Source organism: Vreelandella sp. 2A-K22 (assembly GCF_054065485.1).
On sequence record NZ_JBSUGC010000005.1, the window covers coordinates 1 to 112,782 of the forward strand.

Genomic DNA, 112,782 nt, shown 5'->3' on the forward strand with positions numbered 1-112,782 from the left:
ACTGCTGGGTACCGGCCAGCGAGGCCGCTTCGTGGGAGATACCTTCCATTAAGCAGCCGTCACCCAGGAAACACCAGGTGTGGTGATCGACGATGGTGTGACCGGGACGGTTAAACTGCGCCGCCAGAGTTTTTTCCGCGATGGCAAAGCCCACGGCATTGGCAAAACCCTGACCCAGTGGGCCAGTGGTGGTTTCAATGCCGGGCGCGTAGCCGAATTCCGGGTGGCCCGCGGTGGGCGAATGCAGCTGGCGGAAATTCTGCAGCTGTTCCAGGCTTAGCTCGTAGCCGCTGAGGTGGAGCAGCGAGTAAAGCAGCATGGAGCCGTGGCCATTGGAGAGCACAAAGCGGTCACGATCGGCCCACTTGGGGTCTTCGGGATTGTGCTTGAGGTAGTCATTCCATAGCACCTCGGCGATATCAGCCATACCCATGGGGGCGCCCGGGTGGCCGGATTTGGCCTTCTGAACGGCATCCATGGACAGGGCGCGAATGGCATTGGCCAGCTCAAAACGGTTATTCATAGCAGTGATACCTTAGTTGTTATATTGAGTAGCGTGTCGTTAGGCGCGAGCAGTCAAGCGTTGAGCAATCAGCGACTCTAATGTTTGTTGGTCGCTGGCGAAGCGTCGGATCCCGTCAGCCAGCATCTCGTTGGCCATTGCATTTTGGTTATGCTGCCAACGAAAGCCAGCTTCTGATAGCGGTGTGAATGCTTTATGAGTGACGGTTTTCTGCTGGATTTTTGAGGCCACCTCTCCTTCCATGCTATCAAGCTGTTCTAGCAGTGCGGGAGAGATGGTCAGGCGATGGCAGCCCGCCAACGCTAATACTTGATCGGTGGTACGAAAACTTGCCCCCATGACGACAGTGTCATAATGACCTGCGGCAGCCCTCTCGCAAATCCCCTTTACAAATAGCACGCCAGGGTCTTCTTCTGGTGTGAACTGTTCACCTGTTGTCTTTTGATACCAATCGCTAACGCGGCCAACGAAGGGCGATATCAGGTACACCCCAGCATCAAAGCAGGCCTGTGCCTGAGCATCGCTGAACAAGAGCGTTAAGTTGCAGTTGATGCCTTCACGCTCTAATTGCTGAGCCGCACGGATCCCTTCCCAGGTAGACGCGAGCTTGATCAGCACACGGCTGCGGTTAATGCCCATTTTTTCGTAGCGCTCAATCAGTTCGTAGGCCTTGTGAATACTGGCTTGGGTATTAAAAGAGAGGTGTGCGGACACTTCTGTCGATATTCGTCCAGGTACCACATTGGCAATTTGCCCGCCAATCGCAACCGAAAGTTGGTCAACTATTCGGCTCAGGTCGCTCTCATCACTACATGATTCAGCAAGCACCTTGTCGATCAACTCTTGGTAACGAGGCAGTTCGAAGGCCTTGAGAATCAACGAGGGGTTAGTGGTAGCGTCCTGCGGTTGATAGCGCTTTATGGCATCCAAGTCGCCCGTGTCGGCCACGACCAGTGAGTGTTCGCGTAATCCATCCAGAAGCGACATTGCCTACTCTCCTTAAAAATGAACATGCTGTGTTCAAATGATTGTCCATTTAGACCGATTTAGTCAAATCAGCGTGCCACTGAAATCGATTTTAAGGTCATTGAACAAAAGTATAGTGCTTGGTAGATAATGCTTTATATCCATATAATTCTTTTATTATCAATATATTATTGATTGTTTCTTGGTTTTTATCCTGAATCCTCCAAAAAAATACAACTAGATCTTATGATCGGTGTGTTTACAAATGCTCGGTTAGTGATAGATTGAATAGCGTCAGTAGACGGCTGGCAACTGCGTGGTGGTTTTCATCGTTGTTAGTCGTCCGCGTTTCTATTTCCTAGAAAGGGAGAGCATGAATGTCTAGTGCGACGTCTTCTCTCAGAGTCGCCATTGGCGGTGATGAGGCCGCTTACGACTTGAAAGAGATTCTCATTGGTTATATCCGAGAGTTAGGCTACGAGGTTGAAGATTTTGGCACTTTTAATGCCCAGCCGGTGCTGTACCCCGATGTTGCCTTTGAGGTGGCTACGGCGATTAAGGAGGGGCGCTTCGATCGTGCAGTACTGGTATGTGGCACGGGAATCGGAGTGGCTATTTCTGCCAATAAGGTGCCCGGTATCCGCGCTGCGCAGGCACACGATACTTACTCAGCAGCAAAGGCGCGCACCAGTAATAATGCACAGATTGTCACGCTGGGATCCAGAGTGATTGGGCCAGAGTTGGCTAAATCAATAGTGGCAACCTTTTTGGGCAGCAACTTTTCGGGTGGAAATTCCGAATTAAAAATAGCAAAGATTGACGAATATGAGTCTCGATTGAATACTCCGTAACCGTGGTATCGCTCATATTCGTCGACGCTGATTAATAACAACAGCATGCAAGCTGTGATCACGCAGTTTGGCCTCACTCCAGAGGATATAATAATGACACGCCTATTTAATGATCCAAATGATTTCCCTGAAGAAGCTCGTTTAGGTTTAGTAGCTGCTCATCGCGATAAGCTGATGGCTGTGCCGGGAGGTGTCGTACGCAGTACGCGCAGCCAGCCAGATAGTGTTGCGGTCGTGGTTGGCGGTGGTAGTGGCCATTACCCCACCTTTGCGGGGTTGGTCGGGCAAGGGTTGGCCCATGGGGCGGTCATGGGAAATCTGTTTTGCTCGCCTTCTGCACAGCAAGTTTATTCCGTCGCCAAAGCCGCCAACAACGGCGGTGGTGTGCTGCTCTCTTTTGGGAATTATGCGGGGGACGTGCTGCATTTTGGTGAGGCGCGCGAGCGTTTGATTGCGGACGGTATTCCCTGTGAAATCGTGCTGGTCACTGATGATGTCGCCAGTGCACCCTTGGCGGAGATTGATAAGCGCCGGGGCATCGCAGGTGATCTAACCGTTTTCAAGGCCGCCGCCGCTGCAGCAGAAAAGGGATTATCACTGGAAGAAGTAGTTCAAGTGGCGAAAGAGGCAAATCGCTGCACGCGCTCTTTTGGAGTGGCGTTTGAGGGATGCACGTTACCGGGTGCAGCCGATTCGCTCTTTCATGTGCCCGAAGGCAGGATGGCCATAGGGCTGGGGATTCACGGCGAGCCGGGTATTAGTGAGACGGATATTCCTTCCGCAGATGGCTTGGCAGAAATCCTCGTTGCCCGATTATTGGAAGAAGTTCCTGACGGTATCAGACTCCAAGGAGCTCGGGTGGCACCGATACTCAATGGCCTGGGTACTATTAAGTATGAAGAGCTGTTCGTTATTTATCGCAAGGTTGACGAGTTGCTGCAGGAAGCTGGATTAAGCATTGTGGAGCCCGATGTGGGCGAGCTGGTGACCAGTCTTGATATGGCCGGGGTTTCGCTGACGTTGTTCTGGCTTGATAAAGACATGGAGCCGCTGTGGACCGCCGCTGCGGATGCGCCGGGCTATCGAAAAGGCAGCGTGACGCCAGCGCAGGCGCTGGATCCTGCCGAGGTAGAGGTGGTTACGCAAGATGAGATTCCCGAGGCTAGCGATGCCTCGCGAAAATTAGCGTGCGGCGTCGTTGAGGCGCTCGAAGTGCTCGCAAATACGGTCAATGAAAACTGCGAGATGCTGGGCCAGATTGATGCTGTGGCTGGGGATGGTGATCACGGTATTGGTATGCAGCGGGGCAGCAGGGCTGCGCTTGAAGCGGCCAAAGAGGCTCTTGATGGCGGCGCGGGCGCGGAGACAGTGCTGCAGTGGGCTGGGCAGCGCTGGTCAGACGAAGCGGGCGGTACCTCTGGTGCTATCTGGCGGGTTATCTTAAAAGCGATGGGGGAGTCGCTTGGCAATGAGAAGCCGTTATCAGGACAGCGTCTTGCTGCTGGCGTGGTCAATGCCCGTCAGCAAGTCATGGCATTTGGTAAAGCTGAATTGGGCGATAAAACGCTTGTCGACGTGCTAGTGCCTTTTGCCGATGCCCTGTCGTGGGAGGCTGAGAAAGGCCAGGGAGCTTTGGCTTGCTGGGAATCCGCTGCACGCATAGCGAGTGAGGCTGCTGAGGCTACCAGGCAATTAATTCCCCGTGTTGGCCGCGCACGACCATTGGCTGAAAAAAGCGTGGGTACGCCTGATGCCGGTTCTGTTTCATTGGCGCTGATTATTCAGGCGCTGATTCCTGTGTTGAAAAAGTGTCAAGCAAGCTGACATGATACATGCCCTTCAATAACCCCTGGATGCCGAGGATGAATGGTCAAGACGCTGCAGATATAGACTTAATGACAGAGATTTCAACGCTCTACTATGTGCAGGGGGAGACGCAGGAAGCGATCGCAAATAGGCTCGGGCATTCGCGTGTGAGAATAGGGCGGCTGCTCAAGCGTGCCCAGGCAGAAGGAATTGTCGATGTCCGAGTGCGCCTGCATCCCGCCGTTAGTGTTGAGATTGAGCAGGAGCTCAAACGGCGCTTTGGCCTGAAGCGAGCGTTGATTGCTCTGGATAATGCCGACCCAGATGTGCAGCGCTCGTCAGTCGCTAGTCTAGTGGCAGACCATCTGTCGCGTAGTTTGACCGATGGCCAGATCGTAGCCGTTGGCATGGGTCGTAACGTGGCCGCCGTGGCGGATAACGTTTTCCTGGCGGAGTCGTTGAAGGTTTCATTTGTGTGCGCAATTGGTGGCTCGCTGCGCGCAGGCGAGCATATGAATCCCGATCATATTTGTCGACGTTTGGCGAGTAGGTTTGGCGGTGATAGTGAGACGCTTTATGCCCCTGCGCTGGTACAGAGCGGTGAACTTAGGGATGCATTGTATGAAAACTCTACCGTGCGCCAGACGCTAGACCGGGCTCGCCGTGCGGATACCGCTTTGATTGGCGTGGGTGACGTAAGTGAAGACAGTAATATGGTGCGGATGGGGTGGTTTTCCGCCCAGGAGATTGCTGAAGCACGGCTCTCTGGAACCGTGGGCGATATGATGGGCTATGACTTTATCGATATCCATGGGAAGCCTTCCGCAACGCAGATGCAGGGGCGTGTGGTGGGACTTAATATACAGGATCTCACGCGTATTCCAGACGTTATTGCTATCGCCAGTGAAAATACTAAAGCGGTTGGGATACTGGGGGCGCTGCGTACCGGGGTTATCGATACCTTGGCGACTAGTGTCACTAACGCGCACACCATTCTGCGTCTCGATGAAGCGACTACCGGGTAAGTGCGCGCTTGATTTGTATTCAAAACCTAAGGTTTCTCGGCATCTTACGCTTAGGTCGGCCCAACTTTCTCTGTTGCATTTATTGGCTTTTCTTGGGCATGTGGGCACTCTTTGGCATGCTTGGTTTCCCCCTTGTCCCTCGCTCCGATGTCAGTGATATTTGACGGGTGTTTGTACATTTGTACGATGCTGGAACATATAGCATGGCTTTTAGTGATGCTTTCGCATGGCCGTAATAATAAATAGTTTCCATTTTTAAAATTTAAGTATAAAAAACAATCAATTATTATATTGGTCTAAAGTATAAGATTAGAAAGCTCCATTATGGATTGACTCAGCTATGCTTAAAGCAGTTAATTCATATGTACACAACAAGATCTTTTGTAAAGCGTGCGTCGCTAGCCAAGCAATACAAGATATATTAGGAGTGAGTAATGCATAACGCCGATAACAACAATCACACCGAACTGCCTCTGACCATGCAAGCCGTCGTAGCCTACGCGCCTGGTGATTATCGTCTTGAAGAGGTGGGCGTGCCGAAGGTAGGAGAGGGTGAAGTCCTGATAAAGGTTGAAGCGTGCGGAATCTGCGCAGGCGATCTCAAAGCCTATGAAGGCGCCCCCAGCTTTTGGGGAGACGAAACCCAGCCCGCTTATATCAAAGCACCGATGATTCCAGGCCATGAGTTTATTGGTCATGTGATGGCTTTAGGAGAGGGCGTTAAAAACCTTGAGGTCGGTGATCGCGTTATTTCCGAGCAAATCGTGCCTTGCTGGGAGTGCCGTTTCTGTAACCGTGGGCAGTACTGGATGTGCGAAAAGCACGATGTGTATGGATTTCAGCACAACGTAAATGGCGGTATGGCTGAATATATGGTCTTTCCTAAAGAAGCCATTAATCACAAGTTGCCAGATGAGATTCCGATGGAGAAAGCGGTTCTTATTGAACCCTATGCTTGTTCGTTACATGCCGTTAAGCGTGCGCAGATTGAACTGGGAGATGTGGTTGTCCTCTCCGGGGCAGGCACCTTAGGGCTAGGAATGATCGGTGCGATCAAAAAGTCCGGGCCTTCCAAGCTGGTCGTACTGGATCTCAATAACAAGCGCTTAGAACTTGCTAAACAGTTTGGTGCTGACATTGTCCTGAATCCCGCTGAAGTTGATGTTATTGACTACGTTAAAGGCATAACGGAAGGCTATGGTTGCGATATCTATATTGAGGCGAGCGGTGCGGTACAGTCGGTAGAGCAAGGTCTTTATATGATCCGTAAATTGGGTCGCTTTGTCGAATTTAGTGTATTCAAAGAGCCAGTGACTGTTGATTGGAGCATTATTAGCGATCGTAAAGAGCTGGATGTGCTGGGTGCGCATCTAGGCCCTTATTGTTACCCACCTGTCATTGAAGGCATTGGTAATGGTGATTTCCCAACGGATCATGTGGTGACCCATAAGCTGCCGTTAGCCGAATTCCATCAAGGGCTAGATCTAATGCGCAATGACCCTAACGCATTAAAGGTTGTGCTTATACCTGACGGGAAGTAGGTAGTGGAAGTTTCTTATTTATAACTTTTTTATAACTACAATGATAACCGGAGTGATTATGTCGGCGACATTAAATTCGGTGCCCGGTGATAAGCGTATAAAGGTCTATGTGGCAGCTGCTTTTGCGTTAGTGCTGTTTGCACTCATGGCGCTCGATACTAAAGTCATTAGTCTTACTGAACTTGAGAGCGCGGTGGGGTTTTCACCACAGCAATTTGCTCAGGAAACATTTCCAGAGATCCAAGCGTATGTCGAGAATAACGCTGTAAATGCATCGGTATTGGCGCCAGAGGTTCTCCAGGATGCCGGAGCGGCAGGTGAGAAATACGGCGTCGCTGCCGGCATTGGCCATATTGTGCCGGTCTCTTTATCCGGAGTTGCTGTAGAAAGCCGGGGGGGCGTTTACACCCTAGAGGTTGCCGATGTGCCTTCAGATATCGTCATTCGTGTGCAAACAGGCCCAGCCATTAATGGCACTACGCTGAGAGATACAACCGGCAATATTCAATTTGGCGACTTTACCAATCAGATTGAGTACCAAGATGTCGGCGCAGCGCTCAATGATGAAATGAAGCGTCAAGTGCTTGCGGATATTTCCGGGCAAGAGTTAACCGGAAAAACGTTAGAAGTAGTCGGCTCCTTTACCATGATAAATCCCAAAAACTGGCTAATTACTCCTGTGAGTATAGTGACCATTGAGTGAGGGGCGGCTATGAATATCGATAGATCAACAGTGGAAGTGGCTCCACCCGAGGTGATTCTTTCTGCACGCAATATCGAAAAGCGTTTCGGTGCCGTGCAAGCCCTCAAAGAAGTGAACTTCGATATATATCGAGGACAGGTGACAACGCTGTTTGGCGAAAATGGAGCTGGTAAATCTACGCTGATGAAAATTTTGTCTGGTGTCATTGCTCAGACGGCTGGGGAGATTGTATTGGAAGGAGAGAGCGTCAGCTTTTCGTCGCCGTCGGATGCTGAAGCGCTGGGGATTACCATTATTCATCAGGAGTTAAGCTTGGCCCCTAACCTGAATGTGCGCGACAACATTTTTATGGGGCGTGAGCTGACTAAAGGAAGAGGCAGCGTCGACTATAAAGAGGAGGCGCGTCAGGCTGAATTGTTAATGGAGGAGCTGGATGAACCGATCCACCCTCTTACCCTGGTCGAAGATCTACGGGTTGGGCAGCAACAAATCGTTGAAATCGCGAGAGCGCTGTCCAAGAACTCTCGCATTTTGATTATGGATGAACCGACTTCCGCATTGAGTGCCACGGAAGTCGAGACGTTATTTAAAGTCGTCCAGGATCTCAAAAACAAGGGTGTCTCGATTGTTTATATTTCTCACCATTTGGAAGAGGCGCTACAGATTACCGATCATGCCGTTGTTCTCCGCGATGGGGTCATGACTGCTTACGCTCCACGTAGTGATATCGACCTGCAGTGGATCGTCAGGCATATGGTAGGAGAGAGTTTTGATCTTGGCTCACCGCCCACAGGGTATGAGCAGGGCTCCACCGCGCTCTCTATCCAGAACCTTTACATAAGCGACGATAAAGTGGCAGGTCGCTATGTTGTTGAGGATCTTTCTCTTGATGTGCGCGCAGGCGAGATTGTCTGCATTTATGGGCTAATGGGCGCTGGCAGAACTGAGTTATTGGAGTGTGTGGCAGGGCGAACCCGGCAGTCCAAGGGAGATATCTTGCTCAACTCAACTGACGTATCCCATTACAACATTGCACAGCGAATCGAGAGAGGGTTGGTGTTAGTGCCTGAGGATCGCCAGCGTGATGGGTTAGTACCCACCCTGTCAGTCGGTAGAAATCTGTCGCTAGCCAGTATCCATGCGTTTACTCGCAAGGGGCTTACTTCTTCCAGCTTGGAGGCAGAAATGATTAATTCAGCTATCGATAAGGTGCACATTAAAACAGACGGCGGGGAGGCTTCCATTGGTTCATTGTCTGGCGGTAACCAGCAAAAAGTGGTGATCGGTAAGATGTTGGCTACCCATCCAGACGTCATCATACTTGATGAGCCAAGCCGTGGTATCGACGTGGGTGCCAAGGCCGAAGTGTTCAAGTTATTGAGCCAAGGGGCTCGGCGGGGGTTGGCGGTTGTCTTTACAACATCTGAAGTGAGCGAGTGCTTGAGTATTCCACACAGAGTGCTGGTGATGAGCAAAGGACGGATCTCCGCTGAATTCAAACCGGGTGTAACGAAAGATGAAATTATGGCTGCTTCGGGCGAATCAGTTGCTGCATGATTATTCAATCGGATAGGTAATGACTATGTCTCATCACAACAATAACGCGTTACAAGTTGAAAAAAGCAGTATCGATATCGTCAAGATTTTGCTGGAAGGTAGGGCTTTTTTTGCATTAATCGTGATCATTATTGTCTTTTCCATGCTCTCGCCTGTTTATTTTTCAACGGGTAATTTTTTAACCATGTCTTCGCATGTGGCTGTTTTTGGCTTGCTAGGCATTGGCATGCTGTTTGTCATTCTGACTGGCGGTATCGATTTATCGGTTGGCTCTACGTTGGCACTTTGCGGAGTGTTCGCGGGTATGTTGTTAGAAGGGGTGGAGATTGAAGCGTTTAATTTGGCTTTCTTTCCTTCAGTGTGGGTCGTCGTGGTACTTACCTGCTTACTGGGCGGCCTCGTGGGGGCTATCAATGGCGTATTAGTTGCCTACTTCAAAGTGCCTGCTTTCGTGGCCACACTGGGCATGTTGTATGTCGCGCGTGGAGCCGCACTGCTGCTAACCGATGGGTTAACGTTCAATAGTTTAAGTGGTGACCCTACATTAGGTAATACTGGGTTTGAATGGCTTGGGTTTAATAAACTATTCGGTATACCTGTAGGTGTTCTGATTCTCTTTTGTGCTGCGGTTATTTGCATGTTGGCGCTCAGTCGTACGCCGTTTGGCCGGTGGATTTACTCTACCGGTGGCAATGCGCGTGCTGCAGAGCTATCAGGGGTGCCCGTCAATCGCGTTAAGCTCTCCGTCTACATTATTTCCGGCGTGTGCGCAGCCCTGGCTGGGATTGTGCTTGCCTCACAGTTGACCTCTGCTGGGCCTACGGCAGGTACTACCTATGAGCTGACAGCGATTGCTGCTGTCGTTATCGGCGGCGCCTCACTGATGGGGGGACGTGGCACGGTTCGAAATACTTTATTGGGCGCATTTGTAATTGGCTTTCTCGCCGACGGTCTGGTCATCATCGGTGTGTCTGCTTATTGGCAAATGGTCTTCACGGGTAGCGTGATTGTCTTCGCTGTCATGTTAAATAATGTCCAATACAGTGCTAAACACAAGTCCTCGCAACAAGCCGAGAAAACGACAGAAAGTAAGCGTGAAGGTTCTAGAGCAAGTGCTACTTAACGTAGCATTGCTTAGAAGTGTGGCCTGCTCAGGTCTACCGATTCAAAGACCAACAATCATAACTATGAGGTAATAATCATGCTTCCAAAAAGTAAAAAAGTGCTTTTTACAGCTCTCGCCAGTGTCTCGATGCTCTTTAGTAGCTCTATAGTTGCTCAGGACAAGGGACTGATCTCAATTATTGTCAATGATATGTCAAACCCCTATTGGCAAACGGAAGGAACAATTGCTGAGCGTACAGCAGAAGAATTGGGCTATGATGCAAATGTAAGTTCCCATGTGGGTGACACCAACACTGAAAGCAATCAGGTCGATACGGCAATTACCAATGGGGCTAAAGCAATCATTCTCGACCCTGCTAATGCGGACGGTTCCATTGGCGCTGTGCGAAGAGCAATCGAGGCGGGAATTCCGGTATTTATTATTAACGCTGAGATTAACCAGCAGGGATTGGCCAAAGCGCAACTGGTTTCCAATAATGCGCAAGGAGCCGCGTTAGGAGCGCAACAGTGGGCAATGCAACTAGATGGCGAGGGATCCTATATAGAGTTAAAGGGACCCCCTTCTGATAATAATGCTGCGACAAGATCCAATGGCTATGAGACGGTGCTTAGCCAATACCCCGATCTTAGCCTTGCTGCGTCTGACATCGCTAACTGGGATCGGACGGAAGGGCGCAATAAAATGCAGAGTATGCTCCGTTCTCATCCTGATATTCGAGGCGTCATTAGTGGTAACGACGAAATGGCTTTAGGCGCCATTGTGGCTCTAAAGCAGGAGGGGCGGCTAGACGATGTAATAGTAGGTGGTTTTGACGGTTCACCAGATGCTGTTGATGCGGTTCGCTCGGGTGAACTGGCCTATACCGTTCTACAGCCGGTGGCCGTATTTGCAGAACATGCAGTAAAAATTGCTGATCATTACATTAATACCGGAGAAACAGGGTTGGATAGTGAAAAACAGCTTTATGACTGTTTCCTTATTACTCAAGATAATGTAGATAGCTATACCTCTCCCTTTGTGTTGGAATAATAGGTTTTAGAAGAGTAAGCGTTAGAAGAGTAGGTGTTAGAGGAACTTGCCTAGAGGCCAGTCAGCTTTAAAGCTGGCTGGCTTTTTGAATAAGAGGGGGTGTCAATGATCTTTAATTTTGGTTCCATCAATATCGATTATACTTACCGTGTACCCTATTTTGTCCGCCCTGGCGAAACCTTGGAAAGCGGTGATTATAATATTGGGTTAGGTGGAAAAGGCGTCAATCAGTCACTGGCAATAGCGCGTGCCAAAGGAAGGGTGAGTCACTGGGGGCGAGTTTCATCGATAGATGCCTGGGTGACCAGTGAGCTTGAGTCTGCGGGTGTTGGTGTGAAAGATGTCGAATTGACCTCAGAGCCAAGTGGGCATGCCATTATTCAAATTGACGCACTGGGTGAAAACGCTATTCTTTTGTTCTCTGGCGCCAATTATGGTTTTACGCAGGAGAAAATGACGGCTCTTATTGCGCAAACCGCTCCTGGCGACACAATACTTATTCAGAACGAATGTAACGGGCTTGATCAGCTTATTCCATTAGCAGTGAGCCACGGCTGCAAGGTGATATTTAACCCAGCACCAATGACCTCGAAGGTATCATCACTCCCTCTAGACCAATGTGAACTGCTTTTTTTTAACCGTACAGAGGCCGCCGCTTTATTAGAGATGCCGGTAGAGTCGAGCGCCGCAGATTTGCTAAGGCGTTGTAAAGAATCGCTTGGCGATGTCGAGGTGGTTCTTACCCTAGGTAGCGAGGGGGCTTGGTATCAGCGCAGCAGTGAGACTCTTTTTCAATCGGCTTTAAAGGTAAAGGCCATCGACACAACGGCCGCAGGCGATACCTTTGTGGGTTACTTCCTTGCCGCTAGGCAAGCTGGCCTAAAGCCTTCACAGTGTTTGCAAAGGGCAACAGCGGCGGCTGCCCTGGCGGTTCAAAAACGCGGCGCTGCCAGTAGTATTCCAATGGCGGAAGAGGTTGATAGATTGATGTGTCAACAAGAAGCGCTATAGAGTGCGGCAGCGATTTGTTTTCAGCATTATCTTAATCACTTTATCTTAGCGTCTTCAGAAGGCCGGTGGCAGTGACGCCCCGGCCACTAAGAACCATATCGGAATCAGGATCCTCCGAAATCAGCGGATTGCTTACGCCATTGTGCCGCCTCGTGGCGTAGGGTGTTGGCAAGCAGTGCTATGTCGTTGGGCCCTGCCACGAATCGGTAGCCACTATTGGTCAGAGTGGTGACATCGCGACCGGGCCCGGTGATGGTGCCCATCCAGCGCCCGCTATTGGCGATGCGGCGCTCAAGGTCTTCAATCAGACGGCGTACCTCGGGTGCCTCGAGACGTTCGAGCAAGCCCATTGAGCCCGCCAGGTCGTTGGGGCCGATGAACAGCATGTCTATGCCATCGACCTCGGCGATCGCCTCGACGTTATCTGCCCCTTCAGTATGCTCGATCTGGGTGATCAACAGCAGGTCATCGTTGGCTTGACTGGCGTAATCACTGAAAGCGCCGTAGCCTGAGGCGCGTACGATAGGAGCCGCATAGCCACGCTGTCCATGAGGAGGGTAGCGGCAGGCATCGACGATAGCTTGAGCCTGTGCGGCGCTATTGACCATCGGCACCATGATCGAGCGTACCCCCATATCCAGGATCTTCTTCAGGTAGGTGGGGTCGTTGGCGGGAATGCGTAAAACCGCTTCACCACCTGCTGCTTCGATGGCGCGAACTAGATGCGCGGTATGCTCGAGGCTGGAGACACCGTGCTCGTTGTCGATCAGAATGGTTTTCCAACCGGCCCAAACGGCAATTTCGGCTAGTTCAGGGCTGGCGCTTTCCAACCACAGGGCGCTAATGGCTCGACCCTGCTTAAGGGCAAGTTTGGTACGGTTGCGATGGTTCATGGATAGGTTTCCGTTTCCGAAGAAGGGCTAGGGTAGCGACGGCGCTGAACACTCTCATAGATACCGCGAGTCAGCAGCAACGCCCAGAGCAGCAGGGTAAGTGTGCCTAGCGCCGCCGCCCAGGGGCGATCGAAGAAGGCCAGCAAGTCGCCTTGGGCCTTCATCATCGATGTCATGAAGTTTTCCTCGACGATTGTGCCGAGAACGATACCCAGTATGGCGGGCGCCAGAGGAAAGCCATTGGCCTCCATGGCGTAACCCAGGACACCCAGCGCCAATACTGTCCAGATGGCAATGACCGAGTTGGTAATGGCGTAAGCTCCCACCAACGAGAACAGTAGTACACAGGGCATGAGGACCCGACGCGGGATACGTACCACCTGACTGGAAGCCATGATCACCAACAGGCCAGCAGGGATCATCGCGAGATTGCTTAGTGCGAAGGCGCCGTAAAGGGTATGTACCAGTTCTGGTGACTCGGTAAATATCTGCGGCCCAGGTGACATCCCGTTGAGTAGCAGGATGCCGATGGCAATAGCCGTGACGCTATCGCCGGGGATACCGAACACCAATGCTGGCGTCCAGGCGCCACCGATAGCGGCATTGTTGGCGGAGCCTCCATCGGTTACGCCCTCAATGTACCCCGTACCGTAGCGTTCGGGATGGCGCGAGAAGCGCCGTGAAATCGCATAACAGATCCAAGCGGCGATATCTGCCCCGGCGCCGGGCAGCGCGCCGATCAGGGTGCCAAGTACGCTGGAGCGGGCGATGTTGCGCTTGAAGCGGCGCAGTACGAGCGCTGCCTCATGCAGCGCTTTGGAAAATGACTCTTGTACTGCATTGGCAGGTTGGTCGCGATGTCCTATCTGTGCACTGCGCAGAATCTCGCTGAGCGCAAACAGGCCGATGATGGCGGGAATAAAGCTAATGCCATCGAACAGTTCGTAATTGCCGAAGGTGAAGCGTGGATGGCCGACGGCGACATCGATGCCGATAGTGGCGATAAATAGGCCGAGGAAGAGGCTGGAAAAGCTCTTGGCGACGCTACCGTTACTAGTTAGTACCGCGCAACTCAGTCCTAGGCAGGCCAGCCAGAAGGTTTCGAAGCTGGAAAACTGCACTGCGACACGGGCCAACTGAGGGGCAATGAGCGCTAGAAGGGCGACACCCACCAGGCCTCCAATGCAGGCGGCGAACAATGACACCATCAGCGTCGAGCGGGAGCGTCCTGCGCGTGACAGGCGGTAAGCGTCCTCGACGTAGGCCGCGGAGGCGGGCGTGCCGGGGATACGCATCAAGGTGCCGGGTACGTCGCCAGCGAAAATCGCTGTGGTAGTTGTGGCGACAATGGCGCTGATGGCGATCAACGGATCCATGAAGTAGGTAAAGGGCACCAGAAGGGCCACCGCCATGGTAGCGGTTAGGCCCGGCATGGCGCCGATGAAAGTGCCATAGAGCGTACAGGCGGCGATGACCGCTAGGGAGGCTGGACTGAATAGGGAGGTGAGGGTCGAGGCGCTCATAGCGTCACCATGCCATTGGTGTCAGCAGGCCCCAGGGGAGCGGGACGCGCAGCAGTGAATAGAACAGCAGATGCACGCCGATCACCAGGGGGAGTGCTAGCAGCACTGCGCCCCCAGCACGCATCCCGAAGATCAGAGCTGTGGCGGAGACTGCCATGAAGGAAGCAATATGAAAGCCCAGGAGATCGAGCAATAGGCCATAGCCGAGTATCACGATCAGCAGGGCCATGGGGCGTGCTGCCATCCTCCAGCCTGTTTGCTGAGGTGGCATCGTCGAAGTGCTCGGCGCCTTCCGCCGCCCCCGCGACCCAAAGCCGATTAGCGCTCCGCAAACTATCAGGCCAATCGCCGCGATAGAGGGAAACAGGCCGGGGCCGTACTCCAGCCCGGCCAGGGACGGGAAGGTTGAGGCGCGCCAGAACACCAGTGCGCCGAAGAGAACCAGTAGGCTCCCCGACAAGCGATCATTGCAGTACATGAACACCTCCTGCTTATCAATCGACCTCGCTTATTTGGCGAGGCCGATCGCTTCGACCACTTCGCCCAATTGACGATCAGCCTCAGCGAGGAGTTGAGCGGTCTCGTGACGATTTTCGAACACTACCTGAGTACCACTGCTACGCTTGAACTCGGCCCAGGCTTCACTGTTGATAGCTGTCTCGATTGCTTGCTCGTAGGTGCAGGCGATCTCGTCCGGTAGACCGTCAGGGCCGCTGACCGTCACAAAGGCACTCAGTGTCCATCCACTCTCCAGTGTGTCAGCTGTCAAAGGGACCTCAGGCATCTGTTCCATCGGAGTATCGCTCATGTAGCCCAGCGCCTTTAGTTCCCCCTGTTCGATCAGGTTGCGGGCCTCAGCGAGTGAAGGTGTCGCAACATCAATGCCCCCTGCCATCAGTTCCTTGAGTGCAGGCCCAGCACCTTGGCTGGGGATCCAGCGAATGGCGTCGGGAGCCAGCCCTTCGGCCTTGAGCATACCGGCTAGGGCGAGATGCCAGATGCCGCCCTGGGCGGTTCCCGAAGCGGTCAATTCTCCGGGGTTCTGGCGTGCCTCGTCGAGCAGGGCATCAAGTGTTTCGTAGGGCGAATTATTTTGTACCACTACCCCAGGTGAGCTGCGGTTAATCAATGCGATGGGCGTGATGTCCTGGTAAGTCAGCGGCGTTAGGCCGAGCCAGTGCATGGTGTCGATCTCGACAGTGGCGGCACCAATGGTATAGCCGTCAGGTTTGCCACGCGCGAGTGAGGTGTGGCCTACAACGCCGTTGCCACCGGTACGGTTGACGACGTTGAAGGGCACGCCCATTTCTTCTTCGAGCAGGCTGGCCAACCGACGTGCATTGGCGTCGGTGCCGCCACCGGTACCCCAGGGAACGATGAAGGTAACGGCTCGTTCGGGCTGCCAGTGACAGGTTTCAGGGTTATCGGCTGAGGCGGAAGTAGCTGCCAACGAGGCCCATAGGGCCAGTGAGATCGTCATTATTGTTGTCGAATTTGTGCTCATCATGCTGCGTGCTCCTGGCAGTGGCGAGGGATCTTGACGGCTTTTTTTGATAGTTGTTGGGATGCCTTCATTGTCATTTTTTACACAGTTCAATCGATTGAATAAATACAACTTTGGTCGTTATGAAATTGGAATTACGTGCTTATGAGGCTTGCGATATCACTAAAAAATTCGCTATGAGAGTATGTTGCTCATAATTCCAAAAAGAGGCTGGCGTACTAGATCGCGTTCCGTCGCCTATAAATCATGGGAGTTGAGATTTTTATATGGCAAGTCGTCCGACACTTAAAACTATCGCCGATCAGGTAGGCGTTACCGTTTCCGCAGTATCATTAGCCCTGCGTAATGATCTGCGAATTTCCCAAGCGACGCGGGAGCGTATCCAACAGGCTGCGAAGGAGCTGGGTTACGTCTATAACCGGCATGCGGCGGGGTTGCGGCGAGGCGATAGCGGCACTGTAGCGGTATGCCTTAATGATCTGAGCAACCCTTTTTTCACCGAATTCCTTGGGCACATGGAAGCGCGCTTTCGCGAGGCGGATCGCATGATGCTGTTCTGCCATGCCCATGAAACACCATCGATCCAGGCGCGCTTCATTCGTCAGATGGCCGAGCATGGTGCCGCGGGGCTGATTTTGGTGCCTGTCGCCGGTACCACCCGAGAAGATCTTGATGGGCCGCAGGTAAGGCATCTACAGGATTTTCCGCTGGTGCTGATTTCCCGGGATGTCGCTGATACAAGTTTCGATCGAGTCATCAACGACGATGTGCTAGGCATCCGTCTTTTATTCGAACACTTATATGAAGCAGGGCATAGGCGCTTTGCTTGGTTGGGTGGTGGCGGTGATACGTCCACTGCCCGTGATCGAGAATGCTCCTTCCGGCAGCAGATGGATGCTGTCGGTTTGCCTGTTACACGTGATTCGGTTCACCACGGGCCAACGACGCTGGAATTCGGTGACGCCATGCTAGAGCGGCTGCTTACGATGCCGGAACCACCGACCGCAATTATGTGTTTTTCGGACATTATCGCCTTTGGTGTGCTGGCGGCGTGCTACCGGCATGGGGTGCGCCCAGGTGTGGATATTTCTGTCACCGGTTTCGATGATATGGATGCGGCCGCTTACTCGGCACCAGCATTGACCAGTGTGCGGGTGCGAACTGATCTAATTGGTCAGTGTGCCAGCGAGTTGCTGCTTTCTCGTATGGCGGGGGAGCAATTTCCGACGGTTCGGAAGGTGGTGCCGCCCGAGCTGGTGGTGCGGGCGAGTACCGGGCCGGCAGCATGAGCTTCACCTCCGCTCTCACCTGACCTCCGCTACGGCGAACATAGCGGTGATGGTAACCGAACGTCCTTAAATGGACGCCTATCGATCCGATCCTGCGCTACCCAACCTACCTATACCCATGATTGCCCACGTTATCAGCGTTAGGGCGTCACTTTGGGTCAGCCTCATGAGTTGAAAAGGCTTGAGTTACTTTGCAGCAAAGAGCCTAAACGGCTATTTAAGCGTCAAACGTCTATGAATTGACTCAGGTAGCGAGCTAACATTCAGATTGCCCGCTACCTAAGCATCTCCACAATTTTAGCAGTGACTTATTTTAGCCCTTGAATCCGTCGATGGTTTTCCAAAGTCATTACCAACGCTTCAGCCGCTTCCTTGCCTTTGGCACGGAAATGGTCATAGAAAAAATCATGATGTGTGCTGTGTTCATGGAAATGATGCGGCGTCAGCACGACAGAAAGTATGGGAATTTCTGTGTCCAGTTGCACCTGCATCATGCCTTCAACCACTGCCTGAGCAACGAAGTCGTGGCGATAGATGCCTCCATCAATAACAAAGCCCGCACCCACAATGGCGCTGTAACGACCTGTTTTGGCTAGCAACTTAGCTTGAAGAGGCACTTCATAAGCCCCCGCAACTTGGAATATTTCTATTTGATCAGCGGAAAAGCCATGCTCGCTGGCAAGTTGAGCAATAAATGCTTCTCTGGCTTGGGCAACAATATCGTGATGCCAAGACGCTTCGATAAAGGCAACGCGAGGGAATGAAGAAAGTTGGGTCTGATTCATGGTCATCCTATGGGGATTGGTTACCAGAACCAGGGCATGAGGCATCCAATAGCACAGCACCCGCATGCGTTGGAACGCTACGGGTAATATCACTAGGAAACCTTCTCTTTTATCCGGACTATTACCGTCGGCTTCGGAATCTCACCGAATCTGCTGTCCTCAACCGTTAGGTGACACCTCTGGTTGAGCGCTCGTGGGCTTATCCGCATCAATAAAGATATGGCATCACCACCGGTGGGGACTTACACCCCGCCCTGAGAAAGTTCGCCATTACTGGCGGAAGACATTATACGCTGGCTGGCCGACAGATACAGATAGCATGACCAAAAAATTAAGATGATGGATGACGTCTTGAAAGGTGAGCTTAGCAACCAAAAGCATACCTCTTCGCCATCATTGAAGCCCAAACCACTGGTTAAGTGCTAGACTACTGGATGTCATTAGCAGGTTAATTATTGCGTCAATAGGGACAGATTTTAAGATTTAGGGAGTCGATGTGAAGGGCGTCGTGTTGAATGCAGGGAGCGCAAAAGCGCTGGCAATATCACTAACCGTTGGCGCCGTTGGCGGTACGCTGTTTCAACTGTCCGGTTTGCCCCTTGCATGGATGCTTGGCCCTCTTATTGCCAACCTAGTGGTCTCTTCACAAGGCGTGAAGGTCGAAGTGCCTGAGCCACTGCGTAACGTATTTCTAGCCGTCATGGGGTTGGTGTTGGGTAGCCAGGTGACGCCGCAGCTGGCTCATCGCGTACTGGATTGGCCGGTTTCTGCTGCTCTCTTGCTGCTGGGAGTAGCCGCCTCCACTGCCGTAGCCGCTGCCTGGTACCGGCGCTGTGGTTTCGACCCCGTCAGTGCCTGGTTTGGTGCCTCGCCCGGCGCGATGACGGCGATGATTCTGTTGGGCGAAAAGTGCGGTGGCGACCCCCAGCGTATTGCAGTCGCGCAGTCGCTGCGCATCATTTTAGTGATTCTTTTTTTGCCGCCGCTATTTTGGGCCTATGAGGGCGGAGGCGAGGGCATCGGCCCTGTTCATAGCAGTTTTGAACACGGCTGGATGCTACTGATGATCCCGCTGCTGTTGCCGCTAGGACGCTGGCTGCGAATTCCCAGCCCTGCACTGCTGGCACCACTGCTAGCCGCTGCTCTATTATCCGGTGTTGATATTGCCAGTTTCGCTCTCCCAGAGTGGGGGATGAACCTGATGCTGTGGGTGCTGGGCAGTGCCATTGGTTCGCGCTTTAAGGGCATGACGCGAAAGCTTTTTGGCCGCTATTTATGGCAGTCTGGTGTGGCGACGCTGTTAGCGTTGCTGGTACTTGCACTATTTGCCGAGCTGATTCATCAACTGCTAGGGGTAGGGCGCGATGTGGCGCTGCTGGCGCTGGCGCCGGGGGGTATTGGCGAAATGGCTATTTTGGCCGTCGCGCTCAATATCGACCCGGTGTTTGTTGCCTTTCATCACCTGCTGCGCATGGTCACGCTGATGATCATTGCGCCTTTTTGGGCGCGTTGGCTGCTGCGCCACGCTCCTTCTTAAATCTTAAACAATCAAACTGTTACATAAATAAGTTAACGTCTGTCACATCAACCTCAGACACACCAACGCCAGTCACGTAAGGAAGCCTCATGCTATCGCGTGTTTTACAGCCGCTATTTCGTTACTTCGAAACGCGGGTAAACCCTTATCCGGAAGGCGAGGTTAAAACGCCGCCTAAGGGCTTAATGCCGTTTATTGTGCACTTTTCCCGTCCGATGCTGCCGCTGTTGCTGCTAATGACGCTGTTCACGGCGCTGGTCTCGGCGGCTGAAGTGGTTTTCTTTAGCTACATGGGGCAACTGGTCGATTGGCTGGGCAACGTTGAACGTGCAGGCTTTTGGGCTGAAAATGGCCTGTGGCTTGCTGGTCTGGGGCTATTGCTGCTGATCGGTTTGCCGCTATTGGTGCTGATGCAGTCATTGGTCACTCATCAGAGTATTTTCGGTAACTACCCGATGATCGGCCGCTGGCTATCCCACCGCCATATGCTTAGCCAGAGCCTGGCATTTTATCAGGACGAATTTGCCGGGCGGGTGTCGCAAAAGGTGATGCAAACGGCGCTGGCGATCCGCGAGACCGTCACCAAGGTGATGGATCTATTGGTCTACGCCATCGTCTATTTCACTGGTGCGGCCTACCTGCTGGGCCGGGCGGATCTTTTGCTGCTGATCCCACTGGGCCTGTGGCTGGTGGGCTACCTGTCGATCATGCGCTACTTCGTACCGCGCCTGCGAGATGTCTCTATGGCGCAGGCAGACGCCCGTGCCCAAATGACCGGGCGCGTGGTGGACAGCTACAGCAATATCCAAACCATCAAGCTGTTTGCCGACACCGAGCGCGAGCAGCGCTACGCCAAAGATGCTATGGAAGGCTTTATGGTCACCGTTCACCGCCAGATGCGCTTGGTGACGATCATGAGCGTGGGTTTGACGCTGCTCAACACGGCGCTGTTGGTGGGCACTGCGGCCATGGCGATCAGCGCCTGGTACACGGAGGCTATTTCCCTGGGCGTTTTGGCGATTGCCATCGCGCTGGTCATGCGTATCCGTTTTATGTCTGACTGGATATTGTGGGAAGTCGCCGGGTTGTTTGAAAATATCGGCACGGTTCAAGATGGCATGAACACCATCGCTCAGAAGCCCACGATCAACGATGCGCCCAATGCTAAAGCGCTTCAGGTTCCCCATGGCGAAATTGTGTTTGATGCGCTGCGCTTTCAATACGCCCAGGCGAAAGGGGAGAGTAAAAACGTCTTTGATGGACTCAGCCTGACCATCAAGCCCGGCGAGAAAATCGGCCTGATCGGCCGTTCCGGGGCGGGTAAATCCACCCTGGCCAATCTGCTGCTGCGTTTTTATGACTTGCAAGGTGGGCAGATATTGATCGATGGGCAAAACATTGCCGAGGTGACTCAAACCTCTTTGCGCCACCAGATTGGCATGGTCACCCAAGACACCTCGCTGCTGCACCGCTCGCTGCGTGACAACATCCGTTACGGCAGTCCCCACGCCAGTGACGAAGATGTTTGGAACGCGGTGTGCCGCGCCCATGCAGATACCTTTATCAATGATCTGGTCGACCCGAAAGGGCGTCGCGGCCTGGATGCCCATGTGGGCGAGCGCGGAGTGAAGCTTTCCGGTGGGCAGCGCCAGCGGATCGCGATCGCCCGGGTGCTGCTCAAAAATGCCCCGATTCTGGTTCTGGACGAGGCCACCTCGGCGCTGGACTCGGAAGTGGAGGCCGCCATTCAAGAGCAGCTGGATACGCTGATGGAAGGCAAAACGGTGATTGCCATCGCGCATCGGCTGTCGACCATTGCCATGCTCGATCGGTTAATTGTGGTGGATGAAGGGCGCATGGTGGAAAGTGGCACGCACCAGGAGCTGCTTGCACGCAACGGCATTTATGCCAGCCTTTGGCAGCGCCAGTCAGGTGGCTTCCTGGGCCTTGATATCGACGGCAACGGCCCCAACCAACAGTAGATACATACATCAATGTACATATTCGAACTGTACATACTGAGGTAACGATGAAAGCGATCAAGCTGAATCAGCCCGGCGGTTTGGACAAGCTGGACGTTGTCGACATGGAAGCGCCTGGGGAGCCGGGCCCTGGTGAAATCCGAGTACGTCTACACGCCAGCTCTCTGAATTTTCACGACTACGCCGTGGTCGCTGGGATGATTCCCACCGACGATGGGCGTATTCCCATGTCAGACGGCGCAGGCGTTGTCGAAGCCGTGGGCGATGGTGTCAGTGAGTTCGCGGTGGGCGACCACGTGGTATCGACCTTCTTTCCCCACTGGTTGGAAGGCCCGGCGCGTGTCGGTGATTTTCGCACCACGCCAGGTGATGGCGTGGATGGCTACGCTCGTGAGCAGGTTGTACGCCCGGCTGAGTGGTTTACCCATCAGCCCAAGGGCTATAGCCATGCGGAATCCGCTACCTTAACCACCGCTGGCTTGACCGCTTGGCGGGCGCTGGTCGTCGATGGTGGCATTAAAGCGGGGGATAGCGTGCTGGTGATGGGCACGGGCGGGGTATCCATTTTTGCCCTGCAGTTTGCCCGATTGATGGGCGCGCGGGTAATTGCTACCTCATCATCTAACGAAAAGCTGGCGCGGCTGCGTGAGATGGGCGCCGAGCACACCATCAACTATAAAGAGACGCCTGATTGGGGTAAGCGCGTGAAAGAGCTGACCAACGGCGAAGGCGTTGATCATATCGTCGAAGTGGGCGGGCCAGGTACGCTGCCGCAATCCTTTGATGCGATCAAAATCGGTGGGCATATCGCTTTGATTGGTATCCTCACTGGGCGTGAGGGTGAAATACCGACGGCTAAATTAATGGCCAAGCAGGCGAGTTTGAAAGGCTTGATTGTGGGCAGTCGTCGCCACCAGATCGAGATGATTCGTGCGCTGGAAACATTCGATATGCACCCGATCATTGACCGCGAATTCCCGCTTGCCGAGATCGCCGACGCTTTCCGCCACCAGGAATCTGGCCAGCACTTCGGCAAGATCTGCCTGACGTTTTAAAACAGTTGGCTTACTTTCGAGGAAGTGAGTCATAGATAAATAGTTTGCACGCCTTGCGCACTTGCCGGGCGTGCAAGTGCAGACTAATCTGGCAAGCGGCTGTAGACCACGCCTTTTACTTCAAGCTCCAATATCTCATCGTAGGGCACCATCACGCCTTCAACGTCACCCGGTGTGCGATGGCTGTTCTTAATCTCGGTTTCAGGTATCACCTTTACGCCCATTAGCCCAACGTGCTGGATTCTGGCGCTAAAGCGATTGCCCTCATGCTCAATCAGTAGCCGCTCACCGGCAATACACTTCTCGAGCTTGGCGTGGAGTTCTGTTTCGCTAACGTGGACAACACTCATTGCTTTCTCCTTTAGCTTTTGCCATTGCTCTCGCAATAAAATAATAATCCGTTATGTGCGCTAACGACTGTCTATAAAGACTTTATTTTAGACCATAAGTTCGTCTATGAGGTTAGAAGCTGCGCGCACCGTGCTAAAGTGAACGCTTATTGCTAACCATAGGGACAAGGTCATGGGGGAGCATTCATCATCAGCCGACACGCCGCTGTGGGCGGTCGTCGAGCTCGATCAGTTTCGTACCCCTGAGCAGACCCAGGCAAGCCAATGGCGACGTTCGTTGCGTTCGGCTTCGACGTGGCTGGTAGGCAAAAACAGCGCTGAGCAGCAGGTAAAAGAAGAGCATGAACTGCGTGCGTTGCCCGAGGTTAAGCTAGCGCATTTAGTGCCGCCCATCGATTGGGCGCCCGCCGCAAGGGCTTTGGCGCAGCAGCTAAAAGGCCAGCAAGCGCCGGTTACGTTTTTTATTACCCCGCCGCACAGCGGCCATGTTTCTGTGGTGAGTCAGTGGGCGGAACAGCACCACTTTGCCTGTTTGCCGCCACCCACGCTCAGCGAGCTTGCCGAAGGCGACACTCAGTGGGTAGAGCGTTGTGCCAATCAACGCGAGTGGGCTGTTCCCGCATTAGAACGCTACTTTTTACGCCACACTCAGGGTATTCAGGGCGTACGTGAATTTCTTGAGCGCGCCTTAAGTGGCCGCTTGGGGCAGGGTGTGATTGGCTGTGACAGCTGGGCGTATGCCTACCTACAAGAAGTGGTCGGTATCGAGGGCGCGCCGGTATTTACCCTTCAAGCCATGGAGGGCGAACAGCTGTCGCAGTACTTTGCGAAGATTGCGACCCATGAAGGGCAGTCTCCGTTGGTCTACAGCACGCGAACCGGTAAGCCAGTATTGACTGAATCAGCAACCCAGCATGGCGACAAAGCCCCTAACAAAGAGCTACAGCGCTTAGCTGCTCACTGTCGTGGTCATATAGGTCTTGCTTGGCACTACTGGCGCGAGCGGCTGCGTGAGCCAACAGCAGACGATGAAGAGGCGCTGTGGCTGGTCGATGCCCTCGCCGAGGCAGAACTCTCCACAGATACCGGGGATATCGCCACGCTGGTGCTGCATGCGTTATTGGTTCATGGCGGTCTGGATGACCACTCCCTCGGGCAGGTGTTGCCGTTTTCACACCACGAGGCACTCAATGCCCGGTTAGCTTTGCAGCGCAAAGGGATTGTTTCAAGCAGCGAAGGGCGTTGGCAGATCACACCGTTAAGCTACGCAAGCGTTCGCCAGCTATTGGAATCGCGCAATTATCTGGTTGATCCCCTTTAAGTCGCCGCGCTAACAGCGACAGGCCTGCGGAGGGCACCCATGGACGAACAACAAAAGTACGCACGATTGTTTAACGATATTGATAGCCAAGCGATGATTACCCTTGGGGTGGTGCTGCTATCGACCATTGTGCTGATTATTGTCAGCCAGCGGGGGCTTAACTGGCTGGCCACTCGGTTACACGGGCAAGTGCGTTTCCGCATTTTTGCCTTGGTGCCTCTAACGCGCCTACTGATTTTGATTACTGCACTGGCCATCATCGTACCGATTATTATCGAGCCATCGCTACGTAATATGGTCACGTTGCTGGGAGCACTTGGCTTAGCCATTGGTTTTGCCATGAAGGATTACGTAAGCAGCTTGATTGCGGGTGTTGTTTCGGCGATTGAACTGCCTTATCGCCCAGGGGACTGGGTTAATATTGAAGGCACTTACGGCGAGGTTAAGCACGTCGGTTTGCGCACGGTAGATATTCAGACGCCCGACGATGATTTAGTCGCCGTGCCGCACTTAAAGTTGTGGGATCACGCCGTTTACAACGCTAATAATGGCGGTACCAGCCTGCAGTGCGTGGCGAGTTTTTACCTTCACCCCGAGCACGAAGCAGGCTGGGTACGTAAAGCGCTGCGCGATGTGGCGTTAACCAGCGCCTATCTGAAGTTCGATAAGCCAATTATTGTGGTGGCCGAAGAGAAACCCTGGGGCACCCACTACCGCATACGCGCTTACCCGGTGGATCCGCGCCAGCAGTTTTTGTTTATTACCGATCTAACTGTGCGCGGTAAAACAGTGCTGAGTGCCGCAGGCGTGCAGTCAGCGATGTTGCCACCGGATGCTGCCCTGGATGCACGCAACGCGGCAGAATCTTCTTACTAACAGGCCTTAGGCGTCTGTAGACTCGGGCAGCTCACCGCTGTGATAGACGTTTTGCACATCGTCCAGCTCATTAAGCATAGCGAGAAACTTTTCAAACATCGCCACATCGTCACCTTCAACCGGAGTGGTGGTTTGCGGCAGAAACTGGATCTCGTCAGCCTCGAAGTCAATCTCACCGAACGCGTCCAGTAGCGCCTGCTTGGCTTTGGCATAGTCGGTGTGCGGGGCGAAAACAGTGATGCGATCTCCCTCTTGCTCAATGTCGGTGACATCCACATCGGCTTCCATCAGCGCTTCAAGCACGGCTTCTTCATCGCTTCCGGCGAAGGAGAAAATAGCGCAGTGGTCAAACATATGGCTGACGCTACCGGGAGTGCCGATTTTGCTCTTGGTTTTGGTGAAGCAGCCGCGCACATCGCCAAAGGTGCGGTTGGGGTTGTCGGTAAGGCAGTCGACAATCACCATCACATTGCCAGGGCCGAAGCCTTCGTAGCGTGCGGGCGAGAAATCCTCGCCACCGGCACCGCTGGCTTTGTCGAGCGCTTTATCAATAACGTGAGAGGGCACCTGATCTTTTTTGGCCCGCTCCATTAAGCCGCGCAGCGCCAGATTGCCATTAGGGTCGGTGCCGCCCGCTTTAGCGCAAACGTAAATCTCGCGTCCATATTTGCTGTAGACCTTGGTCTTTGCATCGGCCGTTTTGGCCATGGATTCCTTACGGTTCTGAAAAGCCCTACCCATGTTGCCGTCCTATGTTTTCTAGACCTATGTTTGCTATATGCCCCGCGCAATGAGCGGCGGGGCGGATGTTTTCAAATGAGCGAAAAAATCGCATAGAGCAAAAAGATTAAATTTTACCCAACAGCGTACCATGCTAACAGCGTTATTTAAGACGCTTACCGAAGTGTTGCTTGGCTTGGCGTATACTGGCCATCATTGCTCATATTTTGATTTTGACCCCTCAAGGAGGAAAAGACATGCCGTTAACACTCTGGCTATCGCTCGCCGCGATTTGTGCCATGGGCGCTATGTCGCCGGGGCCGAGCTTGGCACTGGTGCTGCGCCATACGTTAGGCGGCGGGCGTTTTACTGGAGTGACCGCGGCAGTTTTCCATGCCTTTGGTGTAGGCTTTTATGCGCTCCTTACCGTTTGGGGGCTAGGCGCGATAATCGCCGGTTTTCCGCTGCTGTTCCAGCTGATTACCTGGTTCGGCGCGGCTTATTTGGCGTGGCTAGGGGTTAAAGCGCTGCGTGCCGGGAAAGCCGGTGCCTTAGAGCCTAATGCGATTGTCACTAGCCGAGGGCAGGCGGCCAAAGAGGGCGTGCTGGTGGCATTAGGCAACCCGAAGCTGATTCTGTTTTTTGTTGCGCTACTGAGCCAGTTTGTGACCCCGGAGATGAGTGGGGTAGCTAAAGCTATCATTGTGTTAACGGCGATGATTATTGATGGCGGCTGGTACGTGCTGGTGGCGGTGGTGCTTTCCCACTCGCAGATTCTGCCCTGGCTACAGCGGCGTGCCCATTGGATTAACCGCATCACGGGCGTACTGTTAATCGCGCTGGCGCTACGAGTGGTCGCCGGACCGCTGGTGTAAAAAGCATAGCCGTGGCATGGTGATACCCATGCCGTTTGGGGTTTTGTGGGGCCGATTGATGCAAATATACGACCAAGACTGCTATACCCACCAAGGGCTGCCGTTCAATTTACGTGCGCTACGCGGCCAAGTGCTGCTGGTGGTTAACGTTGCCAGCCAGTGTGGTTTTACCCCGCAGCTAAGCGAACTCGAAACCCTTTTTCAGCGTTATCGGGATCGTGGTTTCACCGTGCTCGGTTTCCCGTGTAATCAGTTTGGCCGCCAGTCGCCGGAAAGTGCTCAAGCGTTTTGCCAGTTTGGCGAGCAGCAGTTTGGAGTCAGTTTTCCGCTACTGGAAAAGGTCAATGTCAATGGCAGTGATGCCCACCCACTGTTTGTGCTGCTCAAGCGCGAGGCGCCTGGAATCCTAGGCACACAGCTGATTAAATGGAATTTTACCAAGTTCCTAGTGGGCCGTGATGGCAAGGTGATAGCCCGCTTTGGGCCGCGCTATCACGGGCGCCCGCTACGTCTGGCATTAGAAGAAGCCTTGGATCAAACATACCCATAGCCCCACAAGGCACTATCCCTCTATACCTGCTCGCCCCGCGCGACTGCTACACGATTCATGAGCGCGTTCCAGCGGTGACGCACCATCATGGTCGTTAAGCCTGAAAACAGCGCCCAGCTTTTGCGTCGCCAGCCCTTCAAGCGCATATTGTGATTGACCAACTGCTTCATCAGCTTATAGTCGTCAAATTGTCGCCATTCGCTGGCGATTGAAAGCTGATGGCGTGACATCACCGGTGCCATTTCCAGGCGAAACATCCATTCGAGCTCGTTAAGCGTCATATCATAGCGCTCTATGACCTCGACCATACGCGCGTAGTCGCGCTCGCTGGGTTCACGGTCCAGCCACAGCGGGGCTAGCGCTAGCCATAGATCGCCGCGTTCATCTACTAGCTGCTGTGCATTCATGATCGCCTCGTGGGAAGTCGTTGCCGATATAAGTACTTTGGCAGCTATCGTGACGCGAATGCCCCCCGAGCTCAAGAGTGGGCAGGAGCCAAGGATGGACAGTCGCTTATGGGCGGACGATAGCTCAGGAGCGGACAGAGCGCACGGAGAGAGCTAGAATAGCCTCTATGAGTCATGACACTGCTATTTCAAATTCAAAAACTATGCCAAAAGCTATGTCAAAAACTATGGCAAAACGATGTCGCTAGTTATGATGTTGCCAGTTACGATATTAAAAGCTAAATCAATCTGATAAAGAGGTTCTCTGTGATTATTAAACCCAAAGTACGCGGCTTTATTTGTACCACTACTCATCCCATCGGCTGCGAGCAGAACGTTCGCGAACAGATTGAAGCGACCCGTGCTCGCGGTTTGGATAAGCAGGCTGGCCCAAAAAAAGTACTCGTCATTGGGGCTTCAAGTGGCTATGGGTTGGCAGCCCGTATTACCGCAGCGTTTGGCTACGGCGCCGACACCCTGGGCGTTTTCTTTGAAAAGCCTGCCACCGATAAGAAACCCGGCACCGCAGGCTGGTACAACAGTGCCGCCTTCGATAAGTTTGCCAAGCAGGAAGGGCTGTACAGCAAATCGATTAACGGCGATGCGTTCTCCCATGAAGCGCGGGAAAAAGCCATTGAACTGATCAAGCAGGACATGGGCGAGATCGATCTGGTGGTGTACTCGCTGGCATCACCCGTTCGCAAGCTGCCGGATAGCGGCGAACTTAAGCGCTCAAGCCTCAAGCCAATTGGCGAAACCTACCGCGCTACTGCTATCGATACCAATAAAGACGCGATTATCGAAGCAGAAGTAGAGCCAGCCACCCAGCAGGAAATCGACGACACCATTACGGTAATGGGTGGCGAAGATTGGGAACTGTGGATGGAAGCACTTGACCAAGCAGGTGTGCTGGCAAAAGGTGCGCGTAGCGTGGCGTTTAGCTATATCGGCACTGAAATCACCTGGCCGATCTACTGGCACGGTGCGCTGGGTAAAGCCAAGGAAGACCTCGACCGCGCCGCAGCGGCTATCGACGCCAAGCTGAAAGAGACCGGTGGCGGGGCCAATGTGGCGGTACTCAAGTCGGTGGTCACCCAAGCGAGCGCGGCCATTCCGGTAATGCCGCTGTATATCGCCATGGTCTACCGCATCATGAAAGAGCAGGGTCTGCACGAAGGCACAATCGATCAATTGAACCGTCTATTCGGTGAGCAGCTCTACTCAGCCCAAGGCAAGCGCGGTGAAATGGTAACTGATGAGGTAGGGCGCCTGCGTTTGGATGACTGGGAGTTGCGCGATGACGTTCAGCAAGCGTGCCAGGATCTGTGGCCGGAAGTGACGACCGAAAACTTATTCGAGATTACCGACTATGCTGGTTATAAGCACGAATTCTTGAAGCTATTTGGCTTTGAGCGTGACGATGTCGATTACGATGCCGACGTCAATCCAGAGGTTACGTTTGATGTCGTGAATCTGTAAGCCATTCACAGAGGCGGTAGCGCCGCCCAATTCGACCGGAACGCTGGAGGTGTTTATGGACACTAGGGAAAGCAAAACCCCGGAAGAAGAGAAGCAGCATATTATCAATGAGCGAATACCTGAGGATTATGAAACCTCAAAACCGCATCTACAGCCTGAAGCCAAGAAGCGGCCAGGCGGGCTGTATAAGTTACTCCCGATAGTGGTGATCATTGTCGGCGTGATTGTGGTTAGTATCGTCGTGTTAGGCATTATTAACCGCGGTAATTAGTACTTAACCATTCTCTCTTTTTTGCCGGGCCTTGCGCCCGGCAATTTGCATTCATGCGTCACGTTTTTGTTGCAGTGGTCATAACGCTGCCATCCTCTACGCAATTGGGTAAGATGATCGTTTATCTATGTCGATGGCGGTCTTTCATGCATCTTTTCATGCAACTCAATCAGTTATCATGCAGCCCAACCCGTTAGCCTCACAGGCAGCGCTACCGCGTCGGCGGGTGGCCTTTTTGCTGCTGCCAGGTTTTTCGTTATTGACCCACGCTAGCGCACTGGAACCGCTACAAATGGCTAACCAGCTGAGTGGGCAGATGCTTTACCACACCGTCACATTAAGTCTCAATGACGAGCCCGTGCGCAGTGGTGCTCAGCTTTCGCTCATTGCTCAGCACGCACTAAGTACCGCATTAGGCCCGCTTGACCTGCTGTTGATATGCGCACCAACACCGCTGCCCTATACGCTTCCTGCAAAGTTGAATGAGTGGCTCCGTGGGCACCAGGGGCGTGGTGTGGCACTGGGTGGGTTGGCAGGGGGCACTGAAGTGTTGGCACGCTGTGGGTTGCTTGAAGGCTATCGTGCGACGCTGCCCTGGCAGCGTTTTGAGGCCTTTGCTCAAGCCTATCCGCAAGTGACGCTTTCTCAACAGCTGTTTGAAATTGATCGCGACAGGCTGACCTGCGCGGGGGGAACCGCGGCCATGGATTTGATGCTCACGCTGATTGGCCAGCATCACGGTGCGCGCTTGGCGGAGCAGGTGTCTGAGCAGTTTGTCTGCGACCGCATCCGCTTGGCAGATGAGCGCCAGCATGTGCCGCTGCGTAGCCGCCTGGGGCATGCGCCGCAAAGTCTGGTGGAGGCTGTCACGCTTATGGAAGCCAATATTGAGGAGCCGCTCTCGACCCTGGAACTGGCCGAACATCTGGGTATCTCTCGGCGTCAGTTGGAGCGGCTATTTAAGAAGTATCTGCAGGCGGTCCCTAGTCGCTACTACCTGGATTTACGCTTACAAGAGGCGCGCAAACAGCTTCGCGATAGTGACCGGCCGGTAGGCGATATTGCGTTTGCCACGGGATTTTCCTCAGGCGCGCACTTTTCTACCGCCTACCGTCACCATTTCGGCATGACGCCGAGAGAAGAGCGCCTGGGTTAGAAAGATTCAGGTTAATGTATCCACAATGCCACCTTCCACACGCAGTGCCGCCCCGCTGGTTGCACTGGCTTGGGGAGAAGCGGCGTAGACGCTCATACTCGCGACTTCTTCGGGTGTTGCTAAGCGCTGGATAATTGAAGAGGGGCGGTTCTCTTTAACAAAGCGTTCTTCCATCTCTTGCTGAGAGATGCCCTCTTTTTCCGCCATTTCCCCCATCATCTTGATCACGCCTTCTGAACGGGTCGGCCCAGGTAGAATGGCATTCACGGTGACCTGGGTGCCGCTGAGCACTTTGGCCAGCCCGCGAGAGACGGAGAGCAGCGCCGATTTGGTCATGCCGTAATGCACCATTTCACTAGGGATGTTGATCCCCGACTCGCTGGAGATAAACTGTATGCGGCCCCAGTCGCGCTCGCGCATGCCCTGGGCGTAGTGACGGGAAAGCCTCACCGCGCTCATGATATTAATATCGAAAAATTGCTGCCACGTAGCGTCATCTACATCGAAAAAGTCCTGCGGGGCGAAAATGCCTACGTTATTGATCAGGATATCCGCGCTGGGCTGCTGTTTAATAAGCGTTTGGCAACCTTCAGCGGTGCCGAGATCAGCCGCCACGCCTTCTACCTTGGCATTGGGAGTGTCTTTTTTAAGTGCGCTGATGGCACCATCAACACGTGCTTGGGTACGCCCTGTTATAACCACGTCAGCGCCTGCCTTGGCGAGCCCTTGAGCAATTGCAAAACCGATGCCCGCTGTAGAACCCGTGATAATGGCGTGTTTGCCGCTTAGATCAATCTGCATATGCTGGTCTCCTCTCATCCTGAGTGTCGGTGCTCATCACTATGCAACGCAGCTCAGCGAATAACCGCATAGCTTGCTAATAAGTATGGGGCTCTTTTAGAGTTCTTCAAGGCGGTTCAGTGATACGCCGAGACGCCGCTATTCATAATTTGCCGTCCCATTGCTGAAAGCGCTTGGACTCTTTACCACCTTATACTGTTGTTACTACTTTCCTCCACTGGAGCTAGCGACCCATGAGCCATACCCCAAGCCGTCAAGATTACGACCACTACATGACGCCCAACTACTCACCACAGCAGGTCATTCCCGTGCGTGGTGAAGGTAGCCGCTTGTGGGATCAACAGGGCCGTGAATATATCGACTTTGCCGGGGGGATCGCGGTTAACTCCCTTGGTCATTGCCATCCAGTACTGGTCAATGCGCTCAAAGAGCAGGGCGAGAAGCTGTGGCACCTTTCCAACGTATATACCAACGAGCCAGCGCTGAACTTGGCCAAGACGCTGGTCGAGCGCACCTTCGCCGATAAGGTGTTCTTATGCTCCTCCGGCGGTGAAGCCAACGAAGCTGCGCTTAAGCTGGCACGCCGCTGGGCGGTGGATAATCACGGTGAGCAGAAAGATAAAATCATCTCGTTCTACCAATCTTTTCATGGCCGCACCTTCTTTACCGTCAGTGTGGGTGGCCAGCCCAAATACTCCCAGGGCTTTGGGCCGGTGCCGGGCGGAATTCTGCACGCTAATTACAATGACCTGGATAGCGTTCGCAAGCTGGTTGGCGACGACACCTGCGCAATTATGGTTGAACCCATGCAGGGCGAGGGCGGTATCGTGCCCGGCACGCAAGAATTCCTCCAAGGGCTGCGCGATCTCTGCGACGAGCACAATGCGCTATTGATTTTTGACGAAGTGCAAACCGGCGTTGGTCGTAGCGGAGAACTCTACGCTTATAAGAACTACGGCATTACGCCGGATATTCTTACCAGTGCCAAATCCTTGGGCGGCGGTTTCCCCATTGGCGCCATGCTGGCTATCGACTCGGTGGCTAAATCGCTGGTTGTTGGCACCCACGGTTCTACTTACGGCGGCAATGCGCTGGCATCTGCCGTTGCCTTGGCGGCGGTGGAGCTTATCGATACGCCCGAGGTGCTCGAAGGCGTTAAGCATCGCCACGATCTGTTCCGCGAGCATTTAGAAACTATCAACCGCAAGCATGGCGTGTTTAAAGAGATTCGCGGTATGGGCTTATTAATAGGTGCCCAGATGTCGGATGCCTATGAAGGGCGTGCCAAAGACATACTACCGCTGGCGATTGAAGAGGGCTTGATGGCGCTGATCGCCGGGCCGAACGTACTGCGCATGGCGCCTTCTCTGGTCATTCCTGAAGCGGATATCGCCGAGGGCATGGCCCGCTTAGAGCGCGCGATTGAGCGATTAGTTGCGGCAGCATGAGTGAACAGCAGGCTGCGTCAATCGTGTTAACTGAAGGGGAGGCATCGAGGATGCTGGTAGTTCGACCCGTTAAAGCGTCTGATCTCACGGCGCTTGAGCAATTAGCCGAGCATGCAGTACCTAAGCTTACTAACTTGCCTGCTAACCGTGAGCGACTTCAGGAGCGCATTGCGCGCTCTCAAGACGCCTTTAATGGTGACGTCGAGTTTCCAGAAAACGAGCACTATACGTTTGTTCTCGCCGATGACACACGCGAGGAAGTGCTCGGTACCGCCACCATACGTGCCCAGGCGGGTGCCAATGAGGCCTACTACACCTACCGCCAGGAAACGCTGATTCACGCCTCCCAGCAGTTGAACGTACGTCGTGAAGTGCAGACGCTAGCGCTCTCCCATGAAGTTTCTGACGCTACCCTGCTGTGCGCCTTTTCGCTTAACCCGCGTTATAAAGGCACCAGCGCGGAGAGCCTGCTGCGCCGGGCGCGGTTGATGTTTATCGCCCAGTACCCCGAGCGGTTTTCGCGTATTCTGGCGGTGGCGTTTCCCGGCTACTTGGATACGCGCAGTGAATCGCCGTTCTGGGAAAGCGTGGGGCGGCACTTTTTCGCCCGCAGTTTCCAGGATATTAACCACATTGCCGGGGTGCGCTCGAAAAGCTTTATCGCCGAAGTAATGCCCCAGTTCCCGCTCTATTTGCCGCTGCTAACACCCCAGGCGCGGGCGGCGATAGGTCGTGAGCACCCTGCTCATGAAGAGGCGTTGGAGGAGATGCTGGCGGAGGGCTTCGTGCGTTCGCGCCATGTGGATATTTTCGACGCCGGACCGATTGTCAAAGCCGAGCGCGAGCGGTTGGAAACCTTCCGCAGTGCTGCCTGGCACCCGGTGCGCATTCGCCCTGAACACGCTTTGCCGGATGCTGAACCCGCGCTGGTTGCCAATCAAAAGCTGGGCGAGTTTCGCTGCATCGTCGCCCGCTACGCGCTGTCACCCACGGGCCAGTTGATGCTCTCAGCGGAGCATGCTGAGCGGCTGGGTGTCACGGAAGGGCGAGCGGTGCTTGCTGCGCCGCTGACGCTACCCACCGTGGTAGACGCGCTCGATGAAGGAGAAATGTAATGCGCATTCGACCCATTGCCCGTGATGATCTGGATGGGCTTCAGGCGCTTGCGCAGCAGGCGGGCGTTGGCTTTACCTCGCTGCCGGATAATCGCGAGTTTCTAGCCGGTAAGATTGAAGCGGCTGCCAGTGCCTTTGAAGAGCGCACTCCGGTGGATGATCGGCTTTATTTCTTTGTGCTAGAGGATGAAGTAAGTGGCGAGTTGGCGGGCTGCTGCGCCATTGAGGGGCAGGTGGGGCGCGAGGTGCCGTTCTATAACTATCGGCTGGGAACCCTTGCGCACTCATCCATTCAGCTGGATCTTCACCGCACTATCGACACGCTGTTTTTAAGCTCCGACCACACCGGCGATGCCGAAGTATGCTCGCTGTTTCTGCGTCCTGAGTATCGCGGCGAAGCCAACAAACATTTGCGCAATGGCGCGCTGCTCTCCAAAGCGCGCTGGCTGTTTATTGCCCAGTTTCGTGATCGCTTTCCCGATAAAGTGCTGGCGGAGATGCGTGGGGTGTTCGATGAAAATAACACCAGTCCTTTCTGGGAGAGCCTGGGCAAACACTTCTTCCCTATGGATTTCAGCGAAGCTGACCGCCTAACCGGCCTGGGGCAGAAGAGCTTTATTGGCGAGCTGATGCCCAAGTTTCCCATTTACACCACTTTCATGGCCGAAGAGGCGCGTTCCTGCATTGGTCAGGTGCATCGTCATACTCGCCCGGCGCTGGAGATGCTTAAAAAAGAGGGGCTGCGCTGGGAAGGCTATATCGATATTTTCGACGGTGGCCCGACGGTAGAGGCGTACATTGATGATGTGCGCGCTATCCGCAACTCACGGCTCTGCCAGGTGGAAGTATCAGCCGGAGCAAGCGAAGAGAGCGTCAGCCGCTGGCTAGCCGCCACCACTCAAATGCTGCACTTTACCGCCAGTTGGATAGGCCGCGGGCCTGCCGAGGATAACACCATCGTGCTTAACGAGCAGGAAGCGAAGCGCTTAGGTGTTGCCACCGGCGATACCCTACGGCTACTCGAGACCTAGGCGACGTTTACAGGAGAGTTTTATGCACGCCCAACAGCAGCAACTGATCAATGGCGCCTGGGTCGCAGGCGACGCAGAGCCGTTGAGCAAGCACGACCCCGTTTCTGGCAAGTCGCTATGGCAAGCAGCGACGGCTAGCTCTGAACAGGTCACGGCCGCTGTGAAAGCCGCCCGCGGTGCCTTCCCCGGCTGGGCGCGCACACCTTTTGCCGAGCGCCAGGCGCTTGTCGAGCGTTTTGCCGAGGTGCTAAAAACACGAGGTGAAGACCTGGCCGTTGCGATTGCTTCAGAGACCGGCAAGCCGCTCTGGGAGGCGCGCACCGAAGCGGGCGCCATGGTGGGTAAGGTGGCGCTGTCGGTTAAGGCGTATAACGAGCGCACCGGTGAACGGGAAAAAGTGGTGGGCAGTGCAAACGCGGTGCTGCGCCATCGTCCTCATGGTGTGATGGCGGTGTTTGGCCCATATAACTTCCCCGGCCACCTGCCCAACGGCCATATGGTGCCTGCGCTATTGGCGGGTAACTGTGTGGTCTTCAAACCCAGCGACCAAACCCCGCTTACCGCGGATTTGACCCTACAGTGCTGGCTAGAGGCTGGGCTTCCAGCAGGTGTCATTAACCTGGTGCAAGGTGGTGTGCCGGTAGGCCAGGCGCTGGCAGGTCACCCCGATATTGATGGCCTGCTGTTTACCGGTAGCGCCAAAGTGGGTGGCATGCTGCACCAGCAGTTTGCCGGACAGCTGGATAAAATCCTGGCGCTGGAACTGGGCGGCAATAACCCCCTGATAGTGAAAGATGTCGACGACGAGCGCGCCGCGGTATTGACCATTCTGCAGTCGGCGTATCTCTCCGGCGGCCAGCGCTGCACCTGCGCGCGGCGTTTAATGGTGCCTGAGGGCGCAGTAGGCGATCGCTTGATCGATGCGCTTTCAGAGGCGATTACCAAGCTACACGTGGCGGGGCAGTTCGAAGAAAATCCTACGCCGTTCTATGGTGGTTTGGTCAGCGTAGCGGCGGCGGACGGCCTGCTCAAGGCCCAAGAGGAGCTGGAGAGCATGGGCGGTACGGTGATCAACCGTATGAAGCGCCAGAAGGAGAACACCAGCCTGTTAAGTCCCGCGCTGATTGATGTGACCGGCCTTGACGTGCCGGACGAGGAGCACTTCGGCCCGCTGCTGAAAATCCACCGCTATCGCGATTGGGATGAAGCGCTACAGCTTGCCAATAACACCCGCTACGGGCTCTCCGCCGGTTTAATTGGCGGTGATCGAGCCGATTGGGATGACTTCCTGCTGCGTATTCGCGCTGGAATCGTCAACTGGAACCGCCAAACCACCGGTGCATCCGGCGATGCACCTTTTGGTGGTGTGGGTGACAGCGGCAATCACCGTCCCAGTGCTTTTTATGCGGCAGACTACTGCGCCTACCCGGTGGCCTCCATGGAAGCTGACAGCCTGGAGATGCCCGAGACCCTGCCGCCGGGAGTGAGCCTGTGAGTGCCGCCGATCTCAGCAGCGTTAGGGAAGTCAATTTTGACGGCCTAGTCGGCCCAACCCATAACTACTCCGGGCTGGCGGTAGGTAATGTGGCGTCTATGAGCCACGGCGGGTTAGTGTCCAACCCCAAAGAGGGCGCGTTGCAGGGTCTTCTCAAGATGAAGTCGTTGATGGACGCGGGCTATGCCCAAGGGGTGCTGCCACCCCAGCAGCGCCCCGATATTGGCGCACTGCGTGATTTAGGCTTTAGCGGCAGCAATAGCGACGTTCTGGCCCGCGCCGCCAAAGAGGCCCCTCAACTACTGCGAGCAGTCTGCTCGGCGTCCAGTATGTGGACGGCTAACGCGGGTACGATGACGCCCAGCATGGATGTACCGGATAGTCGGGTACATTTCACGCCAGCGAATCTACAATCCAGCTTTCACCGCTATTTAGAACCGCAAACCACCGGTCGCGTGCTGCAGGCAATTTTCCGCGACGAACAGCACTTCGCCCACCATCCGGTGCTGCCTGCAACGCCTGCCTTTTCTGACGAAGGGGCGGCTAATCACACCCGTTTATGTGGTGAGTACGGCGAGCCGGGCGTTCACCTATTTGTCTATGGCCGTCAGGCGTTTGGTGACGTGCGTAGCGGTGAGCGAGAACCCAAGCACTATCCGGCCAGGCAAACCCTGGAAGCCAGTCAGGCGGTGGCCCGCCAACATGGGTTAACAGAGGCGCAAACGGTATTTGCCCAGCAGCACCCGGACGCCATCGACGCGGGCGTCTTCCATAATGACGTCATTGCTGTGGGCAACGGCCCCGTGCTGCTCTACCACGAAATGGCCTTTCTGGATGAAGAAGGCACGCTTGATGAGCTGCGCACCAAAATGGCCAGCCCGCTGATTCCCGTGCGCGTGCCCTTGGAAGCGGTAAGCATGGAGGATGCGGTAGCCTCGTATCTATTTAATTCGCAGCTGCTCTCCAACCCGGATGGCACCATGACGCTGGTAGTGCCCGGCGAATGCCAGGAGCGTGAGGCGGTATGGCGCACCATTCAGGATTATCTGCTGGCGGGCAATAATCCGATCAGTGAAGTGGTCGTTAAAGACGTCAAACAAAGCATGCGCAACGGCGGCGGCCCGGCTTGCCTGCGCCTGCGCGTGGTGCTAACGGAGGCCGAACGTGCAGCGCTCTCTGGCCGCGTGCTGCTCACCAATGCACTGTACACTGACCTGACCGCGTGGGTGGAGCGCCACTATCGCGTTCGCCTCGCCCCGGACGATTTGGCCGATCCACAGCTGGCGGAAGAGTCGCTTGCAGCACTGGATGAACTCACTCAACTGCTGAAAATCGGCCCGGTTTATCCCTTTCAACTGGGGTAGGGTGTGATGTAGTGAGGGAAAATAATAAACGCCATGGCAGTGCCTTGGCGTTTTGGTTTAAAGTTTGCAGCGAAAGCTTAGCCGTCGCTTTGCCCGGCGTATGCGATTAGGAGGGAGCAGTGCGACAATATATGCTGGCCTTGGTGATAGGAGTATTTTTAATAATGTCGACAGGCACTAATGCGAACGGCTTGGATTTCGAAGCGTTAGTGTCTGAGCAAGGCGCAGCAGGCCCACTGCCAGCACTTCAGCCGTTTGAAGCAAGGGATGGCACCACACTTTCATATCGGCATTATCCAAGTGAATCCGACACGGCGCTGGTGCTCGTGCACGGCTCAGGGACCGACAGTCGATATCTGGCAACCTTTGCTCGCGGATTGGCAGCTTCAGGCGCCGCCGCTGTTTACACCCCGGATATTCGAGGGCATGGGCCATCTCCCGTTCGGCGCGGCGATATTGACTATATCAAGCAGCTTGAGGATGATCTTGCCGATCTTATTGCCCACATCGAAGTGGTCAATCCTCAATTAACGCGTATCGTCGTCGGTGGGCATTCGTCAGGTGGCGGGTTAGCAATACGTTTTGCTGGTGGCACGCATGGGCACCGTGCCAACGCCTATCTGCTGCTAGCGCCTTACCTAGGATACGACGCACCTACTGTTCGGAAAAGCTCGGGCGGGTGGGCAGACCCCAAAGTGACCAGGATCATTGCTATATCCATTTTGAATGAACTCGGTATTACCCACTTCAATAAGCTACCGGTGCTGCACTTTAATTTGCCGCCCGAATACCGCCAGGGCTCAGAAACGCTAGCGTATTCGTACCGGCTTATGAAGGGCTTTGCTCCCGCCAATTGGCAGAACGATCTCAGTTCTATGACGGCTCCAGTCCTTCTTATTACTGGATCTGATGACGAAGCATTTTTTGCGGAGCGCTTCGAGCCCACTTTGCGGCCCATCGTTCCACACGCTGATATCGTCACGGTGCCTAATGCATCGCATCTGAGCCTTGTTGTGAACAAAGAGGGCATCAAGACAGCTTACCATTGGCTTCAAGCGTTATAAGAGCGAAAACCTCATGTGTATGGGATGGTGGAAACACTTATGGTTCTCACACCTAGCACTAGGATTACGTCAATATGCCCTTAATCGACATCCGTGCTGCACTCGAAACTGATGTTCCGGACATTCAATCCTGCGCACGACTGGCCTATTCAAAGTATATCAGTCGCATTGGTCGTGAACCTGCGCCCATGCATGCAGACTACGCAAGCCTAGTCGGCTACGGCTACATAGATGTTGCTATCCTTGATTCACATTTTGTGGGCTATGTTGTGTTCTACCCCGAAGGCGATCATTTTCACCTCGAAAACGTTGCCATACTACCCGAGTATGGTGGCCTCGGCATTGGGAAGCGATTGATCGATCACGTGGAATGTTCAGCCGAGGAAAAGGGATACGAAGCCGTGGAACTTTATACGAATGAAGCCATGATAGAAAATCTCGCCATGTACCCCAAACTAGGATACGTCAGGGGCGAGTGTCGGCATGAAGCGGGGTTTAATCGAGTGTATTTCCGAAAGCAGCTAAAGTTAAATGGCTGACAAGAAGAGCTTTCCTAGTTGGGTCGATTCAGTTAAAACGTCACTCTTGAGTTCATCACCGTATTGGAGATTGGAGATTGGAGATTGGTGATTTGAGAAAAGTATTAATGAGCGCCTGTCTCTTGGGTAAACAGGTTCGCTATGATGGTGGCGCCCTTTCCGTGGATGATCAGATCGTTGAGCAGTGGCGTTCTGAAGGCCGAATCGTTTCTGTTTGCCCCGAAGTTGAGGCGGGGATGAGTATTCCCAGGCCGCCCGCGGAGATTTTCCAAGGCAGTGGTAAGGGTGTTTTAAACGGTGAGGTCGATGTTATCGAAAACGATGGAGGCAAGGTGACCAATGAATTTTTAGCAGGTGCCTCTATCGCTTTGAACCTGTGCCGTAAATTCGCTATCGATATCGCAGTGCTTGCTGAGTTCAGTCCTTCATGCGGAAGCACCGCTATTTATGACGGCAGTTTCTCTGGTAAAAAAGTACCGGGTATGGGAGTAACAGCCGCACTGCTTCGGGAACATGGTGTGCACGTGTTTAGTCAGTATGAAATAGCCCAAGCTAACACTGCACTTCTTGCTACAAGTTCGTGAAAGCAGCATTAGGATATCGAGATATGACGCCTATTATTCGGTCTACTAACGACAAGGCGTTCGCGGAAAAATTAATTCGCCAAAATATGTCTGCTTACTACGAACAGTTGGATATGCGCTGGAATACAGCCCTGTTTGATAAACAATGGGATGAGTTAGACAGTTACGAATTAGTTATTAACGCTAGCCCAGTAGGGTTGTTATGCATAAATCACGATGAAGCCGCTTACTATATTCGAGAGCTACAAATTGATCAGAAGTGGCAGCGCCAAGGCTTAGGTACAGCGGCAATCCGCCACACGAAGGAAATCGCCCAACAGTCGGGCATCCGCTTACTTCGGCTGCGTGTGTTTTGTATCAACCCAGCAATAGCGCTATACGAGCGTATGGGGTTTCGCGTGCGTAAAACAGAGGGTGGGACTCACTATATGGAGCGGAGCATACTCTAACCCGTTAAATTAATGGGGCTTTACTGTTAAGTACTACAAGAGATTGCGCCGGTGCTGCTGCTGGAACCTACCGACGCTCGCTTTACTTTTTTAGGTTGGATGACGGGGTAGTTTGCCGATTTTTGTATTAATAACCTACCGTAAAGGCTTTCTGAATATGTTGAGGGGTCTCTGCTTCATCAAGCATCGCTACCGCGAAATCCTCCATTGAAATGCGAGATTCTCCGTTATTGTCCATGACGAGGGTATCGGTGCCAAGACGATAGCGCCCCGTAAGATCTCCAGGCGTCAGCATGGCGGCAGGGGAGAAGTAAGTCCACGCTGTGCTGGTTTCACCCAAGCAGAGTTCATACTGAGCTTGGCATGCCTTGGCAATTTCTAGCGCAGAGGCAGGAAGGAAATCGGGGGCTGTTAAGACCGTATCACCGGCGTGCCCGGGGATTAGCAATCGTGCGGCTCCGCCTACCAAGAGCACTCGCTGACCCGGAAGGGCACTCGCCATTAGAGAACGGGTTAGCGCCACCAGCGTCGCTTCTTTTCCATCGGGTGGGCGAACGGCGCTGATCAGTACGTCTTGTCCTTGAATAACATGAGCTAGCTGGTGTGAGTCTGTTATATCCGCGACACAGCGGCTGGCTTCAGCGGGCAGTTTGTTAAGCTGACTCTCTGTTCTCACCACGCCGGTTACGTTATGACCACGTGCTAATGCTTCATTCATAATGCGTTTGCCAACGTCGCCAGCGGCACCAAATATTGCAATTTTCATGATATATCTCTCTTGGGTTCATTAGTTAAGTTGTTTGGCTTTGCCAATGTTGAGCAGGGTAATTCCGGCTCCAATTAATAGGGTGCCAAGCAGTAAGCCTTCGGGAGCGGTTTCTCCTTGCAGCAATATGGCGACCGGAACGCCCACCACGGCGCCGACGGAACCCAATAGGCTCAGAAACACCGGGCCGCCGCTTTTCTGTAGTAGGAAGAGCAGTAAGAACTGGCCTGCGAAGACCATCGCCTGGAGTGCAATCAGCAAGAATGGCAGGGAGCGTTCTGTTGGAACGCTCAGTGAGAAGCCCGGCAGAAACCCCACGCTGAGGAGAATGATGGCCGCTGCGATAAGCATCCCCGGCGCCAACGCATCGCTGGATACGCCTTCTGGCCAGCGTAAGGTTCGGTAGATGTTGCCGATAGCCAGCAGAACGGGACCAATTAAAGCGAGGAGAATCCAGAGGTAATTGGCATCCGGCGCCGAAAGCTTATGGAAGGCCAGGGTGACGGCCCCCGCGAGGGCTGATATAACCCCCGCCGCACGCAACACCTGAAACCGCTCCATTTTTAACGCTAATGCGCCGATGTAGGTGAGTAGCGGTGGCAGAGTGATGATTAATGCCACGAACCCCGCACCCACATGGGGGATAGCTGAGAAAAAAAGCAGGTTGGCACCCGCTACGCCCAGCAGACCTGAAATAGCGTAGTACTCAACGGTCCGGACGTTGACCGGCGGCAGATTGCGGCGGAAGGCCGCGAGAACCAATAGAATAAGCGCCGCTCCTGAAATTGACCAAAACAGAAAAGCGAGCGCCGGTAGCTGAATGTCACCGGCAAGTTTTGCCAAATTAGTCGATAGACCCAGCAAGGCACCACCAGATAACAGATACACCAGTGGGGCAAGCCAAGCTCTTTTGCGTGAGTGTGTGCGGGTAGTGCTTAATGATGTCATTCGCGTAGTTCTCATTGGTACCGTTTCGAAGTGTCTTGATGTCAAGATATGTGTGATTAATCTTGACGTCAAGATAATTAAGCGCAAAATACGCTCATGGATCATGTAGACAACATTCTCAAACAGTGGCGGCAGGAGCGGCCTGACCTCGATGTAGCGCCGATGGCTACCATCGGGCGGGTCAAACGGCTGAATCACACCTTAATGCGCGCAATGGAGAAGACCTGGGCGAAATACGGTCTGACTGACGCGAGCTTTGACGTTCTGGCAACTCTTCGCCGTGAGGGAGCGCCCTACGCGCTATCGCCGGGGGATTTGATGGCATCCACCATGGTGACTTCAGGCACCATGACTCACCGCATCAATCAACTGGAAAAGGCGGGTTTGATCAAGCGGGTCAAAAATCCCGACGATGGTCGTGGTTTTCTCATCTCTCTTTCCCAGCGTGGATTCGAGTTAATCGATGAAGCCGTTGCTGCTCATGTGGAAACCCAGGCGCAGCTGGTAAGCGGCTTGACTGAAGATCAACGAGCGCAACTCGATGAGCTGCTTAAACAGTTCTTGGCGGGATTGGAGCAGGAGTGATGTGTGTCGCAGTGGCAACTTAGCCACTATTGAGAAGAGTCACGCCTAGACTTTGTTCCATCTCGCTTAAACACCTGAAGACGTTGGCATGGCTGATACGCAGCGCTTGGCTGGCGCCGGATAGCGACCCCACCTCTGCAATCGCTAGATCGTCCCACCTTATTTGCTGTTCATTCATGCAAACTGAGTTGTCATTTTTCGCGAATGTCTGAGCGTATTTGAACAGGTTAGTCTGTCGTTGAACCAATCAATAGGGGAAGCGCAGAATGAATGTGTTGATCGTCTTGGCTCATCCTGAACGCAAGTCGTTTAATGGCGGCCTAGTGGATGAGGCGGTAGAACAGCTGGTGGGCGAGGGGCATACAGTGGAAGTGGATGATCTCTATGCTGAGCAGTTTGATCCGGTGGAGCGCCCTGAGCAATATCCGCATAGCGCCGTGGCGTCGGACTACTTCTATGCCCTCAATGAGCAGCGGGCTCACTACGAGAAAAACACATTACCGCAGGATGTCCAGCGGGAGTTGGCGCGGTTGGAGTGGGCTGACTTGGTGATCTTCCAGTTTCCCTTATGGTGGCACGCCCAGCCCGCCATTTTAAAAGGCTGGTTTGATCGGGTGCTGGTGTATGGCGGGCGCTATACAAGCCGCATGCGTTACGACCGGGGCTACTATCGCGGTAGGAAGGCGATGCTATCGGTCACCACGGGCTCACCGGAGAAAGCATTTCAGCCTTTTGGCCGAGCTGGCAATATGGTGCACTGGCTGTGGCCCATACACGCATCGTTGTACTACGTTGGCTTTGACGTGCTGGCGCCTCAGGTGAGCTACGGCATTCAGGGCGGCGGTATTCGTTACCAAGAGGAAGCTGACATCATTGGTCACCTAGAGGTCTGCAAAGCGGCTTGGGTAGATCGTCTGAGAAACTTGGACAGCGAACTGCCCATCCCCTTTACCGGATGGGATGACTGGGACGAAGATGGCGTTTTACGCCAAACAAACCCGCTGAGATGGCGGCTAGGCTGAGCTCGTGTAGACTCTTACTGTCTATAAAACAGATCAGCAAAAGGCCCAATCAGCGCCATGACCACCTCGAACCACCGTTTTTCCGATGCTGAGCGCCGTGGGCTCTACCGCGCCATACATGAGCGGCGCGACGTGCGCTCGCAATTTCTGCCCGACAGAATACCTCCTGATGTACTGGCCCGCCTTTTGGAGGCCGCGCATCATGCGCCTTCAGTGGGATTTATGCAGCCCTGGGATTTCATCGTGATTGAAAGACGCAGCGTCAGAGAAGCAGTGCTGGCGATGTTCGAGCAGGAGAATCAGAAGGCCGCCGAACGCTTTGAAGGCGAGCGTCAAGCGCATTATCGCAGCCTTAAGCTGCAAGGTATTATGGAGAGCCCGCTTAATCTCTGTATTACCTGTGACCGAAGCCGGGGCGGCCCTCACGTGCTGGGGCGCAATAGTATGGTGGATACCGATCTTTTCAGCACTTGTCTCGCTGTACAGAATCTCTGGTTGGCTGCGCGGGTAGAAGGTATTGGCGTTGGTTGGGTGAGCATTCTCGACCAAGAGCAGCTGAGCAAGGCGCTGAATCTGCCTGACCACGTTTACCCCTTGGCGTATCTCTGCCTTGGCTATGTTAGCGAGTTTTTAGACCAACCAGAGCTTGAAGCCAAAGGCTGGCGCTCTCGCTTGCCATTAAGTGAACTAGTACATGTCGATCAGTGGGGGCAGCCGCTTGCCAGTTGTTTGTGAGGAAGTTTTTATAAGGGGGGCCAGCTCGCTGTGCCCAAGTCATCTACTCTTTGCTTGCGGCGCTGGTTCTTGTCTTCGTACATGCGCTGGTCTGCCAGAGCAAATACCTGTAGGGCAGGCACTTCGCTGGAGCTGGCGAATCCCAAGCTCAAATGAAGCGTCAGTTCTTCACGTTCACCGCTAGCGGTGTCGATAATGCAACGCTGTTCAGGCAAATTGTCTCTGATCAAGTTGGCCATACGCTTGGCTGCCGTCAAGTCGGCAGAAGGAAATAGAATGACGAATTCATCGCCACCGCAGCGTGCAAGTATGTCGCTGTCCCTGCAGTGAAGTTGCAGGTACTTGGCAACGCTGGAAATCAGTTGATCGCCTGCAACATGACCATAATGGTCGTTCACTTCCTTAAGCTTGTCGACGTCCATCATCAATACAGCAAAATCCAGGCTCGGCGTCTGCGCCTTGCCTTGAATGCTCATTTGCAGCGCGGCTTCCAAGAAACCTCGGTTATAAAGGCCGGTGAGTCCGTCACGCTCAGCCGTTTTCTTCAATTCCAAATGTAGCAATTTATTTTCGGTAGCGGCCGCTAGTTGGTCGGCAAAGAGGGAAAGTATTTGCTCCAAGCCGTCTTCTCGGCTGGGAGCTTTCATGATCAGCCAGCCTTCGTACAAGCTTAGACGGCCTTCCATGGACATGACATATAGGTTCTCGCCTTCGTCTGTTTGTGGCCGTGTGTCCGGCTGTACTCTTTGCCTACGAACGCTGGCCAATAGATGCTTTAGACGCTGTTCATCCTTTGGGCTTAGTCCCGCAACAGCCGCGTAGCGTGTTACTTCACAACGTTGTCGTTCTTGTACAAAAACAGCAAAACCGTAGTCGGGGAAATGGGAGTGTAGGTGGTTTAAGGAGTCATCCAGCAGGGTATGGATATTGGTCGCACGATTTGCCACCGTCCCGAGATCAAGCAGCGCGTGAAAGACTCGGTTCTGAAACTGAATCTCGCCAATGCTGCGGCCGATCTGACGATTCTGACTGTACGTTATGCGGCCTATGGTTAGAAAATAGACGATTGCCCCCGTCCATTGGTAGATGTCTAAATTGTTGCTCACATAGGGGCGAAACTTGAATCCCGTTAAGGCGCTTCCAATTAAGGCTGCGGTTGTGAAAAGTACGGCTGAAATAAGCATCTTCCGTACCCCGCCGACCACTAAATTGTTCATCAAACAGGCAAGCCCAATGGTGATGGTGCCTAAAGCGTAAAAATCCAGCACGCTGCACCAAAAACCAAATAGCAGGCTGTCATAGAGGAGATTTCTGAACTCGGCACGCTTGGAGTTCTGGGCGCTTACAGCAAGCGCATAGGCAACGCCGGGCCATAGCAGCAGCAAAATCCCGGGCAGAATAAGTGTCCAGCCGCTGCCTTCTACCACGGCGATCCATACGGTGAGTCCGAAGGTATGGCAAAAGGCAAAAATTCGCGGGGCAATTGTCGCCAATGCAAGACGGTGTGCGCGCCTTGATGAATGTTGCATTTGTGAGTCTGTATTCAAAGTTATTTGATTAACAGACTAGCACTTAAGAGGCTAAGAAGCCTTATCCTTAAAATCAGGCGAATAGCGCCTTCGTTATCTCCCAGGTTTTAGACTGTTTCAGGGCGTATCTGTTGAATATGGTGAAGCGCTCTCACAACTTGCTAGTAAATGGTTGGCGTGTTCGCGAAGCGCCTCTTTGAGGCCGTCTGGTTTGAGGATGGTAAATTGAAATGGGAGCTGTGCCAGCCAATAGGCAAACCACTCGAAACTATCCGTGCGTGTATGGAGCAGTAGTCCACCTTCAACCTGTTCGAACTGACCTGTACAGAAAAATTGGTTCTCAAAGCCAGCGGACGCGGCATGATCAATGTGTAGCACCAGTGATACTTCATGAGTGGGGCCCCAGGACATGAGGCTTTCGCTCAAAAAATCGGCTGCATCAAAGCGGGTGGGGCGTATGAAGGTACCTGAGAGTAGGTGCACACCGCTGATACGATCTAACCGAAATGAGCGCATGGCTCCCCGTAGATGGCAAAAACCGACGGCATACCACCTACCTTGTTGGAAAACTAGCCCGTAGGGGTCGATCTGACGCTCAATCGGATCATGCTGCGGGGAGTGGTAGGTAAGCCCCACGGTTCGCATGGCCTCTGTGGCTTTAGTCAGCGTCTCAAGGGCGCGGTCATCACGGCTGGGTTCGCGCCGGGGTAAGATCACCTGAGTGGTCTCACTGATGCCTCGAACACGGCTTTTTAAATTAGCTGGCATCACTCGCTCGAGCTTCGCTTGTACGCTGGCAATGGCGGGCGCTGCGTTTGTTAGTCCCAGCTGGCTAGCGGCCAATAAGCCTAACGAAACGGCGAATGTCTCTTCGTCGGTAAACATCATGGGTGGCAGCTTGAAGCCAGCCACCAATCGGTAGCCACCGTAGCGCCCTTGCTCGGTCACTATCGGCACGCCTATATCTTCCAGCGCCGTAATGTATCGCCGTATAGTGCGCCGATCCACGCCCAGGCGTTCGGCCAATTCAGCGCCGCCCATTTGGCCATTAGCTTGCAGCAACTCAAGCACCGCAAGTACGCGTGTTGTGGGGCCTGCCATTACTGCCTCCCTACTGAAGCCATCGTTAAAGTCTTGCAGAAAAATGCATTGTTGCTTTTATTTAGGGCGGATTCTCACCTATTAACAAACTAATCTGATCTGGCAGTACCTTGTGTCACCGGAAAATTGACTGAAAAAGGAGCCTAATATGTCAGAGCTAACGTTTTACACCCACCCTATGTCCCGCGGGCGCGTTGTGCGCTGGATGTTGGAAGAAGTAGGCATAGACTACTCGGTAAAGGCGATGGAGTTCGATTCAGAGATGAAATCTGAGGACTACTTGGCCATAAACCCCATGGGCAAGGTGCCTGCCATCAAACATGGCAACACTGTTGTGACGGAAGTGGCGGCTATCTGCGCGTACCTGGCGGATCAGGTTCCGGATAAAAAGCTTTCACCACCCCCGCAATCTCCCGAACGTGGAGTTTATTATCGCTGGCTTTTTTTTATGGCGGGTCCGTTTGAAATGGCTACTAGTGCAAAGGCCTACAATTGGAAAATCGACAGCAGCAACGTACAGGCCGTTGGTTGTGGCCAAGTGGAAGACAGTATCAATACGCTTGAAAAAGTACTCAGTGAAAACGCTTATATTTGCGGCGATCAGTTTACTGCCGCAGATATATTGGTTAGCAGTTATCTCTGGTGGGAAACAATGCAGGAGAATATCCCACCAAAAGAGGTGTTTAAGCATTACATAGAGCGTATGGAAAGCAGGCCAGCAGCCAAGCGGGCCAATGAGTTGGACGATGAACTGGCTAAGAAAATGAAGCCTTTGTCCGTCTGATGGCTTAATTGCATTGCCGCTTTTGTATTAAGTTGGCAATTGCTTTCAAGGTAGATGAACCCTATCTGGTTGCAGTTTTTGCTACAGATAATAGCAGTAAAGCCTCTGGCCAACGGCGTGTGCGGAAGGTATCGGCGCTGGCCAGCCTACCCATATATCGCTACTGTATTCGCCTATGCTAAATAATAAGATAGGGCGCCATTCATGCAAAGCGATATCACCCTCCAGCGGCTCAGCGCTGACGATCCAAATGTTGTGTTAGTTTCGGGGTGGACATTTGAAGCCTGGGGTCATTTACACCCAGGTCTCACCCAAGAACAGGCTATTCAACATTTAAAGGCCGAATGTGGTCAGGGTGGTGTGCCCTCCATCTTTGTGGCTATGCAAGGCGAAACCCCTGTGGGAACCGCCAGCCTAATTGCCGATGATATGAGCATTCGTCGTGAATTTACCCCCTGGCTTGCCTCAGTATTTGTCGTACCCGAATGGCGGGGGCAGGGTATTGCCTCTGCGTTGATACGCCGGATAGAAGTAGAAGCCGCTGAGAGCGGCATCGAGCGCTTCTATCTCTATACTCCCGACCAGCAGGCGCTCTATCGTCGGCTGGGTTGGCAAGATGAAGAAAGCCTTGAGTATCGGGGCGAAAACGTAACAGTGATGTCACGGCAGCTGGGGCTTTAAGGGGCGCTTATGATCAGTGGCCGCGCATTACGCTATTTCGATACTGTGGCCCGGTGTCGTTCGCTGCGCCAAGCTGCCGCCCAACTGCATATTGCCCCCACAGCGATTAGCCGCCAGATCGATTTACTGGAACACCAGCTTGGCGCACCACTCATCGAGCGTGGCCCCAACGGCATTAGCCTGACGGCGGCGGGGGAGTTGTTGGCTGCCCAGGCGCAGCGTACCCTCCGTGACCTAGAGCGGGTGCAGGAACATATTGCCGATTTGAAGGGCTTGCGAACTGGGCGGGTCAGTTTGCAGGTGGCGGAAGGCGTTGTGGCTGGCTTGCTAGCGCCTACGTTAGCCAAGATGGGGCAGCGCTATCCCCATTTGAGTTTTGATATCGGGATCGTCAGTGCTAGCCAAATGGTGGAGGCGCTACGCCGAGGTGATGCCGATATTGGCTTGTCCTTCTTTATGCCCCGCCATGATGACATTGTGCCCTTTGCTAGCGCCGAGTTGCACCACCATGCAGTGATGGCTCCAGGCCATCCATTGGCCGCGGCTTCTGAGGTGAGTCTTCACTCCCTGGCAGCGCACCGGCTGATCCTGCCTGATGAATCTTATGGCGTGCGCCAAGCGCTGGAGCGCGCCGCTCATCAGGTCGGGATAGTTCTGGCCCCCACCTTTAGAACCGCTTCACTGGAAACTCAAAAAGCCCTCGCCCTTAACGGTGCAGGTGTTCTGGTATTGCCACCGATGGCGGTAGCTCGGGAGTGCCAATTGGGTCAACTCGTTAGCATTCCCTTGGCTTCTTCAGAGCTTGAAGCAGCGCGGGTAGATCTCTGCGTTTATCGCCATCGCCAGCGTAGCTTTGCCACCGAGGCGTGCCTTTCGCTGCTGGCAAGTGCCCTACAAACACTACAATCTCCTTCATCTTGAAAGATATTGAAAGAAGATCCTGAAAGAATAGAGTGCACACAAAAAGTGGACACGCTGCGGTCAAGATTGAAATAGCAGAAGACACGGTGTGGGTTCATGCTGAGATTGTTGATAACGAAAGCCTGATAACGTCAGTCTGATAACAACAGCAAAAGGTAATGTGATGCCTGAACTACACCAACTCACCGCCATCCAATTAATTGATGGCTACCGAGCTTATAGGTTCTCGCCAACTGAAGTAGCCAGCGCCCTGGTTGAGCATATCGACGCCTGGGAGCCGCAAATCAATGCGCTGTATGCCTATCAGCCTGATGCGTTCATTAAAGCAGCCGAAGCCTCCACCCAGCGCTGGGCTAGGGGGCAACCTAGCGGCGCGCTGGATGGCGTGCCAATCACCCTTAAAGAGCTGATTGCAACGAAAGGGATGCCAGTGCCGGGGGGAACCGGGCTTGGCGAGCAGCCCGTTGCCACTGAAGACGCTCCCCCCGCTGCTCGTTTAGGGGAAGATAACGCTCTGCTGCTGGCGAAAACTACCTGCCCCGACTTTGGCATGCTCTCATCCGGGCTCTCGTCGTTTCATGGTTTGACCCGCAATCCATGGGATTTAGCTTGTAATACCGGCGGTTCAAGCGCGGGCGCGGGCGCTGCCGCCGCTGCTGGGCTTGGGCCACTGCATGTGGGCACCGATATTGGTGGCTCGATACGCCTTCCTGCGGCGTGGTGTGGTGTCGTCGGCTTTAAGCCCACTTTGGGCCGGGTACCGATAGACCCTTATTATGTAGGCCGCTGTGCCGGGCCAATGACCCGAAGCGTAGCGGATGCCGCGCTGATGATGACGGCGCTTGCCCGCACAGATCGACGCGATGCGATGCGTCTGCCGCCGGAAACGATTGACTGGATGGATCTGGAGCTCGACGTTAAAGGTTTGCGAGTGGGTGTGATGATGGAGGCGGGCTGCGGGTTACCTTTGGATGATGAGATTCGCCACCACGTGGAACAGGCTGCAAAGCAGTTGGAAGCCGCTGGGGCAACGCTGGTGCCGATGGCGCCAGTGCTGACCCGCGAAATGTTAGATGGACTGGATCACTTCTGGCAGGCCCGTCAGTGGGGCGAGCTGTTAAAGCTCTCGGCTAACGAGCGTGAGCAAGTGTTGCCTGCCATTTTAGCCTGGGCCGATGGTGGTGCACACTTAAGTGGCGTAGAAGCAGTGCACGGTTTTCAGCAAACCATGGCGATGCGACGCGCCACCGAAGCCGTATTTGATGAGGTCGATGCGGTGATTTCACCCACCACACCCAATATCGCCTTCCCAGCTGAGTGGCCATCGCCTACCAATGATCCGCGTCGGCCCTTTGAGCACATTGCTTACACCGTGCCGTGGAATATGGGCGAGCAGCCTGCGATCTCGCTTAATGCTGGGTTTAGCCGTTCCGCTAGTTCCGTCAATATGCCGATAGGTGTGCAGTTGGTTGGCCCGCGCTTTGGAGATCACTTTGTGCTGAAACTGGCAAGGCAGCTAGAAACGCGTTTGGCGTTGCCCACGCGCTGGCCGATGCTGCCAGTGATTAACTCTGCAGTTAAATAAGAGGAACACTCATGGAACGTTTATTAGTACTGCCTACCTCCCGGGCGGGCTGGGGGCTGTTAATTGCGTTTGTGGTGCTGGTGCTGGCGGGAACGTGGCCGGTGATTGGTTGGGTAAACAGAGCCACCTTAGTGATGGGCTTGCCTCTGTTAGTAGTGTGGAGCTACCTGGTGATTTTTGCCTGCGTAGTGGTGATGCTGATCGGCAATCGTATTGTGGAGCGAGACGACCATGAATAGCCCTTGGCCACTATTGATTACCTTGACCTATGTCGCTATTGCCATGGTGATTGGCCTACGCGCCAGAGCAGGGCGTTCCATGAATAGCTTGGAGGAGTGGGGCGTAGCGGGCCGCAGCATGGGGCCGGTGACGCTTTACTTGCTTATTGCCGCCGGTAGTGTGAGTGCTTACACCTTTATGGGAGCGCCCGGGTGGGCTTATTCCAAAGGGGTGGCGGTGTTTTATGTGGCGATTTACCTCTCGTATCTAGCGCTGGTCGCTTGGTATTTCGGCCCTAAAGTGTGGCAGTTCGGCGAGCAGTTTGGTCACGTGACTCAGGCAAGCGCCATTGCTGATCGCTACCAGAGCCCCGCCCTGGGCGCACTGGCGGCAATTGTCATGGCGATTGGCTCCATTGCTTATGCGGTGCTGCAGACCATAGGTTCGGCTTATATTCTGTTTGTGATGAGCGGCGGTTTGATTCCGATTTGGCTAGGTGTCGTGCTGGTACTGGCCTGTATTGCCGTTTACCTCTATGCCAGTGGTCAGCGGGCGATTGGTCGCACCAATGCCTTTCAAGGCGTGTTGATGCTGATTGTGGCTTGGGCCGTTGGCCTCTGGGCCGTTCATAGCGCCACCGGCGGGTTGAGCTTTGCGGGCGTGTTCGAGCGTATCCAAGCCGAGCATAGCGAGTTTCTCACTCTGCCCGGCGCAGGCGGCGATATGAGCTTTAGTTTCTGGACAACCTCGATCATCGTTTCCATGTTCTCGTTTATGCCGCCGGTGTGGACGCAGTGGATGAGCGCCTCCTCGGCACGAACTATTCGCCGCAGCGCGACGTGGCTACCCACGTATTACGTGGTTATTCTGCCTATGGTCGTTGTCGGCTTTATTGGCATTTTTTCGCTACCTGAATTGGCCCGGGCCGATACCGTGGTACTTGAGTACGCCATGCAGCACTTGCCGGTAGTATTGGTTGGATTACTTGGCGCGGGTACTTTGGCAGCCTCAATGTCTTCCAGCGAGCCGTTTATTCATTCGGTATCGTTGTCACTCAGCAAGGATGTACTACAGCCGGTGCTAAAACTCTCGGATGGCGTTACCGGAAAACTTGCGCGGCTGCTGATTCTGCCCATTATGTTTTTAGTGGTCGCGCCGCTCGCAATTGCCGAGCCCGGCAGTTTGGTAATGATTCTGTTAGTGGGGCTCGGGTTTGCCTCCCAGGTGCTGCCTGCCTTTATCGGCATGTTCTTCTGGCCGCGGGCTTCTCGCTTAGGTGTAATGGCGGGTATCGTAGCGGGCTTTCTGATTACCGTGGCGTTTACTACTCTTTGGCCACACCCAATGGGTATTCACGCGGGCTTCTGGGGGCTGATGCTCAACCTGCCGGTATTTGTCGCCGTCTCTTTGATTACGCCTGCTACCCACGCTGAGGTGGTGGAGCGCTTCTTTCGTATTGCCGCTCCACGAGGTTTTACCCAACGGGGACGTCGAGCTGCGGTGTGAGTGCTGACTTAATCTATTCATGGTTATCGACTACCTTTGTACTAAAGTGTTTTTTGCATCAACAAAGGTAATTCGATGAGTCATGCATTGACTGGACATAACCGCCCTCAGCAGGTGATTGAGGCCACCCACCAGGCGAATAACGCCTTACCAACGGCCATCCGCCAAGCCAAGTACGCCAAAATGGCTGCGTCGCCCTACCGCTTTTATCGCGGCAGTAATCATTTGTACTGGAATGATGTATGGCACGATTGGCGTTTTGCCCTGTTTGGTGGCTGGCCGGAGACCCAAACCTGGTTGCAGGGCGACGCCCACGTCTATAACTTTGGCGCTTATGGTCACCACGATGACCAAGTGCGCTACGGCATGGATGACTTCGATGATGCGCTGATTGGCGACTACCAATATGATCTGTGGCGGCTGGCTATCAGCGTCGTATTAGATGCTCGTGAAAATGCGGAGCTGGATCCAAAAACGATTGATAAAGCGCTTAAAAAGTTAATAGAGGGCTATTACCAAACGCTGGTCGATCACGTTGATAGTCAGCCCGTGCACGCCGTGACCCTTGATAGTGCAAAGGGCCTGCTTAAGCCCTTTATGAGTAAAGTCGCCGATAAGCAGAGCCGTGCGCGGATGCTCGAAAAGTGGACGACCCTAGATGAGCAGAAAGGCCGCCAGTTCGCCGAACGGCCTGGCAAGCTCGCTAACCTGCCTGCGGATGTGGCTAGCCAACTACGCCGTTTAATTGAGCAGGAGTATCAGCAAACGCTACAACACGCTATTAAAGAGAGTGATCCCCACCATTTTCGCGTCAAAGATACGGCACGGCGTTTGGATGCAGGCACCGGTTCGTTGGGTGTCGAACGCTATTACGTCTTGATTGAAGGCGGTGTCGAGCACGAGCACGATGACATCATCCTGGATGTTAAAGAGCAGGTACCTCCAGAAGCATTTCGATTAATGGATAAAAAACAGCAGCAGGCGTGGCGTAAGCTGTTTCCTAACGAAGCCATCCGTCATGCAGCTGCCTTCCACGCCATTGCTGAGCACCCAGATGCCTATCTCGGCTGGCTAACCATGAACGGAAAGGTGTTTTCGGTGCGTGAGCGCTCGCCGTTCAAGAAAGACTTTCCGACCCATAAGCTTTCTGGCGGTAAGTCATATCGAAAACTGGCAAAGCAGTGGGGAGAAATTCTCGCCCGTGAACACCTGCGCGGTGCCCAGGCGCTTAACCAGGGTGACTCAACACGCTTTGCCAAGGCCGTTTGCCAACGATTAAAAGGGCGTGAAGACCTGTTTATTGAGGTGGTTACAACACTGGCGGTGGCTTACGCCGACTGCACAGAGCAGGATTACGCTGTGTTTATTGATCACTTCCTGGCGTCGGGGGCTGCTTAATTAACCAATACCATGAGTGGTTATTGCGGCTGTTGCCTACCGAGCATAAATCCCTGCTCTTCAAGTGTCTCTTCCCATACTACACAGCGGTTACGGCCGCTGTGCTTGGCTTGATAAAGCGCTTCATCGGCAAGGCGCAGCAATTTCTTAGGGTCTTGAGTGTGATCAGGATATGTTGCGACACCGCAGGAAAGCGTGATTTTCCGCAGAGAAGAGCCTTGATGAATAAATGCCTGATGAGCAATGGATGTTAACAGCGCCTTTGCGCGCGTCTCGGCAGCGATTCGGGAGGTAGCAGGTAGCAAGGCAACAAATTCTTCGCCCCCAAAGCGACAGATCACATCCAAATCTCTTAAGTGGTGCCGCAATAACAGGGCGATTTCGACCAGCACGGCATCTCCTGCGTCATGACCAAAATCATCGTTAATCTGTTTGAAGTGATCCACATCCAGCATTAGCACGGAGAGTTGACTGTCATGCTGCTTAGCTCGCTGGCAATGGTGCTCGAATGCCGTGTCGAAATGGCGACGGTTGTGCAAGCCTGTTAATGGGTCTTTGCGTGAGAGCCCTTCCAGTTCTTGAACTAACCGGTCGAGGTCGGCGGTTCGCGCCGCCACCTGCTGCTCTAGAGTCTCATTGGCCATGGCAAGTTGTTGCTGTGTATGCCGATAGTGCCACAGAAAAATAGCCGCGTTCGCTAAAGAAAAAGCCAGTGTGCCGTAGCTCAAGGGCACACTGCGCCAGCCCACAAAGCCGTGGGCGACCACCATATCGGCGAGTAGCAGCGGGGCAAAAAAAGTAAAACTCACTACCAGAAGCCGTTGTTCAAGGGTGAGCTTTTGAAAGCGCATGAGCGCAAGTGCCAGCATTATGGGGAGCGTTAAGGCCAGCATGACATCAAAGATGGGGAAGGTTAATGAAAGGCTCAGCACTCCCAATTGAACCAAACCAATCGCCAGCACCAGATACACCAAGTGAATAACCCAAAGGAGAGTTATCCAGCGCTTAGCGGTGCCCTCCAACCAATAGCTGAGTAACAACCCCAGTGCCACCGGCAGGGTGTAGTAACTGGCTGCTCGGAGTGTGTCCCAGGTCAATGGCTCATCGGCAATGAGTTGACGGGCTGGGGTCTCCGCAAGCAGCATTAGCCCTGAAGCATAAGCAAACAACGCAATAGACCCAAAACCACGGCGTTCGGGACCTATTAACGCGAAAATGGTGGCCAGGATAGCGAGCACCAATACCAAAGCACTCACACCGAGATCCTGAGCAGATTCATGGATAATTTGCTTTAAAACCTCAATGCGTTCCATTACCTGGACTTGGCCCCATAAGCCAATACTGGTGTAGTAAGAGTAAAAGCGAAAGGTAAGCGTCTGACCGGCGGCATTTTCTGGTAGGTCTATCATGTGCCAGGGCCAGCCCGCAAAATCGCCTTTTCCCTGTTCGTCAAATTCACCATATTGATAGATCAGTTCATCGTCTAGATAAACTTGCCCAATCAAATTGATACTGGTGATAAAAAGTACTGGATCGTTCCAATCACCGGCGGGCACTGTCGTACGTAACCAGAGGTGTTCGTGCCCGTTGCGGCCAGGTGGGTTCGAAGGGGAGTCAATCGACTGCCACTCTGTCGAGTCGCTTTGCAGCCATTGAGGATGGCTATCGGCATCGTAAGGAGAGTCGCCCCAGCGATACTCCCAATTATGGAGCGGTTTGGGAGAGGTATCAGCTAGTAGGTAGCCTGAATATGCCAACAGTAACGCAAGCGTTAAGAGCAGTAGAGTGCTTCGGCGAATGGCGAACCCACTAGGCGGCATGGTGAACGTCCTAATCTCTTGGTCGCGATCTTGCTATTAATAAGTGCTACATAGGGGCCATCATTAACGACGCTACGTGCACAATAAAAGTGAGGCTGAGCATTAAGCGTAGAGTTTAACGAATATGAACCTTACGCAGGTGATGTTTTCTTCAACGGTTGCTAGCGGTTAGCTTCTTGTACTTAACCCAAAAGCCTGGCTACTCGGGCCAGGCTTTGCAAAGCATATAAATACTCAAGTACGCTTTTAGTTACCGCTAGCGGCTCCGCCTACCAGCCCACTGCGAAAATCACTGTCACTGTGATTACGGCTTTTAAGGTGGTTTGCGACTGTATCTTCTGGTGAGCCGGCCATTTCGCGGAACATGCCCATTGAGCCAAGCAGAGCAGAGGACTCGTAGGGTACGAATACTCGCTCACCATTCTTCGCCATATTGGGTAGTACCTTGATATAGCTCTGGCCCAGCAGGTAGCCCACTACGGTGCGCTTATTCTCTTCACTATCGCCAATGGCACTAAGCACCAGTTTAATAGACTCCTGCTCACCCTGGGCACGTAGAATGGCCGACTCTTTGTCACCTTGAGCGTTGAGGATCGAGGATTCACGTTGCCCCTGGGCCATTGCAATCGCCGCTGATTTCTCCCCCTCGGCCTCGGTGACGGTGGCACGGCGCTTACGTTCGGCGGCCATTTGCAGGCGCATTGCAGTTTCCACCTCTTCCGGCATAGCGATGTCCTGCACTTCGACGCGGGAGATTTTGACCCCCCATTTAGACGCAGGCTCTTCCATCGCGGCCTGAATCTCATTATTCACTTCCGCACGGGATTCAAACAGTTTATCCAGTTCCATTTTACCGACCACTGAACGTAGCGTGGTTTTGGCCAGTACTTCGACGGCCTGGCTCATATTCTCTACCTCATAGACGGCCCGCTTGGGGTCGATGATTTGGTAGTAGAGCGCGCCGTTGATACGCACGGTGACGTTATCGGTGGTGACGACCGGTTGACCGGGGAAATCCATCACCGTTTCGCGGCGGTCAATGCGGGTTTCGTCGGTGGTGATAGCGGTATAGTCCTCACCCATTTTGCGATAGCGCAGCATGGTGATCGCGCGGGGTTGTTCGATAAATGGAATGATAATGTTAATGCCGCTTTCTAAAACGCGGTGAAAAGAACCTAGGCGCTCAACCACCATTACTTCCGATTGGCGAATAATAATTAGGCCTTTAGAGATGATCAGTACTGCGATCACGACAATAATGAGGCTTATTAATAAGCCGGGGCTTATAGGTAGATCCATGGTTAAGGCTCCTTGCGTTGGGAATTGTCATCTTGAAAGGCTGTGTCTTCAGGCTGATGTAATGCGACTAGCGCAGTGGTGCCTTCAAATCGTTTAAATATGACCAGCGTACCGCTGGGTAGCTCGGTTTCACCGCTTTCAAGTACGCGCAGGCGGTAGAAATCGCCGTTGACTTTAATGCCCGTGGCATCATCAAAATCCCGGCGTAGAGTAGTGTAGCGATTACCTTTTTCCACACCTGTGCCTGTTGTGCCATAAGCAACGCCGCGGGGGGAGAAGCGCGGGCGAATGACCATAATGCATATTGGCAGCAGTACCCCGGTAAAAATAGCCATGCCAAGCAGTTGCCAAGGAAGCGTTAATCCTAGCGCTGTAACGGCCGCTGTTAGCGCAGCGGCAATACCCAGCGCTAGCAGCACCATCGCGCCAGAAGTCAGCTCTGCCAAACTTAATAGTAAGGCGAGTACCAACCAGCTATAAGCCGGGCTCCAGTCCATAGCAGTGTTACTCCGTCGTGAATGCAAGTGTTAATGACAATTCGGTCAGCGTAACCTAATTATGTGAACTTATCTTGCTTAGGTCGCAAGCGTGTTCTTGGGTGCGAGCATATCCTCTGAAGGGTGCTATCCTGCCTGCCTTTAAAGATAGCGAGCATAAAAAAGGAGAAGGGCGTGTTGTCGGGCGTGGTCTATTGGCTGGATATGGCGGGTGTCATCGTGTTTGCGCTTTCGGGCGTGATTTTGGCGTGCCGGTCGCGCATGGATCCTATAGGTATGCTGGTGCTGGCAGCGGTGACCGGCATTGGTGGAGGCACGCTGCGTGATTTAGTGCTCGGTGTAAGGCCGGTGTTCTGGGTGACGGATCCAACCTACCTGTGGGTGATTTTAGCCACCGTGGGTGTGTCGTTGATGGGCTTTCACTATATCCACCGGCTGTCGCGGGGCTTTTTACCGATCGCTGATGCGTTTGGCTTGGCACTGTTTACTGTGATTGGGACTCATAAAGCACTGCTGCTGGGCACGTCTGGAACGGTAGCTGTCTTGATGGGCATGATGACCGGCGTAGCAGGCGGCATGATACGTGATGTATTGGCCCAGCGAGTGCCCATGGTGCTTCGCGAAGAAATTTATGCGACGGCAGCGATGGCTGGGGGAATCGTTTACGTGGCGCTGTATGCCCTGGAGGCGCCGCTAACCATGGCGATTGGCGCCTCACTAAGCGTCACCCTCGGGCTGCGTTTGGCGGCGATCCATTGGCACTTGGCGCTGCCGGTGTTTGCCTGGGTCACGGTGCCACCGAAAACCCATGATGAGGCGGCAGCACCGCTCTCTACACCGCAAAAGGCTAAAGAGCGGGTGAGGATGATTCGCCGTGAGCGCAAAAAACGCTAAGGGCTAATCATTAGAGGCTAATTATTAGGGCTTAGGGAACGGTTCATCTCACGCCAGCGGTCAAACCAGCGGCGGGGTTGAATAACGTGCAAGGTTGGTTCGCTGTCCTCAAGTTCAACCCCTAATCCAAGCACGCCAAGGCGGGCATAGAGCGCGCCGTTTGCGCTGCGGTCTGCCAGAGCGACATCGGAAAGCAGCAGCAGCGGGCCACCAGCGAGCGTCAAGTCGCTAAGGCTGATCTGCTTGCCGCTGATCTCTAGCTGCGCCGTGCCCTCGATATCGTGCACATTGAGCAGTCGCCCTAACCAGTCGCTATCCCTTGCGCGTGCGAGAAATAGCCGGGCGAGTAAACCGGTATCGCGCATCTCAAGGCGGAGCTGGCTGACGAGACGAATAGGATCTTCCCACGCCAATTGCGCCTCCAACATGGAAAGCGTTACCCACCAACCGGCATCGGCAGAGCCATTTTCACTTTGTCGGCTAACGTTCTCCAAGCGTAAGAATGAGTCATCTGCGTTAAAACGACGCGTTTCCAGGTCGCCGTCGGTTAGGTGTAAGTCGAGATGAACATCGCCGCGAAGCTGCTGATCCAACAGCGCTAGCTCTGCGCCAAAGGCGCGCAGGGTTAGTTCGCCCTGTGCATTTAATCCTTCCAACAGCCACTCGCTTTCCAGGCTGGCTTGCCCATCCAGCAACCTAACACCCGCGCCTTCGGGCAGGTAGCGGTTGTAACGGGTGAAGTCGGGCACCTCGGTAATCGGCAGCGCGATGCGCGTGGTGAAGTGCTCGGGCTGGGGAGATTCAAGCACATCGCTAAAACGCTCGGTTTGCGTGGTGAGAGCAAAGTGGCGTCCTTCCAGGTGCGGGCTATTATCGCCTTGGCGACTCAAGGCAAAGCGGGGGATGCCAAGCGAGAGCTGGGCCCGCTCGGTGCTATCCAACTGGGCGGTGAGCTCGCCCCGTCCGGTGGCGAGATAATCTAAAAAAGTGACTTCTAACTGGTCGGCGTTGACCCGCAGCCGAGTGGGTGCCAGCAAGCGGTTATCGCGAAAGGCGCCCTGAGCAAAGAGTTGTCCTTCACCCGCGATGGCTAAACCGTGGGCGTCAGGCAAAAACGCATTTAAAAAGCCTAGCCGTTGCACGCTTCCCTCGAGTGAAAATTGCCCGCTTGGTACGTCACCTCTGCGTTGAAAGCGACCATCATTTAGCACCAATATGCTCTCTAAGCGTTCGCTCGGTTGGTCGATATCGGCCACTTGCCAGCTCAACCGGGTGCCGCTGATGTTCAGCGTTGAGCCATTCATTGCTGCCTGCTGAATAGGCAGGAAAAGCTGCATATCACTGGTTAGCGTGTCGACTTGTTCGCCGTGTTGCCAGCGTGTGGTAAGCCCGTTTCCGGCTAAATGTATCTCTCCGCTGAGCTGTTTTGACGCCATGGTGAGCTGGCCGTGGCTTGCGGCTTTCCCGCTAAGCAACTGCAGTGGCGCGGGGTCAGGTAAAATGGCGCCTAAGTAGGTTTGTAAAACGCTGATATTAGGCAGTTGCGCGGATTGCCAGCTCAATGTCGCGGATGCTTCTTCACGGGCCTTTTCTGGATCAGCTGGGCTCGATGCCGAGACGTTGATAGCGGCATCGTCAAGCAGCAGACGCTCCTGGTGGTGCAGCGTGGCGTCGGCAAAGTTAAGCGTTGCTTCGATAATTTCTTGTGGCGTTAGCTGGGCATCTAATGAGCCACCACCTCGGGCAATGAAGCCACGCGTATCTGCCATCAACTCAGTTGCTTGAATACTTAGTTGGGCATCAAAAAGGCGCGATTGGCGAATGCTGGCAGAGGCCTCAATTTGCCCATGGCCGGAAAGACTGATGCCTTCCAGTTCAGAGTTCTCATGTTCAGAATCCTGTCCTTCAGAACTCTCTCCTTCAGAACCCCGTTCTCCTATACCGGGCGAAAGATATCGATCCAGCATATCCAGGCGGGTGATATCGCCTTGCAAGGCGAGTGTCGCTGAGGTGGGAAGGTCGAGTTGATCCAGTCGCTGATTAGGAATTTGGGTCGCAAGGCGTAGCTCGGTATGCTCTGCGTAAGGGTGCGTGTCGGCTAGCTCAACATCGGCCAGCTGCGTTGAAAAATGCAGTTGATCGTTCTCAACCGACAAACGCACTTGGCCTTCACCCGTAGCCGTGTGGCGAGGCGGAGGGGTATCCGCCAGTATCCAGCGCGGCGAGTCAGTCGGCGCATGTAAACGTTGCTCATCAATCGCTAAGCGTAGCAGGGGCGCGTTCAGTATAAGCTTGCTGCCGGGCTGTAATTCTCCTGCGGTGAGCTCCAGTGCTCCAGTTAGCGCCCCGCGCCCTTCAATGGTTAGCCAGGGCAGGGTGCCTAGGTAGGGCATAAAGACATTCCAGGCATCCGCCTGGGCATCCAACTGAAGCTGCGCTGAGAGCGCTGCTAGTAGGTTGGGGTTCAGCTCGCCGCTGGTAGCGTCGACAGGAGTTATCGAATTGAGCGTTGCATCAGCGTTAAGGTTAATATCACGCACTAAGGTCTCTTGATCACTCAAGCGAACTAAACGACCATTGGTAATGGCGAGGGAAACGTTAGGAATCGCTAGGGTGTCGCGACTTAGCGTGGTCTCCGTTACCTGCAGCTGGCCGTCAGCTTCAAGCGCGATGTCACCAACGGTCAGGCGGCGAATACCCTCGGCATCGAGTGTGTCGATATGCAGTTCGCCGCGTAATAGAGCCATTAGCGAGAGCGAAAGGGTGGCGCGTTCGGCTTCAATTGAGATGGGCAGTGCTTCATCTTCACGAGCGAGATAGAGTCCCTCTACTTCCCAGCGGCCTGGGTGGCGGCTAACGCCTTGCTCCCAGCGGATGTCGATGCCCTCGAATTGTGAAATGCGCTCGGGCAGCCACTGGCTGTTAAGCAGCCAATAGCTGCCCGCCACCCAGGTAAAGAGGATAAACAGTAGGCCAACCAACGCCCTTCGCAGCAGGCGAGGTAGGCGATTTTTACGAGTGTTCGCGTCTGACATAGTGGCTTCCCTAGCAGATAACTCCTGTTGGGACGTGTTTTATGGCATTATGCGCGGCGTTGGGCAGTGACGGGTTTTCGATTTCAACGCTAGGCAGGCAACAAACGCCATGTTCAAGGATTTTTACGCGCAGCGCGGAGAGTATGTAGTGATCTCCGCAGAGCAGGCCAGTCGCTTCGCCAAAGGCGTGGCGGGTGACTACAACCCTATTCATAACCCGGATGCACGCCGTTTTTGTGTGCCCGGTGATCTACTGTTTGTACTGATACTCACAAAGTTTGGGTTGTCGCGGCAAATGGAATTTCGCTTCACCAACATGGTGGGCGCTGATACGCCGCTTAAGTTTAGCGAAGCAGACAACGGTGCACTTCACGTCTGTGATGAGAGCGGCAAATGTTACTTACAGGTGGTGCGTAGTGGTGACATTACCCACGATCCTGCGGTGGTGGAAGCCTTTGCGCGTTGCTATGTCGCGTTTTCAGGCAAAAACTTTCCGCACTATCTCAAACCGCTGATGGAAGAGCACGGGGTCATGTTTAACCCCAAACGTCCACTGGTGATCTACGATAGCATGGGGTTTTCACTCGAGCGTTTGGATGGTTTTGCACCGGGCTTGACGCTGAATCACTCTTCGCTGGAGGTTCACGGTAAACGCGCCGATGCACTGCTGGAGTTCTCTATTGAGTCCGCCGGGGAGGCCGTAGGGGTGGGTTCCAAAAAGCTCGTAGTGAGCGGCCTTTGTGACTATGACGCCGATGAAATGGCCGCTATTGTAGAAGAGTTCTATCGTCTCAAGGCCGCTTACGAGACGGCCTCGACTTGAACACTGGTACTTAGCCTCTTGCGAGGCTAAGTATGGATAAGACGCTTATTGGTCAGGCTTGTCCTGCACCGTCAAGCCAACCGTGGTAATACGGCCACCGAGTGTCGCCAGTACCGCCAGCATGATGCCATCGAGCTGAAGTGAGTCGCCTATCTCCGGTTGGCTGGAGAGTGTATTGCGCAGCAGTGCATCGAGAGTCGTCTGGCCATCCTCTCCTTCGATCAACACGCCATACGAGTGGCGTAAATCGTCTATCCTTGTACTGCCCTTGAGCTTTAGCTCCTGATCGGGCAGCTCTTCACTGACCACGCCCACCGCATCTGAAAAGACACAGTCGATAAACGGCCTCGTCTCGGGACGCAGCACCACGAACAGGTGATCGCCAGCCATTAGCTCTGTCGAGCCTCGCGGGGGAATTACGTCCTTACCCCGGGTAATCATCGCGACGACCGTCGTATCGGGTAGTGCCATTTGTGAAAGCCGCCGACCCGCTGCGCGTGGATGGTCGCTCAGGGTGTACTCCACAATATCGGCATCTACCTCTTCCAGCGCGGTAATCTCAAGGCTGGCCGCCGGTACCGCTGGCGGTTTTTCAGTCAATCCCAGCTTGCGGGCCACCACTGGCAGAGTGGTGCCCTGGATGGTTGCCGAGATCAGCACCACGAAAAACACCACATTGAAGATTAATTCTGCACCCTCCAGCCCAAACATCAGCGGAAAAATAGCCAGGATAATAGGGACGGAGCCACGTAGGCCTACCCAGGCCACTAAACTGGCTTCACGGGCATTGAAGCCGAACAGTTTCATGACCGGCAACACGGCGATTGGCCGGGCAACCAAAATCAGTACCGCAGCAATCACCAGCCCTTCCAGCCATACATCCAGCAGAGACACCGGGTTTATCAGCAGCCCCAATACCACGAACATCACGATCTGGCTTAGCCAGGCGAGCCCATCATGAAACAGGAATGTGCTGCGCTGAAAGGCGATACGGTGGTTGCCAATGAACACCCCGGTCAGGAAAATGGCCAGGAATCCGCTCCCCCCTGCGTTGGCTGAGATACCAAAGGAAAGGAAGCCACACGCGGCCACCATTACCGGGTAAAGGCCCGAGGCCACCAGATGGATGCGGTTAATGATCTTGACCGATGCCCATCCTACGCCAAGCCCTACCAGGCCCCCTACGCCCATCTGCATGACGAAAAGCTCAAGCAGCCCCGTGCCTGGTTTCATGCCATTGACCAGCACTTCCAGCAACCCGACGGTAAGGAAAATAGCCATCGGGTCGTTTGAGGCGCTTTCGATCTCTAGCGTGGATTTCAGTTTTTTATTGATATGTATGCCGGCGTTTCTTAACAGCGAAAATACCGCTGCGGCATCTGTGGAGCCCACGATAGCCCCTAGTAGCAGGCCTTCCAGCAGCGGTAAGTCGAGAATGTAGGCGGCTGCCACGCCGGTGATTAGAGCCGTGATCAACACCCCGAAAGTGGCGAGCAGGGAGGCGGGTTTCCAGACTTTTCGAATCGATGAGGTAGGCGTTTGAAGCCCGCCGTCAAAGAGGATCATTGCCAGCGCCAGCGTGCCTAGGGCATGTGCCCCCGCTGGGTTGTCGAAGGCGATCCCTCCAATACCACTCTCACCGGCCAGCATGCCAATGACCAAGAACAGAACCAGGACAGGTAAGCCAAGGCGGGCAGATAATTTGCTCGATACAATGCCCACCAATATCAAAATGGCAGCAAGTAAAATGAGCTTGTCAACGGGAAACATAAACGGAGAACCCTTCTAAAAAGGTACTGATAGTTTGAATGGCAGCGTGTCTCTAAAGCGGTGCCACTAATGAATAACTGAACAACTACGTAGTTAGCTCTTTGCGAGGATAGGCGGTGCCCGACCGGGGGGAAGAAGGAGGGCACAGCCGCTGGTGTCGTTTGAAACGACACGGCCAAGAATTGCTTGGTGGGAGATAGCTGAATGCAGCGAGGCGAAAAAGCTAACGGGAGGGGGATCGTCGGCTGACCATTCGATGGCCTTCAAAAGCTCTTTATCTACCTGCCGCTTGGTGGCAGCGTTTCTTATTCGTAGCTTGGTGGGGAGTGGCGCGAAAGCGTAGTGACTCGAAAGACTTTTCAGGCTTTCATCGGTCTGTTGCAGCTCGGTGAAATGTGGCTTGTAAAACTGTTCGACGGCACCCGATAGCAAGACCAGAAAACAGCCCAGAAGCAGGATCTGGGATGCCCAGAGAGGCGCATGCCCGACGTTTTTACCATCACCATCCCTTTGCTGCATCGGGTCTTCCTTGAACAAGCCAGCTATGTATCTGTTATACCTTAGGTGGGGTTGGTTTGCATCAGCCCACCAGTGGCATGACATCCACTTCGACTTCCAGGCGGTGTTCGCCGCCCCCGTTCATGACGCCTTTTAGCGGGGCTACGTCGGCGTAATCTCGCCCCCAGGCCAGTACAGGGTGCTGTTCACTGGCCACGGTGCCATTGGTGGGGTCTAGGGCCAGCCACCCCCATTCGGGAATCCAGGTCGCCAACCATGCATGGGAAGCATCTGCGCCGATCAGGCGTGGCTGCCCGGGCGGGGGCTGGGTTTCCAAATAGCCACTGACATAGCGCGCAGCAAGACCTACCGAACGCAATGCACCAATCGCGAGATGAGCAAAATCCTGGCAGACACCCCGCCGGTTGGCGAGTACTTCGCTTAGCGGCGTTGCAAGTGTGGTAAAGCTGGGGTCGTACTCGAAGGTTTGATGAATCAGTTCATTGAGCGCGAGAGTCGCCTCGACTATTGGCCTGCCTGGGGTAAAGCAGCTGTGGGCAAAGGTGGCCAGCTCATCATTACGGCGAATAAACGGTGAGTCGAGGCGGTAAAGTTGAATGTCAAAACTGTTGTTCTGGCTAAGCTGCTGAGCGACTTGTTCCCACGTCGTCGAGGTGGTGGGTAGCGCTGCTAAGGGTTGTGTACTCAACTGCGTTACCACAGTAACATCCAAGGTTTGATGAACTTCCTCCATGGCGAAATAGAGCACTCGATTGCCGAATACATCACGGCGCTCCATCTGTACCTGCGGCGTGGGGCTGATCTGCAGTTCCGAGGCACCACAGTGCTGATGCGGCGTTTTACGCGGTAGCATCCGCGCTTCACTATGGCACAGCGTCACAGGGGCGCTGTAGTGGTAGCGGGTGGTATGGCGCAGCGTGTAGTTCATGCATCAGGCTCCATGCTGACTAACTGGCGTGGCCGCTCCACGTGGCTGAAATGACTCTGACTGATGGCTTCAGAAAGCGCGCTTAAGGGGTCAATTAAAGCATCCAGCAGTTGCTCTAAGGCATCCTGTGCCTCCGGTGTATCGGCTAGATGACTTAAGCGATCAATGTCGGCCAGGTGCAGTGCCGCATTGGCCTGAATTAATAGCCGCCGTTCGGCGTTACGGTAGGGCGATGAGCTGCCCGGTAGGCGATCCATCTGTCGTTCAATGCGCTTGAGCATATAGCCCACCGAGCGAGGATTGGTTTCATCGAACAGCAGTAGATCGAGAATCGCCGCAGGGTGAAGCTCACTGCGGTAGCGGCGGCGATAGGCGGTAAAGTTATCGGTGGTGGCGAGCACGACTTCCCACAACGCCAGCCCCGGCGAGTGCGGCGCATTGAGGGTGAGCTTGAGCAGCGAGAGCAGTCCCAGCACGCGATCCAGGAAGCGGCCGATATCCATAAACCGCCAGCCGTAGTGATGGGGCATGGTTTCGTTACACAGCCCGAAGAAGGCGGCTAGCTGAGCAGACAGCCCTTCGCAAGCGCGCCGCGCCGCGCTTGCCCCCAAGCTGGGGTTGAAGGTAGCCATGCGCTGACGCAGTTGATGCACCACCCGCCAGGAGTCATCGCCTAAGTGGTCACGCACGCTGCGTGCGTTGCGCATTAGTTGGGCAAACAGTGGCTGTAAGGCCTGGGGATCCACGTCATCAAACTGCGCCAGTAACGCGGCGCGCTTTAGATCAAAACCAATCAAAGGTGCCTGTAGTCGCTGTTGGTCCTCTTCGTTTAGCGTGGTGATATCCAGTGCCAGCAGAAGTTCATCGAGCAGCTGATCGGCGATCTCATCCTGGTCGTACTCCATTAGCCTCATTAGCGCTTCACGCAGAAGTCGCGCGCGGGTGTCTAAGCGCTCGCCGTAGCGGCCTAACCAAAACAGGCTTTCGGCTACTCGGCTGGGTAGGTCGGTGCCGTCACGGGTGGCCACCACCGGGCCGCGGGCCTGGCGGAGCTGGCTGACATGGGGCTGAGGAGAGGCTGCCGTAACCCAGACATCTTTAACGATGGTGCTGCTTAGTGATGGCAAGCCAGGTTCGCCAACCCAAGCTAAACCACCGGGCATTACTTGGTACTCGCCAGCCGCACTATTTTTAGCAGCAGTGCTGCTTTTGGCAGTGGCATTGGGGGTGCGTGTTACAAAGCAGCGTAGGTTGAGCGTGGTGGGCTCCAGGCGCTGTAGGTGGCTATCAAAAACCGGCGCGGTGGCTGGCTGCGTCGTGGCATTGACGTTGGGCAGCAGCAGGGTCTCACCCAGAAGATGCTCGCACAGCATCGGTAAGTAGTCCGCTAACACCGGGGCTTCCAAAATGCCTACCCCCAAGGCGTTAGATAGCGCCACGCCGCCTGAGCGCATGGCCTGGAGTAGCCCGGGTACGCCCAGCTGCGAATCGCCGCGCAGTTCCAGCGGGTCGCAGTAAGCGTCGTCGCAGTGGCGCAGTATCACATCGACTGGCTGCAACCCCCCCAGGGTGCGCAGCCATACTTGGGTATCGCGTACGACTAAATCCTGGCCTTCTACCAGTGCAATATTGAGGTAATTGGCTAAATAGGCGTGCTCAAAATAGCGTGGGCTCCCCGGCCCCGGCGTTAATAAGATAAGCGTGGGGTTATCGCGATGCTGATAGGCCATGGCGATCAGCGTGCGGTGGTGTAGGTCAAGAAACCCCGCTAGCCGCTTTAAGGGCGCATTGCGATACATATCCGGCAGGGCGCGGGCCATCAGTATACGGTTTTCGAGCGCAAGCCCAGTACCGGATGGCGCCTGTAGGCGGTCTGCCAACACCCGCCACTGGCCCTGAGTATCCTGAATCACATCCACACCGTGGAAAATAATCGGCGCGCGGTCATTGGGCAGCGACTGGTGGCAGGGCAGTAATAAATGCGCTGAGGCAAGCAGCTCTTGGGTGGGGAGTAGTCCAGCCTCAAAGAGCGTTTTGGGCCCATAGATATCGTCGTAGAGGGCGCTCAGCAGACGACTGCGCTGGATTAGCCCCGCTTCTAATGCTTGCCACTGTGGTTCATCAATCACCCAGGGTAGCGGGTCGAGCCGCCACGAACGCCCCTGGGTTTCATCATGCATATTGAAAATTACGCCGTTTTCAGCCAGTAGGCGCTGAATCTCGTCATGCTGCTGGTGACGACCCGACGGGCCCAGGCCTTCCAATGAGCCGAGTAAGCTCTGCCAGCCGGGGCGTAACTGCCCCTGGCCATCGAGCATGGCGTCGAACGTGCCGGGCTGTCCCTTGCCTAGCTGGTGTAAGTAATCCTCAACGAGCCCGTTAGCCACGGGCGCGAGAAGTGAGGGAGAGACAGGGGCCGTCATTATCCTTGTAATCCTAAGCAGTAGGAGGCGGATTATCCTGCACTAGTCGCTAAGAGAAAAGCATTAGCTAGGCGTCCAGCGCAGGTCGAGGGTCTGCGGCAGTTCCAGGCTGGGGGTTTCCAGCTTGGGAACCTGATGGCCATGACTATGGCCGCTGTCACTAAAACGCCCCAGTCTTCGCGCTTCGGCTTCAAACGCATTGACCGGGAAGGTATCGAAATTACGCCCTGTGGGGTGCACTACGTAGTAAGTACAGCCCGCGACTGAGCGCTGGTTCCAGGTGTCGATCACATCAAACACCAGCGGCGCGTGAATGGGGATCTGCGGATGCAGCGCCGAGGGCGGCTGCCAAGCGCGGTAACGCACCCCGGCCACCGCTTCGCCGTTTCTGCCGGTAGCTGAAAGGGGCACCCGGCGGCCGTTGCAGGTCACCACATAGCGGTCACCGCTCATGCCACTCACCTTGACTTCCAGGCGCTCCACTGAGGAATCCACGTAGCGGGCAGTGCCGCCAGCTGAGGCCTCTTCGCCCAATACATGCCAGGGTTCGATGGCTTGGCGCAGCTCAATATCCAGCATGGGGGTGTGCAAGCGTCCGTGCAGCGGGAAGCGAAACTCCAGGAAGGGGGCGAACCACTCTAGATCAAAATCGAAGCCGTGGTGGCGCAAGTCACCCAGCACGTCGTCAAGGTCGCTCCAGAGGTAGTGGGGAAGCATCCAGCGATCCTGCAAGGCGCTGCCCCAGCGCACCGGTTTGGCTCGGTAGGGCGTTTTCCAGCAGCGGGCTACCAGTGCGCGGATCAGCAGCATCTGCATCAGCCCCATGCGGGCATGGGGTGGCATCTCAAAGCCGCGTAGTTCCAGTAAGCCGAGGCGACCGCTGTCGCTATCCGGCGAGTAGAGTTTGTCGATACAGAATTCGGCGCGGTGAGTATTGCCGGTTAAGTCGGTGAGCAGGTGGCGCAATAAGCGATCGACCAGCCAGGGCTGCACCACTTCGCCTTCGGGCATTTGCTGTAGGGCGATCTCCAGCTCATAGAGGGCTTCATGGCGAGCTTCATCCACCCGCGGCGCCTGGCTGGTGGGGCCAATAAACAGACCCGAAAACAGGTAAGAGAGACTCGGGTGGTGCTGCCAGTAGGTGACTAAACTGGCGAGCAGGTCCGGACGACGCAAAAACGGTGAATCGTCAGGCGTCAACCCGCCCAGGGTGACATGGTTGCCACCGCCGGTACCGGTGTGGCGGCCATCGAGCATAAATTTTTCAGTGCCCAGGCGGGTTTCCCGTGCTTCAGCGTAAAGCCGTTCGGTTTGTGCCACCAGGGTTTGCCAACTGGCCGCAGGCATAATATTCACTTCGATCACGCCTGGGTCGGGGGTGATCATAAAATTTTCCAGACGCGGATCCCGAGGGGGCGAGTAGCCCTCTATCATGACCGGGCAAGCGAGCTCCTTGGCGCACTCCTCAACGGTGCTAAGTAGATCCAGGTAGTGCTCTAAGCCGGTCAGCGGGGGCAGGAAAATATTTAGGCGACCATCCCGTGGCTCCACACATATGCTGGTGTGAATAACATTACTTTCCCTATCGCTGTTTGCCTGGGGCTGCTGTTGAACGGATTCGCCCTCGGGGTGTGATGGGCTCGGGTGGCTTGAGCGCCCCAAGCGTTCGGCATCACTGATATGCAGCTGTTCGGCGTTGCGGCGGGCAACTTCACCGTGAATATCACCCAGTTCAGGCCGAGGAGCGAACAGCGATTCAGGCTGCGGCTGCTCCTCTGGGTCAGCCCAGGGAAGCGTTGAAAGGGGTAAGCGTAGGCCCATGGGCGAATCGCCGGGCACCAGAAATAAGTGGTCGCGCTTGAGCGGCCAGCGGCCGCTCTCCCAGAGGTGGGCTTGGCTGATCGAGTGGCGCAGCGGCAGGGCGTAGCCCACGACTTCGTCTAACCCCTGCTCCAATAAGCGAGCTAAACGGTGGCGTTCGGCGTCATCTTTTAGATTGGCTTCGCGTGGGTCGACATTGACCGGCAGCGATTGCTCTTTCCAGAGGTAGTAGTAGGCATCTTCATACGCCGGAATCCAGTAGCGCTCAGCCACGCCCAGGCGTTCGCTAAGTGCTTTGGTAAAGCGTTGGGCAGTGGTGTCATCCACGGCTACCTTGGGGGCGCCTTCCATACAAGCTAGCCATTTTGGATCTCGCCATAGCGGCACGCCATCTTTCCGCCAATAGCAGGCCAGCGCCCAGCGCGGTAACGGTTCACCGGGGTACCATTTGCCCTGCTGTTGCTGAATAGCGCTGCCGGGCGCATAGGCGGCTTGCAGCCGGGTTAGCAGTGCCTCGGCGCGTTCGCGCTTATGCTCACCTAACGCTTCGGTATTCCACTGAGGGCTCTCCATATCATCGACGGATACAAACGTGGGTTCGCCCCCCATAGTAAGGCGTACGTCCTGCTGCAAGAGTTCAGCGTCCACTTGGTCGCCCAACGCGCAGATACGCCGCCACTGTTCATCGCTATAGGGCTTGGTGACCCTTGGGTCTTCATGGATGCGCTCGACCTCCATGGTCACATCAAAGGTGACTTCGCACTTATCCGAGAACCCGGTGATGGCCGCAGCGCTACCCGTCGTCGGAGTGGCGGCGAGCGGAATGTGTCCTTCGCCAGCGAACAGGCCTGAGGTGGGGTCAAGGCCTACCCAGCCAGCGCCGGGCAGGAAGACTTCGGTCCAGGCGTGCAGGTCGGTGAAGTCCACCTCGCTGCCGCTAGGGCCGTCCAGCGCTTTAACATCTGACTTGAGCTGAATGAGATAGCCGGACACAAAACGAGCGGCGAGGCCCAGATGGCGGAAAATTTGCACCAGCAGCCAGGCACTGTCGCGGCAGGAGCCGCTGGCGAGTGTCAGCGTCTCTTCGCAGCTCTGGACACCGGGCTCCAGGCGCACTAGGTAACCGATGTCATTCTGCAGACGTTGATTAAGCGCGACCAGAAAATCGACGGTGGTAGTCGGTTCACGGGGAACGGCTTTGAGCCACTCCATCAGCCGTGGCCCTGATTCGGTTATTTCAAGATAGGGGCTTAGTTCTTGGCGCAGCGCTTCTGGGTAAGCAAAGGGAATCGTTTGCGCAATGTCGTCCAAGAAGAAATCGAACGGGTTAATCACCGTCATCGGGACGATTAGCTCGACGGCAATGGTTAACTCTTGGCGCGGTTCAGGGAACACCACGCGAGCATTGAAGTTGCCGAACGGATCCTGTTGCCAGTTTAAAAAGTGGTCATCGCCGGAGAGTTTGAGCGAGTACGCTTCGATATGAGTACGGCAGTGGGGCGCTGGGCGCAGTCGAATAACATGGGGCGAAAGACGCACCTGGCGGTCAAAGTGGTAAGCCGTACGATGATACAAGGCAACGCGAATGGTCATGAGCCACCCTCAAAAGAACCGTTATTAACCGGCTGGTCGGTTGGGTTAAGGAATAACCGAACGTTTCGCAAGTATCGTTCCACTTTTACTTTTTTGCAGCCGCTATCTTAACTAAGACGTTTAACTAAAGTGGAAATCGCGTTATGCACCAACTTGATGCCACTTGCGCGCACCAAGATAGGGCGTAAAGGCGTTTTAATTTCCTCGTGCTCTCTGTCAAGTGGCGTTTAAGTAAGTGAACGTTGAAATATCGCAAAAGATGGTACGCATTTTGCTCTCATTTGTTTGATTGTTTTGCACGCGGCAGGCCTACACTGAGCATTGAGGAAGTTGCCGCTTCCACCCCCGCGCCAGGAGAGCGCCCATGAGCCAAGTGAATTGGAATAACTATGCGTGTCGTGATTACTACGATGAGCTGATGGCCGCTCCCGGTCAGCCACGCGAGTCAGCGGGTGAATTGTGCAACATGTTGGCAAGGTTTAGTGCCGAGGAGTTAGCGGAGCGAAAAACCGCAGCGGAGATCGCTATTCGTACCATGGGGATTACCTTCACCGTCTACTCTGAAGGCGCGATGATTGACCGTGCCTGGCCCTTTGATATTGTGCCGCGAATCATTCCCGCCAGTGAGTGGCGTAAAACCGAGGCAGGCCTTAAGCAGCGCGTGCAGGCGCTGAATCTATTTATCGATGACCTTTACCATGATCAAAAAGTCATTAAGGATAAAGTACTGCCCGCCGAGGTGCTGGCACAATCGGTTAATTTCCGCCCCCAGTGTGTTGGCATTAACCCCCCTCACGGCGTATGGGCTCATGTATGTGGCTCTGACCTGGTGCGCGATGGCGACGGGACGCTCTACGTGCTGGAGGATAACTTACGCATTCCTTCCGGTGTCTCCTACATGCTGGAAAACCGCAATGTCACCAAGCGGGTACTGCCGGAGCTGTTCGCCTCAGGCAAGATTTTGCCCGTTGATGACTATGTGGCTCAGCTTTACGACATGCTGGCGGCGATGTCGCCAAGGCCAGGTGATGACCCCCAGGTAGTGGTACTGACCCCCGGGATCTACAACTCTGCCTATTTTGAGCACGCCTATCTTGCCCAGCAAATGGGCGTCGAGCTGGTGCAGGGAAGTGATCTACTCGTTGATGACGATGATGTGGTGTACATGCGCACCGTGGAAGGGCTACGCCGGGTCGATGTTATTTACCGCCGTGTAGACGATGAGTTTCTCGACCCGGAAGCATTTAACCCGGAATCCATGCTGGGGGTGGCGGGCCTAATGCGCGCCTGGCGGGCGGGGAAAGTAGCACTTGCCAATGCGCCGGGGGCTGGCGTGGCGGACGATAAGGTCGTTTACGCCTTTGTTCCCGCGTTGATTCGCTACTACCTCGATCAAGAGCCGCTGATCCCCAACGTGCCCAGCTACCTGTGTATGTTCGAGGACGATCGCCGCTATGTACTCGACCACCTGGATGAATTGGTAGTGAAACCGGCCAATGAGTCGGGGGGCTACGGTATGCTCATTGGCCCACGCTCAACCAAAGAGACCCGCGAAGAGTTTGCCCGTTTGATTAAGGCGAACCCGCGCAACTATATGGCTCAGCCTACCCTGGCACTGTCGACCACGCCTACGCTAGCGAATGGATTACCGCAGCCGCGCCATGTGGATTTACGCCCTTTCATACTCTCTGGACCTGAAATCCACGTTACCACCGGTGGCCTCACCCGGGTGGCATTGATAGAGGGGTCGCTGGTGGTGAACTCCTCTCAAGGTGGTGGCAGTAAAGACACCTGGATTGTAGAAACCGACGACAAGGCGGCAGCGGCCGCGGTGAAAGGAGCCTAACGCCATGCTGTCACGCGTTGCAGAGAACCTCTACTGGATGGCGCGCTATATTGAACGTGCGGAAGACACTGCCCGTTTGCTGAGTGTCAATAGCCACCTTATGCTCGATTTGCCGGGGCGCCTGCCGTTAGGTTGGGCACCGCTTATCGAAATGACCGGCAGTCTGGAAGCCTTTACCGCACGCCATAAAGACTTTGATGAACGCAATGTGGTGCACTTTTTATGCGCTGATACTGACAATGATATTTCGATTATCTCTGCGCTTGCCAGTGCCCGTGAGAACCTCAGAACCACTCGGGATGTGGTGCCTCGGGAGATTTGGGAAGAGGTTAACCAGCTCTATCTGAGCGTGGCCGATCATGCCGAAAACGGCGTTAGTCCACGCCGTCGCGATAGCTTTCTCAAAAGCGTCATCCGTAGCTGCCAGGCGTTGACAGGCCTGATTGAAGGCACGTTAAGCCATGGCCCTGCGCGTACCTTTATTGAGCTGGGGCGTCAGTTAGAGCGGGCCGATATGACTACCCGTATTGTGGATGTGCGCTCTGCCAGCCTGCTGCCGCAAAACCCTGAAGAGCTGCTGCCGTTTGAAAACCTGCAGTGGATGAGCGTACTCAAATCGCTCACCGCCTACCAAATGTACCGTCAGCAGGTACGCTTACGCGTTCGGGGCCCGGATGTGCTGCGCTTTTTGCTGCAAGATCCTAATCTGCCACGCTCCATTGCCTGCAGCTTGGAGACGCTGGGCCATGAGCTGACGCTACTGCCAAGACAGGATCGACCGGCAGCGACCGTTTCACTGGTGCGCGCCGATGTGGTGGATGCCGATATTCAAGCGCTGGCCCACTCACCCAGCAAGCTGCACCTGTTTATCGACGAACTTCAGATCGGCTTTGCCGCTATCCACGATACGCTTAGCGCAACCTACTTTGTGAATGACGACAGCGTGCCCCGCGTTACCCAAAACCAGAGTCAGAGCCAGAGTCAAAGCCACGCAGGGGATAACGATAACGACTAACCAGTGGGGGAGTCGCGCTCTAGCGGGCTGGCGGCCTGCACGATTCGATGCAGGTACGTCAGCTTCTCGCGCACCGCTGGGGCAAGCACTCCTGGGGCCAAATCGAGCAGGCCCATATCCCGGTTGAGCTCATTCACTGCCATCCCTACCTGATGAAAGGCAATCAGCATGCTCTCCAGACTGCCGTCGTACTCAACGGGGGTAATGCCCATGTGCAGTGCGGTATCCAGCACGGCGACCATATCCAAGTAGTAGGCAAATGTTTCAGCAAAATCTTCCCAGGGGTGCATGGTGGCGTAAGCAGAGATGAAGCGATTAGGCCAGTCGCTGGGCGCCCCCTGCTGGTAGTAGCGCTCTAACGCTTCGGCATAGGTTGGCCGGTGGTGATTGCCAAATACCGCACGGCAATTCTCTTCATCGCGATCCTTAACCAATACATCCCAATAGTAGTGGCCGATTTCATGGCGGAAATGACCAATTAATGTGCGATGGGATTCGTTCATGTCGACCCGCAAGCGCTCGCGTTCAACGTCGTCGGCTTCTTTGATGTTGATGGTGATATGCCCTGCTGCATGGCCGGTATACACCTTCTCTGGCTTGGCGGTGGAACGCCATAAGCCCTGGTCGGGGAGGGCATCAGCCATAAATGAGAAGCTTAACGGCACAGCAATGTCGTCGTCTTTGGTACCGTGGGGAAGTTTAAGTAGATCCAGAGTATGAAAAAGGCGCCGTTTAGCAGCCTCTAGTGCCGCCCAACGCTCACGGTGGCCTGCAATATTGAGGTCGGGTATTACTTCGTTGTAACGACAGCAGTCGCAGAGCGTGTCCGCTTGGCCGTGTTCCATCACCACCAGCCGATTACATACGTTTTCAACAGCGTAGTTGTGGCACTTCATTAGCGCTGTATCGCAACCCGGGTGGGTACAGCGATAGCCGCCGTTATCCAAGGGCTCAATGGCCACGATATTGCTACAAGCAGGGCACCAGCCTACTTCTGACTGACAGGCAAGGCAGTGGGTGTTTTCGTAGAACAGCGGATTGCCACAGCGGCAGTGAAAGGTCTGCATAGATAATTCCCTGTGTTTAAACACGAGCTTTCGCCGTGGGCGATCCGCAAGCCTGCGGCACACTGATTAGCCGAAGCATAGCCAGCGCGGTGCCACAATGAAAAGGCTAATTGACGTTCTGGCGTAGATTTTGTTTACTCATGAGATACTTGGTTGACGTTAACGTCAACTTGCTGCTATACCCTGTGTACTTGTCTTACCGCGATGCGTTTTAAAAACAGCTTTTTTTAATACTCGCAACCATAACAACCACAACCATAAATAGGAGCAACGCTATGTCCGTTCGCGAAATTCCCATGTATATCGATGGCCAGCCCGTCCAGTCACAGAGCCAGGAGTGGCGCGACGTGGTCAACCCTGCGACGCAAGAAGTAGTGGCTCGAGTGCCGTTCTGTACCGCTGACGAAGTAGAACGCGCTATCAGTAGTGCCAAAGAAGCGTTCAAGGAGTGGCGTAAAGTGCCGCTGGGGAAGCGCATGCGCATTATGCTCAAGCTGCAAGCGCTGATTCGCGACAATACCGCTGAACTCGCGGCACTGATTACTGAAGAGCACGGTAAAACCCTGCCCGATGCGGAAGGCGAAGTGGGTCGTGGTCTGGAAGTGGTAGAGCACGCTTGTTCGATTACTTCGTTGCAGTTGGGTGAATTAGCCGAAAACGCTGCCAACGAGGTAGACGTTTACACCATGCACCAACCGCTGGGGGTGGGGGCTGGGATTACCGCCTTTAACTTCCCGATTATGTTGCCCTGCTTTATGTTCCCGCTGGCGATTGCCACCGGAAATACCTTTGTGCTTAAGCCCTCCGAACAGGATCCCAGCTCCACCATGCGCTTAGTGGAGCTAGCCCATGAAGCGGGTATCCCAGCGGGCGTGCTCAACGTAGTGCACGGTGGCCCGGACGTGGCCAATCAAATTGCCGATCATCAGGATATCAAAGCGCTCTCGTTCATCGGCTCTACCCATGTGGGGTCGCTGCTGTATAACCGTGCAGCAGCGGCGGGCAAGCGCATGCAGGCGATGATGGGCGCCAAGAATCACTGTGTGGTTATGCCTGATGCTAACCGTAGTCAGGCGATCAACAACCTGCTGGGCTCAGCTTTTGGCGCTGCGGGCCAACGCTGCATGGCGAACTCGGTAGTGGTGCTTGTCGGCGAGGCACGCGAGTGGCTAAGCGATATAGTAGATGCGGCGCGAGCAATGAAAGTAGGCCCAGGCACTCAGCTTGATGCGGACTTGGGCCCGCTGGTGTCACCTGCTGCCCGTGATCGTGTACTACGTTTAATCGATGCAGGGGAGAAAGAGGGCGCCAAACTGATGGTTGATGGTCGCAAGGTTCAGGTAGAGGGTTACCCCAACGGTAACTTCGTGGGGCCGACCCTGTTTGCCGATGTAACCGCCGATATGACCATTTATCGCGAAGAGATTTTTGGCCCCGTGCTGTGTGTGGTCAGTGTTGAAACCCTGGATGAGGCGATTGCCTTTATCAATGCCAATCCCAATGGCAACGGTACCTCCATCTTTACTAACTCAGGCTGGGTAGCGCGCCGGTTTGAAACCGATATCGATGTTGGACAAATTGGTATTAACGTGCCAATCCCCGTACCGGTCGCTTACTTTAGTTTCACCGGGTCAAGGGCTTCAAAGCTGGGCGATTTAGGGCCCAATGGTAAGCAGGCGATTGCATTCTGGACACAAACAAAAACCGTAACGGCACGTTGGTTTGAACCCGAGAATGTTTCCAGCGGTATTAATAGCACGATTTCGCTGGGTTAAAAAAGTGGCGCTAACTGGCTCCGCTTAAGCGGGGCCAGTTGCTAACGAGGTCGGTTAACCGCTTGGCAGATTAAGCCAGGTGGCTGGCTTAAAAGTTGTCAAACAGCGGAAGGCTCTCTTCAAGCAGCTGTTCAATGGGGCCGAGCTGGCTTTCATGCAATACTAACAGCGACTCCTTACCCATAAAGTGTTCAGCGGGGGGGACGAGCAGAGCAAACTCACCCTCTTCAAGGTGAAACTCATGTATTTCGCGCATTCCCAGCGGAGTTACACACTGCGTGCAGCGGTAGGTGTCATCTTCGCCATAAATCAGCCGATGGTACATTTTAAACAGCGTATATAGTGCCAAACCACCCTCAAAGGCTGGCCAGCGCGCAGGGGTCTCGCGAATATCGTTGGTAAGGTCTTGCCCTTCGGCTTCGGCGTCTGCAATTGCATTGGCAAGCGGGGCGGCAAGAATGGCGCTGTTGTCGGCAGGTAACGGTGTGTTGTGCTTAGAAGCGTGTTCAAAATCTTGTACAGCGCGCTTAAAGTCAGGAACGCCATCAAGAGTATAGTCGACATGCTGGAGGTCTTCGGGCTCACAGCCGCCATTTTCCCAGCCATGAATGACGCGAAGTGTCATTTGACCCCGTGTCATTGGGCGGGCAAGCAGCATATGTAGCATTATACGAATGTGCAGCTGACGCTCATCGGTATCATTTTCAAATGCTCGGTAAGGGTCAGTAAACAGCTCGTTTAGACGACCGGGGGTATGTTCCTTGGCTTCGTTATGGCTCATGACAGTGTCCCTTTGAACGAACTGTTTATTAAGAGTAGCGCATGTTTTTTTGTCACAGAACGAATCTTCAGTATGGCGAGTAGGGCGGCTGAATAAAAGCCTCTTAATTCAGCTTTTTGTTACACAACCGCTAAGCCGTTTTTATGAGATGGCTAAACTTAACAAGAAAGAGGTGAGCATGTCTTCATCATTAAGTCGTTTTAACGTGCCTGAAACATTGGATGACCTGCCTGACGATATTCGCAGTACCATTTTGACCGTTCAGGGTAAAGCGGGTTTTGTGCCCAATGTCTTTCTGATGTTGGCCCATCGCCCTGCTGAATTTCGTGCTTTTTTTGCCTATCACGATGCGTTGATGGAGCGCGAATCAGATACCCTCACCAAAGCCGAAAAAGAGATGATTGTAGTGGCTACCAGCGCACGTAATCGCTGCCTATATTGTGTGGTTGCTCACGGGGCACTGGTGCGCATTTACAGTAAAGACCCGCTACTCGCTGACCAAGTGGCGATCAACCATCGGGTGGCGCCGATTAGCGAGCGCCACCGGGTGATGCTCGATTTCGCCATGCACTGTGCCATCGATGTGGGTGAAATGACTGATGAATGGCTTGCCCGCCTGCTGGAAGTAGGCTTTAGCCAAGAGGATTGCTGGGATATAGGCGCGATCGCGGCGTTTTTTGGCTTGTCGAATCGGTTGGTTACCCTGGCAGGTACGCCACCCAATGAGGAGTTCTACCTGATGGGGCGAGTGCCTCGCTAAGAGGCGACCAGCGCACCTTAACTTTACTAAGCTATGATTTTGATTGAGAATAGTTCTTGAGACAGCGCTTCGAAAAGTACCCAAAAACGTACTTAGAAAAAGCGCTTAGCAAAACACCTACATTCACTGTCGCCAGGGGAGCCCTGCATAAAAGGGCTGAGATGCGGCTACGCAGACCCTGGAACCTGATCCGGTTCGTACCGGCGGAGGAAGTGCGACATGCTTTACCTAACGTTAGCCGTGCTTGGTGCGGCGCTGTGCTGCTTTGCTTACTTAGGCCTCCGGGCTCGCTGGGTGAATGGCCCACTTGATGACTATGTCACCGCCCGTAACTCGCAAACGGCATCTACCCTGGGGCTCTCCTTCCTTGCCTCCGGCATGGGCGCATGGATTCTCTTTGCTCCTCCTGAAATCGGCGCCTTTGTTGGCCCGCTGGCCCTGGCAGGCTATGCATTAGGCTCTGCGCTGCCGTTTATCGTCTTGGGGCTGTATGGGCCGAAGATTCGCCGGGCGTTGCCCGAGGGGCGCAGCATCGCCGAGTTTGCCGAAGCGTGCTATGGCCCTGGTGTAAGGCGCTGGGTAACGCTGGTATCAATCGCCTATATGGCGTGCTTTTTAGCTGCCGAGCTAACCGCTATTGGCGCCATTACCGCGCTGCTTTCCGATGTGCCCCCCGCACTGGTGATTATTGGCGTGGCGCTTACCACGCTCATCTATACTGCGGCAGGTGGTCTACGGGCCAGCCTTGCCACTGACCGTTGGCAGGCGTGGTTGTTACTGGTACTGCTGTGTGTGGTCGGTGGCATGGCCCTATGGCGGCTTCCCACTATTCCCAACGAGGCTGCGCTTCCTGCCATTCCCATCACCAGTGCGCTCAGCGTAGCGTTAACGCTAGTGATCGCGGTTACCGCGGCCAATCTCTTCCATCAAGGCTATTGGCAGCGCGTGTGGGCCGCTCAAGACGATCAAAGCCTGGGGCGCGGGGCATGGTTAGGTGGCGCAATGACGGTAGTCGTCGTCATGGTGATTGGTGGTCTGGGTGTATTGGCCGCGATGAGTGGTGTGCCATTAGGCGAGCCGCCGATGCCATTTTTTGCCCTGTTAAGTGATGCTCCTGTTTGGCTGACGCTACCCGCCTTGGTATTAGCGGTGACCTTGGTGGCCTCCAGTGTTGATACGCTGCAAAATGGTATTGCCTCGTTGGTGGTCGCGCGCAGCGAGCAGCAGGGCGTATCACTGGTGGCTGCCCGCTGGGTGACAGTGGTAGTAATGGTACCGGTGGTATTAATTGCCTTGCAGGGGTTGTCAGTACTGCGTCTGTTTTTGATTGCCGACCTGCTGTGTGCTGCCATTGTGGTACCTGTGCTGTTGGGCCTGTGGCAACGAATGACGCCACTGGCCGCCATTGTAGGTGGCATCGCGGGGCTGCTGGGTGCCATTCTCCCAGGGTGGTTAAGCCAAGGAAGCTTGGTCGCCGGGATGGTGGCCGCCAGTTTTCCGGGCAGTGTCCCTACCTTGGGGCCATTCGTCGGGGCGTTAATCGCCTCAACGCTGGTGAGTGTGCTGTTAGCCTACTTAACGCTAGCTATTCGCAAGGACATCCATGATTCGAACTCTTCTGACTACCCCTGAAGGTGAGACCCACGAGGGGGATGAAAGCCTGTTGGCTGTCTGGCAGGCGACGCCTGGCAGCCATATCTGGATCGATATGCAGGGCGAGTCCCAACAAAGCGAGCGGGCGATTTTAGAGGCGTTTGAGTTTCACCCCATGGCGATTCAAGATGCCCACAAAGAGCGCCATCCGCCAAAAATTGAAGAGTTTGATAATCACACCTTGATTATTTATCGTGGCATCTCCTCCTTTGATGCCGAACTAAACTATCTGCCTCAACAGGTCTGTTTCTTTGTGGGGGAGCGATTTCTGGTCACCCTCCACCCCGGCCAAGCGCTCTCCATAGAACGGCTATTCAACGAGCACGGTAAAGCCTTGCTGGCCCATTCGCCGGAACATGTCGCGCTGCGGGTGATGTATATTTCTGCGGGCTTTTATATCGATAGCCTGCTTGAGTTCGAAACGGCGTTAAGCGATCTGGAAGACGAGCTGCTGGAAAATGGTAATGATGTGCTAATGCGCAAGATCATCACTTACCGTTCCCGGCTGGTTAAAATGCGCCGCATCTTTAGCTACCACCAGGGGATTACCCAAGAACTCACCGCTTATGACTATGAGCATTTACCGCGGGAAGAGAGCGAAACCCTGCACGCCATCAACGATGTAGCGGATCGCTTCGAACGCCTCTACACATTGACCCAAATGTACTACGACATTTGCGGTGACCTAATCGATGGCTATATCTCTATTTCCTCCCACCAGCTAAATATCACCATGCGGGTGCTCACGGTGATTACCGCGATTTTTGTGCCGCTCACGTTTATTGCCGGGATTTACGGTATGAACTTCGAAAATATGCCCGAGCTGCGTTATCAGTATGGCTACTTTTTTGTCTGGGGAGCCATGTTGGGTATTGCGGGTGTCATGATTTGGCTATTTAAGCGCAAGCATTGGTTTTAAGGACAGGTTTTAAGGACGGGGTTTAGTCTCCCCATAGAACGACTCCAGGAAACAAAAAGTTGACCCATGCATAGGTGGTCGGTGGCTGAGTGTGGCATCCTCTCCAGCGACCAAGACTATAAGGCATAAAGCCGTCGACTAGCGTTTTCACTGGGAGTTGTTCCATGACGATTATGATTATCGGGCTGCTGATTTTTTTAGGCAGCCACTCTGTACGTATCTTTGCTGAAAACTGGCGTCAGCAGCAGATTGCGAAACATGGCGAAACCACTTGGAAAGTAGCCTATTCAGCGGTATCCATCGTTGGCCTGGCCATTGCTATATACGGTTTTGGCCAGATGCGCCTCGATCCCATCTATATCTGGTACCCGCCAATGGGAATGCGCCATGCGGTGGCGCTGCTGATGGTGCCCGCCTTTATTATGCTGGTGGCGGCATACATTCCGCATAACGCGATTAAGGCCAAACTTGGCCATCCGATGATGCTGGCGGTAAAAATCTGGGCGTTTGCTCACCTGCTGGCCAACGGTCGCTTGGGTGATATTATCTTTTTTGCTGCCTTTCTTATCTGGGCTATCCTGGCGTTCAAAACCGCCAAAAAGCGTGGTCGTCTTACGCCACCAGCGCCCGTTAGCACTAATAAAATGGCCACCATTGCTACCATACTCGTCGGCTTGGTAGCGTATGTGGTGTTTGCCTTTTACTTGCACACAGTGCTGATTGGCGTCCCTGTTTTTAGCTAATCTGTTTTTAGCAGTTTGACGTTAGCCCAACCTAGGAGTCACTCCATGGCCGAGACGACACACACGGTGCCCACCACAATGGCTGCTATGCTCTTGGTTGGACATGGCGGTATAGAAAAGCTGGAATACCATCAGGGTGTCGCCACGCCGCAGCCCAAGGCGGGCGAAGTGCTGGTGCAGGTGACCGCCACGGCGAAGAACAACACGGATCGCAAGGCGCGTGAAGGGCTGTACCCTACCAAGGACAAAGGCGATGTTACCTCCTTTGCCATGGGTGGTACGCCAACCTTAACTTTCCCGCGTATTCAAGGCGCTGACGTCGCAGGCCGCATAGTGGCGGTGGGAGAGGGCGTTGACGCCGGGCGCATTGGTCAGCGAGGTTTGCTGGATTTTAATATTTACGCCGATGAACGCCGTGATATTAATCTAACCCCGGATTACTATGGCCATGGAGCCGACGGCGGCTTTGCTGAGTATATCGCTGTGCCTGCTGATCAGTTTTATCACGTGCCCAACCCCGAGCTTCACGACGCTGAATTGGCCTCAATGGGCATGTGCTCTTATCAAACGGCTTACCACATGATGACTGCCGCCAAGGTGAGTGCTGGCGAGCGTGTGCTGGTCAGTGGCGCTAGTGGTGGTGTGGGCACCGCGCTCATTCAGCTCTGCCGTATTGTGGGAGCGGTTCCGTATGCCGTTAGCCAGTTAGATAAAGCCGAGGCGCTCAAAGCACTAGGCGCAGAAGCGGTCATTGATCGTGGCGACCTGCCGACGTTTGTTGACCGAGTGCTGGAAACCACAGGCGGTAAGCCAATCGATGCGGTGATGGACTTGGTCGGCGGTGAGATGACCAACCTGTTTATCGACACCATGATTGTCGATATGCAGGGGCGTAAGAGCTACCCCCGTCTCTCTATTGCCGGTGCCAGCGGTGGGAACCTTAGCGAAATGATGTGGACCCGCGTGTATCTTTATCAAGTACAGATATTTGGCGTTTCCCATGGCACCCGAGAAGAGGCCGAACAGCTGGTGGCGTGGATTCGCAGCGGGGAATTAAAACCGGTACTTCACGCCGCTTTTAAGCTTTCTGACCTGCATGCCGCCGAGCGCTATTTTGTTAACCGGGGCAGCAATTATCTGGGCAAAATTGTGCTTGTTCCCGATGCTCAGTGGGCATCTCACGGTGCGCCGTTCGCCCTTGAAAATCCTTCTTCTGCCGTTTAGGAGCGCCGCTAGTGCATAACCTTCATACCATCCAGCTAATGGACACTCATGCCGGTGGTGACGTTAGCCGTATCGTCACAGGGGGGATTGATATTCTGCCTGGCGCCACCGTCCGCGAGCAGATGGAGTACCTGCGTGATGACGCCGACGGTTTGCGTCGCCTGCTGCTCGAAGAGCCCTACGGCATTCCGGAAATGTCGGTCGACTTGTTGGTGCCGGCCACTCACCCTGAGGCGGTGGCGGGTTACATCATTATGGAAGTGATGGGGTACCCTATTTACTCTGGCTCCAACACGCTGTGTACCGCCACGGCCGTGCTGGAGAGCGGCATTGTGCCCAAGCAGGAAGGCATACAGCGCTTTAAGCTTGAAGCGCCGGCGGGGCTAGTGCAAATCGAAGCGAAGGTGCATAACGGTGTGGTGGAGTCGGTTACTTGTGGCGGCCTTCCCAGCTATATCGATACCTATCGCGATACGATTCAAGTGCCGGGGATTGGCGAAGTCACCTATTCGATCGCCTATAGCGGTGGCTTTTACGCCTTGGTCGATGCAACCGAGCTGGGCTTTAAGTTGGTGCGTGATGAGGAGCGCGCACTTTCAGAGTGTGCCTACAAAATTGTTGAGGCAATAAAAGCGCAGCGGGGCTTTTCTCACTACACTCTGGGCGATGTGGGGCCTCTGCCATTTTTGCACTTTATGGGGCCTGAAGAGCAGATAGGGGAGGGGTATACACGTTCACGGTCAACGACCTACGTTCATCCAGGCGTTATTTGCCGCAGCACAACGGGCACCGGCACCTCGGCACGTCTAGCGCTAATGAACTACGAAGGGCGTTTGAATGTAGGTGATAAGCTAGAGACGGTGTCACTGCGTGAGACGGGGTTTATCGGCACCTTCATTGGCACCCATCAGGAAGGGGCTTACCAGGTAGTAGAAAATACCATTACTGGCCGCAGCTATGTATTGGCCCACTCGGATATTGTGATTAACTGTGATGACCCGATGGTCGCGTGTGGCGAGCTACACCATATCTTGCGCGACCGTCACTCGCCGGAAGCCCTGCCTTTAGAAACATAGCCGTTAGAAACATAGCCCCTAGAAACATAGCCTTCGGCTATTAAGCGTTCCCATACCGGGGTCTTTTCGGCCTCGGTCATGCTGCCCCAAACCGCAATTTCATCCAGCGTGCGACCACACCCTTCGCACACCGATGTTGTTGGTTCAATCTGACAGATTTGTATGCAGGGCGAAAGGGGGCGCTGAGCAGGAGGTGCGGCGTCTTTAGTCATTAAGAGGCCGACACCTTACCGCGCAGCGATTTAATTTTGCCCTTACGGGTTTTGTGATCGACGCGGCGGCGCTGTGAACCTTTGGTGGGCTTAGTGGCACGGCGTGCTTTTTGCTGCTTGGTGGCACTCTGTATCAGCTCTTTTAAGCGTGCCAACGCATCCTCTTTATTCAGCTCAAGCTTACGATGGCTCTGGGCTTTAATAATCACCACGCCCTCTTTGCTGATGCGCTGATCGGACAGCGCCATTAAGCGCTCTTTGTACAGCGGTGGCAGTGTTGAGCTAAGAATATCGAAGCGCAGATGTACCGCTGAAGCGACTTTATTGACGTTCTGGCCGCCCGCGCCTTGGGCGCGAATCTGGCTAATATCAATCTCCCAATCAGCCAGGGTAACGTTGCTAGAAATGGTGAGCATTAATGGCCCCTGTGTTACTCGTTAACCCATAAGGCTAGCACAATTGGCACACCTGAGACGAAGGAGGGCTTTCAGCACTTGTGGTAGGGAGCTTCAGCTCGCGAATGTGTGGGCTACCAGCCTGATGAGACTATGGGGCGCTTGCAGCCCTGATGTTTAGCCCACGTTTTAGCGCGCCCTATTAGTCAGCTAGATTGTTGACTGGCTGACCATTGATGTAGGCCAGCAGGTTACTAAACGCATCGCCAAAGTAGAGTTCGTAGCTATCCTTTTCCACATAGCCAAGGTGAGGCGTGGCGATAAGATTGGGCAGCTCAAGTAACGGATCCCCCAACAGGGGTTCCGTATCAAAAACGTCGACTGCGGCTTGACCAGGTCGCCCGGCTTTTAGTGCTCGTTCCAGCGTCCCAGGTGCCACTAGCTGAGAACGGCTGGTATTCACCAACAGAGATGTGGGCTTCATCTGGTCTAGGGTTTCAGCGTTGACGATACCGCGAGTATCGTCGTTTAAACGAAGGTGTAGGCTGAGCACATCCGCACGCTGGAACAAATCAGCCTGATTTTTGGCTACCTCTAGTCCAGCATCTGAAGCGCGCTGGCGGGTGCCTTCTCTTCCCCACACCAAAACGTTCATTTCAAATGCCTGGCCATAGCGCGCTACTAAGCTGCCGATTTTGCCATAGCCAAAAATGCCTAGGGTGCGGCCTTTAAGGCCCGTGCCTAAGGTACGCTGCCAACGGCCCGCTTTCAGGTTCTCGACCTCTGCAGGTATATGGCGCATCGCGGCAAGCACCAAGCCCCAGGTTAATTCTGCCGCCGCATAGGGCGAGCCAGTGCCCGTCATAACAGTGATGCCATGACGGCTGCAAGCCTCCATATCCACGTGCGCTGCACCACCACCCGTTTGGCTAATGACTTTCAGGTTGGGCAAGCGTTCAAGCAGGGCGGCCGTGATAGGCGTGCGTTCACGGATGAGTACCAACGCCTCGGCATCCTGAAAGCGTGCGCTCAATGCATCCAGGTCAGTAGGCGTATCGTGATAAACCTTTACCTCTTGACCTTCTAGCTGCTTGAAAGCGTCTAAACTGCGCACACAGTCCTGATAATCATCAGCAATGACAATCTTCATTGAATCGGTTCCTTGCCGGGCAGCATATGTTTGTAAAACGCGTCTATGCTGGCAATGCTGTTGTAAAGTGATAGCTGTTATAGGTTGATAATACGCTTAAACCCATTACTCAGGAGTCAAAAATGAGCGACTACCTATTGGATGATTCCCCACTAAGCCCAGGGGTTATTTATCGGTTGCTGTCGGGCACTGTTTGCCCCCGGCCTATTGCCTGGGTGTCTACCCAGAATAAGCAAGGAAATGCCAATTTGGCGCCATTTTCCTTTTTTAACGTGGTCAGCGTGAATCCACCGGTGCTGGCGTTTTCTCCACTGCTGAATGGTAGCGGTGAACTTAAAGATACCGTGCGCAATTTAAAAGAAGTACCTGAATGTGTCGTACATGTGGGTAGTGAAGGGTTGATAGAAGCGCTCAATACCACTAGCGCCAGCTTGCCGCCAGGAGAGGATGAGTTTGCGCTGGCCGACCTTGAAAAAGCTGAGATGCCTGGGGTCAGCGTGCCACGCATTGCCAACGCTCCCGTGGCGTTTGGTTGCAAACTATTCGATATGATTAGCTTTGGTGACCAGCCGCTAGCAGGTACTTTGGTGCTGGCTCAGGTTGTCTCCATCCATATTGACGATTCGCTGTGGGATGGTCGCCATGTAGATATGGATCGACTCAAACCTGTTGGTCGGCTTGCAGGCAGTGATTACATCCGTATCAGTGACCGTTTCGCCATCGAAAGACCTGCTTAAAAGCATAATTTTGCGCTAATGGCGGGTGTGACATCAACTGTTACAATCTAAGTAATATTTGTTACTTAGCAACCAACGATAATTAATCTTTAGTCGTATATCCTCCCGCCGATAGAGATAAGAACTGGTTGGTGATTTCGAACGCGTGCGGTGTTAACCATTGCACGTATTCGATATTGCCATTTATGTAGTGGGGAAGTGATCTAGCCAGCAAGGAGCAGATCAATGCAACGATTGGGAATCGGGTTGTTAATAAAAGCCTTGTCACAAAAGGTCTTATTAAGAAAATACTTATTGAATATAGCATTAGCAGTGGGAATGTTTGTTCCACTTCTTGCGCAGGCAGAGCTGAGTTTCGGTATTGTTGCTCCTTCCAGCGGTGGGGCCGCACCGCTAGGATTGGGTATGCAAAAAGGTATCGAGACCTACTTTGCCGAAGTCAACGAGGCAGGCGGGGTTAATGGTGAAACCCTGGCGTTAATTGCCCGGGATGATCAGTACAAACCGCTGCAGGCCGCCAGTAATACCCGACAGTTGATTCAAGAGGATGAAGTGCTCGCGGCGATCGGAAATGTCGGCACTCCGACGGCCACCGTTACTATTCCCATCTTTAACGAATATGAAACGCTTCTGTATGGCGCTTTTACTGGCGCGGGTGTGCTGCGCAAAACGCCGCCTGACCGCTACGTGATTAACTACCGGGCAAGCTATGTACAAGAAACCGCCGCCATGGTGGGCGGGCTGTTGGAGGCAGGTGTTTTGCCCGAGGAGATCGCCTTCTTTACGCAGAACGATAGCTTTGGCGATGCAGGATACAATGGTGCCACCCAGGCATTAACTGCCCATGGCGTCGACAATATCGCGGCACTGGCTCATGGCCGCTTTACTCGCGGTACACGTAATATTCACCAGGGCTTAGCGACCATTCTGGAAGCGCCGGTGACACCACGCGCCGTTATCATCGTCGGTACTTACGGCCCCGCAGCGGACTTCATTCGTGAAGCGAAAAAGGACCTACCTGATACGCTATTTCTGAACGTTTCTTTTGTGGGCAGCCAAGCACTTATGGATGAACTTGGCGATCTAGCGGAAGGCGTCATTATTACCCAAGTCGTCCCTCCGCTAAATGCTGACCTGCCCGCCGTTGAGGCCTACCGCAAAGCGCTGGAAACCCATGCCCGTGGTAGTGAGCCTGACTTTATTTCCCTGGAAGGTTATTTGGCGGCAAAACTCTTTGTTGAGGGCGTAAGAGCGGCCGGTGCTAACCCTGACCGTGAGGCGATTGTGGATGGTCTGCTTGGGTTGGGCTCGGTTGATATTGGTTTGGAAGAGCCGTTGAGCTTGGGGCCAAATGACCATCAAGCCAGTGATGCGGTATGGCCAACCATTATTAAAAACGGCCGTTTCGAGTCGGTGGAATGGGCAAGCCTGTTGCCCTAAAGCTTACGTTACCTGTCTGTCCCCTGACACAAGTGAAAACAGATAATGAAAAAAACCTTAAGTATTCGAGCGATGTTGATCAGCCTGTTCTTAGCCGCAGTGCTAGGCGCTGTGGTGCTGGCGGCAACCGGTTGGACGACCAACCAACGGCTAATCGACTCACAGCGTTATATTACCAATGAAGTATTGCCGCTTCAGGATGCCAGCATGGGCATGGTGCTTACCATGGGGGCATTTGGTCAACGCCATGCGGATTTGCTTGCCGCAGAAAGCGTGACTGATCTAGATGAGACCACCTCTCAAGCGGCACTGGATGAGCGTTTTAATGATGCACGGCAAGGCCTCCATGGGGTTGATCAAGCGCAAGGGTTGAGTGAGCTGGATAGCCACTATCAAGCATTGCTGGAAGGAGATACGGCGCTGGAAGCCGTTCGCCGCGAAGAGCTGAGCCTACAAACCCAGATGGCTGAGCGCATCAGTGCAATGCAAGCGCTTATTTCTCAAGTAATACTAAGTGCCGAAGATATTGCCGGGCGGACGGCGCTAGCACAGGTTCGCAGTGACCGTGAACAGCGCGAGTTAGTGGAAGCCTGGCGCGAAGATGGCATGACCACGTTACCGACCCAATTGCTCGACAATATGTTTACCGCGCAAGCGGACATCGGACGCCTGAGCGGCAATGCGCGCATGGCATTAGCGCAGCTGTCAGATCTTGGCCGCCAGATGATGCAAACGACTAGCGTCGATGCGCTGGTCAATTTGCGTCACAATGAAATTGCCCAGCAGGTGGGTCTAGCTCGCCAATCACTGGCGGCGATCGCCGACGCGCCTAGCACCGAAGTAGACCAGCGCGCGCAAATCAGTGATCTAGACGATGTCATCGTAGAGCTGGATGGGTTGATGGTATCCGATGACAACGCTGTCTATGAGCTGCGTTTACAGCAGTTAGAGTTAAACGCCCAGGTGCAAGCGGCGCTCACTAATGTTGCCCAAGCCATGGCGCAGATGCGCACGGCGCTGAGCGACGTGGAGGCATTTACCGTGGCTCAGGCGGACAGCGCCGCGACCCAGGCCGAAGCATTAGCCAACGCCGGGCGTTCACTGCTGATTATGGTTACTCTGGCGGTCATCGCGCTGCTTGCCATCTTTGGCTGGCGTACCATGGTGCGTGTATTGGGCCCGCTAGTGGCGATGCGCCAGCAAATGGAAAACATCAGCGGAGCCGCAGGGGAAAACGCTGACCTTTCTAAGCGACTAGAGCTTAAGCGCAATGATGAAGTGGGCCAAACTGCCCAAGCGTTTAACAACATGATGAATACTTTTGAAGGCATGGTGGCACAAATTCGTGAAAGTGCCGAAGCCATCGCAGCCAGCAGCCGACAAATTGCCGCCGGTAATGAAAACCTCTCCCAGCGTACTGACCAGCAGGCAGCATCGTTGGCGGAAACGGCTTCAAGCCTCGAGCAGATCACGGCCACGGTGAAACAGACCGCTGATTACGCTGACCAAGCCAAAGACGCTAGCGGTAATGTTGATCAGCGCGCCCGTGCCGCTGGTGAGGTATCAACGCGCACCACGGCGGCAATGGGTGATATCCGCGAGGCGAGCGAAAAGATTACCTCGATCATCAAAGCCATTGACGATATCGCTTTTCAAACCAACTTGCTGGCGCTCAACGCTTCTGTTGAAGCGGCGCGAGCGGGTGAGCAGGGCCGTGGGTTTGCCGTAGTGGCCCAAGAAGTGCGCAAATTAGCGGGACGTAGCGCCGATGAAGCGGCCCAAATTCGTCATTTGGTAGACGACAGTGTCGCCAAGGTAAGCGAGGGTGAGCAACTGGTAAACGCCTCAAGCAAACACCTGCAGGAAATCATTGATAGCCTGGGAGAGGTGACGCGCTATGTTACCGAGATTGCTGGGGCGACCCATGAGCAATCTGCTGGTATTGATCAGATCAACCAGGCAATTTCGCAGCTGGATCAGGTGACACACCAGAACGCCCGCTTGGTGCAAGAAGCGACGACTGCCAGCCATACGCTGGATGATCGTGCCGGTGATATGCATTCACTGGTAGGGCGCTTTCGGGTCGGCGACGCGGCAGGGCAACGGCATCTAGCGCTTCCGCAGCAGGAGAAAGTGACTCAGTAGTAAGCAATTACTACCTATTGTCGGAAAGCGCTTGCTAGTCTCATCTAACACGCCCTGCGTGTGCTCAAACACTCGATCAATAACCATAAGATAACCAAGAGGAGCACTGAGATGAGCAGCAAGCGCATTTTAATGATCACCGGCGATTTCACTGAAGATTATGAAACCATGGTGCCATTTCAGGCACTTATGGCAGTCGGCCATCGTGTCGATGCAGTTTGCCCCGGGAAAGCCTCGGGCGATACTGTGGCGACGGCGATTCATGACTTCGAAGGCGATCAAACCTATTCCGAAAAGCCCGGCCACCGTTTTGCCCTGAATGCCGATTTTGCCAGCATTAATCCCGCCGATTACGATGCCTTGGTAGTGCCTGGTGGACGTGCACCTGAATATCTTCGTTTGAACAAAGAGGTGCTAACCATGGTTCAGCACTTTTTTGAGACCAATAAACCCGTGGCGGCGATTTGCCACGGCGCTCAGCTATTAGCCGCTGCAAAAGTACTGGAAGGGAAGCAGTGCTCCGCTTACCCGGCCTGCCAGCCGGAAGTAGAGCTTGCGGGTGGCCACTTTGCCAACCTGGAAGTGACCGATGCGGTAACCGATGGCAACCTGGTCACCGCCCCCGCATGGCCTGCCCACCCAGCCTGGCTGGCGCAGTTTATGGCGCTACTGAATAAGTGAGCTTGGCCCACTAACCTAACGAAATTTGCGCCCAGCACCCGCTGGGCGCTCTTGTTTGCTGTGCCAATAATTGCCGCTATGCTCTAATCAGAGGATTCCTGATAATGCGTGTGGTTACGAACACCCCGAGAGACAGCCTATGTGTAAACTGTTTATTCAAGCCGACCCAGAGCTGTGGCGCAGTGCGACACACTCGCTGCGTATAGATGGCATGGTTACCAGCGTGCGAATGGAAAATTACTTCTGGCACATTCTCGAAGAGATTGCCCAGCGTGATGGAATGAACACGGCCCAAATGATTACTCGGCTTTATCATGAATCTATCGACGCCGGACACGATTTGGGTAACTTTACCTCGTTTTTACGCGTTTGCGCTCTGCGTTATCAGGCGCTTCAATTGACGGGTGATATTCCTACCCAGCATCAAGTGCCTATCGCCACCCTGGATGCTGAGCAAATTTTAGCTCGCGAGGGCGGCAATAGACGTGATCCATTGCATTGACGGGAGTGAGTAAGGCGTTATTGAAGCGGTCACTCAAGTCGCGCTTCCAGCGCCGTTAAAAATTTTTCAATACGTGCTGCGTTGGTGCCCACGTCGCTGGCACCCAGACGTGATGCCGAGCGCATATCCACCTGTACTCCGTTCTCAAGCTCGGTTAGGCGAATGACCACATCATCCTCAAAGCCAAACCAGCGCGTGGTCGCGGTGGCTTCTATGTGGTTGTCGGTAATTCGTGCGATCCGCCAGCCAGCCTCTTCGGCCTCAGCTTGTGCGGCAGCGAGTACCATTTGTGGGGCCTCGTCCAAGACCAGCGGCTTGATATAAGGGTAGGCTGCTTGCTGCTGCTGAGCGGTGGCGTCGCCCGGGTAGTCAACCGCGTTAGGCGCCGCTTCTCGTGCGTCAGCTAACGCTTCAAAGACAGGAGGGTTCTGCGTATCGGTGGTGATGTCGTGAATCGCGGGCACTTGTTGAGCGCGTTGCCAATGCTGCCAGGGTACGTAAAGCAGTGCAGCAGCGGCGACGATAACCAGCGTGGCTATTAAGGCGGGCCTAGAGCGATGAACCAGCAGGCTAAACAGTAGCGTGACAATACTGACCGCGACTGCTCCTCCAGCGGCATAAACGCCGTTACGGAGTAAGTTGAACGCCTCGCCTAGGCTGATAAATTCGCCCCGATAAGCAGGCCCGGAGCCCGCCATCATTAGGGTCGCCACCGCTAGCAGCAAAATGGCTAAGCCAGCTAGCACGCCTGGCCAACGGCCTCCACGAGGGCGTACCGTTGTTAGTCGCGTTACCATGTTCTCTCCTTATCACAGCGTATTTCGCTATTCTTAGCACAACTATTTCTTAGCACAAACACTGGGTCAATGGGCAATGTGAACGTGTTAAAACCTGACGATAGGATATATATGACCGATAACGTAGCCGCTCTTCGCCAGCTACTGCTCAGCGCACCGCGTGACGCCCTGCCAATGACATATCAGCAGGTGGCTAGCGCGCTAGCGCTAACACCGCCGCGGACTATCGCTCAAGTCACTCAGGCGTTAGAGCAGTTAATGCGCGAAGACGCCGCACAGCAGAAGCCTTTCATCGCAGCACTGGTGGTCAGCCGGCGAGGCGGCGATTTACCTGCGGCTGGCTTTTTTGAACTAGCCGTCACCTTAGGCCGCTTTCCTGCGGATACCGCACAGCACGAGGCCGCTTACCGTGTTGAGTTTCAGGGTGCCCTTGACGAGCGTGAGAACGCAGATAAAAACGTTCAGCCTTAAGTTTCGCCACGCTGGCTAGGTGTTTTTCGCAGTGGGTCAAGCAACGGGCCAAGCCCATTATGATCAATTTCGTGCATCAGATGCAGCAGTTGGCCAATTTCCCCGGAGGGAAACCCCTCCCGAGCGAACCAGTTTAAATAAGGGCCGGGAAGGTCAGCGATAAGCCGACCCTCGTACTTGCCAAAGGGCATGGTACGCGTCACTAGCTTTTCCAGATCCTCTGGTTTCATGCAGTTACTCCTTTGATATTGAACGAAACATTTTAGGCGCCATTATCAGGCCGCTGAGCGATTTCGCCAATCAATTGGGCCAGCGCCCGGGCGGGTTCGCTCAAATGGCCGCTACTGGGATGTATCAGCCCTATGTCGCGGTGAAAGGTGCGTTCGCCTAAATCAATCGCACGCACTTTCGCTGGCCAGGGTTGCTGTGCAATCGCTTGGGGCACCAGAGCAACGCCTACCCCTTTGGCGACCAGTTTAACGATGGCCTCCAGTTCATCCACTTCGCATACTTCACGTACATTGCAGTGATTGTCGCGTAGAAAGCGTTCGACCTGCCGTCCTCCAAAGGAAGCACGGTCGTAGCGGACAAATGGCTGGCGGGCGATCAGCTCCTGCCAGTGATCGCCCTCAATATGGCGCGGCACGATTAAACGAAATGGCTCGTGGGCAAGGGGCGTCCAGCGTAAATCGCTGTGCAGCGAAAAGGGCGGGCGAATAATCACCGCCATATCCAGTTCCCCAGCGTCGACTTGATTCACCAGCTCCATGGAGAGCCCAGGCACCACGCGGGTGCGGCATTCGCTATAGGCGTGATGAAAGCGCGCCAGCGCATCGGGCAGTAGCGAGCGCTGTATGGACGCGATGGCCCCAATGTTGACCCGTTGAGTGGTGGCTTGGCCTGCAGTCGTCGCACCCAGCGTGCTGTAGAGGGTGAGCAGTGCATGAGCTTGCTTTAACGTTTCCTGCCCACGCTGCGTCAAGATGGCGGCACGCCCTTTACGCTCAAACAGTGGGATACCCAACTCTTCCTCGAGGCGTTTCATTTGTGCGCTTACCGCCGCTTGAGTCAGGCCAATTTTATTGCCCGCTGCGGCAAAGGTGCCTTCCTGTGCTACCGCAATCAGCGTTTTTAGCTCACGGATCATTGATCAATCCTTTTTGTGAATCAGCTAAATAGTTATTGATTTTATTTTCCCATGAGCGGCCCTAGGATTAATACAGCGGGGCTGCATAAAGTGCCCGCTAACCCTCATAAAACCCAATAATGTGGAGAATGACCATGAGCCTTTCACCCTTCCATCTGGCGATTCCCGTTTACGATGTGGCGCTGGCGCGAGCGTTTTATAATGATGTGTTTGGCCTGGAAGAGGGGCGTTCCAGCGAGCAGTGGGTCGACTTTAATTTCTTTGGCCACCAACTGGTCATTCATGAGCAGCCCAAAACGCCGGGGCAAGAGAGCGCCCACACTAATCCGGTAGATGGGCACAACGTCCCGGTGCCGCACTTTGGCGTAATATTAGCGTGGGACGAGTGGGAAGCCCTGGCCGAGCGCTTGAAATCGCGCGATACGCAGTTTGTGATCGAGCCGTATATTCGCTTTAAAGGCGAAGTAGGTGAGCAGGCCACCATGTTTCTGCTCGACCCCTGCGGAAATGCCCTGGAGTTCAAGGCGTTTAAAGATATGAGTCAGGTGTTTGCTAAATAAGCCCTGCATTAAATCTCGTTTTAAGCGCGTAACGCTTGCTCCTGGCGGCGATGCTGAAGCGGGGGCTCACCAAAGTAGCGCTTATAGTCACGGCTAAACTGAGGCACGCTGCGGTAACCCACCGCCGCAGCGGCCTGATTAACGTTGTGATTATCCTGCAGCAGCAACTGCTGCGCTTTGATTAGGCGCAACCGCTTTAAGTACTGAGCCGGTGATGAGCGGGTAATTTGCTTAAAGTGCTGGTGAAAAGTCGAGGGGCTCATATGGGCCTGTGCTGCCAACTGCTCCACGCTAAAGTCGTCGGCAAAATGGGTGTGGAGCTTAGAGAGCACCTGCACAATGCGTGAATAGTTACCATGCCCCAGTACGAGCGCCCGTAAAGCAGGCCCCTGTTCTCCCTTCAGCGCTTCAAACACCACGTCACGAATGCGGGCGTTGCCCATGGCGCTGCACTCTACCGCTACGTTTAGCGTGCGCGCTAAGCGCCATACGGCGTCCTGCATGCCCTCTGTCATGGCCACCGAGGCCATTGGCAGCGGTGCCTGGGCGTGATGACCGGTATCGCCCATAGCTGTCACCATCTCGCTTAATAGTGCCGGATCCAGGCGCACCGATATACCCAGCAAAGGGGCTTCCGGCGAGCCGTAGGTTTCGCACTCAAAGGGCAGTGGTAGCGTTTGCACTAAGTAGTGGCCGGGGTCGTAATAGATTTCGCGATCACCCAGATAACCCATTTTACGCCCCTGGGCAATGATGGTCAGGCTTGGCTCATAGATCAGCGGTGTGCGAATCTGGTGGCGGCTTAAACAGAGTAACGACACGCCGGGCAGTGATGTGCTATTGATTCCGTCGCTTTTAACCAGTGGTGCGATAACGGCAGCCAGCGTATTGCCAGCCTGAGCGGTGGAGGTCATGAGGATTTCTCTTAGGTTTCTAGTGGAATTCGCATAATCATAATGATTTATGCCAATTTTTTGTTATTTTATTACGTGTTATCGGAGTATTTGGCAAAAATGACGTAGCTTCGTTCATCGCTATCATCACTGATTAGGCGAATACTATCGGCATACCTCGCATGCGGGGAAATGTCTGCTGATTTATATGGCAGTCTTTTGCTGATAAGGAGTTTCACCGATGAGCCAAGCATTATCCTACGCCGCATTCGCTGCCGATAAGCCCTTAGCACCGTTTACTTTTGATCGTCGCCAGCCGCGCCCCGATGACGTCGCCATCGAAATTCTCTACTGTGGTGTCTGCCACAGCGATCTGCATTTTGCTCGCAATGACTGGGGCATGAGCCAGTATCCCGTCGTACCTGGCCATGAGATTGTCGGACGCGTGACCTCTGTGGGCGATAAAGTATCGCGTTTTAAAGCCGGTGACCTGGTGGGTGTCGGTTGCATGGTCGATTCATGCCGTACCTGTGCTGCCTGTAAAGATGGCGTAGAGCAGTACTGCCTGGAAAGCTTCACCATGACCTACGGCAGCGAAGATCGTCAGGATGGCACCCTAACCCAGGGGGGCTACTCCGATTCCATCGTGGTGAGCGAGCACTTTGTGCTACAGATGCCTGATGGTATTGATCTGGCCTCAGCGGCGCCGATTCTATGCGCCGGTGTAACGACTTACTCACCGCTCAAGCATCACGGCGTGGGCAAAGGCCATAAAGTCGGTGTGATCGGTATGGGTGGCTTAGGCCACATGGGCGTTAAATTGGCCAAAGCGTTGGGCGCTGAAGTCACGGTGTTCACCCGTTCCGACGCCAAGGTTGAAGAAGCGAAGCGTAACGGTGCAGACCACGTGGTGGTTTCCAGCGACCAGGCACAAATGGATGCCGTGGCTGAAACCTTTGATTTCATGCTCGACACCGTACCTGTCCAACACGATCTAAACCCCTACCTAACGTCGTTGAAGTATGACGGTACCCATATCATTGTCGGCTTGTTAGAGCCTATTGAGCCTGCTATTGAAGCGTTCAATTTGGTCTTTAAGCGTCGTGTGGTTGCCGGTTCACTAATTGGTGGCATTGCGGAGACTGAAGAGCTGCTCAAGCTGTGCGCCGATCAGGGCATTACCTGTGATATCGAGATGCTCGATATCAATAACATTAACGAAGGTTTTGAGCGCATGGAAAAAGGCGATGTGCGCTATCGTTTCGTGATTGATATGGCCACGCTAAAAAACAGTGCAGCCTAAATAACGGATTGTCTAGCTGCCTATCTATCCACTCAGGTAGGTAGCTGGAGCAAAACAAAACGGCCCGAGTCCTGCAGAGGACTCGGGCCGTTTTTCTAGCTAGCCACTTTAGCGCCTGAGGCGTTTCAACTTCGTGGTTGGCGTGTGACTCTTGCTGCCACCACGCCGGGCAAGAGCATCAAGCCTGCTAACAGCCAAGCTGGCCAGCTACCCAAGCGGGTGAAAGGCGTTAGACCCTCCATGGCGTAAAACTCACCGGTGAGCGTGGTTGTCTCAAACTGCGGCGCGCGTTCAACAATGCGCCCACTGGAATCGATAATAGCGGTAATGCCATTGCTGGTGGCGCGGATCACATAGCGTCCATTCTCTAGCGCGCGTAGGCGTGCCATCTGCAGATGCTGGTGGGGGCCAATTGAGGCGCCAAACCAGGTGTCGTTAGACACCGTCATGATGACACCGCTGTCTTGGGCTCGGCGGGCGACTAGCTGTGGGTAGATGATCTCATAGCAAATAGCGTTACCAATATGAATCCCGGCGGCCTGCATCGGTGTTTGCTCATGCTCACCTTTGGTAAAGGTCGACATGGGCAGGTCAAAAAAATCAATCGCCCCGCGGAGTACACTCTCCAGCGGCAGGTACTCACCAAAAGGCACCAGGTGTTCTTTCTGGTAGCTGCCCTCTACGTCGCCGACGCCAATCACGCTATTGAAGTAACGCTCCTGCTCGTCGCGCTGAACGATGCCGGTGAGCAGAGCGACGTCGGGCGGTAGGTTCGCTTGCACCCGCTCCAGCACCGGGCGAGCCTGGGTCTCCATCATTGGCAGGGCGGTTTCTGGCCAGATGATCAGGTCAACCTCATCGGCGACTTCGCGGGTGAGGTTGCTATAGGTATTCGCCGCCGTGCGCTGCCCTTCGGGCGTCCACTTCAGCAACTGCGGCAGGTTGCCCTGTAGCAGTGCCACGCGCGTGGGCTCGTCCACAGGCGTGGTCCACTGATGGGGGAGTGCCAAGGGAATTAGCCAAATAGCCGCCAGTGGCGCAAGTGTCCACCACTGACGGCGCAGCAGTAGTTCAGCGCCAAGCGCACCGCTAAGTGCGACCAGCAGCGAGAGCAGGTAGACGCCGCCAACGGGTGCCCAGGCAGCCAGCGGCGAGTCGACGTAGCCAGAGCCCAGCAACAGCCAGGGAAAGCCGGTAAACAAGTAGGTGCGTAGCACCTCGCCCAGTACCCAGGCGCCAGCAAAGCTGATAAACGCAAGTCGGGCGGAGGTGAAGCGCCGGTAGAGCCAGAAAGTGCCGGCAAAAAACAGCGCCAGAATCGTCACAAACAGCGCTGTTAGGAAAACAGCTAGCGGTACACCGGTGTAGCCATAGTCGTGGATAGAGACATACACCCAAGAGGTGCCGCTGGCGAACAGTGCCACACCGTATAACCAGCCCTTCAGGGCCGCCTGGGCGGGGGTTAAAGTGTGCAGGCCCACATAGAGTAAGCCAATGGCCACCGGGCCAAGCCACCAAAGCTCAAAAGGGGAAGCCGTTAGGGTGGTGAAACCGCCCGCCACCAGGGCGGCAAGCAGCTGTAACAAAAACGCGGGGGGTAAACCCATAGCGATAACCTATCTACGGTAAAGTGCGAGGGAGTGGAGAGAAAACAGCGCGACAACAAGCGCCTAGGCTGGCTTGTTCTCCTGGTCATCATCCTCTTCGTCATCGCGGCGGGTGTCGCGATAGGCTTCGAGTAGACGGATGCGTCGGGTGTCGGCATTGAGAATCACAAACCGCCAGCCGCCCAGAATGGTGTGTTCACCGCGCCGCGGTAGATGGCCAAACTGCTGCATTACCAGGCCGCCAACGGTATCGAACTCATCGTCAGAGAACTCGGTGTCAAAGCGTTCGTTGAAATCTTCGATGGGGGTCAGTGCGCGAATGGCGTAGCGGCCATTCTCTATTTCGCGGATATCGTCCTCTTCATCGGTATCGTGCTCATCTTCGATGTCGCCAACGATCTGCTCAAGAATATCTTCGATGGTGATAATGCCCGCGGTGCCGCCGTATTCATCCACCACCACTGCCATGTGATTGTGGGTATCCCGAAACTCTTTGAGTAGGCTGTTTAGCCGTTTTGATTCAGGGATAAACATCGCGGGGCGCAAAATGTCATCTAACTTGAACGCATCACGCTGGGCCTGTGTCTGGGAGAGCAGGGGGAGTAAATCTTTTACCAGCAGAATGCCTTTTACATCGTCCAGATTTTCGCCAATCACCGGGTAGCGGGAGTGGCCGGTTTCCTGAATCAGTGGTAGGTAGCCGTCGCTGGTTTGATCCAGAGCGATGGCTGAGACCTGGGAGCGAGGTATTAGCACTTCACGAACCTGCTGATCGCTGATATCAAGCGCCCCTTCGATGATCATAATGGCGTCTTGATCCAGCTTTAATTTCCCTGCGGTATGGCGTAAAAACGTCATCAGCTCATCGCGTGAGCTGGGTTCGTCATTGTCTCCGGAAAGGGCGCCAAAGAGTTTCTCGAGCCAGGATTTTTGATTGGGGTTGCTCGATCGGTCTTCGCTCATGCGTCAATTCTCTCGTTTGCGGGCAGACAGTTGCTATCTCGTTGACGACATCGTTATATAAACCATGTCGTCAGGTAGCTGTTTTATCACTGAAACGGGGGATAGTACCAGATTAGTTGTTACGTGATTTAACGCACTCACCGCTAAATAATAAAGAGGTAAGGGGCTAAGCGTGTTCCCTATTGAGCGGGGGGGCTGTCAGCATACGGATCAGGAATGCTTAGCTCGGCTAACAGCTCGCGCTCAAACTGCTCCATTTCCTCGGCCTCGTGATCATCAATATGATCGTAGCCCATTAAATGCAAGATGCCATGCACGACCATATGGGCGTAGTGGTGCTCGATCGACTTGTTTTGCTCGTTGGCTTCTTTGGCCACCACGGCATGGCAAATCACCAGGTCGCCGAGTAACGGTAAATCCACACCCGGCGGGCTCTCAAAAGGGAATGACAGCACGTTGGTGGTTTTGTCTTTGCCGCGGTAATCACGGTTGAGCGTTTGGCTTTCAAGCTCATCCACAAAGCGAATAGTCACTTCAAGACGCTGATCGTCAGGGTGGTGGGCAAACACACAGCCCACCCATTGGGTGAGCTGTGGCAGGCTGGGTAGCAGTGGTTCGTCAATCGCCGCCTGACGATCAACGATGACTTCAATGGCCTCGCTCATCGCGAACTATCCCATGCGTCTTCGCGTGCCTGCATACGTGCGTCACGCTCTTGCTGGCGTGCCTCGCGGCGAGCACGCTCTTCCACTTCCTGCTGGGATTCGAACATATCGTAGGCTTCGATAATGCGCTGTACCAGCGGGTGGCGTACCACATCCTTGGCGGCAAAGTGGGTGACGCCGATGCCTTGAGTGTCTTTCAACACGTCGAGCACCTGAATCAGCCCTGAACGCTGGCCTTTGGGGAGATCGACCTGGGTCACGTCGCCGGTAATCACGGCGGTGGAGCCAAAGCCAATCCGGGTCAGGAACATTTTCATCTGCTCCGGGGTGGTGTTCTGGCTCTCATCCAGAATGATGTAGGAGTTATTGAGTGTGCGGCCACGCATATAGGCCAGCGGGGCAATCTCAATCACCTGACGCTCAATCAGTTTTGCCACCTGCTCGAAGCCAATCATTTCATACAGGGCATCGTAAAGGGGCCGCAGGTAGGGATCGATTTTCTGGGCCAGGTCGCCGGGCAAGAAGCCAAGTTTTTCACCCGCTTCCACCGCCGGGCGCACGAGCAGGATGCGGCGTACTTCCTGTTGGTTGAGTGCCTCAACCGCGGCGGCAACAGCGAGGTAGGTTTTACCGGTACCCGCAGGGCCAATGCCGAAATTGATATCGTGTTCGCGGATACTGGATACGTAGCGCTGCTGGTTGAGCCCGCGCGGTTTGATCATGGTGCGTGGGGTGCGCATGATCACTTCATCGCTGCTGCCGACGCCGTCAGCTTCCTCTTCCAGCGCTTCAAGCCCAGACTCTTGCAGGAACAGGTGCACAGTGTCGGCCTCAAGTTCGCTCGCCGCTGTTTCGCGATAGAGGTGTTCCAACACGTTCGCCGCTGCTTTGATGCGGTTGGCTGGGCCCGCCAGTTGGAACACATTGCCCCGGTTGCGCAGCGTCACATCTAGGCGGCTTTCAATCAGCTTCAAATGCTCGTCCTGCTGGCCGCAAAGGCTAGCAAGGCGCTGCGGATCATTGGGTTCAAGGCTTAAGGTGATGATGCGATTGGCCTGAGGTGTTGGCTGGCTCAAGAGTGGGAAACCCCTCGTTAGTGTGTGTATCGTTCAGCTTACTGCCCCGCCAGAAGCGGGGCAATGATCTATGCTAACTGAAAGGTACTTTATACAGTACGGTGCCGAGAGCAGGTTTCCGCGAGGGCGCTGTGAACCCTTCCTTGGGCGCTACTTTTGCCATCTGACCGCCATGGATGGCGGAAATGCCGGAATTGTTGGGAACCCTTTCCGGCCCTGGCAAAAGACCCTCGCTTCAACCTGCTCTCGCACTCGTTATCGGGCATTTATAAATGCGTTAAACAATCAATAGCGCTCAGGTGAGGCAAGCTCACCGCGTAGCGAATTGGGAAATGCCTCGGTGATCTCTACATCGACAAAGTAGCCGATTAGTTCGGTGGGGTTGGCAGCGCGGAAGTTAACCACTCGGTTATTCTCGGTACGCCCTGAGAGCTGGCCGGGGTCGCGGGGCGAAAAGCCGTTAACCAGTACACGCTGTGTGCTGCCGACCATGCGGCGGCTAATTTGCGCGGTTTGCTGAATGATCCGCTCCTGCAGAATCGCCAGACGCTGCTTTTTGACACTCTCCGGTGTTTCATCCGGCAGGCCAGAAGCAGGTGTGCCGGGGCGTGCGGAGTAAACGAAGCTGAACGAATGATCGAAGCCGATTTGATGAATTAAATTCATCGTCGCTTCAAAATCTTCTTCTGTTTCGCCGGGGAAGCCGATGATGAAGTCAGAAGAGAAGCTGATGTCCGGGCGATTGGCGCGGATGCGCTCCATCTTTTCAATGTATTCGGCCGCCGTATGCCCGCGCTTCATGGCAGTAAGAATACGGTCTGAACCCGACTGTACCGGCAGGTGAAGGTGGCTCACCAGCTCAGGGATATCGGCAAAGGCGTCAACTAGGCTGTCGGTAAACTCCACCGGGTGTGAGGTGGTAAAGCGGATGCGGTCAATGCCCTCAACCGCCGCAACGCAGGCAATCAGTTCGGCCAGGTCGATTTCATCGCCAAGCTGGTTTTCACCGCGGTAGGCATTGACGTTCTGGCCCAACAGGTTGATCTCGCGCACGCCCTGGTCGGAAAGGTGAATGACTTCATCCATTACCGCCTCAAAGGGGCGCGAGACTTCTTCACCGCGGGTGTAGGGCACCACGCAGAAGGTGCAGTACTTTGAGCAACCTTCCATGATCGACACAAACGCCGTTGCGCCATCGGAAGAGGGCTTGGGCAGGTGGTCGAATTTCTCGATTTCGGGAAAGGTGACATCTACCGCCGCAATCTGGTTATTGCTGCGGGCATCCAGCATTGAGGGTACGCGGTGCAGGGTTTGCGGCCCGAACACCATGTCCACGTGAGGCGCGCGCTTGCGAATGGCTTCGCCTTCCTGGCTTGCCACGCAGCCGCCCACGCCAATCACCAGGTTGGGATTGGCGTCTTTAAGTTTTTTCCAGCGTCCCAGCTGATGAAAAACTTTTTCCTGCGCTTTTTCGCGAATCGAGCAGGTGTTTAACAGAATGACATCGGCTTCACGCTCATTATCAGTGAGTTCGAGCTGGTGAGATTCGCCGAGTAGATCCGCCATGCGGGAGGAGTCGTACTCGTTCATTTGGCAGCCGTGCGTTTTGATGAAGAGCTTCTTCGCCATCGGTACCTGTCATCTATGAGTCGTCGGGGGACGAGGATGAATGGAGTGTCGTCGTGCGGTCGGCAGTGATAGTGCCCGAACCGCTATCGTTAGTTGGCGCATTATACGGATACAAGAAACCAGCGGCTAGCGTTCATCCATAATCGATACTTGACCCTCACGATTCTATGGGTATACTACGCACCGTGTTTGAGCAGTTCCTCGATAGCTCAGTTGGTAGAGCAAATGACTGTTAATCATTGGGTCGCAGGTTCGAGTCCTGCTCGAGGAGCCAATCAATTGCTGGAAGTTATTAGCAATTTTGGTTTCGCTTTAAACACGATAGCGTTTGAAAAGACAGCGCTTATGAAAAAATAGCTTAAGATGTTCCTCGATAGCTCAGTTGGTAGAGCAAATGACTGTTAATCATTGGGTCGCAGGTTCGAGTCCTGCTCGAGGAGCCAAGTTATCACATCAGTACTTCACAGGTACTGCGCATTAGCTAGCTGTTTAAGATATGCCGATACGGGGATATCTTCATATAACAGGTAGTGCACTGTTCCTCGATAGCTCAGTTGGTAGAGCAAATGACTGTTAATCATTGGGTCGCAGGTTCGAGTCCTGCTCGAGGAGCCATTTAATCCCCCCTGTTAGTCTAAGTCTCACTGTTTCTTTAATACCCGCTGCTTAATGGCATCTGGGTGTTTTTCTGTGCCTGAATGCCGCGCATTCGCGTGGTGCTTACTGCTAACGGTTCTTGTGGCGTAAACTACACATAGTCAATCAGTCTGGGAAGTTTATGGTGGGCAAAGTGAATACACCGCAAGCCTTGCAGGTGTTTAAATGTTTAAGCGATGAGACGCGTTTGATGCTGGTGCTGCTGGTGGCTCAAGAGCAGGAGCTTTGCGTGTGCGAAATGACTTATGCGCTGCAGGAGTCCCAGCCTAAAGTATCGCGTCATTTGGCTCAGCTGCGTCAGTGTGGATTGCTGAGTGATCAGCGTGAGGGGCAGTGGGTCTATTACCGGCTTGCCCCCCAGTTGCCTGCCTGGGCTCATGAGGTTATTCGCGCGGGTGGCCAGGGCAGTGCCGCCCAGTTAGCTGCGCTGACTCGGCGCTTAACCAAAATGGGTGACCGGCCAGCCCGCCTGGCGGCGCTCTGTTGAAACCAGGGTTAAAGCCAAAACGTTAAAACCAAAACGCCGCCCCTTGCGAAGGGGCGGCGTTTTTTTAACTAGCTTATTTTAACTCGGCGTACTTAGCGCTTTGCGGCTAACCGCTGAGTGTCTTGCAGGCGGGCGTAGTCGAGCAGGATTTCAGCCGATTCGAGCACATAGGCGCGATCAACAGCCAGTGCGTCATCTTCGTCGCTTTCCCCTTCACTGTCTTGGGTTGCCTCTGCGTCCTCAATTCCTTCTGTGACGCTTTCGGTGGCATCCGTACGAGCATCCATCCACTCATCCAGTTCTTCAAGGCCTAGTGCTCGGCGGCGTTGGTTTTCCAGCGAAAGCTGCTCGGCTTCCTGGGCTTCCATTTCACGCTTACGCTGCTCGCGATTTAGGCTCACGCTGGTATGCTGCTCGCGTAACTGGCGAGCCAACGTGGACTGACGCTCTAAATAGCGGAAGTTGGCGTTGTCCTGGGCGCGTGCGTCGTGCTGGGCTATCAGTTTATCCAGCATGGTTTCAGGTTCGCCATAGCGGCGATACTGGACGTTCTGAACGGTGTCCCAGGCCAGGGCATTATCCAGGCTGCTCTCACCAATCCGCTCGGGGTCAATCAGGCTGGGGAAGTCGATGTCCGGTTCAACGCCGCGGTTCTGGGTGCTGTCGCCAGAAATGCGGTAGAACTTGGCGCGAGTCAGTTTGATCTGACCATGGCTCAGCTCGTTGAGCGTCTGCACGGTGCCTTTGCCAAACGTCGGCGTGCCCAATACTAAACCGCGACCATAATCCTGAATCGCACCGGCAAAAATCTCAGAGGCAGAGGCGGAGAGGCGATTCACCAGCACCCCTAGCGGGCCGTCATAAAGTGTCCCTGCTTCGCTGTCGCCATACAGTTGAATGCGCCCCTGGGCATCGCGCACTTGTACGGTGGGGCCGCGGTCGATAAACAGGCCAATAAGCGAGTTGGCTTCCTGGAGCGCACCGCCGCCGTTGTTGCGTAGGTCAAGCACGATACCTTCCACGCCCTCTTCTTTAAGGCGTTCGACTTCTTTGGCAACATCGCGAGTAGTGCTGCGATACTCCTCTTCACCCGCTTGCCAGGCGTCAAAATCGACGTAGAACGTCGGGATGTTAATCACCCCTAAGCGGTGAGGTTCTCCATCACGCTCGACTTCAATCACTTCGCCATGGGCGGCTTGGTCTTCAAGGCTAACGGTGTCACGGGTAATCTCAACGGTTTGCGAGCGGGTCATATCCACCGCTTGGGCAGGTACCACGTCCAAGCGAACAACGGAGCCTTTGGGGCCACGAATCAGATCCACCACGTTGTCCAGGCGCATGCCGACCACATTGACCATCTCACCCTCTTCCTGGCCTACGGCGATGATACGATCCGCTGGCTCAAGTACGCCGGCGCGCTCCGCTGGGCCGCCGGGCACAAGGCTGGAAACTTTGACATATTCACCATCGGACTGAAGTAGGGCGCCAATGCCCTCAAGGGAGAGGCTCATCTGAATATCGAAGGATTCGCCCTGGCGAGGGGAGAGGTAGCCAGTATGTGGGTCGATACTGCTAGTAACGGCTGCCATCAGTACGCCAAATACATCTTCAGACTCGGTTTGCTCCAGCCGCGTTAGTTGGCCTTCATAGCGCTGGCGCAGGTTGTCTTCAATCTGTTCGCTATCCTGATCGGTCAGGGCGAGCGTTAAGGCGTCGTTTTTAAGCCGCTTGCGCCATAGCTCGTCAAGCTCGCTTTGCCGGGATGCCCAGGGCGCCTCTTCACGATCAATTTCTAAACGCTCGTTGCTTTCAAAATCGAAATCAAGGCCTTCGTCCAGCTTTGCCAACAAAGACTCAAGGCGCGACCGTTGCCGATCACTAAAGGTGTTATAGAGATCAAACGCATCATCCAACTCACCATTGAAAAGAGCGTCTGCCATGCCCGTCTCTAAGTGACGATAGGGCTCGATATCACTGCGCAGCAGGTAGGCGCGCTGGCCGTCCAGAATATCCAAATAGCGTTGGAAAGCATCCTGCGACCACGCTTCATCAAATGTAATATCAGCATAATGGCCGTAGCGGAGCGAGTCCGCAATTTCCACTGCCGCCTGGCGTTGTTCGTCGGTCGGCTCAAGTTGCGCCAAGGCGGCTGGGCTGGTAACAACCAGCATGACAGCCAGGGCGACCGAACGCGAAAGCGTTGCAAACAAGCTCATCAGTCAAGCTCTCCCGGATTTGTGTACACTCATTCTTCCCTAGACTCGCATATGACCCATGAGTTGCGTAGGTCGAAGGGGTATTGTAGCAGGTCGCCTGCGCGATGAGACTCAATCATTACTGTTATGAGGATTTCCATGTCCGAGACTTTCAACGCTGATCGTTTAACGCGGTTATGCGATTTTCTGCGCCAATCACCGACCCCGTGGCACGCTGCAGGCAATATGGCTGAGCGATTGGAGCAAGCTGGTTTTCAGCGGCTGGAAGAGAAGGCCAATTGGCAGCTAACCCCGGGCAAGCGCTACTATGTCACCCGTAATGATTCGGCGATTATTGCTTTTCAGTTGCCTGAGTCTGAAGTGACGGCGCTGCGTATGATCGGTGCCCACACCGATAGCCCTGGGCTGCATCTAAAGCCTAACGCCACGCAGTGCTCTGCAGGCTGGCTACAGTTGGGAGTGCAGGTGTATGGCGGTGTTTTGTTGGCGCCGTGGTTTGACCGTGACCTGGGGCTGGCAGGGCGTGTGCATGTGCGCCATGCCGATGGTCGCTTGGAAAGCGTATTGCTTAATGTCGATCAGGCAATTGCCATGGTGCCGAGCCTGGCGATTCACCTGGATCGTGATGTCAACGCAGGACGGCCGATTAACCCGCAGACGCAAATGGCGCCAGTATTGATGCAGAGCGATACGGCTACGCTAGGCGAGCTAGTGGCGCAGTGGTTAGAAGAGCAGCACGGCCTGCGTGCAGTGGAAGTAGTGGACTTTGAATTAGGCTTTTACGATGTTCAGCCACCGTCCCTGGTCGGTGTTAAGCAAGAACTGGTGGCCAGCGCCCGGTTGGATAACTTGCTCTCCTGCTTCATCGGTTTAGAGGCACTCTTGGCTTGCGATGGCAGTCAAGGCGCTTTGTTGGTGGCCAACGATCACGAGGAAGTCGGCAGTGCCAGTGCCTGTGGTGCCCAAGGCCCATTCTTGGCGGATGTGCTAAAGCGCATTAATGGCCAGGTGGGCAAGGGAGACGACGAGTCGCTGATTCAACTGATTCAGTCGTCGCTGATGATTTCTTGCGATAATGCCCACGCACTGCATCCTAACTTTCGCGACAAGCACGATGAGCGCCATGGTCCAGCGATTAATGGTGGCCCGGTCATCAAGGTGAACTCCAGCCAGCGTTACGCCACCAATAGTGTCACTGGTGCGCTGTTTCGCGATGTCTGTCGTGAGGCTGACGTACCCGTGCAGTCGTTTGTTACCCGGGCGGATATGGGCTGTGGCAGTACGATTGGCCCGATTACCGCCACCGAGCTGGGTGTGCCCACTATTGATGTGGGGGTGCCTCAATGGGCGATGCATTCGATTCGGGAAACCGCGGGTACTAAAGATGTCGAGTATCTAACCCGCGCCCTAACGCTATTTCTAAACCGTCCTGCGTTAAGCTAGTCCAAGTAAATAGCTGAGTTTTGCTTAGCAATAACAGCTTTGCAACACAAAAAAAGCCCGCTAAATAAAATTAGCGGGCTTTTAATATGCTTGGTGGCTACGCCCTGATTTGAACAGGGGACCCCATCATTATGAGTGATGTGCTCTAACCAGCTGAGCTACGTAGCCTTTCAACGGGGGCGAATGATACTGATAACCCCGCCTTCAGTCAATGTTTTATTGCTGGTCGTATGGGTGTTGCCGCTTACACATTAAAGCGGAAGTGCACCACATCGCCATCTTTGACAATGTACTCTTTGCCTTCCAGGCGCCATTTTCCGGCGTCTTTGGCTGCCTGCTCGCCGCCTAACGATACGAAGTCCTCATAGGCAACTACTTCTGCACGGATAAAGCCTTTCTGGAAGTCGGTGTGAATCACGCCAGCGGCTTCGGGGGCTGTTGCGCCTTCTTTCACTGTCCAGGCGCGCACTTCTTTAACGCCGGCAGTGAAGTAGGTTTGCAGACCCAGCAGTGAGTAGCCCGCGCGAATGACACGATCAAGGCCTGGTTCATCCATGCCCATCTCACTTAAGAACATTGAGCGCTCTTCATCATCCAGCTCGGCAATTTCGGCTTCCAGCTGATTGCAAACAGGCACCACAAGCGCGCCTTCTTCAGCGGCGATTTCGTTAACAATATCCAGGTAAGGATTGTTCTCAAAACCATCTTCATTGACGTTAGCGATGTACATAGTTGGCTTCAGAGTCAAAAAGCCGAAGCTCTTCACCTGGCGCTGCTCTTCCTCGCTTAAGCCAAAGCTGCGTAGCGGTAAGCCTTCCGCAACGTGGGGCTGAATACGATCAAGAATCGCCTTAGTGGCAATGGCCTCTTTATCACCGCCTTTCACCGAACGAACCAGACGCTGGCTGGCTTTTTCGACAGTATCCAGGTCGGCCAGCGCCAGCTCTAAATTGATCGTTTCGATATCGGCGCGCGGGTCGACCTGGTTGGCTACGTGGATAACGTTGTCGTTGTCGAAGCAGCGCACCACATGGGCAATTGCCTGGGTTTCACGAATGTTAGCCAGAAACTTGTTGCCTAAGCCCTCACCTTTGGAGGCCCCGGCGACCAAGCCAGCAATGTCGACGAACTCCATGGTGGTCGGCAGTGTTTTTTGTGGCTTGACGATCTCGGCAAGCTTATCAAGGCGCGGATCCGGCATCGGCACGATACCCACGTTCGGCTCAATGGTACAGAAGGGGAAGTTTTCTGCATCGATGCCTGACTTGGTCAGTGCATTGAATAGTGTGGACTTGCCGACGTTAGGCAGGCCGACGATGCCGCAATTGAAACCCATAAAATGTTCCTGAGAATAAGGTGGTAGGGCGTAAAAGTAATCGCCATTCTACGAGATGCGCTAGCCGTCAGCTACCGGCGTAACTGAACAGCTTTTGGCGGCGTCTATGCTGGCTTGAGGCTGTGCAGCTGGTTCATGGCTTTGGCCCAGTCTCCCGCGAGCGCTAGCGGCAGGGTGGTGACACACTCGTCCATGGCGCGAACAATGGCCTCGTGTTCGGCCTTGCCGGGACGCCCCAGTACATAATTAGTGACTTGGCGTGCCTCGCCGGGGTGGCCAATGCCAATTCGTACCCGGTGAAACTGCTTCTGGCCGCCTAGTGCGCTAATAATATCGCGCAGGCCATTGTGGCCTCCATGCCCGCCACCGGTTTTGTAGCGTGCTTGGCCGGGGGGGAGGTCGAGCTCGTCGTGGGCGACCAGTAGGTTTTCAGGGGCAAGTTTGAAAAACTGGCACAAGGCTGCCACCGCGGCGCCACTGCGATTCATAAAGGTAGCAGGGTTGAGCAGGTGCAGTTCATGGTCGCCTAGGCGTACCTTGGCGTAGTGGCCGAAAAATTTCTTTTCCGGTCGTAGCTCTGCATGGGCGCTCTGCGCAATAGCCTCTACCAGCCAGAAACCGGCGTTATGGCGCGTGGCTTCATATTCCGCTCCGGGGTTGCCTAATCCAATAATGGCTGTTACCTGGCTCATCTTCCCACCTCGCACAAAATATTCAGAAGACCAAAACTATCCAGAAGACTAAAACAATCCAGAAAACATGGTTGACGCCGCGCCAGCGACGGCCCTAAAAAAAATCAAGCGCCGAGGCGCTTGATTCTAACATCGTGTCAGCATCACAAGGGCCATGCAGGCATGGCCCCCATAAGATGCTTAACGGGATACTTACTCGGCGCTGCTGTCTTCTTCGCCTTCGCTTTCACCATCTTCATCTTCTGCATCAGCACGCACTTTTACTTTCGTGATGCTGAGTACTGCATTGTCGTGCTCTTCACCGTGGGACAGGTCAACTGAGGTGACGCCGGCCGGTAGGGTAAGGTCAGACAGGTGCAGTGTCGTGCCAAGCTCAACGGCAGCGATGTCGACTTCGATAAAGTCAGGCAGGTCTTTCGGCAAGCAGCTGATCGCCACTTCGTTGGCCAGTACGTGCAGTTCGCCGCCTTGGTCTTTGATACCGACACACTTCTCTTCGCCCGTCACGTGCAGTGGCACGTTGATGGTGATTTCGTGAGTCGCATCAACGCGCAGGAAGTCGGCGTGGGTCAGCAACGGCTTGAAAGGGTGACGCTGCAGGTCACGAACAACGACTTGCTCTTCTTTGCCTTCGATCATCAGTTTGATGACGGAAGAGAAGAAAGACTCATCTTCAATCGCTTTGTAGAAAGCGGTTTTTTCAACAGCGATGGACTGCGCGCCTTTTTCGCCACCGTATACAACGGCCGGCACTTGCTGGTTCGCACGACGCAGGCGGCGGCTCGCACCTTTCCCCAGGTCGTTACGAACGCTGGCTTTCAGGATAAAATCAGACATGGAATTGCCTCTTAGTTTAAGTAAGGAAGACGCCGCCGACCGCGACCAGACGATGACGTTTCCGTGGCCCCAAAAGGGGGCTGTATCGTCAGCGGATTAGTGGAACATCGCGCTGACAGATTCTTCGTTGCTGACCCGGCGAATCGCTTCTGCGATCAGTCCAGCAACGCTCAACTGGCGAATTTTTCCGCTACGACGGGCAACGTCAGATAGCGGGATGGTGTCGGTCACCACCACTTCATCCAGTACGGAGTTGGTAATATTATCGACCGCAGGGCCGGACAGGATCGGGTGTGTCGCATAGGCCACCACGCGCTTGGCGCCGTGATCTTTTAACGCTTCACCGGCTTTACACAGCGTGCCTGCGGTGTCGATCATGTCGTCGACTACGACACAGGTGCGGCCCTCAATCTCGCCGATGATATGCATCACCTGGGCCTGGTTGGCCTGAGGGCGACGCTTATCGATAATGGCGAGATCGGCATTCAGCTGTTTGGCGATGGCACGGGCGCGAACAACGCCGCCCACGTCAGGGGAAACAACGACGAGGTCGCTGTAATTCTGACGCTCGATATCATCCAGCAGAATGGGAGAGCCGTAGACGTTGTCGACAGGAACATCAAAGAAGCCCTGGATCTGATCAGCATGTAGATCCATGGTCATCACGCGGTCAACGCCTGCTTTAACCATCATGTCCGCCACTACTTTGGCGGAAATCGGTACCCGTGCGGAGCGCACGCGGCGATCCTGGCGAGCATAACCAAAGTAGGGAAGTACTGCCGTGATGCGAGTTGCCGAGGCGCGACGCAGTGCGTCGACCATCAGGATCAACTCCATCAGATTGTCGTTTGTCGGTGCACAGGTGGATTGTAGAATGAAGACATCCTTACCGCGCACGTTCTCATTGATCTCGACTGCGATTTCGCCGTCGCTGAATTGACCCACCGTAGCGTTACCCATACGGCTGTCTAAGCTCTCGGCAATTTTTTGAGCGAGTGCGGGATTGGCGTTCCCGGCGAAAACCATCAATTTTGACACGCGCAGCCACCTTTGCAGTGTTGGGGATCAGGGGAAAAAACGCAGGCCATTGTTGGGTTGGCTGGGGTACCAGGATTCGAACCTGGGAATGCCGATACCAAAAACCGGTGCCTTACCACTTGGCGATACCCCAGCAATAACCTAACGCACTGACCGGGCGCTTTTAGCTGCCCAGAGCGGAACTATAAATAGCCCAGAGCATCATGTAGGGGAGAGGTGTTGAGTCCGCGTGCTACCCATGCCGGCCAATGTTGTCCCGCTAATTGCGCGATTGCTTGTGCCGATTGCTGTGTATCGAAAGCAGCAAATAGACAAGCCCCCGTGCCGGTCAACCGACTAGGTGCGTGCTGTGCAAGCCAGTTCAGGGCTTCCGCAATTGGCGGATAGCGTTCCTTTACCACGGCCTCACAGTCATTGCGCCACTCCGGCGCTCCCCCCTGCAGTGCGCGCGCCATAGTAATGGGGCGGCTGTCACGTGTCAATTGCGGGTCTTGGAAGACGCCTGACGTAGACACACTAATACCCGGGTGAATAATCACAAACCAAGGGGTATCAAGCGTCACCGGGGTAAGCCGTTCGCCAACGCCTTCGCCCCAGGCGCTATGGCCATGTACGAATACCGGCACATCGGCCCCCAGCTGAAGCCCCAGGCGAGCTAGTTCGACTAACGGTAGATTGAGCTGCCAGAGGTGGTTGAGCCCCACTAATGCGGTGGCTGCGTTGGAACTGCCACCCCCTAAACCGCCTCCCATCGGCAACTGCTTATCGATCGTAAGCGTAGCGCCTAGTGCAGTGCCGCTATGCTGTTGCAATAACCGTGCGGCGCGTACGATCAAATTGTCATCGTGGCTAACGCCGCTAACCTCACTGGTTAACTGAATTTCCCCGTCATCGCGGGGGGCCAACGTAAGGTGGTCGCACAGGTCGATAAACTGAAATAGCGTTTGCAGTGCGTGGTAGCCGTCTTCACGACGGCCCACTATATGCAGCATGCGGTTAAGC

Annotated in this window: 104 protein-coding genes, 5 tRNA genes, 1 pseudogene and 2 riboswitches (1 of these 112 only partly in view); of the genes and pseudogenes, 63 read left to right on the forward strand and 47 right to left on the reverse strand. The window is 54.5% G+C overall.

The window, feature by feature from the left end:
• Both ACW17M_RS07855 and tal read right to left on the reverse strand, forming a co-directional pair.
• A pseudogene (locus tag ACW17M_RS07855) lies at window positions 1-523 on the reverse strand (transketolase); the annotation flags it as partial.
• Between the two features lie 39 nt (window positions 524-562).
• Entirely contained in the window at window positions 563-1,510 is a 948-nt protein-coding gene (gene tal / locus ACW17M_RS07860; protein ID WP_457547193.1) for a transaldolase, read from the reverse strand.
• A gap of 356 nt (window positions 1,511-1,866) precedes the next feature.
• On the opposite strand from tal, the gene ACW17M_RS07865 reads away from it, so the two are divergent.
• The 9 genes from ACW17M_RS07865 (at window position 1,867) to ACW17M_RS07905 (ending at window position 12,138) form a co-directional block, all read left to right on the forward strand.
• Window positions 1,867-2,340 (forward strand): RpiB/LacA/LacB family sugar-phosphate isomerase, encoded by a 474-nt coding sequence (locus tag ACW17M_RS07865; protein WP_022522467.1) that lies wholly within the window; start codon window positions 1,867-1,869, stop codon window positions 2,338-2,340.
• A 93-nt stretch (window positions 2,341-2,433) separates the two neighbouring features.
• Complete coding sequence (locus ACW17M_RS07870) at window positions 2,434-4,164, forward strand: dihydroxyacetone kinase family protein (RefSeq protein ID WP_027959984.1); 1,731 nt, start codon at window positions 2,434-2,436, stop codon at window positions 4,162-4,164.
• 38 nt (window positions 4,165-4,202) lie between these two features.
• On the forward strand, window positions 4,203-5,171 hold the full coding sequence (locus tag ACW17M_RS07875) for a sugar-binding transcriptional regulator (RefSeq protein ID WP_022522469.1): 969 nt from the start codon (window positions 4,203-4,205) through the stop codon (window positions 5,169-5,171).
• Window positions 5,172-5,605: 434 nt separating this feature from the next.
• A complete protein-coding gene (locus ACW17M_RS07880; protein ID WP_027959986.1) occupies window positions 5,606-6,712 on the forward strand; it encodes an MDR/zinc-dependent alcohol dehydrogenase-like family protein in 1,107 nt (368 codons plus the stop codon).
• 58 nt (window positions 6,713-6,770) lie between these two features.
• Window positions 6,771-7,415: a DUF2291 family protein gene (locus ACW17M_RS07885; RefSeq protein WP_022522471.1), complete on the forward strand. Its 645-nt coding sequence runs from the start codon at window positions 6,771-6,773 to the stop codon at window positions 7,413-7,415.
• A 9-nt stretch (window positions 7,416-7,424) separates the two neighbouring features.
• A complete protein-coding gene (locus tag ACW17M_RS07890; RefSeq protein ID WP_039860922.1) occupies window positions 7,425-8,972 on the forward strand; it encodes a sugar ABC transporter ATP-binding protein in 1,548 nt (515 codons plus the stop codon).
• A gap of 19 nt (window positions 8,973-8,991) precedes the next feature.
• Window positions 8,992-10,095, forward strand: a complete 1,104-nt coding sequence (locus ACW17M_RS07895) for an ABC transporter permease (RefSeq protein ID WP_027959989.1) — start codon at window positions 8,992-8,994, stop codon at window positions 10,093-10,095.
• Between the two features lie 78 nt (window positions 10,096-10,173).
• Window positions 10,174-11,127, forward strand: a complete 954-nt coding sequence (locus ACW17M_RS07900) for a D-ribose ABC transporter substrate-binding protein (protein ID WP_009288677.1) — start codon at window positions 10,174-10,176, stop codon at window positions 11,125-11,127.
• Between the two features lie 105 nt (window positions 11,128-11,232).
• Window positions 11,233-12,138, forward strand: a complete 906-nt coding sequence (locus ACW17M_RS07905; protein ID WP_342584876.1) for a ribokinase — start codon at window positions 11,233-11,235, stop codon at window positions 12,136-12,138.
• Between the two features lie 104 nt (window positions 12,139-12,242).
• Here the strand turns inward: ACW17M_RS07905 and ACW17M_RS07910 are convergent, their stop codons facing one another.
• From ACW17M_RS07910 to ACW17M_RS07925, 4 genes are read right to left on the reverse strand one after another with little or no spacing between them, the layout of a single operon-like run.
• Window positions 12,243-13,031, reverse strand: coding sequence for an HpcH/HpaI aldolase family protein (locus ACW17M_RS07910; protein WP_457547194.1), 789 nt, complete (start codon window positions 13,029-13,031; stop codon window positions 12,243-12,245).
• Window positions 13,028-14,554, reverse strand: a complete 1,527-nt coding sequence (locus tag ACW17M_RS07915) for a tripartite tricarboxylate transporter permease (protein ID WP_457547195.1) — start codon at window positions 14,552-14,554, stop codon at window positions 13,028-13,030. Before ACW17M_RS07915 ends, ACW17M_RS07910 begins: the two co-directional genes overlap by 4 nt.
• Window positions 14,555-14,558: 4 nt before the next feature.
• Entirely contained in the window at window positions 14,559-15,032 is a 474-nt protein-coding gene (locus ACW17M_RS07920; protein WP_035538229.1) for a tripartite tricarboxylate transporter TctB family protein, read from the reverse strand.
• Window positions 15,033-15,062: 30 nt separating this feature from the next.
• On the reverse strand, window positions 15,063-16,061 hold the full coding sequence (locus ACW17M_RS07925) for a tripartite tricarboxylate transporter substrate binding protein (protein WP_027959993.1): 999 nt from the start codon (window positions 16,059-16,061) through the stop codon (window positions 15,063-15,065).
• Window positions 16,062-16,324: 263 nt separating this feature from the next.
• Here ACW17M_RS07925 and ACW17M_RS07930 point away from each other — a divergent pair, with 263 nt between their 5' ends.
• The gene (locus ACW17M_RS07930; RefSeq protein ID WP_457547196.1) at window positions 16,325-17,347 is read left to right on the forward strand and encodes a LacI family DNA-binding transcriptional regulator; all 1,023 of its coding nucleotides are present in this window, start codon (window positions 16,325-16,327) and stop codon (window positions 17,345-17,347) included.
• A 308-nt stretch (window positions 17,348-17,655) separates the two neighbouring features.
• Here ACW17M_RS07930 and ACW17M_RS07935 read toward each other — a convergent pair whose 3' ends face one another.
• Window positions 17,656-18,132: a 6,7-dimethyl-8-ribityllumazine synthase gene (locus ACW17M_RS07935; RefSeq protein ID WP_039860244.1), complete on the reverse strand. Its 477-nt coding sequence runs from the start codon at window positions 18,130-18,132 to the stop codon at window positions 17,656-17,658.
• A 97-nt stretch (window positions 18,133-18,229) separates the two neighbouring features.
• Window positions 18,230-18,398, reverse strand: a riboswitch (FMN riboswitch).
• Window positions 18,399-18,628: 230 nt separating this feature from the next.
• Between ACW17M_RS07935 and ACW17M_RS07940 the strand changes: the two genes are divergently transcribed.
• From ACW17M_RS07940 to ACW17M_RS07950, 3 genes are all read left to right on the forward strand, one after another.
• A complete protein-coding gene (locus ACW17M_RS07940; RefSeq protein ID WP_009288173.1) occupies window positions 18,629-19,669 on the forward strand; it encodes an AbrB family transcriptional regulator in 1,041 nt (346 codons plus the stop codon).
• Between the two features lie 89 nt (window positions 19,670-19,758).
• Window positions 19,759-21,651, forward strand: a complete 1,893-nt coding sequence (locus ACW17M_RS07945) for an ABC transporter ATP-binding protein (RefSeq protein ID WP_009288174.1) — start codon at window positions 19,759-19,761, stop codon at window positions 21,649-21,651.
• 47 nt (window positions 21,652-21,698) lie between these two features.
• Complete coding sequence (locus tag ACW17M_RS07950; protein WP_009288175.1) at window positions 21,699-22,706, forward strand: zinc-dependent alcohol dehydrogenase family protein; 1,008 nt, start codon at window positions 21,699-21,701, stop codon at window positions 22,704-22,706.
• An 83-nt stretch (window positions 22,707-22,789) separates the two neighbouring features.
• On the opposite strand, the gene ACW17M_RS07955 is transcribed toward ACW17M_RS07950, so the two are convergent.
• Window positions 22,790-23,056 carry a hypothetical protein gene (locus ACW17M_RS07955; protein WP_027959997.1) on the reverse strand — a complete coding sequence of 89 codons (267 nt, stop codon included), beginning with the start codon at window positions 23,054-23,056 and terminating at the stop codon, window positions 22,790-22,792.
• 172 nt (window positions 23,057-23,228) lie between these two features.
• Here ACW17M_RS07955 and ACW17M_RS07960 point away from each other — a divergent pair, with 172 nt between their 5' ends.
• Complete coding sequence (locus tag ACW17M_RS07960) at window positions 23,229-24,377, forward strand: hypothetical protein (RefSeq protein WP_009288176.1); 1,149 nt, start codon at window positions 23,229-23,231, stop codon at window positions 24,375-24,377.
• 39 nt (window positions 24,378-24,416) lie between these two features.
• Window positions 24,417-25,253, forward strand: coding sequence for a mechanosensitive ion channel family protein (locus ACW17M_RS07965; protein ID WP_009288177.1), 837 nt, complete (start codon window positions 24,417-24,419; stop codon window positions 25,251-25,253).
• Window positions 25,254-25,259: 6 nt separating this feature from the next.
• On the opposite strand, the gene ACW17M_RS07970 is transcribed toward ACW17M_RS07965, so the two are convergent.
• Window positions 25,260-25,994, reverse strand: a complete 735-nt coding sequence (locus tag ACW17M_RS07970) for a YebC/PmpR family DNA-binding transcriptional regulator (RefSeq protein WP_414121978.1) — start codon at window positions 25,992-25,994, stop codon at window positions 25,260-25,262.
• Between the two features lie 236 nt (window positions 25,995-26,230).
• Between ACW17M_RS07970 and ACW17M_RS07975 the strand changes: the two genes are divergently transcribed.
• Together ACW17M_RS07975 and ACW17M_RS07980 are read left to right on the forward strand one after the other, a co-directional pair.
• Window positions 26,231-26,848, forward strand: a complete 618-nt coding sequence (locus ACW17M_RS07975; RefSeq protein ID WP_022522487.1) for a LysE family translocator — start codon at window positions 26,231-26,233, stop codon at window positions 26,846-26,848.
• A 58-nt stretch (window positions 26,849-26,906) separates the two neighbouring features.
• Window positions 26,907-27,398 carry a glutathione peroxidase gene (locus ACW17M_RS07980; protein ID WP_022522488.1) on the forward strand — a complete coding sequence of 164 codons (492 nt, stop codon included), beginning with the start codon at window positions 26,907-26,909 and terminating at the stop codon, window positions 27,396-27,398.
• 20 nt (window positions 27,399-27,418) lie between these two features.
• On the opposite strand, the gene ACW17M_RS07985 is transcribed toward ACW17M_RS07980, so the two are convergent.
• Window positions 27,419-27,805, reverse strand: a complete 387-nt coding sequence (locus ACW17M_RS07985) for a DUF7079 family protein (protein WP_027960003.1) — start codon at window positions 27,803-27,805, stop codon at window positions 27,419-27,421.
• Between the two features lie 306 nt (window positions 27,806-28,111).
• Here ACW17M_RS07985 and fabV point away from each other — a divergent pair, with 306 nt between their 5' ends.
• The 3 genes from fabV (at window position 28,112) to ACW17M_RS08000 (ending at window position 30,750) form a co-directional block, all read left to right on the forward strand.
• The gene (gene fabV, locus ACW17M_RS07990; protein WP_009288181.1) at window positions 28,112-29,323 is read left to right on the forward strand and encodes an enoyl-ACP reductase FabV; all 1,212 of its coding nucleotides are present in this window, start codon (window positions 28,112-28,114) and stop codon (window positions 29,321-29,323) included.
• Window positions 29,324-29,378: 55 nt separating this feature from the next.
• Window positions 29,379-29,594, forward strand: a complete 216-nt coding sequence (locus tag ACW17M_RS07995; RefSeq protein ID WP_022522490.1) for a hypothetical protein — start codon at window positions 29,379-29,381, stop codon at window positions 29,592-29,594.
• A gap of 178 nt (window positions 29,595-29,772) precedes the next feature.
• The gene (locus tag ACW17M_RS08000) at window positions 29,773-30,750 is read left to right on the forward strand and encodes a GlxA family transcriptional regulator (RefSeq protein ID WP_171051191.1); all 978 of its coding nucleotides are present in this window, start codon (window positions 29,773-29,775) and stop codon (window positions 30,748-30,750) included.
• 6 nt (window positions 30,751-30,756) lie between these two features.
• Here ACW17M_RS08000 and ACW17M_RS08005 read toward each other — a convergent pair whose 3' ends face one another.
• Window positions 30,757-31,551 carry an SDR family NAD(P)-dependent oxidoreductase gene (locus ACW17M_RS08005; RefSeq protein ID WP_027960006.1) on the reverse strand — a complete coding sequence of 265 codons (795 nt, stop codon included), beginning with the start codon at window positions 31,549-31,551 and terminating at the stop codon, window positions 30,757-30,759.
• 233 nt (window positions 31,552-31,784) lie between these two features.
• Between ACW17M_RS08005 and ACW17M_RS08010 the strand changes: the two genes are divergently transcribed.
• The 9 genes from ACW17M_RS08010 to ACW17M_RS08050 all read left to right on the forward strand — a co-directional run bounded on the left by ACW17M_RS08010 (window position 31,785) and on the right by ACW17M_RS08050 (window position 40,640).
• The gene (locus ACW17M_RS08010) at window positions 31,785-32,999 is read left to right on the forward strand and encodes an aspartate aminotransferase family protein (RefSeq protein WP_009288183.1); all 1,215 of its coding nucleotides are present in this window, start codon (window positions 31,785-31,787) and stop codon (window positions 32,997-32,999) included.
• A gap of 50 nt (window positions 33,000-33,049) precedes the next feature.
• Complete coding sequence (locus ACW17M_RS08015) at window positions 33,050-34,114, forward strand: arginine N-succinyltransferase (RefSeq protein WP_027960008.1); 1,065 nt, start codon at window positions 33,050-33,052, stop codon at window positions 34,112-34,114.
• Window positions 34,114-35,145: an arginine N-succinyltransferase gene (astA, locus tag ACW17M_RS08020; RefSeq protein WP_233974192.1), complete on the forward strand. Its 1,032-nt coding sequence runs from the start codon at window positions 34,114-34,116 to the stop codon at window positions 35,143-35,145. Before ACW17M_RS08015 ends, astA begins: the two co-directional genes overlap by 1 nt.
• Window positions 35,146-35,167: 22 nt before the next feature.
• The gene (astD, locus tag ACW17M_RS08025) at window positions 35,168-36,640 is read left to right on the forward strand and encodes a succinylglutamate-semialdehyde dehydrogenase (protein WP_457547197.1); all 1,473 of its coding nucleotides are present in this window, start codon (window positions 35,168-35,170) and stop codon (window positions 36,638-36,640) included.
• The gene (gene astB, locus ACW17M_RS08030) at window positions 36,637-38,004 is read left to right on the forward strand and encodes an N-succinylarginine dihydrolase (protein WP_457547198.1); all 1,368 of its coding nucleotides are present in this window, start codon (window positions 36,637-36,639) and stop codon (window positions 38,002-38,004) included. The genes astD and astB overlap by 4 nt, the downstream gene beginning before the upstream one ends.
• Before the next feature lie 164 nt (window positions 38,005-38,168).
• The gene (locus ACW17M_RS08035; protein WP_161575212.1) at window positions 38,169-39,068 is read left to right on the forward strand and encodes an alpha/beta hydrolase; all 900 of its coding nucleotides are present in this window, start codon (window positions 38,169-38,171) and stop codon (window positions 39,066-39,068) included.
• Window positions 39,069-39,142: 74 nt separating this feature from the next.
• Window positions 39,143-39,607 carry a GNAT family N-acetyltransferase gene (locus tag ACW17M_RS08040; RefSeq protein WP_457547199.1) on the forward strand — a complete coding sequence of 155 codons (465 nt, stop codon included), beginning with the start codon at window positions 39,143-39,145 and terminating at the stop codon, window positions 39,605-39,607.
• A gap of 77 nt (window positions 39,608-39,684) precedes the next feature.
• Window positions 39,685-40,191: a DUF523 domain-containing protein gene (locus ACW17M_RS08045; protein ID WP_009288192.1), complete on the forward strand. Its 507-nt coding sequence runs from the start codon at window positions 39,685-39,687 to the stop codon at window positions 40,189-40,191.
• 23 nt (window positions 40,192-40,214) lie between these two features.
• The gene (locus tag ACW17M_RS08050) at window positions 40,215-40,640 is read left to right on the forward strand and encodes a GNAT family N-acetyltransferase (RefSeq protein ID WP_027960015.1); all 426 of its coding nucleotides are present in this window, start codon (window positions 40,215-40,217) and stop codon (window positions 40,638-40,640) included.
• Between the two features lie 127 nt (window positions 40,641-40,767).
• Here ACW17M_RS08050 and ACW17M_RS08055 read toward each other — a convergent pair whose 3' ends face one another.
• Both ACW17M_RS08055 and ACW17M_RS08060 read right to left on the reverse strand, forming a co-directional pair.
• A complete protein-coding gene (locus ACW17M_RS08055) occupies window positions 40,768-41,406 on the reverse strand; it encodes an NAD(P)-dependent oxidoreductase (protein WP_457547200.1) in 639 nt (212 codons plus the stop codon).
• Between the two features lie 21 nt (window positions 41,407-41,427).
• Entirely contained in the window at window positions 41,428-42,354 is a 927-nt protein-coding gene (locus tag ACW17M_RS08060; protein ID WP_457547201.1) for a DMT family transporter, read from the reverse strand.
• Window positions 42,355-42,450: 96 nt separating this feature from the next.
• Between ACW17M_RS08060 and ACW17M_RS08065 the strand changes: the two genes are divergently transcribed.
• Window positions 42,451-42,939 carry a MarR family winged helix-turn-helix transcriptional regulator gene (locus ACW17M_RS08065; protein ID WP_457547202.1) on the forward strand — a complete coding sequence of 163 codons (489 nt, stop codon included), beginning with the start codon at window positions 42,451-42,453 and terminating at the stop codon, window positions 42,937-42,939.
• Window positions 42,940-42,958: 19 nt separating this feature from the next.
• Here the strand turns inward: ACW17M_RS08065 and ACW17M_RS08070 are convergent, their stop codons facing one another.
• Window positions 42,959-43,117, reverse strand: a complete 159-nt coding sequence (locus ACW17M_RS08070) for a helix-turn-helix domain-containing protein (RefSeq protein WP_457547203.1) — start codon at window positions 43,115-43,117, stop codon at window positions 42,959-42,961.
• An 88-nt stretch (window positions 43,118-43,205) separates the two neighbouring features.
• On the opposite strand from ACW17M_RS08070, the gene ACW17M_RS08075 reads away from it, so the two are divergent.
• The gene (locus tag ACW17M_RS08075) at window positions 43,206-43,961 is read left to right on the forward strand and encodes an NAD(P)H-dependent oxidoreductase (RefSeq protein WP_457547204.1); all 756 of its coding nucleotides are present in this window, start codon (window positions 43,206-43,208) and stop codon (window positions 43,959-43,961) included.
• A 57-nt stretch (window positions 43,962-44,018) separates the two neighbouring features.
• Window positions 44,019-44,696, forward strand: a complete 678-nt coding sequence (bluB, locus tag ACW17M_RS08080; RefSeq protein ID WP_457547205.1) for a 5,6-dimethylbenzimidazole synthase — start codon at window positions 44,019-44,021, stop codon at window positions 44,694-44,696.
• A gap of 8 nt (window positions 44,697-44,704) precedes the next feature.
• Here bluB and ACW17M_RS08085 read toward each other — a convergent pair whose 3' ends face one another.
• Together ACW17M_RS08085 and ACW17M_RS08090 are read right to left on the reverse strand one after the other, a co-directional pair.
• A complete protein-coding gene (locus ACW17M_RS08085; RefSeq protein WP_457547206.1) occupies window positions 44,705-46,243 on the reverse strand; it encodes a diguanylate cyclase in 1,539 nt (512 codons plus the stop codon).
• A 99-nt stretch (window positions 46,244-46,342) separates the two neighbouring features.
• Window positions 46,343-47,326, reverse strand: coding sequence for a helix-turn-helix transcriptional regulator (locus ACW17M_RS08090; protein ID WP_278370092.1), 984 nt, complete (start codon window positions 47,324-47,326; stop codon window positions 46,343-46,345).
• Window positions 47,327-47,474: 148 nt separating this feature from the next.
• Here ACW17M_RS08090 and ACW17M_RS08095 point away from each other — a divergent pair, with 148 nt between their 5' ends.
• From ACW17M_RS08095 to ACW17M_RS08125, 7 genes are all read left to right on the forward strand, one after another.
• Window positions 47,475-48,110 (forward strand): glutathione S-transferase family protein, encoded by a 636-nt coding sequence (locus ACW17M_RS08095; RefSeq protein ID WP_041158265.1) that lies wholly within the window; start codon window positions 47,475-47,477, stop codon window positions 48,108-48,110.
• Between the two features lie 204 nt (window positions 48,111-48,314).
• Window positions 48,315-48,791 carry a GNAT family N-acetyltransferase gene (locus ACW17M_RS08100; protein WP_457547207.1) on the forward strand — a complete coding sequence of 159 codons (477 nt, stop codon included), beginning with the start codon at window positions 48,315-48,317 and terminating at the stop codon, window positions 48,789-48,791.
• A gap of 9 nt (window positions 48,792-48,800) precedes the next feature.
• A complete protein-coding gene (locus tag ACW17M_RS08105; protein WP_233974205.1) occupies window positions 48,801-49,712 on the forward strand; it encodes a LysR family transcriptional regulator in 912 nt (303 codons plus the stop codon).
• A 163-nt stretch (window positions 49,713-49,875) separates the two neighbouring features.
• Complete coding sequence (locus ACW17M_RS08110) at window positions 49,876-51,297, forward strand: amidase (protein WP_457547208.1); 1,422 nt, start codon at window positions 49,876-49,878, stop codon at window positions 51,295-51,297.
• Window positions 51,298-51,308: 11 nt separating this feature from the next.
• Window positions 51,309-51,536, forward strand: coding sequence for a hypothetical protein (locus tag ACW17M_RS08115; protein ID WP_027960159.1), 228 nt, complete (start codon window positions 51,309-51,311; stop codon window positions 51,534-51,536).
• Complete coding sequence (locus tag ACW17M_RS08120) at window positions 51,529-53,022, forward strand: sodium:solute symporter family protein (RefSeq protein ID WP_233974207.1); 1,494 nt, start codon at window positions 51,529-51,531, stop codon at window positions 53,020-53,022. Before ACW17M_RS08115 ends, ACW17M_RS08120 begins: the two co-directional genes overlap by 8 nt.
• Before the next feature lie 75 nt (window positions 53,023-53,097).
• Window positions 53,098-54,420 carry a DUF2252 domain-containing protein gene (locus ACW17M_RS08125; RefSeq protein ID WP_457547209.1) on the forward strand — a complete coding sequence of 441 codons (1,323 nt, stop codon included), beginning with the start codon at window positions 53,098-53,100 and terminating at the stop codon, window positions 54,418-54,420.
• 20 nt (window positions 54,421-54,440) lie between these two features.
• Here ACW17M_RS08125 and ACW17M_RS08130 read toward each other — a convergent pair whose 3' ends face one another.
• From ACW17M_RS08130 to ACW17M_RS08140, 3 genes are all read right to left on the reverse strand, one after another.
• Window positions 54,441-56,240, reverse strand: coding sequence for a GGDEF domain-containing protein (locus ACW17M_RS08130; RefSeq protein WP_009288201.1), 1,800 nt, complete (start codon window positions 56,238-56,240; stop codon window positions 54,441-54,443).
• A 246-nt stretch (window positions 56,241-56,486) separates the two neighbouring features.
• Entirely contained in the window at window positions 56,487-57,539 is a 1,053-nt protein-coding gene (locus ACW17M_RS08135) for an SPFH domain-containing protein (protein ID WP_041158260.1), read from the reverse strand.
• 2 nt (window positions 57,540-57,541) lie between these two features.
• Window positions 57,542-58,036: an NfeD family protein gene (locus tag ACW17M_RS08140; RefSeq protein ID WP_027960029.1), complete on the reverse strand. Its 495-nt coding sequence runs from the start codon at window positions 58,034-58,036 to the stop codon at window positions 57,542-57,544.
• 177 nt (window positions 58,037-58,213) lie between these two features.
• On the opposite strand from ACW17M_RS08140, the gene ACW17M_RS08145 reads away from it, so the two are divergent.
• A complete protein-coding gene (locus ACW17M_RS08145) occupies window positions 58,214-58,930 on the forward strand; it encodes a trimeric intracellular cation channel family protein (RefSeq protein WP_084625314.1) in 717 nt (238 codons plus the stop codon).
• Between the two features lie 17 nt (window positions 58,931-58,947).
• Here the strand turns inward: ACW17M_RS08145 and ACW17M_RS08150 are convergent, their stop codons facing one another.
• Window positions 58,948-61,965 (reverse strand): hypothetical protein, encoded by a 3,018-nt coding sequence (locus ACW17M_RS08150; RefSeq protein WP_457547210.1) that lies wholly within the window; start codon window positions 61,963-61,965, stop codon window positions 58,948-58,950.
• A 109-nt stretch (window positions 61,966-62,074) separates the two neighbouring features.
• Between ACW17M_RS08150 and ACW17M_RS08155 the strand changes: the two genes are divergently transcribed.
• Complete coding sequence (locus tag ACW17M_RS08155) at window positions 62,075-62,788, forward strand: DUF3581 family protein (protein ID WP_009288206.1); 714 nt, start codon at window positions 62,075-62,077, stop codon at window positions 62,786-62,788.
• 45 nt (window positions 62,789-62,833) lie between these two features.
• Here ACW17M_RS08155 and ACW17M_RS08160 read toward each other — a convergent pair whose 3' ends face one another.
• From ACW17M_RS08160 to ACW17M_RS08180, 5 genes are all read right to left on the reverse strand, one after another.
• A complete protein-coding gene (locus ACW17M_RS08160) occupies window positions 62,834-64,558 on the reverse strand; it encodes a potassium/proton antiporter (protein WP_233974208.1) in 1,725 nt (574 codons plus the stop codon).
• A 93-nt stretch (window positions 64,559-64,651) separates the two neighbouring features.
• Entirely contained in the window at window positions 64,652-65,077 is a 426-nt protein-coding gene (locus ACW17M_RS08165) for a hypothetical protein (RefSeq protein ID WP_190374847.1), read from the reverse strand.
• A gap of 61 nt (window positions 65,078-65,138) precedes the next feature.
• The gene (locus tag ACW17M_RS08170; RefSeq protein ID WP_233974210.1) at window positions 65,139-66,005 is read right to left on the reverse strand and encodes a transglutaminase family protein; all 867 of its coding nucleotides are present in this window, start codon (window positions 66,003-66,005) and stop codon (window positions 65,139-65,141) included.
• Window positions 66,002-68,428: a circularly permuted type 2 ATP-grasp protein gene (locus ACW17M_RS08175; RefSeq protein WP_457547211.1), complete on the reverse strand. Its 2,427-nt coding sequence runs from the start codon at window positions 68,426-68,428 to the stop codon at window positions 66,002-66,004. Before ACW17M_RS08175 ends, ACW17M_RS08170 begins: the two co-directional genes overlap by 4 nt.
• A gap of 63 nt (window positions 68,429-68,491) precedes the next feature.
• A complete protein-coding gene (locus tag ACW17M_RS08180; RefSeq protein ID WP_457547212.1) occupies window positions 68,492-71,842 on the reverse strand; it encodes a transglutaminase family protein in 3,351 nt (1,116 codons plus the stop codon).
• 364 nt (window positions 71,843-72,206) lie between these two features.
• Here ACW17M_RS08180 and ACW17M_RS08185 point away from each other — a divergent pair, with 364 nt between their 5' ends.
• On the forward strand, window positions 72,207-73,688 hold the full coding sequence (locus ACW17M_RS08185) for a circularly permuted type 2 ATP-grasp protein (RefSeq protein WP_009288211.1): 1,482 nt from the start codon (window positions 72,207-72,209) through the stop codon (window positions 73,686-73,688).
• Window positions 73,689-73,692: 4 nt separating this feature from the next.
• A complete protein-coding gene (locus ACW17M_RS08190; protein WP_009288212.1) occupies window positions 73,693-74,703 on the forward strand; it encodes an alpha-E domain-containing protein in 1,011 nt (336 codons plus the stop codon).
• Here the strand turns inward: ACW17M_RS08190 and ACW17M_RS08195 are convergent.
• On the reverse strand, window positions 74,700-75,770 hold the full coding sequence (locus ACW17M_RS08195) for a zinc-binding metallopeptidase family protein (protein WP_457547213.1): 1,071 nt from the start codon (window positions 75,768-75,770) through the stop codon (window positions 74,700-74,702). The two genes, ACW17M_RS08190 and ACW17M_RS08195, sit on opposite strands and share 4 nt — an antisense overlap.
• 275 nt (window positions 75,771-76,045) lie before the next feature.
• Here ACW17M_RS08195 and ACW17M_RS08200 point away from each other — a divergent pair, with 275 nt between their 5' ends.
• Window positions 76,046-77,545, forward strand: a complete 1,500-nt coding sequence (locus ACW17M_RS08200; RefSeq protein ID WP_009288214.1) for a CoA-acylating methylmalonate-semialdehyde dehydrogenase — start codon at window positions 76,046-76,048, stop codon at window positions 77,543-77,545.
• An 88-nt stretch (window positions 77,546-77,633) separates the two neighbouring features.
• Here the strand turns inward: ACW17M_RS08200 and ACW17M_RS08205 are convergent, their stop codons facing one another.
• Window positions 77,634-78,326, reverse strand: a complete 693-nt coding sequence (locus ACW17M_RS08205) for a hypothetical protein (protein ID WP_009288215.1) — start codon at window positions 78,324-78,326, stop codon at window positions 77,634-77,636.
• A 178-nt stretch (window positions 78,327-78,504) separates the two neighbouring features.
• Here ACW17M_RS08205 and ACW17M_RS08210 point away from each other — a divergent pair, with 178 nt between their 5' ends.
• The 6 genes from ACW17M_RS08210 to ACW17M_RS08235 all read left to right on the forward strand — a co-directional run bounded on the left by ACW17M_RS08210 (window position 78,505) and on the right by ACW17M_RS08235 (window position 84,701).
• Complete coding sequence (locus ACW17M_RS08210; RefSeq protein ID WP_022522537.1) at window positions 78,505-79,086, forward strand: peroxidase-related enzyme; 582 nt, start codon at window positions 78,505-78,507, stop codon at window positions 79,084-79,086.
• A gap of 124 nt (window positions 79,087-79,210) precedes the next feature.
• Window positions 79,211-79,316, forward strand: a riboswitch (TPP riboswitch).
• Window positions 79,306-80,718 (forward strand): sodium:solute symporter family transporter, encoded by a 1,413-nt coding sequence (locus tag ACW17M_RS08215; protein ID WP_009288217.1) that lies wholly within the window; start codon window positions 79,306-79,308, stop codon window positions 80,716-80,718. It overlaps the preceding riboswitch by 11 nt.
• Window positions 80,690-81,658 (forward strand): magnesium/cobalt transporter CorA, encoded by a 969-nt coding sequence (gene corA, locus ACW17M_RS08220; protein WP_022522538.1) that lies wholly within the window; start codon window positions 80,690-80,692, stop codon window positions 81,656-81,658. Before ACW17M_RS08215 ends, corA begins: the two co-directional genes overlap by 29 nt.
• Before the next feature lie 164 nt (window positions 81,659-81,822).
• The gene (locus ACW17M_RS08225) at window positions 81,823-82,401 is read left to right on the forward strand and encodes an NnrU family protein (RefSeq protein WP_027960038.1); all 579 of its coding nucleotides are present in this window, start codon (window positions 81,823-81,825) and stop codon (window positions 82,399-82,401) included.
• Between the two features lie 45 nt (window positions 82,402-82,446).
• Window positions 82,447-83,625, forward strand: a complete 1,179-nt coding sequence (locus ACW17M_RS08230) for a zinc-binding dehydrogenase (protein WP_027960039.1) — start codon at window positions 82,447-82,449, stop codon at window positions 83,623-83,625.
• Between the two features lie 11 nt (window positions 83,626-83,636).
• Entirely contained in the window at window positions 83,637-84,701 is a 1,065-nt protein-coding gene (locus ACW17M_RS08235) for a proline racemase family protein (RefSeq protein ID WP_027960040.1), read from the forward strand.
• On the opposite strand, the gene ACW17M_RS08240 is transcribed toward ACW17M_RS08235, so the two are convergent.
• From ACW17M_RS08240 to ACW17M_RS08250, 3 genes are all read right to left on the reverse strand, one after another.
• A complete protein-coding gene (locus ACW17M_RS08240) occupies window positions 84,668-84,913 on the reverse strand; it encodes a DUF1289 domain-containing protein (protein WP_457547214.1) in 246 nt (81 codons plus the stop codon). The genes ACW17M_RS08235 and ACW17M_RS08240 overlap by 34 nt on opposite strands.
• On the reverse strand, window positions 84,913-85,329 hold the full coding sequence (gene arfB / locus ACW17M_RS08245) for an alternative ribosome rescue aminoacyl-tRNA hydrolase ArfB (RefSeq protein WP_027960041.1): 417 nt from the start codon (window positions 85,327-85,329) through the stop codon (window positions 84,913-84,915). The genes ACW17M_RS08240 and arfB overlap by 1 nt, the downstream gene beginning before the upstream one ends.
• A gap of 181 nt (window positions 85,330-85,510) precedes the next feature.
• Window positions 85,511-86,458: a D-2-hydroxyacid dehydrogenase family protein gene (locus ACW17M_RS08250; protein ID WP_457547215.1), complete on the reverse strand. Its 948-nt coding sequence runs from the start codon at window positions 86,456-86,458 to the stop codon at window positions 85,511-85,513.
• 122 nt (window positions 86,459-86,580) lie between these two features.
• On the opposite strand from ACW17M_RS08250, the gene ACW17M_RS08255 reads away from it, so the two are divergent.
• The 5 genes from ACW17M_RS08255 to ACW17M_RS08275 all read left to right on the forward strand — a co-directional run bounded on the left by ACW17M_RS08255 (window position 86,581) and on the right by ACW17M_RS08275 (window position 91,963).
• The gene (locus ACW17M_RS08255) at window positions 86,581-87,195 is read left to right on the forward strand and encodes a flavin reductase family protein (RefSeq protein WP_009288223.1); all 615 of its coding nucleotides are present in this window, start codon (window positions 86,581-86,583) and stop codon (window positions 87,193-87,195) included.
• 318 nt (window positions 87,196-87,513) lie between these two features.
• Window positions 87,514-88,635 carry an ABC transporter substrate-binding protein gene (locus ACW17M_RS08260; RefSeq protein WP_230803113.1) on the forward strand — a complete coding sequence of 374 codons (1,122 nt, stop codon included), beginning with the start codon at window positions 87,514-87,516 and terminating at the stop codon, window positions 88,633-88,635.
• A 45-nt stretch (window positions 88,636-88,680) separates the two neighbouring features.
• Window positions 88,681-90,780 carry a methyl-accepting chemotaxis protein gene (locus tag ACW17M_RS08265; RefSeq protein ID WP_009288225.1) on the forward strand — a complete coding sequence of 700 codons (2,100 nt, stop codon included), beginning with the start codon at window positions 88,681-88,683 and terminating at the stop codon, window positions 90,778-90,780.
• A 111-nt stretch (window positions 90,781-90,891) separates the two neighbouring features.
• Window positions 90,892-91,461: a DJ-1/PfpI family protein gene (locus ACW17M_RS08270; RefSeq protein WP_022522546.1), complete on the forward strand. Its 570-nt coding sequence runs from the start codon at window positions 90,892-90,894 to the stop codon at window positions 91,459-91,461.
• 139 nt (window positions 91,462-91,600) lie between these two features.
• On the forward strand, window positions 91,601-91,963 hold the full coding sequence (locus tag ACW17M_RS08275) for a ribbon-helix-helix domain-containing protein (protein ID WP_027960044.1): 363 nt from the start codon (window positions 91,601-91,603) through the stop codon (window positions 91,961-91,963).
• 29 nt (window positions 91,964-91,992) lie between these two features.
• Here the strand turns inward: ACW17M_RS08275 and ACW17M_RS08280 are convergent, their stop codons facing one another.
• Window positions 91,993-92,760, reverse strand: a complete 768-nt coding sequence (locus tag ACW17M_RS08280; protein WP_009288227.1) for a DUF1499 domain-containing protein — start codon at window positions 92,758-92,760, stop codon at window positions 91,993-91,995.
• A gap of 111 nt (window positions 92,761-92,871) precedes the next feature.
• Between ACW17M_RS08280 and ACW17M_RS08285 the strand changes: the two genes are divergently transcribed.
• Window positions 92,872-93,231 (forward strand): hypothetical protein, encoded by a 360-nt coding sequence (locus ACW17M_RS08285; protein WP_230803114.1) that lies wholly within the window; start codon window positions 92,872-92,874, stop codon window positions 93,229-93,231.
• Here the strand turns inward: ACW17M_RS08285 and ACW17M_RS08290 are convergent.
• Both ACW17M_RS08290 and ACW17M_RS08295 read right to left on the reverse strand, forming a co-directional pair.
• The gene (locus tag ACW17M_RS08290; RefSeq protein ID WP_022522550.1) at window positions 93,228-93,461 is read right to left on the reverse strand and encodes a DUF3820 family protein; all 234 of its coding nucleotides are present in this window, start codon (window positions 93,459-93,461) and stop codon (window positions 93,228-93,230) included. The genes ACW17M_RS08285 and ACW17M_RS08290 overlap by 4 nt on opposite strands.
• A 32-nt stretch (window positions 93,462-93,493) precedes the next feature.
• Window positions 93,494-94,378, reverse strand: a complete 885-nt coding sequence (locus tag ACW17M_RS08295) for a LysR family transcriptional regulator (RefSeq protein ID WP_009288228.1) — start codon at window positions 94,376-94,378, stop codon at window positions 93,494-93,496.
• A gap of 134 nt (window positions 94,379-94,512) precedes the next feature.
• On the opposite strand from ACW17M_RS08295, the gene ACW17M_RS08300 reads away from it, so the two are divergent.
• Complete coding sequence (locus tag ACW17M_RS08300) at window positions 94,513-94,938, forward strand: VOC family protein (RefSeq protein ID WP_022522552.1); 426 nt, start codon at window positions 94,513-94,515, stop codon at window positions 94,936-94,938.
• A 20-nt stretch (window positions 94,939-94,958) separates the two neighbouring features.
• Here ACW17M_RS08300 and ACW17M_RS08305 read toward each other — a convergent pair whose 3' ends face one another.
• Window positions 94,959-95,852, reverse strand: a complete 894-nt coding sequence (locus tag ACW17M_RS08305) for an AraC family transcriptional regulator (protein WP_039860276.1) — start codon at window positions 95,850-95,852, stop codon at window positions 94,959-94,961.
• Window positions 95,853-96,072: 220 nt separating this feature from the next.
• Between ACW17M_RS08305 and ACW17M_RS08310 the strand changes: the two genes are divergently transcribed.
• Window positions 96,073-97,134 (forward strand): NAD(P)-dependent alcohol dehydrogenase, encoded by a 1,062-nt coding sequence (locus ACW17M_RS08310; protein WP_457547216.1) that lies wholly within the window; start codon window positions 96,073-96,075, stop codon window positions 97,132-97,134.
• Window positions 97,135-97,259: 125 nt separating this feature from the next.
• Here ACW17M_RS08310 and lnt read toward each other — a convergent pair whose 3' ends face one another.
• The 5 genes from lnt to miaB all read right to left on the reverse strand — a co-directional run bounded on the left by lnt (window position 97,260) and on the right by miaB (window position 103,074).
• Window positions 97,260-98,741, reverse strand: a complete 1,482-nt coding sequence (gene lnt / locus ACW17M_RS08315) for an apolipoprotein N-acyltransferase (protein WP_190372848.1) — start codon at window positions 98,739-98,741, stop codon at window positions 97,260-97,262.
• Between the two features lie 63 nt (window positions 98,742-98,804).
• Window positions 98,805-99,704 carry an HlyC/CorC family transporter gene (locus tag ACW17M_RS08320; RefSeq protein ID WP_009288231.1) on the reverse strand — a complete coding sequence of 300 codons (900 nt, stop codon included), beginning with the start codon at window positions 99,702-99,704 and terminating at the stop codon, window positions 98,805-98,807.
• 179 nt (window positions 99,705-99,883) lie between these two features.
• Window positions 99,884-100,369 (reverse strand): rRNA maturation RNase YbeY, encoded by a 486-nt coding sequence (gene ybeY, locus ACW17M_RS08325; RefSeq protein WP_009288232.1) that lies wholly within the window; start codon window positions 100,367-100,369, stop codon window positions 99,884-99,886.
• Window positions 100,366-101,445, reverse strand: a complete 1,080-nt coding sequence (locus ACW17M_RS08330) for a PhoH family protein (protein WP_009288233.1) — start codon at window positions 101,443-101,445, stop codon at window positions 100,366-100,368. Before ACW17M_RS08330 ends, ybeY begins: the two co-directional genes overlap by 4 nt.
• Window positions 101,446-101,730: 285 nt before the next feature.
• Entirely contained in the window at window positions 101,731-103,074 is a 1,344-nt protein-coding gene (gene miaB, locus ACW17M_RS08335) for a tRNA (N6-isopentenyl adenosine(37)-C2)-methylthiotransferase MiaB (protein WP_141440837.1), read from the reverse strand.
• 198 nt (window positions 103,075-103,272) lie between these two features.
• Between miaB and ACW17M_RS08340 the strand changes: the two genes are divergently transcribed.
• The 4 genes from ACW17M_RS08340 to ACW17M_RS08355 all read left to right on the forward strand — a co-directional run bounded on the left by ACW17M_RS08340 (window position 103,273) and on the right by ACW17M_RS08355 (window position 104,218).
• Window positions 103,273-103,348, forward strand: a tRNA-Asn gene (locus ACW17M_RS08340).
• A gap of 93 nt (window positions 103,349-103,441) precedes the next feature.
• Window positions 103,442-103,517, forward strand: a tRNA-Asn gene (locus ACW17M_RS08345).
• A gap of 96 nt (window positions 103,518-103,613) precedes the next feature.
• Window positions 103,614-103,689, forward strand: a tRNA-Asn gene (locus tag ACW17M_RS08350).
• A 163-nt stretch (window positions 103,690-103,852) separates the two neighbouring features.
• Entirely contained in the window at window positions 103,853-104,218 is a 366-nt protein-coding gene (locus ACW17M_RS08355; RefSeq protein ID WP_022522558.1) for a metalloregulator ArsR/SmtB family transcription factor, read from the forward strand.
• A gap of 92 nt (window positions 104,219-104,310) precedes the next feature.
• On the opposite strand, the gene ACW17M_RS08360 is transcribed toward ACW17M_RS08355, so the two are convergent.
• On the reverse strand, window positions 104,311-106,434 hold the full coding sequence (locus ACW17M_RS08360; protein WP_027960050.1) for a carboxy terminal-processing peptidase: 2,124 nt from the start codon (window positions 106,432-106,434) through the stop codon (window positions 104,311-104,313).
• Between the two features lie 138 nt (window positions 106,435-106,572).
• On the opposite strand from ACW17M_RS08360, the gene ACW17M_RS08365 reads away from it, so the two are divergent.
• Window positions 106,573-107,877, forward strand: a complete 1,305-nt coding sequence (locus ACW17M_RS08365) for a M18 family aminopeptidase (RefSeq protein ID WP_027960051.1) — start codon at window positions 106,573-106,575, stop codon at window positions 107,875-107,877.
• Between the two features lie 91 nt (window positions 107,878-107,968).
• On the opposite strand, the gene ACW17M_RS08370 is transcribed toward ACW17M_RS08365, so the two are convergent.
• The 7 genes from ACW17M_RS08370 to ispE all read right to left on the reverse strand — a co-directional run.
• Window positions 107,969-108,045 (reverse strand) — tRNA-Met (locus ACW17M_RS08370).
• Between the two features lie 76 nt (window positions 108,046-108,121).
• A complete protein-coding gene (gene ychF / locus ACW17M_RS08375; protein WP_009287566.1) occupies window positions 108,122-109,213 on the reverse strand; it encodes a redox-regulated ATPase YchF in 1,092 nt (363 codons plus the stop codon).
• A gap of 104 nt (window positions 109,214-109,317) precedes the next feature.
• Window positions 109,318-109,905, reverse strand: a complete 588-nt coding sequence (pth, locus tag ACW17M_RS08380; protein WP_022522562.1) for an aminoacyl-tRNA hydrolase — start codon at window positions 109,903-109,905, stop codon at window positions 109,318-109,320.
• A gap of 192 nt (window positions 109,906-110,097) precedes the next feature.
• Entirely contained in the window at window positions 110,098-110,742 is a 645-nt protein-coding gene (locus ACW17M_RS08385; RefSeq protein WP_009287568.1) for a 50S ribosomal protein L25/general stress protein Ctc, read from the reverse strand.
• Window positions 110,743-110,838: 96 nt separating this feature from the next.
• Complete coding sequence (locus ACW17M_RS08390) at window positions 110,839-111,780, reverse strand: ribose-phosphate pyrophosphokinase (RefSeq protein WP_009287569.1); 942 nt, start codon at window positions 111,778-111,780, stop codon at window positions 110,839-110,841.
• 58 nt (window positions 111,781-111,838) lie between these two features.
• Window positions 111,839-111,913 (reverse strand) — tRNA-Gln (locus tag ACW17M_RS08395).
• Window positions 111,914-111,962: 49 nt separating this feature from the next.
• A protein-coding gene (ispE, locus tag ACW17M_RS08400; RefSeq protein WP_009287570.1) for a 4-(cytidine 5'-diphospho)-2-C-methyl-D-erythritol kinase crosses the window boundary here: on the reverse strand, window positions 111,963-112,782 show its 3' portion. It continues 35 nt past the right edge of the window; the window shows 820 of its 855 coding nt (coding positions 36-855); its start codon lies off the right edge, out of view; its stop codon occupies window positions 111,963-111,965.

What these genes read in the sequence shown, in the direction of transcription:
- ACW17M_RS08385 (WP_009287568.1), bottom strand. Translation starts at nt 110,742, where the DNA reads ATGTCTGATTTTATCCTGAAAGCCAGCGTTCGTAACGACCTGGGGAAA.
- ACW17M_RS07905 (WP_342584876.1), top strand. Translation starts at nt 11,233, where the DNA reads ATGATCTTTAATTTTGGTTCCATCAATATCGATTATACTTACCGTGTA.
- lnt (WP_190372848.1), bottom strand. Translation starts at nt 98,741, where the DNA reads ATGGGTTTACCCCCCGCGTTTTTGTTACAGCTGCTTGCCGCCCTGGTG.
- ACW17M_RS08360 (WP_027960050.1), bottom strand. Translation starts at nt 106,434, where the DNA reads ATGAGCTTGTTTGCAACGCTTTCGCGTTCGGTCGCCCTGGCTGTCATG.
- ACW17M_RS08320 (WP_009288231.1), bottom strand. Translation starts at nt 99,704, where the DNA reads ATGAGCGAAGACCGATCGAGCAACCCCAATCAAAAATCCTGGCTCGAG.
- ACW17M_RS08015 (WP_027960008.1), top strand. Translation starts at nt 33,050, where the DNA reads ATGCTGGTAGTTCGACCCGTTAAAGCGTCTGATCTCACGGCGCTTGAG.
- ACW17M_RS08035 (WP_161575212.1), top strand. Translation starts at nt 38,169, where the DNA reads ATGTCGACAGGCACTAATGCGAACGGCTTGGATTTCGAAGCGTTAGTG.
- ACW17M_RS07930 (WP_457547196.1), top strand. Translation starts at nt 16,325, where the DNA reads ATGGCAAGTCGTCCGACACTTAAAACTATCGCCGATCAGGTAGGCGTT.
- ACW17M_RS08010 (WP_009288183.1), top strand. Translation starts at nt 31,785, where the DNA reads ATGAGCCATACCCCAAGCCGTCAAGATTACGACCACTACATGACGCCC.
- ACW17M_RS07890 (WP_039860922.1), top strand. Translation starts at nt 7,425, where the DNA reads ATGAATATCGATAGATCAACAGTGGAAGTGGCTCCACCCGAGGTGATT.
- ACW17M_RS07910 (WP_457547194.1), bottom strand. Translation starts at nt 13,031, where the DNA reads ATGAACCATCGCAACCGTACCAAACTTGCCCTTAAGCAGGGTCGAGCC.
- ACW17M_RS08050 (WP_027960015.1), top strand. Translation starts at nt 40,215, where the DNA reads ATGACGCCTATTATTCGGTCTACTAACGACAAGGCGTTCGCGGAAAAA.
- ACW17M_RS08265 (WP_009288225.1), top strand. Translation starts at nt 88,681, where the DNA reads ATGAAAAAAACCTTAAGTATTCGAGCGATGTTGATCAGCCTGTTCTTA.
- pth (WP_022522562.1), bottom strand. Translation starts at nt 109,905, where the DNA reads ATGAGCCAGGTAACAGCCATTATTGGATTAGGCAACCCCGGAGCGGAA.
- ACW17M_RS08280 (WP_009288227.1), bottom strand. Translation starts at nt 92,760, where the DNA reads ATGGTAACGCGACTAACAACGGTACGCCCTCGTGGAGGCCGTTGGCCA.
- ACW17M_RS07900 (WP_009288677.1), top strand. Translation starts at nt 10,174, where the DNA reads ATGCTTCCAAAAAGTAAAAAAGTGCTTTTTACAGCTCTCGCCAGTGTC.
- ACW17M_RS08005 (WP_027960006.1), bottom strand. Translation starts at nt 31,551, where the DNA reads ATGCAGATTGATCTAAGCGGCAAACACGCCATTATCACGGGTTCTACA.
- ACW17M_RS07970 (WP_414121978.1), bottom strand. Translation starts at nt 25,994, where the DNA reads ATGGGTAGGGCTTTTCAGAACCGTAAGGAATCCATGGCCAAAACGGCC.
- ACW17M_RS08200 (WP_009288214.1), top strand. Translation starts at nt 76,046, where the DNA reads ATGTCCGTTCGCGAAATTCCCATGTATATCGATGGCCAGCCCGTCCAG.
- ACW17M_RS08260 (WP_230803113.1), top strand. Translation starts at nt 87,514, where the DNA reads ATGTTTGTTCCACTTCTTGCGCAGGCAGAGCTGAGTTTCGGTATTGTT.
- ACW17M_RS08000 (WP_171051191.1), top strand. Translation starts at nt 29,773, where the DNA reads ATGCAGCCCAACCCGTTAGCCTCACAGGCAGCGCTACCGCGTCGGCGG.
- ACW17M_RS08090 (WP_278370092.1), bottom strand. Translation starts at nt 47,326, where the DNA reads ATGGCAGGCCCCACAACACGCGTACTTGCGGTGCTTGAGTTGCTGCAA.
- ACW17M_RS08300 (WP_022522552.1), top strand. Translation starts at nt 94,513, where the DNA reads ATGAGCCTTTCACCCTTCCATCTGGCGATTCCCGTTTACGATGTGGCG.
- ACW17M_RS08290 (WP_022522550.1), bottom strand. Translation starts at nt 93,461, where the DNA reads ATGAAACCAGAGGATCTGGAAAAGCTAGTGACGCGTACCATGCCCTTT.
- ACW17M_RS08060 (WP_457547201.1), bottom strand. Translation starts at nt 42,354, where the DNA reads ATGACATCATTAAGCACTACCCGCACACACTCACGCAAAAGAGCTTGG.
- ACW17M_RS07920 (WP_035538229.1), bottom strand. Translation starts at nt 15,032, where the DNA reads ATGTACTGCAATGATCGCTTGTCGGGGAGCCTACTGGTTCTCTTCGGC.
- ACW17M_RS08100 (WP_457547207.1), top strand. Translation starts at nt 48,315, where the DNA reads ATGCAAAGCGATATCACCCTCCAGCGGCTCAGCGCTGACGATCCAAAT.
- ACW17M_RS07945 (WP_009288174.1), top strand. Translation starts at nt 19,759, where the DNA reads ATGCTATCGCGTGTTTTACAGCCGCTATTTCGTTACTTCGAAACGCGG.
- ACW17M_RS07915 (WP_457547195.1), bottom strand. Translation starts at nt 14,554, where the DNA reads ATGAGCGCCTCGACCCTCACCTCCCTATTCAGTCCAGCCTCCCTAGCG.
- ACW17M_RS08310 (WP_457547216.1), top strand. Translation starts at nt 96,073, where the DNA reads ATGAGCCAAGCATTATCCTACGCCGCATTCGCTGCCGATAAGCCCTTA.
- ACW17M_RS08065 (WP_457547202.1), top strand. Translation starts at nt 42,451, where the DNA reads ATGGATCATGTAGACAACATTCTCAAACAGTGGCGGCAGGAGCGGCCT.
- ACW17M_RS08160 (WP_233974208.1), bottom strand. Translation starts at nt 64,558, where the DNA reads ATGTTTCCCGTTGACAAGCTCATTTTACTTGCTGCCATTTTGATATTG.
- ACW17M_RS08140 (WP_027960029.1), bottom strand. Translation starts at nt 58,036, where the DNA reads ATGGACTGGAGCCCGGCTTATAGCTGGTTGGTACTCGCCTTACTATTA.
- ACW17M_RS07965 (WP_009288177.1), top strand. Translation starts at nt 24,417, where the DNA reads ATGGACGAACAACAAAAGTACGCACGATTGTTTAACGATATTGATAGC.
- ACW17M_RS08095 (WP_041158265.1), top strand. Translation starts at nt 47,475, where the DNA reads ATGTCAGAGCTAACGTTTTACACCCACCCTATGTCCCGCGGGCGCGTT.
- ACW17M_RS08110 (WP_457547208.1), top strand. Translation starts at nt 49,876, where the DNA reads ATGCCTGAACTACACCAACTCACCGCCATCCAATTAATTGATGGCTAC.
- ACW17M_RS08250 (WP_457547215.1), bottom strand. Translation starts at nt 86,458, where the DNA reads ATGAAGATTGTCATTGCTGATGATTATCAGGACTGTGTGCGCAGTTTA.
- ACW17M_RS08305 (WP_039860276.1), bottom strand. Translation starts at nt 95,852, where the DNA reads ATGACCTCCACCGCTCAGGCTGGCAATACGCTGGCTGCCGTTATCGCA.
- ACW17M_RS08135 (WP_041158260.1), bottom strand. Translation starts at nt 57,539, where the DNA reads ATGGATCTACCTATAAGCCCCGGCTTATTAATAAGCCTCATTATTGTC.
- ACW17M_RS08205 (WP_009288215.1), bottom strand. Translation starts at nt 78,326, where the DNA reads ATGAGCCATAACGAAGCCAAGGAACATACCCCCGGTCGTCTAAACGAG.
- ACW17M_RS08230 (WP_027960039.1), top strand. Translation starts at nt 82,447, where the DNA reads ATGGCCGAGACGACACACACGGTGCCCACCACAATGGCTGCTATGCTC.
- ACW17M_RS08210 (WP_022522537.1), top strand. Translation starts at nt 78,505, where the DNA reads ATGTCTTCATCATTAAGTCGTTTTAACGTGCCTGAAACATTGGATGAC.
- ACW17M_RS08150 (WP_457547210.1), bottom strand. Translation starts at nt 61,965, where the DNA reads ATGTCAGACGCGAACACTCGTAAAAATCGCCTACCTCGCCTGCTGCGA.
- ACW17M_RS07950 (WP_009288175.1), top strand. Translation starts at nt 21,699, where the DNA reads ATGAAAGCGATCAAGCTGAATCAGCCCGGCGGTTTGGACAAGCTGGAC.
- ACW17M_RS07865 (WP_022522467.1), top strand. Translation starts at nt 1,867, where the DNA reads ATGTCTAGTGCGACGTCTTCTCTCAGAGTCGCCATTGGCGGTGATGAG.
- ACW17M_RS08190 (WP_009288212.1), top strand. Translation starts at nt 73,693, where the DNA reads ATGCTGTCACGCGTTGCAGAGAACCTCTACTGGATGGCGCGCTATATT.
- ACW17M_RS08270 (WP_022522546.1), top strand. Translation starts at nt 90,892, where the DNA reads ATGAGCAGCAAGCGCATTTTAATGATCACCGGCGATTTCACTGAAGAT.
- astA (WP_233974192.1), top strand. Translation starts at nt 34,114, where the DNA reads ATGCGCATTCGACCCATTGCCCGTGATGATCTGGATGGGCTTCAGGCG.
- corA (WP_022522538.1), top strand. Translation starts at nt 80,690, where the DNA reads ATGATTCGAACTCTTCTGACTACCCCTGAAGGTGAGACCCACGAGGGG.
- ACW17M_RS08170 (WP_233974210.1), bottom strand. Translation starts at nt 66,005, where the DNA reads ATGAACTACACGCTGCGCCATACCACCCGCTACCACTACAGCGCCCCT.
- ACW17M_RS08195 (WP_457547213.1), bottom strand. Translation starts at nt 75,770, where the DNA reads ATGCAGACCTTTCACTGCCGCTGTGGCAATCCGCTGTTCTACGAAAAC.
- astD (WP_457547197.1), top strand. Translation starts at nt 35,168, where the DNA reads ATGCACGCCCAACAGCAGCAACTGATCAATGGCGCCTGGGTCGCAGGC.
- miaB (WP_141440837.1), bottom strand. Translation starts at nt 103,074, where the DNA reads ATGGCGAAGAAGCTCTTCATCAAAACGCACGGCTGCCAAATGAACGAG.
- ACW17M_RS08275 (WP_027960044.1), top strand. Translation starts at nt 91,601, where the DNA reads ATGTGTAAACTGTTTATTCAAGCCGACCCAGAGCTGTGGCGCAGTGCG.
- ACW17M_RS07980 (WP_022522488.1), top strand. Translation starts at nt 26,907, where the DNA reads ATGCAAATATACGACCAAGACTGCTATACCCACCAAGGGCTGCCGTTC.
- ACW17M_RS08285 (WP_230803114.1), top strand. Translation starts at nt 92,872, where the DNA reads ATGACCGATAACGTAGCCGCTCTTCGCCAGCTACTGCTCAGCGCACCG.
- ACW17M_RS07880 (WP_027959986.1), top strand. Translation starts at nt 5,606, where the DNA reads ATGCATAACGCCGATAACAACAATCACACCGAACTGCCTCTGACCATG.
- ybeY (WP_009288232.1), bottom strand. Translation starts at nt 100,369, where the DNA reads ATGAGCGAGGCCATTGAAGTCATCGTTGATCGTCAGGCGGCGATTGAC.
- arfB (WP_027960041.1), bottom strand. Translation starts at nt 85,329, where the DNA reads ATGCTCACCATTTCTAGCAACGTTACCCTGGCTGATTGGGAGATTGAT.
- tal (WP_457547193.1), bottom strand. Translation starts at nt 1,510, where the DNA reads ATGTCGCTTCTGGATGGATTACGCGAACACTCACTGGTCGTGGCCGAC.
- bluB (WP_457547205.1), top strand. Translation starts at nt 44,019, where the DNA reads ATGACCACCTCGAACCACCGTTTTTCCGATGCTGAGCGCCGTGGGCTC.
- ACW17M_RS08105 (WP_233974205.1), top strand. Translation starts at nt 48,801, where the DNA reads ATGATCAGTGGCCGCGCATTACGCTATTTCGATACTGTGGCCCGGTGT.
- ACW17M_RS08355 (WP_022522558.1), top strand. Translation starts at nt 103,853, where the DNA reads ATGGTGGGCAAAGTGAATACACCGCAAGCCTTGCAGGTGTTTAAATGT.
- ACW17M_RS08120 (WP_233974207.1), top strand. Translation starts at nt 51,529, where the DNA reads ATGAATAGCCCTTGGCCACTATTGATTACCTTGACCTATGTCGCTATT.
- ACW17M_RS08175 (WP_457547211.1), bottom strand. Translation starts at nt 68,428, where the DNA reads ATGACGGCCCCTGTCTCTCCCTCACTTCTCGCGCCCGTGGCTAACGGG.
- ACW17M_RS07960 (WP_009288176.1), top strand. Translation starts at nt 23,229, where the DNA reads ATGGGGGAGCATTCATCATCAGCCGACACGCCGCTGTGGGCGGTCGTC.
- ACW17M_RS08240 (WP_457547214.1), bottom strand. Translation starts at nt 84,913, where the DNA reads ATGACTAAAGACGCCGCACCTCCTGCTCAGCGCCCCCTTTCGCCCTGC.
- ACW17M_RS08365 (WP_027960051.1), top strand. Translation starts at nt 106,573, where the DNA reads ATGTCCGAGACTTTCAACGCTGATCGTTTAACGCGGTTATGCGATTTT.
- ACW17M_RS08075 (WP_457547204.1), top strand. Translation starts at nt 43,206, where the DNA reads ATGAATGTGTTGATCGTCTTGGCTCATCCTGAACGCAAGTCGTTTAAT.
- ACW17M_RS08185 (WP_009288211.1), top strand. Translation starts at nt 72,207, where the DNA reads ATGAGCCAAGTGAATTGGAATAACTATGCGTGTCGTGATTACTACGAT.
- ACW17M_RS07975 (WP_022522487.1), top strand. Translation starts at nt 26,231, where the DNA reads ATGCCGTTAACACTCTGGCTATCGCTCGCCGCGATTTGTGCCATGGGC.
- ACW17M_RS08055 (WP_457547200.1), bottom strand. Translation starts at nt 41,406, where the DNA reads ATGAAAATTGCAATATTTGGTGCCGCTGGCGACGTTGGCAAACGCATT.
- ACW17M_RS08040 (WP_457547199.1), top strand. Translation starts at nt 39,143, where the DNA reads ATGCCCTTAATCGACATCCGTGCTGCACTCGAAACTGATGTTCCGGAC.
- ACW17M_RS08130 (WP_009288201.1), bottom strand. Translation starts at nt 56,240, where the DNA reads ATGCCGCCTAGTGGGTTCGCCATTCGCCGAAGCACTCTACTGCTCTTA.
- ACW17M_RS07985 (WP_027960003.1), bottom strand. Translation starts at nt 27,805, where the DNA reads ATGAATGCACAGCAGCTAGTAGATGAACGCGGCGATCTATGGCTAGCG.
- ACW17M_RS08255 (WP_009288223.1), top strand. Translation starts at nt 86,581, where the DNA reads ATGAGCGACTACCTATTGGATGATTCCCCACTAAGCCCAGGGGTTATT.
- ACW17M_RS07995 (WP_022522490.1), top strand. Translation starts at nt 29,379, where the DNA reads ATGGACACTAGGGAAAGCAAAACCCCGGAAGAAGAGAAGCAGCATATT.
- ACW17M_RS07885 (WP_022522471.1), top strand. Translation starts at nt 6,771, where the DNA reads ATGTCGGCGACATTAAATTCGGTGCCCGGTGATAAGCGTATAAAGGTC.
- ACW17M_RS07875 (WP_022522469.1), top strand. Translation starts at nt 4,203, where the DNA reads ATGAATGGTCAAGACGCTGCAGATATAGACTTAATGACAGAGATTTCA.
- ACW17M_RS08180 (WP_457547212.1), bottom strand. Translation starts at nt 71,842, where the DNA reads ATGACCATTCGCGTTGCCTTGTATCATCGTACGGCTTACCACTTTGAC.
- ACW17M_RS08070 (WP_457547203.1), bottom strand. Translation starts at nt 43,117, where the DNA reads ATGAATGAACAGCAAATAAGGTGGGACGATCTAGCGATTGCAGAGGTG.
- ACW17M_RS08225 (WP_027960038.1), top strand. Translation starts at nt 81,823, where the DNA reads ATGACGATTATGATTATCGGGCTGCTGATTTTTTTAGGCAGCCACTCT.
- ACW17M_RS08215 (WP_009288217.1), top strand. Translation starts at nt 79,306, where the DNA reads ATGCTTTACCTAACGTTAGCCGTGCTTGGTGCGGCGCTGTGCTGCTTT.
- ACW17M_RS07895 (WP_027959989.1), top strand. Translation starts at nt 8,992, where the DNA reads ATGACTATGTCTCATCACAACAATAACGCGTTACAAGTTGAAAAAAGC.
- ACW17M_RS07870 (WP_027959984.1), top strand. Translation starts at nt 2,434, where the DNA reads ATGACACGCCTATTTAATGATCCAAATGATTTCCCTGAAGAAGCTCGT.
- ACW17M_RS08165 (WP_190374847.1), bottom strand. Translation starts at nt 65,077, where the DNA reads ATGCAGCAAAGGGATGGTGATGGTAAAAACGTCGGGCATGCGCCTCTC.
- ACW17M_RS08125 (WP_457547209.1), top strand. Translation starts at nt 53,098, where the DNA reads ATGAGTCATGCATTGACTGGACATAACCGCCCTCAGCAGGTGATTGAG.
- ychF (WP_009287566.1), bottom strand. Translation starts at nt 109,213, where the DNA reads ATGGGTTTCAATTGCGGCATCGTCGGCCTGCCTAACGTCGGCAAGTCC.
- ACW17M_RS07955 (WP_027959997.1), bottom strand. Translation starts at nt 23,056, where the DNA reads ATGAGTGTTGTCCACGTTAGCGAAACAGAACTCCACGCCAAGCTCGAG.
- ACW17M_RS07935 (WP_039860244.1), bottom strand. Translation starts at nt 18,132, where the DNA reads ATGAATCAGACCCAACTTTCTTCATTCCCTCGCGTTGCCTTTATCGAA.
- ACW17M_RS07925 (WP_027959993.1), bottom strand. Translation starts at nt 16,061, where the DNA reads ATGATGAGCACAAATTCGACAACAATAATGACGATCTCACTGGCCCTA.
- ACW17M_RS08115 (WP_027960159.1), top strand. Translation starts at nt 51,309, where the DNA reads ATGGAACGTTTATTAGTACTGCCTACCTCCCGGGCGGGCTGGGGGCTG.
- ACW17M_RS08155 (WP_009288206.1), top strand. Translation starts at nt 62,075, where the DNA reads ATGTTCAAGGATTTTTACGCGCAGCGCGGAGAGTATGTAGTGATCTCC.
- ACW17M_RS08295 (WP_009288228.1), bottom strand. Translation starts at nt 94,378, where the DNA reads ATGATCCGTGAGCTAAAAACGCTGATTGCGGTAGCACAGGAAGGCACC.